The sequence below is a fragment of the Micromonospora sp. C51 genome (assembly GCF_018070435.1).
Taxonomy (GTDB): domain Bacteria; phylum Actinomycetota; class Actinomycetes; order Mycobacteriales; family Micromonosporaceae; genus Micromonospora; species Micromonospora sediminimaris.
Genome location: NZ_JAGPXQ010000001.1, coordinates 57,259 through 169,896 on the forward strand (window position 1 = coordinate 57,259; position 112,638 = coordinate 169,896).

112 protein-coding genes, 1 tRNA gene and 2 riboswitches (2 of these 115 cut by a window edge) are annotated in these 112,638 nt (G+C 72.5%); of the genes, 44 read left to right on the plus strand and 69 right to left on the minus strand.

What is annotated here, in order from left to right:
• The 4 genes from KBX50_RS00260 to KBX50_RS00275 all read right to left on the minus strand — a co-directional run.
• Positions 1 to 84, minus strand: partial view of a glycoside hydrolase N-terminal domain-containing protein gene (locus tag KBX50_RS00260; protein WP_210933555.1) — the 5' portion only. 2,115 nt of this gene lie to the left of the window's left edge; 84 of the gene's 2,199 nt are visible here — the first part of the coding sequence; its start codon is at positions 82 to 84; its stop codon lies beyond the left edge, outside the window.
• The gene (locus tag KBX50_RS00265) at positions 81 to 1,154 is read right to left on the minus strand and encodes a LacI family DNA-binding transcriptional regulator (protein WP_210933556.1); all 1,074 of its coding nucleotides are present in this window, start codon (positions 1,152 to 1,154) and stop codon (positions 81 to 83) included. Before KBX50_RS00265 ends, KBX50_RS00260 begins: the two co-directional genes overlap by 4 nt.
• On the minus strand, positions 1,151 to 3,598 hold the full coding sequence (locus tag KBX50_RS00270) for a beta-glucosidase (protein ID WP_210933557.1): 2,448 nt from the start codon (positions 3,596 to 3,598) through the stop codon (positions 1,151 to 1,153). Before KBX50_RS00270 ends, KBX50_RS00265 begins: the two co-directional genes overlap by 4 nt.
• Before the next feature lie 255 nt (positions 3,599 to 3,853).
• The gene (locus KBX50_RS00275; RefSeq protein ID WP_307870773.1) at positions 3,854 to 5,071 is read right to left on the minus strand and encodes an ROK family transcriptional regulator; all 1,218 of its coding nucleotides are present in this window, start codon (positions 5,069 to 5,071) and stop codon (positions 3,854 to 3,856) included.
• 195 nt (positions 5,072 to 5,266) lie between these two features.
• Between KBX50_RS00275 and KBX50_RS00280 the strand changes: the two genes are divergently transcribed.
• From KBX50_RS00280 to KBX50_RS00290, 3 genes are read left to right on the plus strand one after another with little or no spacing between them, the layout of a single operon-like run.
• Positions 5,267 to 6,931 carry an extracellular solute-binding protein gene (locus KBX50_RS00280; RefSeq protein WP_307870774.1) on the plus strand — a complete coding sequence of 555 codons (1,665 nt, stop codon included), beginning with the start codon at positions 5,267 to 5,269 and terminating at the stop codon, positions 6,929 to 6,931.
• A gap of 43 nt (positions 6,932 to 6,974) precedes the next feature.
• Positions 6,975 to 7,973 (plus strand): ABC transporter permease subunit, encoded by a 999-nt coding sequence (locus tag KBX50_RS00285; RefSeq protein WP_307870775.1) that lies wholly within the window; start codon positions 6,975 to 6,977, stop codon positions 7,971 to 7,973.
• Positions 7,970 to 8,953 (plus strand): carbohydrate ABC transporter permease, encoded by a 984-nt coding sequence (locus tag KBX50_RS00290; protein WP_210933558.1) that lies wholly within the window; start codon positions 7,970 to 7,972, stop codon positions 8,951 to 8,953. The genes KBX50_RS00285 and KBX50_RS00290 overlap by 4 nt, the downstream gene beginning before the upstream one ends.
• A 72-nt stretch (positions 8,954 to 9,025) precedes the next feature.
• On the opposite strand, the gene KBX50_RS00295 is transcribed toward KBX50_RS00290, so the two are convergent.
• Entirely contained in the window at positions 9,026 to 11,374 is a 2,349-nt protein-coding gene (locus tag KBX50_RS00295; protein WP_210933559.1) for a TIM-barrel domain-containing protein, read from the minus strand.
• A 160-nt stretch (positions 11,375 to 11,534) separates the two neighbouring features.
• Here KBX50_RS00295 and KBX50_RS00300 point away from each other — a divergent pair, with 160 nt between their 5' ends.
• Entirely contained in the window at positions 11,535 to 13,559 is a 2,025-nt protein-coding gene (locus tag KBX50_RS00300) for a beta-galactosidase (protein ID WP_374224554.1), read from the plus strand.
• Positions 13,560 to 13,716: 157 nt separating this feature from the next.
• On the plus strand, positions 13,717 to 14,898 hold the full coding sequence (locus tag KBX50_RS00305) for a phosphotransferase (RefSeq protein WP_210933562.1): 1,182 nt from the start codon (positions 13,717 to 13,719) through the stop codon (positions 14,896 to 14,898).
• Between the two features lie 39 nt (positions 14,899 to 14,937).
• On the opposite strand, the gene KBX50_RS00310 is transcribed toward KBX50_RS00305, so the two are convergent.
• Complete coding sequence (locus tag KBX50_RS00310) at positions 14,938 to 15,588, minus strand: LysE family translocator (RefSeq protein ID WP_210933564.1); 651 nt, start codon at positions 15,586 to 15,588, stop codon at positions 14,938 to 14,940.
• A gap of 129 nt (positions 15,589 to 15,717) precedes the next feature.
• Here KBX50_RS00310 and KBX50_RS00315 point away from each other — a divergent pair, with 129 nt between their 5' ends.
• From KBX50_RS00315 to KBX50_RS00325, 3 genes are all read left to right on the plus strand, one after another.
• Entirely contained in the window at positions 15,718 to 16,176 is a 459-nt protein-coding gene (locus tag KBX50_RS00315; protein WP_210934342.1) for a DUF1992 domain-containing protein, read from the plus strand.
• Between the two features lie 333 nt (positions 16,177 to 16,509).
• Complete coding sequence (locus KBX50_RS00320; RefSeq protein WP_210933566.1) at positions 16,510 to 17,247, plus strand: VOC family protein; 738 nt, start codon at positions 16,510 to 16,512, stop codon at positions 17,245 to 17,247.
• A gap of 304 nt (positions 17,248 to 17,551) precedes the next feature.
• On the plus strand, positions 17,552 to 18,091 hold the full coding sequence (locus KBX50_RS00325) for a DUF1062 domain-containing protein (protein WP_307870776.1): 540 nt from the start codon (positions 17,552 to 17,554) through the stop codon (positions 18,089 to 18,091).
• A gap of 93 nt (positions 18,092 to 18,184) precedes the next feature.
• Here the strand turns inward: KBX50_RS00325 and KBX50_RS00330 are convergent, their stop codons facing one another.
• Positions 18,185 to 18,652 carry an HNH endonuclease gene (locus tag KBX50_RS00330; RefSeq protein ID WP_210933570.1) on the minus strand — a complete coding sequence of 156 codons (468 nt, stop codon included), beginning with the start codon at positions 18,650 to 18,652 and terminating at the stop codon, positions 18,185 to 18,187.
• Positions 18,653 to 18,766: 114 nt separating this feature from the next.
• On the opposite strand from KBX50_RS00330, the gene KBX50_RS00335 reads away from it, so the two are divergent.
• A complete protein-coding gene (locus KBX50_RS00335; protein ID WP_210933573.1) occupies positions 18,767 to 19,765 on the plus strand; it encodes a tyrosine-type recombinase/integrase in 999 nt (332 codons plus the stop codon).
• Positions 19,766 to 19,773: 8 nt separating this feature from the next.
• On the opposite strand, the gene KBX50_RS00340 is transcribed toward KBX50_RS00335, so the two are convergent.
• From KBX50_RS00340 to KBX50_RS00350, 3 genes are all read right to left on the minus strand, one after another.
• Complete coding sequence (locus KBX50_RS00340; protein WP_210933575.1) at positions 19,774 to 20,556, minus strand: FkbM family methyltransferase; 783 nt, start codon at positions 20,554 to 20,556, stop codon at positions 19,774 to 19,776.
• Positions 20,557 to 20,642: 86 nt separating this feature from the next.
• On the minus strand, positions 20,643 to 20,990 hold the full coding sequence (locus tag KBX50_RS00345) for a transcriptional regulator (RefSeq protein WP_210933577.1): 348 nt from the start codon (positions 20,988 to 20,990) through the stop codon (positions 20,643 to 20,645).
• A gap of 5 nt (positions 20,991 to 20,995) precedes the next feature.
• Positions 20,996 to 21,688: a hypothetical protein gene (locus KBX50_RS00350; RefSeq protein ID WP_210933578.1), complete on the minus strand. Its 693-nt coding sequence runs from the start codon at positions 21,686 to 21,688 to the stop codon at positions 20,996 to 20,998.
• Positions 21,689 to 21,848: 160 nt separating this feature from the next.
• On the opposite strand from KBX50_RS00350, the gene KBX50_RS00355 reads away from it, so the two are divergent.
• Both KBX50_RS00355 and KBX50_RS00360 read left to right on the plus strand, forming a co-directional pair.
• Positions 21,849 to 22,274, plus strand: a complete 426-nt coding sequence (locus tag KBX50_RS00355; RefSeq protein ID WP_210933579.1) for an Hsp20/alpha crystallin family protein — start codon at positions 21,849 to 21,851, stop codon at positions 22,272 to 22,274.
• A gap of 105 nt (positions 22,275 to 22,379) precedes the next feature.
• Complete coding sequence (locus KBX50_RS00360) at positions 22,380 to 22,838, plus strand: hypothetical protein (protein ID WP_210933580.1); 459 nt, start codon at positions 22,380 to 22,382, stop codon at positions 22,836 to 22,838.
• Positions 22,839 to 22,842: 4 nt separating this feature from the next.
• Here the strand turns inward: KBX50_RS00360 and KBX50_RS00365 are convergent, their stop codons facing one another.
• From KBX50_RS00365 to KBX50_RS00395, 7 genes are all read right to left on the minus strand, one after another.
• On the minus strand, positions 22,843 to 23,544 hold the full coding sequence (locus KBX50_RS00365; protein ID WP_210933581.1) for an ABC transporter ATP-binding protein: 702 nt from the start codon (positions 23,542 to 23,544) through the stop codon (positions 22,843 to 22,845).
• Positions 23,541 to 24,509 (minus strand): ABC transporter ATP-binding protein, encoded by a 969-nt coding sequence (locus KBX50_RS00370; RefSeq protein WP_210933582.1) that lies wholly within the window; start codon positions 24,507 to 24,509, stop codon positions 23,541 to 23,543. The genes KBX50_RS00365 and KBX50_RS00370 overlap by 4 nt, the downstream gene beginning before the upstream one ends.
• Positions 24,506 to 27,187, minus strand: a complete 2,682-nt coding sequence (locus tag KBX50_RS00375) for an FtsX-like permease family protein (RefSeq protein ID WP_210933583.1) — start codon at positions 27,185 to 27,187, stop codon at positions 24,506 to 24,508. The genes KBX50_RS00370 and KBX50_RS00375 overlap by 4 nt, the downstream gene beginning before the upstream one ends.
• 108 nt (positions 27,188 to 27,295) lie before the next feature.
• Entirely contained in the window at positions 27,296 to 30,493 is a 3,198-nt protein-coding gene (locus KBX50_RS00380; protein ID WP_210933584.1) for an ABC transporter permease, read from the minus strand.
• Positions 30,494 to 30,601: 108 nt separating this feature from the next.
• Positions 30,602 to 31,321 carry a thymidine kinase gene (locus KBX50_RS00385; protein ID WP_374224562.1) on the minus strand — a complete coding sequence of 240 codons (720 nt, stop codon included), beginning with the start codon at positions 31,319 to 31,321 and terminating at the stop codon, positions 30,602 to 30,604.
• Between the two features lie 111 nt (positions 31,322 to 31,432).
• A complete protein-coding gene (locus KBX50_RS00390; protein WP_210933585.1) occupies positions 31,433 to 32,827 on the minus strand; it encodes an MFS transporter in 1,395 nt (464 codons plus the stop codon).
• Between the two features lie 21 nt (positions 32,828 to 32,848).
• Positions 32,849 to 33,619 carry a glycerophosphodiester phosphodiesterase gene (locus KBX50_RS00395; protein WP_307870777.1) on the minus strand — a complete coding sequence of 257 codons (771 nt, stop codon included), beginning with the start codon at positions 33,617 to 33,619 and terminating at the stop codon, positions 32,849 to 32,851.
• Between the two features lie 106 nt (positions 33,620 to 33,725).
• On the opposite strand from KBX50_RS00395, the gene KBX50_RS00400 reads away from it, so the two are divergent.
• Genes KBX50_RS00400 through KBX50_RS00410 form a run of 3 tightly spaced genes read left to right on the plus strand, consistent with a single transcriptional unit; the run spans position 33,726 to position 36,518 of the window.
• Positions 33,726 to 34,439: a hypothetical protein gene (locus KBX50_RS00400; RefSeq protein ID WP_210933586.1), complete on the plus strand. Its 714-nt coding sequence runs from the start codon at positions 33,726 to 33,728 to the stop codon at positions 34,437 to 34,439.
• Between the two features lies 1 nt (position 34,440).
• On the plus strand, positions 34,441 to 36,156 hold the full coding sequence (locus tag KBX50_RS00405; RefSeq protein ID WP_210933587.1) for a hypothetical protein: 1,716 nt from the start codon (positions 34,441 to 34,443) through the stop codon (positions 36,154 to 36,156).
• Complete coding sequence (locus KBX50_RS00410; protein ID WP_210933589.1) at positions 36,153 to 36,518, plus strand: hypothetical protein; 366 nt, start codon at positions 36,153 to 36,155, stop codon at positions 36,516 to 36,518. Before KBX50_RS00405 ends, KBX50_RS00410 begins: the two co-directional genes overlap by 4 nt.
• A 3-nt stretch (positions 36,519 to 36,521) precedes the next feature.
• Here the strand turns inward: KBX50_RS00410 and KBX50_RS00415 are convergent, their stop codons facing one another.
• A complete protein-coding gene (locus KBX50_RS00415; RefSeq protein ID WP_210933591.1) occupies positions 36,522 to 37,301 on the minus strand; it encodes a 1-acyl-sn-glycerol-3-phosphate acyltransferase in 780 nt (259 codons plus the stop codon).
• Positions 37,302 to 37,478: 177 nt separating this feature from the next.
• Between KBX50_RS00415 and KBX50_RS00420 the strand changes: the two genes are divergently transcribed.
• The gene (locus KBX50_RS00420; protein ID WP_210933593.1) at positions 37,479 to 38,894 is read left to right on the plus strand and encodes a cytochrome ubiquinol oxidase subunit I; all 1,416 of its coding nucleotides are present in this window, start codon (positions 37,479 to 37,481) and stop codon (positions 38,892 to 38,894) included.
• Between the two features lie 14 nt (positions 38,895 to 38,908).
• Entirely contained in the window at positions 38,909 to 39,907 is a 999-nt protein-coding gene (gene cydB, locus KBX50_RS00425; RefSeq protein WP_210933595.1) for a cytochrome d ubiquinol oxidase subunit II, read from the plus strand.
• A gap of 40 nt (positions 39,908 to 39,947) precedes the next feature.
• On the opposite strand, the gene KBX50_RS00430 is transcribed toward cydB, so the two are convergent.
• A complete protein-coding gene (locus KBX50_RS00430) occupies positions 39,948 to 40,385 on the minus strand; it encodes a hypothetical protein (protein WP_210933596.1) in 438 nt (145 codons plus the stop codon).
• Between the two features lie 93 nt (positions 40,386 to 40,478).
• Between KBX50_RS00430 and KBX50_RS00435 the strand changes: the two genes are divergently transcribed.
• From KBX50_RS00435 to eis, 3 genes are read left to right on the plus strand one after another with little or no spacing between them, the layout of a single operon-like run.
• Positions 40,479 to 40,934 carry a MarR family winged helix-turn-helix transcriptional regulator gene (locus tag KBX50_RS00435; protein ID WP_210933599.1) on the plus strand — a complete coding sequence of 152 codons (456 nt, stop codon included), beginning with the start codon at positions 40,479 to 40,481 and terminating at the stop codon, positions 40,932 to 40,934.
• A 2-nt stretch (positions 40,935 to 40,936) separates the two neighbouring features.
• A complete protein-coding gene (locus KBX50_RS00440; RefSeq protein WP_210933601.1) occupies positions 40,937 to 41,404 on the plus strand; it encodes an OsmC family protein in 468 nt (155 codons plus the stop codon).
• Between the two features lie 58 nt (positions 41,405 to 41,462).
• The gene (gene eis, locus KBX50_RS00445; protein ID WP_210933603.1) at positions 41,463 to 42,629 is read left to right on the plus strand and encodes an enhanced intracellular survival protein Eis; all 1,167 of its coding nucleotides are present in this window, start codon (positions 41,463 to 41,465) and stop codon (positions 42,627 to 42,629) included.
• A gap of 64 nt (positions 42,630 to 42,693) precedes the next feature.
• On the opposite strand, the gene KBX50_RS00450 is transcribed toward eis, so the two are convergent.
• Both KBX50_RS00450 and KBX50_RS00455 read right to left on the minus strand, forming a co-directional pair.
• A complete protein-coding gene (locus KBX50_RS00450) occupies positions 42,694 to 43,407 on the minus strand; it encodes a hypothetical protein (protein WP_210933605.1) in 714 nt (237 codons plus the stop codon).
• Positions 43,408 to 43,479: 72 nt separating this feature from the next.
• Positions 43,480 to 43,941, minus strand: a complete 462-nt coding sequence (locus KBX50_RS00455; RefSeq protein ID WP_307870778.1) for a peroxiredoxin — start codon at positions 43,939 to 43,941, stop codon at positions 43,480 to 43,482.
• A 141-nt stretch (positions 43,942 to 44,082) separates the two neighbouring features.
• On the opposite strand from KBX50_RS00455, the gene KBX50_RS00460 reads away from it, so the two are divergent.
• Positions 44,083 to 44,811 carry an SDR family oxidoreductase gene (locus KBX50_RS00460; RefSeq protein WP_210933607.1) on the plus strand — a complete coding sequence of 243 codons (729 nt, stop codon included), beginning with the start codon at positions 44,083 to 44,085 and terminating at the stop codon, positions 44,809 to 44,811.
• A 145-nt stretch (positions 44,812 to 44,956) separates the two neighbouring features.
• On the plus strand, positions 44,957 to 45,124 hold the full coding sequence (locus KBX50_RS00465) for a hypothetical protein (RefSeq protein ID WP_158240222.1): 168 nt from the start codon (positions 44,957 to 44,959) through the stop codon (positions 45,122 to 45,124).
• 51 nt (positions 45,125 to 45,175) lie between these two features.
• On the opposite strand, the gene KBX50_RS00470 is transcribed toward KBX50_RS00465, so the two are convergent.
• Entirely contained in the window at positions 45,176 to 46,066 is an 891-nt protein-coding gene (locus tag KBX50_RS00470; protein WP_210933610.1) for an NmrA/HSCARG family protein, read from the minus strand.
• A gap of 86 nt (positions 46,067 to 46,152) precedes the next feature.
• Between KBX50_RS00470 and KBX50_RS00475 the strand changes: the two genes are divergently transcribed.
• Complete coding sequence (locus KBX50_RS00475) at positions 46,153 to 46,689, plus strand: TetR/AcrR family transcriptional regulator (RefSeq protein ID WP_210933613.1); 537 nt, start codon at positions 46,153 to 46,155, stop codon at positions 46,687 to 46,689.
• Positions 46,690 to 46,864: 175 nt separating this feature from the next.
• Here KBX50_RS00475 and KBX50_RS00480 read toward each other — a convergent pair whose 3' ends face one another.
• Positions 46,865 to 47,425, minus strand: a complete 561-nt coding sequence (locus KBX50_RS00480; RefSeq protein ID WP_210933615.1) for a cysteine hydrolase family protein — start codon at positions 47,423 to 47,425, stop codon at positions 46,865 to 46,867.
• Between the two features lie 114 nt (positions 47,426 to 47,539).
• Here KBX50_RS00480 and KBX50_RS00485 point away from each other — a divergent pair, with 114 nt between their 5' ends.
• Together KBX50_RS00485 and KBX50_RS00490 are read left to right on the plus strand one after the other, a co-directional pair.
• Positions 47,540 to 48,538, plus strand: coding sequence for a tyrosine-type recombinase/integrase (locus tag KBX50_RS00485; RefSeq protein WP_210933617.1), 999 nt, complete (start codon positions 47,540 to 47,542; stop codon positions 48,536 to 48,538).
• Positions 48,539 to 48,604: 66 nt separating this feature from the next.
• Positions 48,605 to 48,686: riboswitch (ZMP/ZTP riboswitch) on the plus strand.
• A gap of 14 nt (positions 48,687 to 48,700) precedes the next feature.
• Positions 48,701 to 49,585 carry a bifunctional 5,10-methylenetetrahydrofolate dehydrogenase/5,10-methenyltetrahydrofolate cyclohydrolase gene (locus KBX50_RS00490; protein WP_210933619.1) on the plus strand — a complete coding sequence of 295 codons (885 nt, stop codon included), beginning with the start codon at positions 48,701 to 48,703 and terminating at the stop codon, positions 49,583 to 49,585.
• A gap of 152 nt (positions 49,586 to 49,737) precedes the next feature.
• On the opposite strand, the gene KBX50_RS00495 is transcribed toward KBX50_RS00490, so the two are convergent.
• Positions 49,738 to 50,526: an endonuclease/exonuclease/phosphatase family protein gene (locus tag KBX50_RS00495; protein WP_210933621.1), complete on the minus strand. Its 789-nt coding sequence runs from the start codon at positions 50,524 to 50,526 to the stop codon at positions 49,738 to 49,740.
• Positions 50,527 to 50,703: 177 nt separating this feature from the next.
• Between KBX50_RS00495 and KBX50_RS00500 the strand changes: the two genes are divergently transcribed.
• On the plus strand, positions 50,704 to 51,528 hold the full coding sequence (locus KBX50_RS00500) for a TSUP family transporter (RefSeq protein ID WP_307870779.1): 825 nt from the start codon (positions 50,704 to 50,706) through the stop codon (positions 51,526 to 51,528).
• Here KBX50_RS00500 and def read toward each other — a convergent pair.
• Both def and KBX50_RS00510 read right to left on the minus strand, forming a co-directional pair.
• The gene (gene def, locus KBX50_RS00505; RefSeq protein ID WP_210933623.1) at positions 51,481 to 51,987 is read right to left on the minus strand and encodes a peptide deformylase; all 507 of its coding nucleotides are present in this window, start codon (positions 51,985 to 51,987) and stop codon (positions 51,481 to 51,483) included. The two genes, KBX50_RS00500 and def, sit on opposite strands and share 48 nt — an antisense overlap.
• A gap of 43 nt (positions 51,988 to 52,030) precedes the next feature.
• Entirely contained in the window at positions 52,031 to 53,242 is a 1,212-nt protein-coding gene (locus KBX50_RS00510; RefSeq protein ID WP_210933625.1) for a chorismate-binding protein, read from the minus strand.
• A 96-nt stretch (positions 53,243 to 53,338) separates the two neighbouring features.
• On the opposite strand from KBX50_RS00510, the gene KBX50_RS00515 reads away from it, so the two are divergent.
• Positions 53,339 to 53,539 (plus strand): DUF5999 family protein, encoded by a 201-nt coding sequence (locus KBX50_RS00515; protein ID WP_093402410.1) that lies wholly within the window; start codon positions 53,339 to 53,341, stop codon positions 53,537 to 53,539.
• A 100-nt stretch (positions 53,540 to 53,639) separates the two neighbouring features.
• Here the strand turns inward: KBX50_RS00515 and gcvP are convergent, their stop codons facing one another.
• A complete protein-coding gene (gene gcvP, locus KBX50_RS00520) occupies positions 53,640 to 56,462 on the minus strand; it encodes an aminomethyl-transferring glycine dehydrogenase (RefSeq protein ID WP_210933627.1) in 2,823 nt (940 codons plus the stop codon).
• 77 nt (positions 56,463 to 56,539) lie between these two features.
• Positions 56,540 to 56,638, minus strand: a riboswitch (glycine riboswitch).
• Between the two features lie 66 nt (positions 56,639 to 56,704).
• Positions 56,705 to 57,586: an NAD-dependent protein deacetylase gene (locus KBX50_RS00525; RefSeq protein ID WP_210933629.1), complete on the minus strand. Its 882-nt coding sequence runs from the start codon at positions 57,584 to 57,586 to the stop codon at positions 56,705 to 56,707.
• 9 nt (positions 57,587 to 57,595) lie between these two features.
• Between KBX50_RS00525 and KBX50_RS00530 the strand changes: the two genes are divergently transcribed.
• Positions 57,596 to 57,784: a hypothetical protein gene (locus tag KBX50_RS00530; RefSeq protein WP_210934422.1), complete on the plus strand. Its 189-nt coding sequence runs from the start codon at positions 57,596 to 57,598 to the stop codon at positions 57,782 to 57,784.
• On the opposite strand, the gene KBX50_RS33180 is transcribed toward KBX50_RS00530, so the two are convergent.
• The 15 genes from KBX50_RS33180 to KBX50_RS00605 form a co-directional block, all read right to left on the minus strand.
• A complete protein-coding gene (locus tag KBX50_RS33180; protein ID WP_307870780.1) occupies positions 57,772 to 58,494 on the minus strand; it encodes a DivIVA domain-containing protein in 723 nt (240 codons plus the stop codon). The two genes, KBX50_RS00530 and KBX50_RS33180, sit on opposite strands and share 13 nt — an antisense overlap.
• A complete protein-coding gene (locus KBX50_RS00540; RefSeq protein WP_210933631.1) occupies positions 58,491 to 59,669 on the minus strand; it encodes a globin domain-containing protein in 1,179 nt (392 codons plus the stop codon). The genes KBX50_RS33180 and KBX50_RS00540 overlap by 4 nt, the downstream gene beginning before the upstream one ends.
• A gap of 2 nt (positions 59,670 to 59,671) precedes the next feature.
• Complete coding sequence (locus KBX50_RS00545) at positions 59,672 to 60,070, minus strand: group 1 truncated hemoglobin (protein WP_210933633.1); 399 nt, start codon at positions 60,068 to 60,070, stop codon at positions 59,672 to 59,674.
• A 315-nt stretch (positions 60,071 to 60,385) separates the two neighbouring features.
• On the minus strand, positions 60,386 to 60,985 hold the full coding sequence (locus tag KBX50_RS00550) for a MerR family transcriptional regulator (RefSeq protein ID WP_210933635.1): 600 nt from the start codon (positions 60,983 to 60,985) through the stop codon (positions 60,386 to 60,388).
• Positions 60,986 to 61,183: 198 nt separating this feature from the next.
• Positions 61,184 to 61,648, minus strand: a complete 465-nt coding sequence (locus KBX50_RS00555) for a bifunctional nuclease family protein (RefSeq protein ID WP_013733914.1) — start codon at positions 61,646 to 61,648, stop codon at positions 61,184 to 61,186.
• 173 nt (positions 61,649 to 61,821) lie between these two features.
• A complete protein-coding gene (locus KBX50_RS00560) occupies positions 61,822 to 62,523 on the minus strand; it encodes a MerR family transcriptional regulator (RefSeq protein WP_210933637.1) in 702 nt (233 codons plus the stop codon).
• 50 nt (positions 62,524 to 62,573) lie between these two features.
• Positions 62,574 to 63,026, minus strand: coding sequence for an FHA domain-containing protein (locus KBX50_RS00565; protein ID WP_093402417.1), 453 nt, complete (start codon positions 63,024 to 63,026; stop codon positions 62,574 to 62,576).
• 218 nt (positions 63,027 to 63,244) lie between these two features.
• Complete coding sequence (gcvH, locus tag KBX50_RS00570; protein WP_210933639.1) at positions 63,245 to 63,625, minus strand: glycine cleavage system protein GcvH; 381 nt, start codon at positions 63,623 to 63,625, stop codon at positions 63,245 to 63,247.
• A 56-nt stretch (positions 63,626 to 63,681) separates the two neighbouring features.
• Positions 63,682 to 64,620 (minus strand): DUF881 domain-containing protein, encoded by a 939-nt coding sequence (locus KBX50_RS00575; RefSeq protein ID WP_210933641.1) that lies wholly within the window; start codon positions 64,618 to 64,620, stop codon positions 63,682 to 63,684.
• A gap of 9 nt (positions 64,621 to 64,629) precedes the next feature.
• Positions 64,630 to 64,962 (minus strand): small basic family protein, encoded by a 333-nt coding sequence (locus KBX50_RS00580; protein ID WP_093402419.1) that lies wholly within the window; start codon positions 64,960 to 64,962, stop codon positions 64,630 to 64,632.
• Complete coding sequence (locus KBX50_RS00585) at positions 64,959 to 65,873, minus strand: DUF881 domain-containing protein (RefSeq protein ID WP_210933644.1); 915 nt, start codon at positions 65,871 to 65,873, stop codon at positions 64,959 to 64,961. Before KBX50_RS00585 ends, KBX50_RS00580 begins: the two co-directional genes overlap by 4 nt.
• Positions 65,870 to 66,511, minus strand: coding sequence for a CDP-alcohol phosphatidyltransferase family protein (locus KBX50_RS00590; RefSeq protein ID WP_210933645.1), 642 nt, complete (start codon positions 66,509 to 66,511; stop codon positions 65,870 to 65,872). Before KBX50_RS00590 ends, KBX50_RS00585 begins: the two co-directional genes overlap by 4 nt.
• Positions 66,512 to 66,782: 271 nt before the next feature.
• Positions 66,783 to 67,256, minus strand: a complete 474-nt coding sequence (locus KBX50_RS00595) for a MarR family transcriptional regulator (RefSeq protein ID WP_210933646.1) — start codon at positions 67,254 to 67,256, stop codon at positions 66,783 to 66,785.
• 56 nt (positions 67,257 to 67,312) lie between these two features.
• Positions 67,313 to 68,491 carry a PP2C family protein-serine/threonine phosphatase gene (locus KBX50_RS00600; protein WP_210933647.1) on the minus strand — a complete coding sequence of 393 codons (1,179 nt, stop codon included), beginning with the start codon at positions 68,489 to 68,491 and terminating at the stop codon, positions 67,313 to 67,315.
• 63 nt (positions 68,492 to 68,554) lie between these two features.
• A complete protein-coding gene (locus KBX50_RS00605; RefSeq protein WP_210933648.1) occupies positions 68,555 to 69,301 on the minus strand; it encodes an SAM-dependent methyltransferase in 747 nt (248 codons plus the stop codon).
• A gap of 131 nt (positions 69,302 to 69,432) precedes the next feature.
• Here KBX50_RS00605 and KBX50_RS00610 point away from each other — a divergent pair, with 131 nt between their 5' ends.
• The 3 genes from KBX50_RS00610 to KBX50_RS00620 all read left to right on the plus strand — a co-directional run bounded on the left by KBX50_RS00610 (position 69,433) and on the right by KBX50_RS00620 (position 71,145).
• On the plus strand, positions 69,433 to 70,314 hold the full coding sequence (locus KBX50_RS00610; RefSeq protein ID WP_210933649.1) for a universal stress protein: 882 nt from the start codon (positions 69,433 to 69,435) through the stop codon (positions 70,312 to 70,314).
• A 142-nt stretch (positions 70,315 to 70,456) separates the two neighbouring features.
• Positions 70,457 to 70,672: a phosphatidylethanolamine-binding protein gene (locus tag KBX50_RS00615; RefSeq protein ID WP_093402425.1), complete on the plus strand. Its 216-nt coding sequence runs from the start codon at positions 70,457 to 70,459 to the stop codon at positions 70,670 to 70,672.
• Positions 70,669 to 71,145, plus strand: a complete 477-nt coding sequence (locus KBX50_RS00620; protein ID WP_210933651.1) for a hypothetical protein — start codon at positions 70,669 to 70,671, stop codon at positions 71,143 to 71,145. The genes KBX50_RS00615 and KBX50_RS00620 overlap by 4 nt, the downstream gene beginning before the upstream one ends.
• Here KBX50_RS00620 and KBX50_RS00625 read toward each other — a convergent pair.
• Positions 71,142 to 71,342, minus strand: coding sequence for a hypothetical protein (locus KBX50_RS00625; RefSeq protein WP_210933652.1), 201 nt, complete (start codon positions 71,340 to 71,342; stop codon positions 71,142 to 71,144). The two genes, KBX50_RS00620 and KBX50_RS00625, sit on opposite strands and share 4 nt — an antisense overlap.
• 129 nt (positions 71,343 to 71,471) lie before the next feature.
• On the opposite strand from KBX50_RS00625, the gene KBX50_RS00630 reads away from it, so the two are divergent.
• The gene (locus KBX50_RS00630; RefSeq protein ID WP_210933653.1) at positions 71,472 to 72,119 is read left to right on the plus strand and encodes a hypothetical protein; all 648 of its coding nucleotides are present in this window, start codon (positions 71,472 to 71,474) and stop codon (positions 72,117 to 72,119) included.
• Positions 72,120 to 72,125: 6 nt separating this feature from the next.
• On the opposite strand, the gene KBX50_RS00635 is transcribed toward KBX50_RS00630, so the two are convergent.
• The 9 genes from KBX50_RS00635 to KBX50_RS00680 form a co-directional block, all read right to left on the minus strand.
• Positions 72,126 to 72,311, minus strand: coding sequence for a hypothetical protein (locus tag KBX50_RS00635; protein WP_093402429.1), 186 nt, complete (start codon positions 72,309 to 72,311; stop codon positions 72,126 to 72,128).
• Positions 72,312 to 72,382: 71 nt separating this feature from the next.
• Positions 72,383 to 72,580, minus strand: coding sequence for a hypothetical protein (locus tag KBX50_RS00640; RefSeq protein WP_093402430.1), 198 nt, complete (start codon positions 72,578 to 72,580; stop codon positions 72,383 to 72,385).
• A gap of 45 nt (positions 72,581 to 72,625) precedes the next feature.
• Positions 72,626 to 74,380, minus strand: a complete 1,755-nt coding sequence (selB, locus tag KBX50_RS00645) for a selenocysteine-specific translation elongation factor (protein ID WP_210933654.1) — start codon at positions 74,378 to 74,380, stop codon at positions 72,626 to 72,628.
• Positions 74,381 to 74,382: 2 nt separating this feature from the next.
• Positions 74,383 to 75,687, minus strand: coding sequence for an L-seryl-tRNA(Sec) selenium transferase (gene selA / locus KBX50_RS00650; protein ID WP_210933655.1), 1,305 nt, complete (start codon positions 75,685 to 75,687; stop codon positions 74,383 to 74,385).
• Between the two features lie 20 nt (positions 75,688 to 75,707).
• Positions 75,708 to 75,803, minus strand: a tRNA-Sec gene (locus KBX50_RS00655).
• A gap of 55 nt (positions 75,804 to 75,858) precedes the next feature.
• Positions 75,859 to 76,878, minus strand: coding sequence for an NrfD/PsrC family molybdoenzyme membrane anchor subunit (nrfD, locus tag KBX50_RS00660; protein ID WP_210933657.1), 1,020 nt, complete (start codon positions 76,876 to 76,878; stop codon positions 75,859 to 75,861).
• A complete protein-coding gene (locus KBX50_RS00665) occupies positions 76,875 to 77,924 on the minus strand; it encodes a 4Fe-4S dicluster domain-containing protein (RefSeq protein ID WP_210933659.1) in 1,050 nt (349 codons plus the stop codon). The genes nrfD and KBX50_RS00665 overlap by 4 nt, the downstream gene beginning before the upstream one ends.
• A complete protein-coding gene (gene fdh / locus KBX50_RS00670; RefSeq protein WP_307870781.1) occupies positions 77,924 to 81,217 on the minus strand; it encodes a formate dehydrogenase in 3,294 nt (1,097 codons plus the stop codon). The genes KBX50_RS00665 and fdh overlap by 1 nt, the downstream gene beginning before the upstream one ends.
• 394 nt (positions 81,218 to 81,611) lie before the next feature.
• Positions 81,612 to 82,199: a hypothetical protein gene (locus KBX50_RS00680; protein ID WP_210933667.1), complete on the minus strand. Its 588-nt coding sequence runs from the start codon at positions 82,197 to 82,199 to the stop codon at positions 81,612 to 81,614.
• A gap of 509 nt (positions 82,200 to 82,708) precedes the next feature.
• On the opposite strand from KBX50_RS00680, the gene KBX50_RS00685 reads away from it, so the two are divergent.
• Positions 82,709 to 83,050, plus strand: a complete 342-nt coding sequence (locus KBX50_RS00685; RefSeq protein ID WP_210933669.1) for a hypothetical protein — start codon at positions 82,709 to 82,711, stop codon at positions 83,048 to 83,050.
• Positions 83,047 to 83,718, plus strand: a complete 672-nt coding sequence (locus KBX50_RS00690) for a nucleotidyl transferase AbiEii/AbiGii toxin family protein (RefSeq protein WP_307870782.1) — start codon at positions 83,047 to 83,049, stop codon at positions 83,716 to 83,718. Before KBX50_RS00685 ends, KBX50_RS00690 begins: the two co-directional genes overlap by 4 nt.
• Positions 83,719 to 83,773: 55 nt before the next feature.
• On the opposite strand, the gene KBX50_RS00695 is transcribed toward KBX50_RS00690, so the two are convergent.
• On the minus strand, positions 83,774 to 84,676 hold the full coding sequence (locus KBX50_RS00695; protein WP_210933674.1) for an SDR family oxidoreductase: 903 nt from the start codon (positions 84,674 to 84,676) through the stop codon (positions 83,774 to 83,776).
• 213 nt (positions 84,677 to 84,889) lie between these two features.
• A complete protein-coding gene (locus tag KBX50_RS00700; protein ID WP_210933676.1) occupies positions 84,890 to 86,050 on the minus strand; it encodes a geranylgeranyl reductase family protein in 1,161 nt (386 codons plus the stop codon).
• A gap of 146 nt (positions 86,051 to 86,196) precedes the next feature.
• Between KBX50_RS00700 and KBX50_RS00705 the strand changes: the two genes are divergently transcribed.
• Together KBX50_RS00705 and KBX50_RS00710 are read left to right on the plus strand one after the other, a co-directional pair.
• A complete protein-coding gene (locus KBX50_RS00705; RefSeq protein ID WP_093405548.1) occupies positions 86,197 to 86,433 on the plus strand; it encodes a hypothetical protein in 237 nt (78 codons plus the stop codon).
• Positions 86,434 to 86,488: 55 nt separating this feature from the next.
• Positions 86,489 to 87,967: an MFS transporter gene (locus tag KBX50_RS00710; protein WP_247672869.1), complete on the plus strand. Its 1,479-nt coding sequence runs from the start codon at positions 86,489 to 86,491 to the stop codon at positions 87,965 to 87,967.
• An 8-nt stretch (positions 87,968 to 87,975) separates the two neighbouring features.
• Here the strand turns inward: KBX50_RS00710 and KBX50_RS00715 are convergent, their stop codons facing one another.
• From KBX50_RS00715 to KBX50_RS00740, 6 genes are all read right to left on the minus strand, one after another.
• On the minus strand, positions 87,976 to 88,674 hold the full coding sequence (locus KBX50_RS00715) for a hypothetical protein (protein WP_210933679.1): 699 nt from the start codon (positions 88,672 to 88,674) through the stop codon (positions 87,976 to 87,978).
• Between the two features lie 208 nt (positions 88,675 to 88,882).
• Complete coding sequence (locus tag KBX50_RS00720) at positions 88,883 to 89,986, minus strand: DUF3626 domain-containing protein (protein ID WP_210933681.1); 1,104 nt, start codon at positions 89,984 to 89,986, stop codon at positions 88,883 to 88,885.
• 74 nt (positions 89,987 to 90,060) lie between these two features.
• Complete coding sequence (locus tag KBX50_RS00725; protein ID WP_210933684.1) at positions 90,061 to 90,690, minus strand: MBL fold metallo-hydrolase; 630 nt, start codon at positions 90,688 to 90,690, stop codon at positions 90,061 to 90,063.
• The gene (locus tag KBX50_RS00730; RefSeq protein WP_210933685.1) at positions 90,690 to 91,775 is read right to left on the minus strand and encodes an S-(hydroxymethyl)mycothiol dehydrogenase; all 1,086 of its coding nucleotides are present in this window, start codon (positions 91,773 to 91,775) and stop codon (positions 90,690 to 90,692) included. Before KBX50_RS00730 ends, KBX50_RS00725 begins: the two co-directional genes overlap by 1 nt.
• 188 nt (positions 91,776 to 91,963) lie before the next feature.
• Positions 91,964 to 93,448, minus strand: a complete 1,485-nt coding sequence (locus KBX50_RS00735; protein WP_210933686.1) for an NAD(P)/FAD-dependent oxidoreductase — start codon at positions 93,446 to 93,448, stop codon at positions 91,964 to 91,966.
• Positions 93,449 to 93,512: 64 nt separating this feature from the next.
• Positions 93,513 to 94,160 carry a phosphotransferase gene (locus tag KBX50_RS00740; RefSeq protein ID WP_210933687.1) on the minus strand — a complete coding sequence of 216 codons (648 nt, stop codon included), beginning with the start codon at positions 94,158 to 94,160 and terminating at the stop codon, positions 93,513 to 93,515.
• Positions 94,161 to 94,311: 151 nt separating this feature from the next.
• Here KBX50_RS00740 and KBX50_RS00745 point away from each other — a divergent pair, with 151 nt between their 5' ends.
• The 4 genes from KBX50_RS00745 to KBX50_RS00760 are packed head-to-tail and all read left to right on the plus strand — an operon-like array spanning position 94,312 to position 100,332.
• Entirely contained in the window at positions 94,312 to 94,914 is a 603-nt protein-coding gene (locus KBX50_RS00745; protein WP_210933688.1) for an ATP-binding cassette domain-containing protein, read from the plus strand.
• A complete protein-coding gene (locus KBX50_RS00750; RefSeq protein WP_210933690.1) occupies positions 94,911 to 96,191 on the plus strand; it encodes an ABC transporter substrate-binding protein in 1,281 nt (426 codons plus the stop codon). The genes KBX50_RS00745 and KBX50_RS00750 overlap by 4 nt, the downstream gene beginning before the upstream one ends.
• A complete protein-coding gene (locus tag KBX50_RS00755; RefSeq protein ID WP_210933692.1) occupies positions 96,188 to 97,951 on the plus strand; it encodes an ABC transporter permease subunit in 1,764 nt (587 codons plus the stop codon). Before KBX50_RS00750 ends, KBX50_RS00755 begins: the two co-directional genes overlap by 4 nt.
• Positions 97,948 to 100,332: a tetratricopeptide repeat protein gene (locus KBX50_RS00760; RefSeq protein ID WP_210933694.1), complete on the plus strand. Its 2,385-nt coding sequence runs from the start codon at positions 97,948 to 97,950 to the stop codon at positions 100,330 to 100,332. The genes KBX50_RS00755 and KBX50_RS00760 overlap by 4 nt, the downstream gene beginning before the upstream one ends.
• A gap of 9 nt (positions 100,333 to 100,341) precedes the next feature.
• On the opposite strand, the gene KBX50_RS00765 is transcribed toward KBX50_RS00760, so the two are convergent.
• On the minus strand, positions 100,342 to 101,904 hold the full coding sequence (locus KBX50_RS00765) for a PLP-dependent aminotransferase family protein (protein ID WP_210933696.1): 1,563 nt from the start codon (positions 101,902 to 101,904) through the stop codon (positions 100,342 to 100,344).
• A gap of 58 nt (positions 101,905 to 101,962) precedes the next feature.
• On the opposite strand from KBX50_RS00765, the gene KBX50_RS00770 reads away from it, so the two are divergent.
• Together KBX50_RS00770 and KBX50_RS00775 are read left to right on the plus strand one after the other, a co-directional pair.
• On the plus strand, positions 101,963 to 102,574 hold the full coding sequence (locus KBX50_RS00770; RefSeq protein WP_210933699.1) for a LysE family translocator: 612 nt from the start codon (positions 101,963 to 101,965) through the stop codon (positions 102,572 to 102,574).
• Positions 102,575 to 102,592: 18 nt separating this feature from the next.
• Positions 102,593 to 103,285 carry a B3/4 domain-containing protein gene (locus KBX50_RS00775; RefSeq protein ID WP_210933702.1) on the plus strand — a complete coding sequence of 231 codons (693 nt, stop codon included), beginning with the start codon at positions 102,593 to 102,595 and terminating at the stop codon, positions 103,283 to 103,285.
• Between the two features lie 108 nt (positions 103,286 to 103,393).
• Here the strand turns inward: KBX50_RS00775 and KBX50_RS00780 are convergent, their stop codons facing one another.
• Both KBX50_RS00780 and KBX50_RS00785 read right to left on the minus strand, forming a co-directional pair.
• Positions 103,394 to 103,996: an MBL fold metallo-hydrolase gene (locus KBX50_RS00780; protein ID WP_210933704.1), complete on the minus strand. Its 603-nt coding sequence runs from the start codon at positions 103,994 to 103,996 to the stop codon at positions 103,394 to 103,396.
• A 93-nt stretch (positions 103,997 to 104,089) separates the two neighbouring features.
• Complete coding sequence (locus KBX50_RS00785; RefSeq protein ID WP_210933706.1) at positions 104,090 to 104,626, minus strand: MarR family winged helix-turn-helix transcriptional regulator; 537 nt, start codon at positions 104,624 to 104,626, stop codon at positions 104,090 to 104,092.
• 109 nt (positions 104,627 to 104,735) lie between these two features.
• On the opposite strand from KBX50_RS00785, the gene KBX50_RS00790 reads away from it, so the two are divergent.
• Both KBX50_RS00790 and KBX50_RS00795 read left to right on the plus strand, forming a co-directional pair.
• Positions 104,736 to 106,349, plus strand: coding sequence for an LLM class flavin-dependent oxidoreductase (locus tag KBX50_RS00790; protein WP_210933708.1), 1,614 nt, complete (start codon positions 104,736 to 104,738; stop codon positions 106,347 to 106,349).
• Positions 106,350 to 106,362: 13 nt separating this feature from the next.
• Entirely contained in the window at positions 106,363 to 106,785 is a 423-nt protein-coding gene (locus KBX50_RS00795) for an archease (protein WP_210933710.1), read from the plus strand.
• A 48-nt stretch (positions 106,786 to 106,833) separates the two neighbouring features.
• Here the strand turns inward: KBX50_RS00795 and KBX50_RS00800 are convergent, their stop codons facing one another.
• Positions 106,834 to 108,252, minus strand: coding sequence for an RtcB family protein (locus tag KBX50_RS00800; protein ID WP_210933712.1), 1,419 nt, complete (start codon positions 108,250 to 108,252; stop codon positions 106,834 to 106,836).
• A 205-nt stretch (positions 108,253 to 108,457) separates the two neighbouring features.
• Here KBX50_RS00800 and KBX50_RS00805 point away from each other — a divergent pair, with 205 nt between their 5' ends.
• On the plus strand, positions 108,458 to 109,009 hold the full coding sequence (locus tag KBX50_RS00805) for a DUF1772 domain-containing protein (RefSeq protein ID WP_307870783.1): 552 nt from the start codon (positions 108,458 to 108,460) through the stop codon (positions 109,007 to 109,009).
• Here the strand turns inward: KBX50_RS00805 and KBX50_RS00810 are convergent.
• The 4 genes from KBX50_RS00810 to KBX50_RS00825 all read right to left on the minus strand — a co-directional run.
• Positions 108,975 to 109,844 (minus strand): carbohydrate ABC transporter permease, encoded by an 870-nt coding sequence (locus tag KBX50_RS00810; protein WP_210934358.1) that lies wholly within the window; start codon positions 109,842 to 109,844, stop codon positions 108,975 to 108,977. The genes KBX50_RS00805 and KBX50_RS00810 overlap by 35 nt on opposite strands.
• An 83-nt stretch (positions 109,845 to 109,927) precedes the next feature.
• On the minus strand, positions 109,928 to 110,965 hold the full coding sequence (locus tag KBX50_RS00815; protein ID WP_210933714.1) for an ABC transporter ATP-binding protein: 1,038 nt from the start codon (positions 110,963 to 110,965) through the stop codon (positions 109,928 to 109,930).
• On the minus strand, positions 110,962 to 112,293 hold the full coding sequence (locus tag KBX50_RS00820; RefSeq protein WP_247672870.1) for a sugar ABC transporter substrate-binding protein: 1,332 nt from the start codon (positions 112,291 to 112,293) through the stop codon (positions 110,962 to 110,964). The genes KBX50_RS00815 and KBX50_RS00820 overlap by 4 nt, the downstream gene beginning before the upstream one ends.
• Positions 112,290 to 112,638 carry the 3' end of a carbohydrate ABC transporter permease gene (locus KBX50_RS00825; RefSeq protein WP_210933715.1) on the minus strand. Its footprint extends 503 nt past the window's final position, so only the last 349 of its 852 coding nucleotides appear in the window; the start codon falls outside the window, past its right edge; its stop codon occupies positions 112,290 to 112,292. Before KBX50_RS00825 ends, KBX50_RS00820 begins: the two co-directional genes overlap by 4 nt.

The window sequence follows — 112,638 nt, forward strand, 5'->3', positions numbered from 1 at the left end:
GTACTCGCCGTTGCCGGCGAGCAGGGCGTCCGGCCAGTCGGTAGCCGGTGCGGTGTCCCAGATCCGGTGGACCGGACCGGTCACCGGGCCGCCGTCCGACCGTCGTACACCGCTGGCGGGCCGGTGGCCGCGGCCGTGCTGTCCCGGACGGTCAGTCGGGGTTCCAGCAGCGTCACCTGGGGGGTCGGCTCGTCCCGCAGCTTCCGCATGAGCAGCGACACGGCCTGCCGGCCGATCTCCTCGGCGGGTACCGGCACCGAGGTCAGGCGGGGGCTGGCGTGCTCGGCGAACTGGTCCGGGCAGACGGCCACCACCGACACGTCATCGGGCACCCGTCGACCCAGCGCGGCCAGCGTCGCCTGCACCGGGCCGACCGCCGCCTCGTTCTGCACCACCAGACCGGACAGCTCCGGGTGCCGGGCGAACAGCTCGACCACCCGGGCGTGCACCGCGGCGGCGTTCTCCTCGCAGGGCAGCGTGACCGCCTCGACGCCGTGCCGGGCCGCCGCCTCGACCACGCCCGCCCGGGTGCGGTGGGCGAAGCCGGTGCCCCGGTCGTAGACGGCGGCCGGTGCGCCGAGCAGCGCGATGCGGCGGTGTCCGAGCCCCGCCAGGTGTTCCACGCAGACCTGCCCGGCCCGGTGGAAGTCCAGGTCCACACAGGTCAGCCCGTCGGTGTCGGCGGGCAGCCCGATCAGCACACTGGGCCGTCCCAGCCCGCGCAGCAGCGGCACCCGCACGTCGTGCAGTTCCACGTCCATCACCAGCACCCCGTCAACCAGGGCGCCGGCGGCGATGCGGTGCAACCCCTGCGGGCCCTCGTCGGAGGTCAGCAGCAGCACGTCGTGGTCGTGGCCGCGGGCGGAGGTCACCACCGCCGTGGCGAACTGCATCACCACCGGCACCTGGATGCCCGAGCGCAGCGGCAGCACCAACGCGATGACGTTGGCGCGGCGGCTGGCCAGGGCCCGCGCGCCCGCGTTCGGGTGGTAGCCGAGCAGCCGGACGCTGGCCAGCACCCGGTTGCGGGTCAGCTCCGAGATGGCCCGCTTGCCGCTGAGCACGTACGACACGGTGCTCACCGCGACACCGGCGTGCCGGGCCACGTCGGCGATGGTGGGTTGGCCGGACGGCACCCGGCCCCGCCCGCTCACCGGACTCCGCTCGTGGCGTGCGGCCGGGCCGGCGGCGTGAGCGGCTCACCGCGTACGGCCACGGCGCCGACCAGCCGCACGTCGGTCGCGGACCGCCCGACCAGCACGGTGTGGGTGGCATCCTCCACCACGAAGGTGCCCGCCTCGGCGTCCCACCAGCTCAGCTCGGCGCTGCGCAGCCGCAGCGTGACGGTACGCCGTTCGCCGGGGGAGAGGACGATCCGGGCGAAGTCGCGTAGTTGCCGCAGCGGCTGCTTCACCCGGGAGCGCCGTTGCCGCGTGTAGAGCTGCACCACCTCGACACCGGGACGGTCACTGGTGTTGGTGACGTCCACGCTCACCTCCACCTCCTCGCCGACGCTGACCGACGTGGCGTTCAGCCGCAGATCGCGGTAGTCGAACTCGGCGTAGGACAGTCCGTGCCCGAACGGGTACAGCGGTTCGCCCCGGTAGTACAGGTAGGTGGAGTCCGCGCCGATCACGTCGTAGTCGAGCAGGTCGGGCAGGTCGGCGGTGTCGGCGTACCAGGTCTGGGTGAGCCGGCCCCCGGGGTCGACGTCGCCGAGGAGCACCTCGGCCAGGGCGCGGCCGTGTTCCTGCCCGCCGTGCGCCGACCAGAGCACCGCCGGCAGGTGGCGTTGTGCCCAGCCCAGCGCGTACGGGTAGCTGCTGGTCACCACCAGCACGGTGCGCGGGTTGGCGGCGTGCACGGCGCGCAGCATCGCCTCCTGCCGGGCCGGCAGCGCCAGGTCGAGGCGGTCCTCGGTCTCGCGTCCGTTGACCATCGGGTGGTTGCCCACCGTCACCACCGCGACGTCGGCGGCGGCGGCCAGTTCGGCGGCGCGCGCCGCACCATCGGTGACCAGGTCGATGCCGAAGCCGGTGCCGGCCTGCCGGTCGTCGCCGTCGACCCGCAGCCGGCCGTCCCGATCCACGGTGACGTACCGGTCGGTGGCCAGGTGGCGCAGCAGTACGGTGCCGTCGGGCAGCGGGTCGAACTGGAAGGTTTCCCGGACCACCCAGCCGCCGGGGCCGGACCGGTCGTTGACAAGTGCGCCGTCGTCGTCGACGCCGACGTGGCGGCCGTTGCCGACGGCCCGCAACGCGACCGTGTCCCGACCCCAGTCGAACACGTCGAACGAGGCCGGGTCGACGCCGACGGTCAGCGGCCCGCCTTCGGCCTCGTCGGGGCAGCCCACGTACCGGTCACCCACCCGCAGCGCGATCCGGTCGGTACCCGGGTGGGTGGTGATCGCCGGCAGCCGCTCGGCCAACCCTTGCAGGGTGCTGATCGCGTACGGCAGGGTGCCGCTGTACCAGTCGGTGTGCACGGTGTCGGCGAGCGGACCGAGCACCGCGATCCGCAGGTCGGGCGCGAGCGGCAGCAGCCCACGGTTGCGCAGCAGCACGATGGACTGCCGGGCGGCCTCCCGGGCCAGGTCCCGGTGTGCCGGGCAGTCGATCACCTCCGGGCCGGTCGCGGCGTACGGGTCGGTGTGCGGTGGATCGAGGTCGCCCAGCCGCAGCCGGACGGTGAGCACCCGGCGGACCGCCCGGTCCACGTCGGACTCGGTGATCAGTCCACGGCCCAGGGCCTCGGTGAGGTGTCGCCGGGTGGGCGCGCTGTCGGCGTCGTCCTCGGTGAAGCTGTCGATCCCGGCGCGCAGCGCCGCGGCGAACCCGTCGACGTGGTCGGGCAGCTGGCCCTGTACGCCGGCGATGTTGCTCACCGCCCCCGCGTCGCCGACTACCAGCACCTCGCCGGGCGCCCACCGGCGCAGCTCACCGTCGATCAGCGGGCTCAGGTGCGCCGGCACCCCGTCGACCAGGTTGTACGCGGCCATCGCGGCGACCGCCGCGTCGGCGGCGAGGGGGGCCCGGAACGCCGGTAGCTCGTACTCGTGCAGCACCCGGGGTGGCAGGTCGCTGGAGGTGGTGGCCCGGTCGGTCTCGTTGTTGTAGCCGAGGAAGTGCTTGACCGTGGGGGCGGTACGCAGCCGCTGCGGATGCCCGCCGCGAAGCCCCTGGGCGTAGGCGGTGGCGAGCCGGCCGGTCAGCCACGGATCCTCCGACCAGCCTTCCTCGTTGCGTCCCCAGCGCGGGTCGCGCAGTGGGTTGACCACCGGCGCCCACACGTTGAGGCCCACGCGCTGCGGGGCGGCGTGGTGTTTGGCGCGTACCTCGGCGCCGACGGCGTCACCGACGGCGCGTACCAGGTCGGGGTTCCAGCTGCTGGCCAGGCCGACGGCCTGGGGGAAGACGGTCGCCGGGCCGAGCCAGGCGACGCCGTGCAGCGCCTCGGTGCCGGTGCGGAAGCCGGGCAGGCCGAGCCGGGGGACGGGGGCCTGCCACTGGTGCAGCAGCCCGATCTTCTCCGGCAGGGTGAGCCGGGCCAGCAGGTCGTCGACCCGGTCCCGGATCGGGGGCGTGGTGCGGTCGGTCATGGTGGATCGCCTTCCAGTGCCCGGCGCGCCGGAGGTCGAAGCGCTTCGACGGCGGATGGCCGAGCGGCCTCGCAGGTCATGGTGGGGTGACGGTCGTCGGCCCGGACGCTGGTGAAGCGCTTCGACAAACCGTGGAAAGCAAGCCGCCCCGGGTGCCCGTGCGGAGCGGCTCGCTTCGAGGTTGGCACCTGGGACGGGTCGGGTCAAGACTCCGACCGGCCGAGCGGGCATCGACCGGAGACGTTGTCCGCCGGATCAGCGTGCGGGCAACCGTCCGGCCTCGACGGTGGCCAGGGCGGCGGTGGCGCCGCCGAGCGCGGCGGCCGTGTCCAGGGTGGAGGCTTCCAGTCGGCAGCCGCCGGCGCCGGGGGCGTGGGCCCGGGCGGCCAGCTCCGACCGGGCCGCCGGCAGCAGCCAGGGCGCCAGGGTGGCGAGGTGGTCGCCGAGCACGACCGTCTCCGGGTTGAGCAGGTCGGCCAGGACGGCGACGCCGCGGCCCAGGTGCCGGCCGATCTCGGCCAGGCCGCTGCACACCCCCGGATCGTCCTGCCGGGCGAGCGCCACGATCCGGGTCAATTCCGGCAGGTAGTCGAGCACCGGGCCGTCGGCCTCGGCGTCGGGCAGCAGCCGGCGCACCACGGCGGGCAGGCCGACCAGGGCGGTCAGGCAGCCGTGGGCGCCGCAGGCGCACGACGGCCCGTTCGGATCCAGCGACAGGTGCCCGACACCTCCGGCGAAGCCACGCCCGCCGCGGAGCAGTCGTCCGGCGGCGATGATGCCGGCGTCGACGGTGAGTCCGCCGGTCAGGTGGACCAGGTCGGTGGCGCCCGCGTACGGGCCGTGTCGTTGCTCGGCGAGGGCGGCCAGGTTGGCGACGCTGTCGACTCCGACGGCGAACTCCGGATTCCGCAGGATGGCGCGCAGTTCCGCCGCGACCGGCACGTCCCGCCAGCCCAGGGCGCTGGCCAGCGGCACCGCGCCGGACGGGTCGACAAGTCCGGGTACGCCGACGGTGAGGCCCAGCACGGTGCGGCCCTGGGCGGTGACCCGGCCGACGGCCCGCCGGGCGAGCGCGGCCAGGGCGCGCAGCGTCTCGGTGGGGGGCACGGTGGTCGCGGCGAAGGACCGCCGCCAGGTCAGCAGCCGGGTGCCGCCGAGGTCGATGGCGACGGCCACCAACTCGTCGGGGCCGATCTGCAGGCCCAGCGCGGCGTACGGCTCACCGTCGAGGACAAGCATCGTGGCGGGCCGGCCGACCCGGTTCTCGGTGAGCCCGGTCTCGCGGACCAGCCGCTTGTCGATCAGCTCGGTCACCAGGCTGGAGACGGTGGCCTTGTTCAGGCCGGTGCGGGCGGCGATGTCGGCGCGGGAGCAGGGGGCGTGCAGGCGTACGTGCCGCAGCACCACCGCCCGGTTGGCGACGCGTACGTCACCGAGGTCGGTCGGCTGCGGTTCGTTGTGGATGCTGATCACGATCTGCCCGCTCCCTGCGCCGGTGTCGCGGCGCGCGTCCATCATCGCGTACCGCGCTGGCGGGACCGACCAGGCCGCCCGCGCTGTCTTGTGGGACGGATTGCCGTCGATTAGTTTGTTCGGCTAGAACCCCAACTAATCCTAGCCGGAGTCCCCCGCTCCGCAAACCGTTATCGACCACGAAGGGAGTGCGCCGTGACGCCTTCTGCGCGCACATCCACCGACCGCCGGACGATGCTGCGGCTGATCGGCCTCGGCGCCGCCGCGACCGTGGGCGGCGGCGCCCTGGCCGGTTGCAGCAAGGAAGCCGGCAGCCAGGGCAGCGCCACGAACGCCGACGCCATCAAGGCGGTGCTGCCCACCTACAAGCCGGCCGAGCTGCTCAAGCCGGACATCCCCGGCGAGGGCCCGATCCCGCACGGCTACCTCAACTATCCGCGCGAACTCGTCGACGCGGTCACCGAGCTACCCGGCCGGGGCGGCCCGCCGATCCAGACGATGAGCCCGTGGTGGGGTCCGACCCCGCCGCCGCTGGGCCGCAACTCCTACCTGGGCGCGGTGAACGGCAAGCTCGGCGTGGAGGTCAACCCGAGCCTGCAGGACGGCCTGACCTACGCCGACAAACTCAACGCCATGCTCGGCGCCCGCGACGTGCCGGAGCTGCTGTCCGCGCCGAACTGGGAGGTGGACAAGGTCGCCCGGTTCTCCGACGCGGTCAAGGCGTTGTTCACCGACCTGACCGACCACCTTCAGGGCGACAACGCGGCGAAGTACCCGTACCTGGCGGCGTTGCCCAGCGGCGCCTGGGAGTACTCGGTCTGGGGCGGGCGGCTCTACGCCGTGCCGTTTCCCACCGACGGTCCGTTCGCGTGGGCCATGTTCTACCGCAAGGATCTGCTCGGCGCCGCCGGGCTGGCCACTCCCACCAGCCCCGACGAGCTGTACGAGTTCGGCAAGAAGGCCACCAACCCGGCCAAGGGCGTGTGGGCCTTCGGCAGCGTCTTCGAAATGGTCCAGCAGTACTTCGGCTGCCACCAGACCTGGCGAAAGAAGCCCGACGGCGGTCTGCAGCACAAGTTCGAGGACCCGGCGTTCGAGGCGGCGCTGGCGTTCACCGCCCGGCTGTTCGCCGAGGGCCTGGTACACCCGGACACGGCGGAGAGCAAGGGCGAGGACGAGAAGCAACTGTTCAACTCCGGCAAGATCCTCATGTACCGCGACGGCCTCGGCGCCTGGCAGGGCATGCAGAGCGAACGGGTCAAGGAGCTGCCCACCTTCGACATGCAGCCGCTGCCGGTCTTCGGCGCGCAGGGCGCCCAGCCGGTCATCTGGGGCAGCGAGAAGCCGATCTTCTACACCTTCCTGAAGAAGGACCTGCCCGCCGAGCGGGTCGACGAGATGCTGCGGGTGCTCAACTGGTGTGCCGCCCCGTTCGGCAGCCGGGAGTTCGAGCTGCGCGAGTACGGCGTGGAGGGGCAACACTTCACCCGGGGCACCGACGGGACGCCGGCGCTCACCGAGCTGGGCCGTAAGGAACTCGGCGCGCAGTACACCCACATCGGCGGCCGGGTGCCGGTCAAGGTGCGCAGCGGCGACACCCCGAACTACGTGCAGGACTACATCGGGTACTACCGCAACCACATCGGCCAGATGGAGCCGGACCTGTTCGCCGGGATCAAGCTGGAGCTGCCGGCGAACTGGTCGAAGATCATCCAGCCGACCGAGGACAAGATCCGCGACATCCTGCGCGGCCGTCGCCCGGTCAGCGACCTGGCCCAGGTACGCAAGGAGTTCCTCGACACCGGTGGCGAGGAGGGCCGCGCGTTCCACGAGAAGGCGCTCGCCGACAACGGCCGATGAGCGGGCGGGTGAGTGCGCCGCCGACCGGTGCCGGGGTGCGGTCGTGAGTGCCCCCGGCGCCGTGGACACGCGACCACCCGCCGGGCGTACGCCGTCACCGCGGCGTCCCCGGCGGCGCAGCCTGCGGGTCCGGTTGCGCCGCGACTGGCCGCTGCTGGCGATGGCCGCACCGGCGGCGGCGCTGCTGCTGGTCTTCCACTACCTGCCCACGCTGGGCAACATCATCGCCTTCCAGGACTACAACCCGTTCGTCGGCGACGACCCGCTTGACGCGTTCCTCAACAGCGAGTGGATCGGCTTCGGCAACTTCGAGGCACTCTTCCGCGACCCGCTGTTCTGGGACGCGGTCCGCAACACCCTGAGCATCACCGCCTTCCAGCTGGTGTTCTTCTTCCCCCTGCCGATCCTGCTGGCGCTCATCCTCAACAGCGTCGTCTCCGGGCGGCTGCGTGGCTTCGTGCAGAGCGTGGTCTACCTACCGCACTTCTTCAGCTGGGTGCTTGTGGTGACGTTCTTCGTGCAGATGTTCGGTGGGGCCGGACTGCTGGCCCAGGAGATGCGCCAGGCCGGTCTGGAGCCCTGGGGGATCATGACCAACCCGGACACGTTCATCGTGCTGGTCACCGCCGAGGCGGTCTGGAAGGACCTGGGGTGGGGCGCGATCGTCTTCCTGGCCGCGCTGTCCGCCATCGACCAGAACCTGTACGAGGCGGCGGCGGCCGACGGGGCCGGCCGGTGGCGGCGGTTGTGGCACATCACCCTGCCCGGCCTGCGTCCGGTGATCGTGCTGCTGCTCATCATGCGGCTCGGCGACGCGCTCTCGGTCGGTTTCGAGCAGTTCATCCTGCAACGGGAAGCGGTCGGCCGGCAGGCCGCCGAGGTGCTCGACACGTTCGTCTACTACCAGGCGATCAGTACCCAGCAGTGGGGGCTCGGCGCCGCGGCGGGCCTGTTCAAGGCGGTGGTCGGGCTGGCGCTGATCCTCACCGCGAACAAGATCGCGCACCGGCTCGGCGAGCAGGGGGTGTACTCCAAGTCATGACCGCACAACTCAGCGGCGCCGGCCCGGTACCGGCGGCGCCGGCCACGGCGGGGCCTCCCGCGCCACCGCCCCGGCGACGTCACCCCGGTCGTCCAGTCTGGGCGGGCCGCCCGTCGACGTCCCTGACCATCGGCAAAGGGGTGGTGCTCACGCTGCTGGTAGCGGCGGTGCTGGTGCCGCTCTGGGCGGTGCTGGTCACCAGCCTCGCCTCACGCGGCACCATCGACGACGCGGGCGGCATGGTGATGATCCCCCGGGAGATCGACCCGTCGGCGTACATCACCATCTTCAGCGGCGGCGACGTCACCCGGGCGGTGTGGGTCAGCACCCTGGTCACCGTGTTCGGCACCACGGTCAGCCTGGTGCTCACCGTGCTTGCCGCGTACGGACTGTCCCGACCGGGCTCGGTGGCCCACCGGGGGTTGCTGTTCTACTTCCTGCTGACGTTCCTGATCTTCCCGGGGTTGGTGCCGAGCTACCTGGTGGTCACCGGTCTGGGCCTCAAGGACAGCCTCTGGTCGCTGATCCTGCCCAGCGCGATAAGCGTGTTCAACCTGGTGGTGATCCGCGCGTTCTTCATGAACGTGCCGGCCGAGCTGCTCGACAGCGCCCGCATCGACGGCGCGGGGGAGTTGCGCATCCTCACCCGGATCGTGCTGCCGTTGTCCAAGGCGGTGATCGCCGTGGTCGGGCTCTTCTACGCGGTCGGCTACTGGAACGTGTACTTCAACGCGGTGCTCTACATCGACTCCAACGACAAGTTCCCGATCCAACGGGTGTTGCAGAGCTACATCCTGGCCGGGCAGTCGCCGAACGTCTCCGGCGCGTCGGTGAGCCTGCCCGGGGTGACCGCGTACCCGCCGACGCTCGCGGTCAAGATGGCGGTGGTGGTGGTGACGGTGATCCCAGCGGTGATCATCTACCCGTTCGTGCAGCGGCATTTCACCAAGGGCGTGATCACCGGCGCGGTGAAGGGCTGACCCCCACGGGGATCGCGGCCCCGTACCCGCGCGGTGCCCGACTCCGTCCAGTCGGGCGCCGCGCGGGCACGGTCAGCCCGGTGCGGGGAAGAGCCCCGCGAAGGGCAGGACGGTCACCGCCGCACCGTTGAGCAGTGACCGGGCCGGTCGGTCGGCGACGCCGACCCCCGCGAGCGCCAGCTGCCCCACCAGCAGCGGCCCCCGGGTCTGGATCCGCAACTCGTCGCCGTCGCGGACCGCCTCGATGATCGTGTCGCCGTCCACGTCGTGCACGACGGTCCGGCCGTCCACCGCGCCCCAGCAGACCAGGGTGACCTCCCGGAACGGCCCGTCGCCGACCGTGGCCTGCGGCGCGACCAGCGGCAGCAGCGCGCCCCGGCGCACGTACAACGGCAGCCGGGACAGCGGCACCCGCACCCGCAGGTGCCGGCCACCCGGATGCAGTTCGCCGGTGGCGGCGTCGAACCAGTCGTCGCCGACGGGCAGGTACACGTCCCGCTCGCCGGAAGCGTCGGTGACCGGCGCGACCAGCAGGTCCGTCCCGAGCCGGTACTGCAGGTCGGTCGTCCAGGCCGTCGGATCCTGCGGGGTGTCGACAAGCAGGGCCCGCATCATCGGTACGCCGGTGCGGGCCGCCTGCACCGCGGCCGACCAGAGGTACGGCATCAACCGGTAGCGCAGCCGCAACGCGGCCACCGCGAGTTGTTCCGCCTCGGCCGGGAACTCCCACGGCAGCCGGCTGGTGGTGCCGTGCAGCCGCACCAACGGCGACAGCGCGCCGAACTGCGACCAGCGTACGTACAGGTCCGGTTCGGGGGTGCCGTGGAAGCCGCCGGTGTCGTGGCTCCAGAACGGCACCCCGGACAGGCCGTGTGACAGGCCCCCGCGCAGCGTGCTGGCCAGGGCCGGCCAGGTGGCGTTGACGTCGCCGCTCCACTGCGCGCTGTGCCGCTGCCCGCCCAGGTAGGACGAGCGGGCCCACACCGCCCGGTGACCGGCCACCTCCTCGGTGACCGCGGCGACCACGTCGTTGAAGAGCAGGGCGTACACGTTGTGCAGGTCGACCCCGCTCATCCCGTTGTGCGCCACCGCGTCGGCGGGCACCCCCTCGGCGAAGTCGGTCTTGAACACCGCCACCCCCTGTCGCAGCAGTGGCCGCAGCAGCCCGGTGAACCAGTCCACCGCCGCCGGGTTGGTCAGGTCCACGATGGCCGAGGCCGGGTAGCTGCCGTGCCACACGTCGGCGACGTACGTGCTGCCGTCGGGCCGGCGCAGGAAGTAGCCGGCCGCGTCGGCCTCGGCGTAGAGCGGGCTGGCCGTCATCAGGTACGGATTCATCCAGAGGCAGACCCGGAAGCCCTGCTCGGACAGGGTCCGCAGCATGCCGGCCGGGTCGGGAAACGCCTCGGTGTCCCAGCGCAGGTCCGACCAGTTGCCGGCCACCTGCCAGTAGCAGTCCAGGTGCAGCACGTCGCAGGGGATGTCGCGTTCGCGCAGGCGACGGGCCCGCTCCAGCACCCGTTCCTGGCTGTCGGGGTAGAAGCCCGAGGAGACCCAGGTGCCGAAGGCCCAGCGCGGCGGCAGGTACGGCTGCCCGGTCAGCTGGTGCAGCCGGTCGAGCACCTCGGCGGGGGTCGGCCCGGCCAGCACGTAGTAGTCGAGCAGGTCGTCGGGGACCAGGATCTGCACCGCGCTGTGGGTGGACTGGCAGACGTCGAACTGCACCGGCAGCCCGCTGTCGACCAGGACGCCGTAGCCCCGGTTGGACAGGTAGAACGGCACGTTCTTGTGCGCCCGGTCGGACTCGCTGCCGAAGGCGTCGAAGTTCCACATCAGAGCCCGCTGGCCACGCTTGTCCAGTGGGGTGAACTTCTCACCGAAGCCGACGAACCGCTCGTCGCCGGGGGCGACGAAGCTCTCGTGCCAGGCGACCCGGACGCCGTCGCTGGTGGAGTGCCCGAACGGGAGGGTGCGTTGCCGACCGCTGATGTCGACGGTGCCCGGATCCTGCTCCAGCAGCAGCGAGCCGTCGGGGCGCAGGAACCGGAGGTGCCACGGGTCGAGCCGGATCTCGGCGATCAGCGCGCCGGCGTCGATCCGCAGCTGCCGGTCGTCGACGGTGACGGTGGCCGGGTGGGGACGCGGATGCGTCAGCGGCATCAGCCGGGCCGACCGGCTGCGGGCCTGGGGATCCTCGGCCAGCCGTACCCGGATCATGCCGTCGCCGGCCGCGTCGATGCGCACCACCGCCGTCACCCCGTCGGCCAGCACCGCCTTGACGGTGGCGCCGTGTGCGTCGGTGCCGGCGATCTCGGCCCGGCTCACCATGGCCGGGCCGCCTTCACCGGGGGTGCGCACCGGCAGGTCGGGTGGGTCGGCGACGAAGGTCTCGTAGGGCACCAACGGCGGTCGGTACGGCATCAGCTCTCCTCGGCGGCGTTCGCGGCGGTGCCGACAGTTTCTTTAACTATCCAACGAACTGTCAACGATGGCGGTGAATACGATCCGGCTTCGACCTGTTGACATGCACAGTGGTGATCCATAGTTTGGATGCATCCTCAACTAAACCGGCGGGCTGGTGATGGTGATGTGGACCGACGGCCCGCTCTGCTACGGCGGCGACTACAACCCCGAACAGTGGCCGGCGCAGGTCTGGTCCGAGGACGTCGCGCTGATGCGCCAGGCCGGAATCAACCTCGTCACCGTGGGGGTGTTCGCCTGGTCCCGGCTCGAACCGGCACCCGGCCGGTACACCTTCGACTGGCTCGACCAGGTGCTCGACCTGCTGCACAGCGGGGGCGTACGGGTCGCCCTGGCCACCCCCACCGCGTCGCCACCACCCTGGTTCTCCCTGGCCCACCCGGGCGCGCTGCCCGTCACCGCCGACGGGATCCGGCTGCACCACGGCAGCCGGGACACCTACTGCGCCGCCACCCCCGCCTACCGCGAAGCCGCGCTGCGCATCACCACCGCCCTGGCCGACCGGTACGCCCACCACCCGGCGCTGGCCGGCTGGCACGTGCACAACGAGTACGGCACCACCTGCCACTGCGAGCACACCGCCCGGGCCTTCCGGCTCTGGCTGGCCACCCGCCACGGTGACCTGGCCGCCCTCAACGACGCCTGGGTCACCAGCTTCTGGAGCCAGCAGTACTCCGACTGGGCGCAGATCAGCACCCCCCGGGCCACCCAGTACCTGCCCAACCCCGGCCACCTGCTCGACTTCCGTCGCTTCTGGTCGGACACCCTGCTCGCCGCGTACACCGAGCAACGCGACCTGCTGCGGGCGGCGAACCCGGCGCTCACCATCACCACCAACTACGTACTCGGCGACTGGGTGCCGGTCGACCACGCCCGCTGGGCCACCGAGGTCGACCTGGTCGCTGTCGACCACTACCCGTCCGCCGTCGACGGCGGCGCCGAGGAACAGACCGCGCTCGCCGCCGACCTGGCCCGTGGCTGGGCCCGACACGCCGCCCACCGGCGTCCCGGCTCGCCGGCGGCGGGCGGCGCAGCGGCATGGCTGCTGATGGAGAGCGCGCCCAACCAGATCCACACCGCCGGACGGATGCACACCAAGGAACCGGGACGGATGCTGCGGCACAGCCTCGCCCATGTGGCCCGCGGCTCACACGGTGCGATGTTCTTCCAGTGGCGGGCACCGGCCGGCGGTGCCGAGCGCTTCCACAGCGCCCTGGTGCCGCACGCCGGCCCGGACAGCCGGGTGTTCCGGGAAACCGTCGCACTCGGTGCCGCGTTGCGGCAGCTCGGCGAGGTCCGTGGCAGCGTCGAGGCGGCCGTGGCGCTGGTGGTCGACGCGGCCAGCGGCTGGGCGTTGCGCCACCCGGGCCTGCCGTCGGCCCTGCCGGATCACCACGACGAACTCGCCGCCGCGCACCGGGCCCTGTGGCGCAGCGGGTACGCCTGCGACACGCTCACCCCGGGCGACCCTGTCGACGGGTACCGGCTGCTCGTCCTGCCGGCCCTCTACCTGATCGACGACGCCACCGCCGAATGGCTGCGCGGCCACGTCGACGGCGGCGGACACCTGCTGGTCACCTACCTCAGCGGCGTCGCCGACGAGCACGCCCGGGTACGTCTCGGCGGCTACCCCGGCGCGCTTCGGGAACTGCTCGGCGCGTACGCCGAGGAGTTCCACCCCCTCGACGCCGCCGACCACGTCCGACTCGACGACGGCGGGACCGGACGGATCTGGGCCGAGACGCTGCGCCTGACCGGCGCCGACACCGTCGTCTCCTACACCGGGGGCGTACTCGACGCGATGCCGGCCATCACCCGGCACCGGGTCGGCGCCGGCACCGCCTGGTACGTGTCCACCCGCCTCGACGACACCTCCTACCGGCGGCTGCTCGACACCGCCGCGCGGGCGGCCGGCGTCACCACCGTCTGCCCCGACGCACCCGAGGGAGTCGAGGCGGTACGCCGTCGCGACGGCGCGGCGAGCTGGCTGTTCCTGCTCAACCACACCGGTCACGAGCTGCGCGTACCCGCGCGTGGAGTGGAACTGCTCACCGCGACGCCGATCGAACGGGCGGTCACCCTGGCGCCCGGTGGTGTCGCGGTGCTCCGCGAGCACAAGGGTTGATCCGTCGGCCGAGGCTGGCTAATCTCGGACCAGCGCGTCGGGAACGCGCCGAGACTCGCCGGTAGGCTTGAAGCCACCCCCACACACCACCTGTCGAGCGACGGACACCGAAGCTCAGTTCCGCCCGTGCGAGTCCGGGCGAGCAGTGAGGTGCTGTGTGAAGACCCTGCCCGACAACCCCAGCCTCGACCACCTGCGTCAGCAGGCCAAGAACCTGCTCGCCGGTCTGCGCGACATGGATCCGGCCGCGACGCTGACCACCGCTCAGGCCAGGCTGGCCGAGCAGTACGGCTTTCCCAGCTGGGCAGCGCTCAAGACCGAGGTCGCCCGGGTGCGGGGCCGGGCCGAGATCGCCGAGGTTTCGCTGGCCCGCGCGATCGCCGCCAGCTACGGTCTCGGCGACGTCGTCGGCGAGATGCGCACGGTTGCCCGTGCCGACGACATGGGGCGTCGCTGGGCGCTGGTGACGGACCGGGGCCGCTGGGCGGTGCGGACGATGGACACCTGGTGGCCCATCGTCGACGCCGAGACCGACGTGGCGTTGCAGCAGGCCGCCGCAGCCGCCGGTGTCCTGTTGCCCGCGCCGGTGCGCAGCCGTGCGGGCCGCATCGTCGAAACCATCGGCGGACACCGGTGGCGGGTCTACGAAGGGCTGCATTCCGGGCCACCACTGCTCGCCCCGGCCCGTTCGTCGCTCACCCGTGCGGTCGGCGGGGTACTCGCCACGATCCACGGGCTCAGCCTGCCGGTGGATCGGATCAGCCCGTGGCACCACATCCGGCTGGCCACCGCCAGCTGGCCCGAACTCGCCGCCGTCGCCACGGCTCGCCAGGCCAGCTGGGCCGCGGCGCTCGGCGCCGCGGTGGCCACCCTGACGGACCTCGACGGCATCGGCGGCGACACCGCGACGCCGGAACCTGTGCTCTGCCACAACACCCTCGGGCCGGCGAGCACCCGGCTGGCCACCAACGGCCGCCTCGTCGTCGTCGGCTGGGAACATGCCGGCGGTCAGCCGCCGAGCTGGGAGCTGGCCAACGCACTGCTGGACTGGGCCGTGGTTCCCGGTGGGGAGGTCAACGTGGCCGGTGCCCGCGCCTTGCTCGACGGGTACCGCGCGACGGCGGGCACCCTGCCGCCGCTGGACCTGGCCGCGTTCCGGGGCGCGGTCACCAGCCTCGCCAACTACGTCTTCGGCCAGGTGGGTGCCGCCCTGGACGCACCCGACGACGAGGAGCGGCGGTACGCCGACCGCAGCGTGGCCCACCTGCTGTCGCACCTGCCCACCCGCGCGGTCCTGGAGCAACTGCTGGACGCGGCCATCGGGGCGGTACGCCGCTGACCTCGACCGGGCGGCCCAGCCGGTGGCGGTGCGGGGGGCTCAGCCGGTGGCGACGGCGGCGCGGGACCGGTCGGCGGCGATCCGCACCGCCATCGCCGCCAGCACCGTGCCCATCAGCATCCGTTGTACGCGCAGCCACAGCGGCCGCCGGCTGAGGAAGCCGGCGATGCCACCGGCGGTGAGCACGATCAACGCGTTCACCGTCAGCGCCACGGTGATCTGGGTCAGCCCCAGCAGCAGGCTCTGCCCGGCGACGTTGCCGCGTGCCGGGTCGATGAACTGCGGCAGCAGCGACACGTACAGGATGGCGATCTTCGGGTTGAGCAGGTTGGTGACCAGCCCCATGGTGAACAGCCGGCGGGCCGGATCCGGTGGCAGCGGCGCCGGGTTGAACGGCGACTGCCCGCCCGGGCGCAACGCCTGCCACGCCAGCCACAGCAGGTACGCGGCGCCGGCCAGCTTGACCGCCGTGTACAGCGCTGGCACCAGCACGAACACGGTGGCGATGCCGGCGACCGCCGCCCCCAGATACACCGCGAAGCCGGCAGCGACCCCGAGCAGCGAGATCAGCCCGGCCCGCCGGCCCTGGGTCACCGACCGCGACACCAGGTAGACCATGTTCGGCCCCGGCGTCAGCACCATCCCGAGGGCGACCAACGCGATGCCGACGATTCCCGCAGTACTGACCATGCCCGTGACCCCCGTCCCACCGTGTGTCTGAGCCTAGGGCACCGGGAATGCCGGTCAGGCCCGTGACGCTGCGCCATCGGGAGACGGTGGTCACGTTACGGTTGTCCCGGGGAGGTGGCGACGGTGGAGATGCGGTGGGAGGCGTCGGTCGAGGCGCAGATCCGGTCGGCGCAGGAGCGCGGCGAGTTCGACAACCTGCCCGGCGCGGGCAAGCCGATCGCCGGCCGGGGCGTGCCCTACGACGAGTCCTGGTGGATCAAGAGTTTCCTGGAACGCGAGCAGCTACCGACCGACCTGTTGCTGCCCACTCCGCTGCTGCTGCGTCGCCGCATCGAGCAGCTACCCGACGAGGTCCGGGACCTGCCCACCGAGCCGGCGGTGCGGGCGGTCGTGGCCGACCTCAACGCCGAGGTGCTGGCCTGGCTGCGGAACCCGTCCGGCCCACGGGTCGTGGTGCGCCCGGTCGACGCCGACGCCGTGGTGCGCCGCTGGCAGGACGAGCGGCGGAAAGCGGTCCCGCCGGCACCCGCCGCCGAACCGCCGGTCCCGCGACGACGGTCCTGGTTCCGCCGACGCCGGGCCGCTTGACTCGCCCTCGCCACCGGCTCGGCCGGCGAGGCGATCAATCCACACCAGCACCGAGCCCGGAGCGGGACGCAACGCTGGTCGCGTGATCACCTCATCCAGGGATCGCACGCGACGCATCGCCGGCGGCCGGTCGCGTCGGAACTCCCCCTGATCCGGGACATCTAAGTGGCGCTCTACTCAATTAATGGATTACCGGTTACGGAAATCCATTAATTGCCGCCGTGGAATCGGGCATAACGTACGCACATCATAATGACTGTTAAGGTGCGTAATGACTGAGGCTGGTGTGCGCGAAAGATCTCAGCCCGTCCTGCGGGGCATAGGGTGGGCGGCATGGCGCTGCGGCTCGTTCAGGTGAACCTCAAGGCTCGGGACGAATCCGCGCTCGGCCGGTTCTGGGCGGATGCGCTCGGTTGGGGCGTCTCCGTCGAGGAGCCCGGCGTGGTCAACGTCGAACCCCTGGGCTTCGCCTGGCCGGACCCGAGCGCCGTCTGCATCGACGTCGTCATCGTCCCGGACCCGGAGACGGTGCGGTACCGCGCGCACCTCGACCTCGCCACCACCTCTGCGGCACACCAGGCGGAGCTGGTGAGCCGCCTGACGGACCTCGGCGCGACGCCCGCGGACATCGGTCAGGGCGACGTCCCGTGGACGGTGCTGGCCGACCCGGAGGGCAACGTGTTCTGCGTGCTGGAGCCTCGGGAGATCTACCGGGACACCGGGCCGATCGCCGCCGTGGTGGTCGACTGCGCGGATCCGCGCGCCATGGCCCGCTTCTGGGGTGAGGCGACGGACTGGACCCTGCACGAGGTGACCGATGACCATGCGCGGTTGCGGTCGGCCCAGGGCGTCGGACCGTACCTGGAGTTCCTGCGCAAGCCGGGGCCGAGGAGCTGGTGGAGCCGGGTTCACCTCGACCTGAAGCCCTACTCCGGTGATGATCAGGCGGCGGAGGTGGCGCGACTGGAGGCGCTCGGCGCCACAGTCGTCGACGTCGGGCAGGGCGACGTGTCGTGGCGGTGCCTCGCCGACCCCGAGGGCAACGAATTCTGCATCCTCAGCCCAGGCTGACGCCGGCCACCCAGCGACCGAGCCGCCGCAGGCGCGCGGGCAGCGGCTCCGGACGGAAACCGGTTGAGCCTGGCCTGGACGTTGCCATAGGTTGCCGACGACCCGTCGCCGTGAAGACAGAGGACACATACCCGCGTGACCCCGCCCGCTCGCTGAACCTGACACCTCTTCCGCTCTGGTAGCCGACGTCCCCGTCGGCCTCGCCGGGCTGCCCCCGCGCGCCCGGTCGTACAGCGCTTGAGGCCGCGCGCAATCGGCCTCGTGTCAGGTCTTCGGAGCAATCGTGTCTTCACAACCTCATATCGTGCTGCCCTGGTTCGTCCGTCGGACCCGGCTGCCGCTGCTGTCGCGGCGGTGCGTGGACTGCGGGTCGGAGTCGGCCACCACCGGCCCCGGCAGGTTCCGGGTCAACGCCAACCACAAGTTGCTGGACGTGTGGCTGCTGGTCCGCTGCGTGTCCTGCGATCGGACCAGCAAGCTCACCGTGTACGAGCGGACGCCGGTCAGCTCGTTCGATCCGGTCGAGTTGACCGGGTACCGGGTCAACGACCCGGAGCTGGTGGCAACCACGCTGCTGGATCCGTCGTTCGCCAGGCGTAACCGGGTCGCTCTCGACTGGACCGGGGCCTGGCGGCTGGACACCCCGTCGGAGTGGCCCGGCCAGACGTGGCCGGTCCAGGTGGCGGTCGCCTTCGCCGATCCGGTGCCGGTGCGTCCGGAACGGCTCATCGCCCACGGTCTCGGCCTCAGCAGGGGCGAGGTGCTACGCCGGATCAAGTGCGACATCCCGCTGCGCCGTCCGAGGAGTACCGGGTTCACCTTCACCGTGCTGGCCGGCGACTGACCGGCGGGCCCGGGCGGGTCACTTCCGGCCCGCCCGGGCCACAGGGCGACGTCGACTCCACGCGCGCAGCCACAGCAGGCGGTGTCTGCTGGGTCAGCAGGGCGCACGCCCGTACGCCGCCCGGGCCCGCGCCACCTCTGCCGCCTGGCGTTCACGCCAGCGCTGCTGCGCCAGCCGGTTGCACGCGCGGCAGACCCGGCGCAGGCGGCCCGTCGCCGGATCGGTCTCCCGTTCGTGCCCGTGGCGGCAGCGTGGCCGCTGGGTGCGTTCCTGGCAGTTGTCCGCGTGGCTGAGCTGGCGCAGGTGGGTCGGCTCGATGCAGTCCGGCGCCCCGCAGTCGTGGTGGACCTCCAGGGTGGGGTCGTAGCCGCCGACGAAGACCACGTACGCGGCGATGTGTGCCCACGCCCGTCCGGCGAGCTTCTGGTGCACGCCGCGCCGGCTGCCGTAACCGCGCACGATGAGGCATCCGGCGTCGGCCCGCGTCGACCGACTCAGCAGGTACGCCCGCAGGGTGTCCTCGGTGAAGTGTCGGGACAGACCGTTGACCTGAGACAGCACTGGGTCAGCGTAGGGGCCGGGTGCGACGTGGTGTCCCCGGCCTACCGGCGGCCGATCATGATGTGTCGGCGCGCCTGATCGTCAACCCACAGCAAGGCTGAGAGCATTTTTCACATGCGTCCGCACGACACTTCGGTGCAGTACCGCCCGTCGGCCTACCCGGCCCTGCCCGACGGGCCGATGGCCGTCACCGACGCATGGTTGCGTAACCGACGGTTGAGCGAACACACCCGCGATGCGTACCGCCGGGACGTCGCCGGGTGGTTGGCCTGGTGCGCCGCCCGGGAACTGGACCCGCTGCGCGCGAACTTCCTGCATGTCAACGAGTACGGGCGGACGTTGGAGAACAGCGTTTCGGCCCGGACCGGCCGCCCGCTGACCGCGGCGACGGTGGCCCGGAAGCTGTCCGCGCTGTCGAGCTGGTACGACTTCCTGGTCAAACTGCGGGCGGTGGAACTCAACCCGGTCGCCGGAGCCGACCGGCCACGGGTCGACCGGGACCACTCGGCCACGGTCGGTCTGGCCCCCGACGAGGTGGACGCGCTGCTGGCGGCGGCCGAGGCCGAGACCGGGCCGACCGCTGCCCGCAACCGGGCCGCCGTCGCGCTGCTCGCCGACCTGGGACTGCGGGTGGGGGAGTTGGTCTCGCTCGACCTGACCGACCTGGGCGCCGAGCGGGGACACCGCAGCGTGCGCTTCGTCGGCAAGGGCGGCCGGTCACGCCGTCGGGCGCTGACGCCGGGCACCGCGTACGCCGTCGACGCGTACCTGGCCGAGCGGGCCGCCGCACAGCGCGTGGAGGTGGCGCAGTTGACCGGCCCGTTGCTGGTCACCGCCAGCGGCGCCCGCCTCGACCGGCACTCGGTGTTCCGGTTGGTCCGCCGGCTCGCCCGCAGCGCCGGGATCGACGCGTGGGCGCGGCTGTCACCGCACTCGCTGCGGCACGCCTTCGCCACCACCGCGCGGTCCGAGGGGGTGCCGCTGGAGGACGTGCAGGACGCGATGGGACATGCCGATCCGCGTACCACCCGCCGTTACGACCGGGACCGGCACAACCTGGACCGGGATCCGGCGTACGCCATCTGGGCGGCCCGGGCCCGCCGCCGCAGCTGACCGGCGGGTCAACCCCGTGGCGTGCGGACGCAGTACACGTCGCCGGAGTTGGCCTCGTGCGGCAGCGCGAGCAGGTGCGCGGCCATCTCCTCGGCATCGACCCAGCGCCCGAGGGTCAGCGACTTGTCGTCGCCGAGCGCCACGTCGAACCCGTCGAACCCGAGCGCGGCGAGCCGGTCCAGGCACCGCACCGCGACCGCCCGTCCGATCGTGGTGAACTCGAACGACAGGGCGGGCAGGGGGCGGCTCAGCCCGGCGAGCACAGCGTCCTCGAAGCCCTCCACGTCGATCTTGACGAAGGCCGGCGTGCCGTGCTCGGCGATGAGCGTGTCGACGGTGGTCACCGGTACCTCGATCTGACCGTCCCAGACCTGGTCCTCCCAGCCGCCCGCGCCCGCGGCGGCGGTGACGAAGTCGGTGGAGGCGGTGGAGACGGTGGGGTTGGCCGAGTTGACCAGGAAGCCGATCCGCCCGGGTTGCGCCCCGCAGGCCGCCTCGATCAGCGTGACCTGGTCGTCGGCGGCGTAGATGGCCCGCAACGCCCGCAGGCACAGCGGTTGCGGTTCGACGGCGATGACCCGGCCGCCGAGCCGGCGGAAGGTACCGATGTGGTCTCCCACGTGCGAACCGATGTCGAAGACCAGGTCACCGGGGCGGACGAAGCGGGCGTAGAACGCGTCCATCGCCGCGTCCCGGTCGGGATTGCCGTAGTAGACCTCCAGCGACCGGCGCAGCGCGGCGGTAAGCGGGTCGGTCTTGAGTGCCTCGACCGCGGCGGAATGGGTACCCATCGCAGCACCCTAACCTGTCTCACCTGCTCGCCGTGGCGGTCCGCGCCGCTGCCGGTCACCCCCGGTGACCGGCAGCGGCATCGTGGTCACCGGTGCTGCGTGGTGTCGGTCGTCTCGACCCGCGCGATGAGCAGTTTCAGCCGCTCCACCTCGTCGGCGAGGGCGGTGTCGCCGGCGGTGGTGAGGGTGATCCAGGTGCGGCCGCGCCGACCCTCGTAGCCCTTCTCCACCTCGATCAGGCCGGCCTCTCCGAGCACGCTCAGGTGCTTGGAGAGGTTGCCGGCGGTCAGGTCGAGCTGGGTACGCAGGTAGCCGAACTCGACCCGACGCGCCTCGTGGGTGATGGCGAGGATGCCGAGCCGGACCCGCTGGTGCACCACGTCGTCCAACCCGGTGGCCGGGTGCGTGTCGTTCGGGTCCGCAGTGTCGGTCATGGCCGTCACCGGTGCCGGCGGCGGGCAGCCGCGAAGCCGACCGCGCCCAGCAGCAGCACGGCGCCGCTGACCAGTTGCGGCAACGCCATTGCTGCCCGGATGCCCCAGTGGGGTGGTCCCCAGCCGTCGTTCACCGGCAGTGCGAGCAGCACCATCGCCAGGTAGCCGACGGTGAACAGCCCGAGCGCGAGGTGGCGCTCCAACCGCGCCAGCACCAGCAGCGCGATGCCGATCATGCTCCACGGGGTGAGCAGTCGGTCCAGCAGCGTCCACCAGTACGGCAGTGGCTGCTCCGACAGCGGATGGCTCGGGAAGTAGAGGGCCGCGGCCACCCACGCGGCGGTGAACACGACTGTCGTGACGGCACCGGTGATCGCGTACGGCAGCACCCGGGAACCGAGCCCGCGGGCCCGGGCGGCTCGCACGTAGCAGATTGCGATTGTCGTGTAGGCCAGCAGCAGCGCGGCGGGCCAGTAGTACAGCACTCCTCGCCGGGAGAACTCGCAGCCGCCGTCGGGCAGGCAGCGCACCGTCATGCCGAACCAGTCGAACGGGATCCCGACGAGCGTCACCGTGGCCAGCACCAGCAGGGCGAGCCAGGTCACCCGCTGGTCGAGGCGTACCTGCCGGGCGAGGGCACGCACGTCGGACAGCAGCCGGCGGGGATCCCCGTCGGCGGGCACCGAAGCAGTAGTCATGCCAATAGGTTTCCATGGCAAACCGATTGGCGCTAGTGCTTCCCTGGGTGTTCGTCGGCCGACTTGACGGTGGGCGTCGGGCGCGCTAAATAAGGAGCAGAAGTTGAGTCATGCAGACTCAACTAAGGACCTTCGGCCAGGAGAACCGAGGAGGCACCCGATGCTGATGCGCACCGACCCGTTCCGTGAGATCGACCGGCTCGCCGAGCAGTTTTTCGGCAACACCAGCCGCCCGGCCGTCATGCACATGGACGCCTACCGCGACGGCGACTACTTCTACGCCGCCTTCGACCTGCCCGGCGTCGACCCGGAGAGCATCGACTGCACCGTGCAGCGCAACGTGCTGACCGTCCGCGCCGAACGCCGCCGCCCCAGCGGCGACAACGTCGAACTGGTCGCCGCCGAGCGCCCGATGGGCGTCTTCAGCCGCCAGCTCTTTCTCGGCGAGACCCTCGACACCGACAAGCTTGAGGCCGGCTACGACAACGGCGTGTTGACGCTGCGGATCCCGGTGGCCGAGCGGGCCAAGCCCCGCCGGGTCACCATCAGCGCGACCGGCAACGGCCGCAAGGAAATCAAGTCCTGATCAACGATTCGCCCCCGGCGTGGCCGGACGGGACGCGGTGCGGTCCCGCCCGGCCACGCCCACTTTCCGCCCGCCGCGCCGGCCGATTCTCTACCGTCGAGTGGTGTGGGCGCTGCGCAGCCGTGGAGCAGACCGGCCCGGCGACGTCATCCGATGCGGACCGGCCTCGCCGTCGCCGCAGCGGCGATGGCGCTGTGCTGCGTCGGGGTCGCCGGCCTGGGCGCCTGGAACCTGCAACTGGTCACCCAGGCCGCCACCCCGGTCCGCCAGACCGCCGAAGGGTTCCTGCGCGAGGTCACCGCAGGCGACACCGGCAGCGCGTACGAGCGGCTCTGCGCCGACGCGCGTACCCGGTGGAGCGAGATCGGCTTCACCAGCTGGGTACGCACCCCGCCGGTGGTGCGCGACTACGAGATCGTGGACGTGTCCGTGGCCACCAGCGGCGGCCGACCCCACGGCAAGGTCACCGTGTTGCTGACCCGCGACAGCGGCAGCACCGAACAACGGGACCTGTCGGTGGTGCGGGAGGACGGCGGCTGGCGGGTCTGCGGCGACCCGTACTGACCTGTCACACCCCGACCGACTCGGCCGCCTCGACCAGCCGACCGTCGCGCAGCACCAGCACCCGGTCGGCCAGCTCCACAAGCGTCGGGTCATGCGTGGCCACCAGCGCGGTCATGCCCCGGGCATGCACCAGCGCCCGCAGCAGGTCCATCACCGCCCGGCCGGTCTCCGAGTCCAACTGGCCGGTCGGCTCGTCGGCGATCAGCAGCGCCGGATCGTTGGCCAGCGCCCGGGCGATCGCCACCCGCTGCTGCTGCCCGCCGGACATCTCGTACGGCCGCTGCGCCGCGTGACCACCCAGCCCGACCAGCTCCAGCAGCACCGACACCCGCTTCTCACGGTGCGCCGCCGGGACCTTCGCCAGCCGCATCGGCACCCCCACGTTCTCCGCCGCGGACAGGATCGGAACCAGCCCGAAGGACTGGAACACGAACCCGATGGTGTCCCGACGCAGCCGCAGCAGCTCCTTCTCGCTGGCCGCGGTGACCTCCTGACCGGCCACCCACACCCGCCCCGAGGTGGGTCGGTCCAGGCCGCCGATGAGGTTCAGCAGGGTGGTCTTGCCCGCCCCGGACCGGCCCCGCACCGCGACCAGCTCACCGCGACCAGCACGCAACGAAACGTCCCGCACCGCGTGGACCACCCGGTCGCCGACGCCGTAGTCACGGCCGAGCCCCTCGACCCGGATCAGATCCTGCCCGCTCACCGCGTACTCCTCTCGTCGCCGGAACGGACCTGGACGTGGTCCGGCTCCAGGGTCAACCTCACCCGGTCCCGCAGCGCCAACGCGTCGACGAAACCCGCCGGAAGCTGCATCCGCCCGGCCCGGTCAAGCACCGCGTACTCCTCGGTCACCAACTCCTCGACGCCGTCGGCACCGACCCGCGCGGTGCGGTGCACCTCCGAGGCGGTGCGGCCGTCGCGGATCGACACGGTACGGCGCACCTGCGAGGCGACCTGCGGGTCGTGGGTCACCACCACCACGGTCACCCCCAGCTCGGCGTTGATGGTGCGTAGCGCGGCGAAGACCTCCCCGGCCGTCGCCTCGTCCAGCTCACCGGTCGGCTCGTCGGCGAAGAGCACCTCCGGGTCGTTGGCCACCGCCACCGCGACGGCGCAGCGCTGCTGCTCACCGCCGCTCATCTGCCCCGGCCGACGATCCGCGCAGTAGCCGACACCGACCATCTCCAGCAGCTCCGCCGCCCGCCGTCGAGCGACCCGGCCACCCCGGCGCGACAGCCGCATCGGCAGCTCCACGTTCTCCCGGGCCGTCAGGTACGGCAGCAGGTTGCGCGCGGTCTGCTGCCACACGAACCCGACGGTGTGCCGCCGGTACCGCAACCGCTTCGCGGCCGACATGGTCAGCAGGTCGTAACCGGCCACCCGGGCGATGCCCGCGGTCGGCGTGTCCAACCCGGACAAGATGTTCAACACCGTCGACTTGCCGGAACCGGACGCGCCCACGATGGCCAACAGCTCACCACGGTCCACGACCAGGTCGAGGCCCTGCAACGCGACGACCTCCACGCCCTCGCTGGTGAAGATGCGGACCAGCCCGTCGCAGACGATGTGCCCGCGCAGCCGGTCGGCGCCACCGGCCCGGGCGGCAGCCCGTTCCGCCGCCCGCCGTTGCAACGTGGCCAGGTCCGGCACATCCGACACCACCGTCATCGGTTCTCCTCTCCCAGACGCAGCACCTCACCGAGGCGCATCCGCCGGTTCATCAGGTTCTCCACCGCCAGCCCGGTCACCAGGCCCAGAACCACCAGCCCCAACACCGAAGCCAGGACCGACGGATCCAGGTGATCACGGACCGGCACGCCGGGCACGAACGCGGACAGCCCGAGGGTCGGCCCCAGGATCCGGGGCAGCGCCGCACCCACCGCGGCCCCGGTCACTGCCGCGACCAGCACCAACGGCACCAGCTCGTACACCAGCAGCCGCCGGCCACGGCGGGCGGACAGGCCCAGGGTGCGCAGCCGGGACAGCATCCGGCCCCGCCCGGCCGCGTCGGCGACCACCGCGAACCCGACGGCGAGCACCGCCAGCGCGGTACCCCCGGCCGCGCCGGCGGTGAACGCCAAGGTCAGGACGTCGTTGGCCCCGGTCCGGTCCAGGTCCTCGCGGTACGCCCGCCAGGTCTCCAGGGCCGCCGGCACCTGGGTACGGGTCACCTCCGCCCCGAGCACCGCCGACTGCCGCCGCCGTTGCGCGTCGTCGGCCACCCCCAACAGCTGCGCCCGATCGATGTCGTCACCGGCGACCAGGTACCGGTTCGGGATGATCGGCGTGTACTCGTACTCGGGCAGCGCCTGCCACGGCAGCACCACGAACCGTTCGGTGCCCAACCCGACGCCCGGGAAGTCGTCGGTCACCTCGGCGACCCGGAACTCGTACAATCTGCCCTGCACGTCGACGGCAGCCCGGTCACCGACCTGCGTGGCCACCTGCGACGACACCACCGCCGGTACCGGCCCGTCACCCCGGGCGGCGGCCCGCAGGGCGGCCGGCACATCCACCTCGACACCGCTGCGCGCCACCACCTCCGCGAAGGCCGGGCCGTCCACCACCAGCACCCGGGCCGTGCCGATCTGCCGCGACGGCGACCCGGCCTCCGGCACCAGCCGACGATTCGAGTCCACCCACACCCGGGCCACCGCCGTCACCCCGGACACCCCGGACAACGCGTCCTGAGCATCGGGGGAGAAGGTGTAACCGGTCAGCCAGGCGTCCGCCGGCACCGTCAACGTGGCCGCCCGGTCCCGGGCCGCCGCGACGGTGGTGGTGACCACCCCGCCGAAGACCCCGGTGCTGACCGCGACGATCAACACCGCCAACGGACCCAGCGCCACCGGCGCACCGCGTCCGGCGCGGGCGACACCGAGGAACAGCACCGCGCCCCGGGCCCGCGCGGCCAGCCGACCGGCCGCCCGCAGCGGCCACGGCAACAGCCGCACCGCCACCAGCGCGGCGGCGACCGCGACCAGCACCGGCACCGAACTGAGGTACGCGTCGACGCCGGCGCCCGGGTCGAGACCACGGCGGCGCAGCAACACCACCCCGAGCGCGGCCAGCACCAGCACGCCCGCCTCGGCGGTCAGCCGCCGCACCGACGGCCGTCGCCACGCCACATCGGCCCGCCCGGTCACCACCCCGACCTGCCGCTGCGAGTGCATCGCCAACACCGGCACCGCGGCGGTGGTGAGCACCGCCAGCGCCAGCACCAACCACGGAAACGCCCCGTCGCGACCCGGCACCCGGCTGCCGACGAACCAACCGACCAGCACCGCCAACGGCTGCACCGGCGCCGACTCGGCCAGGGTACGCAGCCCGATGGTGGTCAGGGCCGCGCCCCGGGCCCGCAGCAACGCGAACTCGTCACGTCGCCGCAGCACCGTCAACCGAGCCGCCAGCACGATCAGCCCGAGCAGGCTGGCGACCAACCCGGCCTGCACGACCGCGAGCAGCGCCTGCACCGCGTGCAGCTGCCCGGCGAACCGCGACAGCGCACCGTCCAACGACGTCTGGACGGTCGCCCCCGAACTCCACGACATGCGGCGGGCCTCGGCCACCGCCGCCGTCACCGACTCCAGCGTCGCCGCGTTCAGCCGTCGCTCGTCGAGGCGGTACCGCCACCCACTGACCGCGGGGACACCACTGCCGGCGGATACGACGTCCACCCCGACCCAGTCGGTCACCCCCGCCACGATGTACGGCTCACCGTCCAGCACCGGGACCACCGGCTCCAGGGCGTAGCCCAGGTCGTCCCAGACCGGGTCAGCGGCGTCGCGCGGCTCGAACACCCCGACGAGGTGCGCGTCCGCCTGACCATCGCGCCCCGCGAACCGCAACCGTTGGCCGGCACGCAACGACAGCGTCTCGGCCACCGCCCCCGACACCACCACCTCCGCCGGGCCGCCCGGGCGGGTACGGGGCCAGCGCCCCACGGTCAGCTCGGCCGCCTCCAGGACGCCCGTCTGGGCGCGTAGGCCGAACATCTTCCGGGCGCCGCCGTTCATCGGCGGCTCGTCGCCGAGGGCGAACAGTTGCTCCTCGTCCAACGACGCCGCGTACCACCGGCGCTCCACCAGGCCCGGCAGCGGCTGCGGCAACTCGGCGGCGTAGCGGTCCAGGTCCGCCTGCCCGGCGGCCACCGGCGCGGGCCGCTGCCCGGCAAGTGACACGTCCCGCACCAGGTGCGGCAGCCGGGCCACGTCGGCGCGCAGCCCCCGATCGGCGTACTCCCCGGTCAGGCGCGGCGCGGCGGTCAGCAGCAGCGCCGCCACCAACCCCAGCACCGCCAGCAGGCCCACCTGCCCGCCGTACGCCCTGATCCGCCTCGCGCTCACTGGGCTGGCCTTTCGTTCGCGACTGCGGGGCTCGCAAGCTCACTCCTCGCGCTCACTGGGCTGGCCTTTCGTTCGCGACTGCGGGGCTCGCAAGCTCACTCCTCGCGCTCACTGGTCCTCCCCGGTGCGCAGGTGCGCGGCGGTGAGCCGCCGCCGCACGCTTACCGACACCGCGGCGCTGAACGCCAGGGCCAGCGCCAGCAGTCCGACGCCGGTACCCAGCACCGGCGGCCAGTCGACGCTGAGCAGCGGCGGAGGATCGGGGCGGTCCGCCGACGGGGTCAGGATCACCAGCGGTGCCATCGTCGCCGCCACCCCGACGCCCACGGCCAACCCCACCAGCACACCCATGCCGGCGAGGAACGACTGCTCGGCCAGCAACGACCGGGCCACCAGGCGGTGACCCGCGCCGAGGGTGTGCAGCACCGCCAGTTCCCTGGCCCGGCGCCGGGCCGTGGCGCTGACGTCCACGGCCACGCCCACCGCGGCCAGCAGCACCGCGGCCAGGGCGGCGACGAAGAGCGCGCCACGGGCACCCACGCCGAACGGGTCGCGAGCCAACTCGTCGGCGACGTCCTGGCGATCCAGCACGGTCAGGTCGTCGAGCGCGGCGGCGGCCCCGGCGACCTGTGCCGCCGTACCCGGCCGGACGGCGACCCACCACTCCTGCGGCGAGCGGACGATGCCACGCTCGTGGAACAGCCGGGTACGCAGCGACGGCAGGTCGACAAGCAACGCGGCGTCCTCGACGTCGCCGGGCAGGGCCGTGACCCGGTCCACCAGGACCACATCGACCTCGGCGCCACCCAGGAACAGCCGGGTCTGCGCCCCGACCTCGACGTGCAGCATGTCCAGCGCCGCACCGGTGGCGACCACCGGCACCCGGCCCGGGCCGGCGGTCCGGGTGACGGCCAGTTGCACAGGGGTGTTCCGGGCGAACCAGCCCGCCGGTATGTCCCGTTCGTAGCGACCGGCCAACGTGACGCCGGAGACCGTCGGCGCGGTGGCCGTACCGGCGCGGTCGACCAGCTGCCACGGCCCGTCCGCGGTCAGGTCCACCCGGGTGCCGGTGGTGGCGTCCGGGCCGGCACGCAGGTCGGACAGCCGCCAGTCGAGGCTCAGCCGTGGGCCACCGAGGGTCTCGGCGGTGAAGCCGGCCAGCCGCCACGGCCCGTCGCCGGCCGGCAGCTCGACGGAGAACCGCAGCGGCTCACCATCCCAGCCGGTCGAGCCCAGCGCCACCCGACGGTGTTCGCCCCGGGCGTCGCTGAGCACCATCTCGTGGCGGATGGGCACGCCGCTGTCGACGTCACCGCGGGTACGTAGCTGGCCGGTCAGGCGGGTGCCGGTCGGCAACACCGTCTCCGGTGCCGGTACCCGCGCGTCGGCGAGGCCGCCGAGCAGCCGGTCGGTGGATCCACCGGCCAGGTCGGCACGAAGCCGCAGCACCTGATCGGCAGCACCGGCGTCCACCGCCACCATGGTCGCCGGTTCGGCGCCGGCGCCGAGCCGTACCGGCTCGCGCCAGGCCGGCAGGACCGCCCGGATCCCCGGCAGGTCGGCGAGCTGGTCGGCGCGGCCGTCGGGGGCGGCGCCGGTGGCCTCGGTGAGCCGCAGGTCGGCACCGACCCGGTGGGCGGCCTGGTCGTCGAGGGAACGTTGCGAGGTTCCGGCGAGGGACCAGGCCAGCGTGCCGACCGCCACGGCGAGGGCGAGCAGGAGCACCGGGCCGGCATGCGGACGCCGGCCGGCCTGCCAGGTGCCGAGCATGACGGCGGTCCACGGCCGGCGGTCCACCCAGCGTTCCGTCAGCCGCACCAGCGGCGGCAGCAGCCGCAACGCGAGCACCGCCCCGGCCAGCACACCGAGCGTCGGCGCGGCCGCCAGCAGCGGATCGACGCCCAGCTGACCGCCCCGGGACCGGGACAGCGGGGACGAGTACCTGCTCAGCTGGTACCAGCTGAGCAGGGCCAGGCCAACGAGCAGGACGTCCAGCCCGGCCCGCTGCACCATGCCCCGCCGGCTCGGGCGGGAGCGGCTGGCCAGGTCCGCGACGTAACTGTCGCCGCGGCGCAGACTCGGACCGATCATCGCGACCGCGCAGCCGGCGGCCGCGAGCCCGGCCACCAGCCACACCGTCGGGTCGGCCCAGTCCGGCCGCAGCGAGACGGCGGCGAGTCCGGGCAGCCGGTCGGCCAGCCCCAGCAGCTCCATCACCAGCGGCGGGGCCAGGAACACGGCCGGCAGGACGACCAGGGTGGCTTCCCGGGCGGTCAGCCCGGCCAACTGCCAACGGGCGGCTCCCCGGGCGCGTAGCAGCGCGGTCTCACCCCGCCGGTGCTCGGTGAGCAGGATCGCCACGAGCAGCAGCGCGTACCCGCCGAGCACCACCACCAGCAGCATCGGGGTGACCAGGGCGGATCGGCCGACGAGGGTGGCCTGGCGCAGCCGCTGCACCAGGTCCACCAGGTCACCGCTGACCACCGCCGAATCGCCGAGGCCAGCCTCGGCCGGGCTGCTCGTGGTGATCCGGCCGGCGGCGTCGGCGAGCCGGTCCAGGGCGGTCGGGCCGACCCCGGCCAGATCAGGCTCGACCAGCCAGCCGGCGGAGGCGTTGGCCAGGAAGTGGGCGTCGAAGTCATCCCGGGACACCGTCATCGGGCCGTAGGTGGCCGCCTGCGGCAGCGAACCGGTCGTCGTCTCCGGCGCCAACCGCCAGTACGCGGCATCCGGGTCGACCGGGGTGAACACGCCCGTCACGACGATCTCGGTGACCTGCCCGCTGAGCCCGTCGGTGATCGGGATGCGGTCGCCGGCGCCCACCCGCAGCGTCGTCGCGGCCACCTCGGCGATCGCGGTCTGCACCGGATCGGCCCCGGTCTGCGGCCACGACCCGGCGGTCAGCCGGGCGTGCGCGGGCAGATCGTCGAGGAACATCACCGACGCGTAGGTGGCCCCGCTGCGGTCGGCGACGGCGTCGCCGGTGTCTCCGCGCAGCTGCCGACCGGCCGCGTACCCGGCGGTGCTGACCCGGGCCGGCAGGCCGGCCAGGTCGGCGGCGACCTGCTTGCGCAACGCGTCGTCACGGTCCCGCAGCGCCTCCGCGGTGCGACCGGCGGAGGCGCGTACCAGAATCGAGCGTTCCTCGGCGGTGGCCGCCGCCAGCACGTTGCGGGTGCCGGAGTCGACGACGTCCCGGTTGTACGCGGCCAGACCGGCGAGCGCGACGGTGGCCACCAGCGCCGCCCCGGCCGCCGCCAGCAGCAGGCCCCTCGTGGCCCGGGCACGCCGCAACGCGAACCTCATGTGTCCTGTACCCCCGCCGGTTCGCGGGCCGATGTGGCCCCTGGTCGCTGCCGTCATGCACCAGAAGGGGCCGAGTCCCGCGAAAGGTTCGCAGCGGTGATCGTTTCGTTATGCGGGGACGCGGCCTCCGCTGCCGGGCGCTCCGCTGCCGGGGCCCAGGTCGCCGGCGCGGTGGTGCCGCCGGCAGAGCACCTGGTACCGCACGTCGGCGGTGTCTACGGTGTCGCCGATGACGACCTGCGCGCCCTCGCGGGCCACCCGCCCGTCGGCGACCCGGGCGTTGAGCAGGCCCTCACGGCCGCACCAGCAGAGCACCTCGACCTGGATCCGGGCCACCGAGTCGGCCAGCTCGAACAGCCGCTGCGCCGCCGGGAACAGGCTGGAGCGGAAGTCGGTGGCCAGGCCGAAGGCGTACACATCGACGTCGTAGCTGTCGACCAGGTCGGCCATCTGCTCCACGTGCTCGACCCCGTAGAAGCTGGCCTCGTCGCAGATCAGGTAGTCCACCCGTACCCCGTCGGCCCAGGCGTCCCGGACCAGGGTCCGCAGGTCCAGCGAGTCGGTCACCTCGATGGCCTCGTGGGCCAGCCCGATGCGGGTGGTCACCTGCGGGCCCAGTGAACGGTCGATGCGGGTGGTGACCAGTCCCCGGCGGCCCTGCCGGGCATGGTTGTAGTTCATCTGCAGCGCCATCGTGGACTTGCCGCAGTCCATCGGCCCCCAGTAGAACCGCAGCGCGGCGGCGTGCGCCGGTCGCCCGTCGACACCACGGGCGGCGACGCACCCGGCCGGGCTGTCGCCCGCGGCGGGCAGTGTCGGGCGGGCCAGGCAGGTCGGTACGGGATCGTCGGTCGTCACGGACCGGCAGCCTAGTGCGGTGTGCTCCCGGCCGGCGCGGTCGACCCGGCCGGGGTGTCGATCATCGCATCGTCGCCCGGGTCAGAGCACCCGGGGCGGGGTGTTTCCGGCGGCGACGATGGCCCGGCGGATCGGCACCGCCAGCAGCAGCAGGAACCCGACCACGAAGAAGATCAGCAGGGAGACCAGGCCGACCCGGTAGGAGTTGGTGAGCTGGAACACCAGACCGAACGCGAGCGGACCGAGCCAGCTGGTGCCCTTGTCGCTGATCTCGTAGAAGCCGTAGTACTCGCCCTCCTTGCCGGCGGGGATCAGCTGGCTGAACAGCGACCGGCTCAGCGCCTGGCTGCCACCGAGGACCAGGCCGATGGCCGCGCCGAGCACCATGAACGGCAGCGGCGCCTCGGCCGGCAGCCGGAACGCCGCGACGATCACTCCGGTCCAGAGCACCAGGCTGAGCAGGACCGTCTTCCAGGCCCCGATCCGCCCGGCCAGGGCACCGAGCCCCAGCGCGCCACCGAAGGCCAGGAACTGCACCAGCAGGATCGTCACGATCAGGGTGCTCTGCCCGAGCCGCAGCTCCTCGGTGCCGTACTGACTGGCCAGGGTGATGACGGTCTGGATGCCGTCGTTGTAGACCAGGAACGCCAGCAGGAAGAACAGCGTCAGCGGGTACGCCTTGATCTCCCGCAGGGTGCGACCGAGCTGCCGGAACCCGTCGGTGAGCACGTTGCCGCGGCCGGCGGCGGCCAGCGCGGCGGCGGTGGGGTGCTCCCGCAGCCAGCGCAGCGGCACCAGCGTGAACGCCGCCCACCACAGCCCGGCCGAGACGATCGACCAACGCGCCAGGTCCAGGGTGCGTTCGGCGGTGCCGTTGTCGAACGACTGCACCGCGACCAGGTTCAACGCCAGCAGCAGACCGCCGCCCAGGTAGCCCAGCGCCCAGCCCCGGCTGGAGATCGCGTCGCGCTCGTCCGGCCCGCCCAGTTGCGGCAGGAACGAGTTGTACACCACGATCGCCGCGCCGAAGCTGATGTTGGCGACCACGAACAGGGCGCCACCGAGCAGGTACCGGTCCCCGGTGACGAAGAGCATCCCGACTGTCGCGGCGGCCCCGGTGAACGCCGTGGCGGCCAGCAGCCGCTTCTTGTGCAGCGACCGGTCGGCGATGGCGCCGATCACCGGCAGCACGAAGACCGTCAGCAGCACCGACAGCGAGATCAGGTACGGGTAGTAGGAGCCGGCGGCCACCTTGACGCCCAGCGGGTACACGAACCCGACGCACTCGTCCGCGCCGAGCTCGCACCCGGCGGCGACCTCGGCGACGCTGGTCAGGAACGGCCCGAGGAAGACCGTGATGACGGTGGTCTGGAAGGCCGAGTTCGCCCAGTCGTAGAAGTACCAGCCGGTGCGCTCGCGTCGGGTGCTCCGCGGTGGTGGGATGTCCTGCGCCGCCGGGGTGACCGTCTCGGCCATGGGGGTCCTCCGCCCAGGTGTTCAGGCGGCCCAGTGGCCGCGGCTGCGGTAGACGTCGCGCAGCACGTCGACGTGGTCGGTCATGATGCCATCAACACCAAGATCAAGTAACTCGTGCATCTCGGCAGGTTCGTCGATCGTCCAGACGTGCACCTGCAGGCCGAGCCGGTGGGCCGTGCGCAGGAAACGACGGTCGACCACGGGTACCCGGCCGTAGCGCACCGGCACCTGCGCGGCCACCACCGACGGCGGCAACCGCAGCGACCGCCCGGTCCACGAGGCCCACCGCAGCCGGGCCACCCCGCGTACCCCGAGGCTGGTGGCGACCCGTCCGCCGGTCAGCGCCCGCAGCCGGGTCAGCCGGGCGTCACTGAACGAGGCCAGCAGCACCCGGTCGCCGGCGCCGGAGCGGTGGACCGTGGTCACCGTGGGCGTCACGCCAGCATCGGACTTGACGTCGATGTTGAAGCGCACCTGTGGCCACGCGTCGAGCACCTCGTCCAGGCGGGGCACCACGGCGGAGCCGCCGACGCGCACCGTGGCCAGGTCGGCCCAGCGCAGCGCGCCCACCCGGCCACGCTGCCCGGTGACCCGCTCCAGGGTGTCGTCGTGGAACACCACGGCCACCCCGTCGGCGGTGCCGTGCACGTCGGTCTCGACGTACCGGTAGCCCAGCGCGACGGCCCGGGCGAACGCGGCGGCGGTGTTCTCGTCGCCGTCGGCGGCGCCGCCGCGGTGGGCGAAGGCCAGCGGTGCGGGCACGTCGAGGTAGGGGTGCGCGGTCGTGGGCACGCGGCGCAGTATGCCTGGCCCCGGTGACCGCCCGGCGGCGGGCCGGTGGCGAGCCGGATTCGTCCCGTCGTCCACGCCCCATCCCATACCCACCGGTGATTGCCGGATGCCGGACAGTAACCTTCCCTGCTCGGTCGGCAGCGGTGACGATGCCCCGGTGATGCCGTGGACGAGTCCCGTACCGCGACCCGACGCCCCGCCCTCGGCGCCGGCGGCGCTGACCATCCGCCCGGTGCACCCGCTGCCCGGACGCGTCGCGCCGCCGCGCCGCCCGGCGACCAGCGACCTCCCGGCGGGGTCCGGGGCGCTGCTGGTCACGACCCTGGCCGCCGGCAGCCCCTGGGGGTACGAGGTGCTGCGGGAGCTGAGCGTCAACCTGCCCCGCATCGACGGCCCGGCCGGGATCCTCACGACCGTGGTCGACGCGCTGCTGCTGGGGCTGTCGTGGCTGCGGTGGGGCAGCCCGGACACCCTGTCCAGCTACCAGCTCGCGCGCACCGCCCAGGTGGCGCTGTTCGTCCTGACCGTGCTGGTGCTGCTGCGCAGGCTGGCCGCCGGGACCGCGCCTGCTCGGGCGTACCGGTTCTTCGGCACGCTCGGCGCGACGGTCGTGGCGGCGGTGCTCGCCACGATCGGCGGTGCTGTGGTGCACCTGGCCGTCGACAGTGGCGTCTACACCGGCTCCGCGATGCGGGCGGAACTGCTCAACGAACTGGTACGGGCCCTGCTGTGCGGGTTCGTCGTCGGCCTGCTGCTGGCGGCGGTGCCGGCACGGCGCCACCGGTCCCGACCGACCGTGCCCGGGCTGGGAGGCAACTGACATGGTGATCCGGCAGGCCACCCCCGAGGACTCGACGGCGGGCCCGGCGGACGCCACGAGCGAGGCGACCCGCTACCTGTGCGTGGCGGCGCACACCGACGACACGTTCGCCGACTCGGCCCTGTCCGAGGTCCTCGACGACGAACTTCGGGCGGTGGCGCCCTCAGTCGGCTTCGACCTGACCACCGTGCTACGGCACTGCCTTGAGGCACGTCAGCGGCGCATCCGTCGCGACGCCGGCCTGCTCATCGCCGGCAGCATGGCCCTGCTGCTGGCGCCGCTGTGGACGCTGCTGGCCGCGGCGGTGCTGGCGGTCGGCATGTCGCTGACCCGAGCCAACCGGCACGGCCCGCTGGCCTCGGCGGCGGCACTGGTCGCGACGGCTGTGGTGTCGCTGTGGCTGGTGAAGCAGTTCGCCGGCGTGCAGACCGACGAGGACGGCACGCTCGGCTGGATGATCGGCCTGCCGTGGCTGGCGCTGGTGGCCGGGCTGCTCGCGTACCTGATCCTCGTGCTGCACCTGCTGGGCACCCGGCAGCTGCTGGTGCAGCGGCTGCGGCGCGGCCACTTCCAGCCCGCGTCGCCCGAAACCGGCCCGGTGCCGCAGCGCCACGCGGCACGCCTGGCCCAGGTCGACACGGCCCAGCACGGCAACGTGACGATCTACAGCGGGTACACCCCGTTCGTGGGGCACGGCGCACCGGTGGCCGGCTGGTCGTTCGCCCTGCCCATCCACCGGGCCGAACAGCACCTGCCCGAACCGTCGACCGCGGTCACCGACGACGACCCGGACGCCACCGTACAGTTCGCCGTGGTGGATCTGATCGACCACGTGCGGCAACGGCTGGCGGCGATCCGACTCGACCCGGCCGGCGACCCGGAGCTGAATCCGGAACGGCTCGCCGGGCTGGTGCTGGAGGATCGGGTCTTCGTGCACGGCGGTCTGCTGACCGAGGATCCGCAGCTGCTGCCCGAGCGCAGCCGGATGCCCCGGCAACGCTGGTCCGACGAGCGGCTGCGGGCGGTGGCGAGCCGGCCGCAGGGCGCCGCCCGGCACTTCCTGGGCGCTCTGGTGCCGTCCTGGGGCGGCGAGGTGGTGGCCTGCACGTTCCTGCACTTCTCCACCGACGGTCGGGTGCTCTACCTGGAGTGCGCCCGGACGTTGCTGGAGCCGCCCCGCATCGAGTACCACGACGTGGACCGGCTGACCGAGTGGATCCCGGTGCGTCAGTTCGTCCAGCTGTTCACCGCCGCCGCCGAGCAGTTGGTGCGTACCGCCTTCGGCGCGCCGGTGCGCCTGGTGCGCGACGGCGTCCGGGTGGTGCGTCACCAGATCCGGCAGTCGCGGTCACGCCGGATGGCCCGCGAGGACCTCGGCTACGACTACGGCGCCCGGGCCGGCGTACGGGAGCTGGCCACCGGCACCACCTACCACAACTACTTCCAGGTGCTCGACGCCGCGAAGCATCTCAAGGTGGTCGAGCGGCACGTGCTGGCCGCCATCGTCGACTTCCTGGAGGACAAGGGCGTGGACACCGCCGAGTTCCGCACCCGGCAAACCATGATCCTCAACCAGGGTGTGATCCAGACCGGTGGCCTCAGCGTCGTCGGTAACCAGGCGGTGGGCGCCGGGGCGCGGGCAGAGCAGCAGAGCACCACGGAGCAGCCGTCGCCGCAGGGCACGAGCCGTCGAGCCGGCACCGGGAGGCCGTCATGACCACGTCCGACAACTCGATCAACTTCGGTGTCCAGCAGTCGGGTGGGGTGAGCCAGGTCGGCAACCAGGCGGTGGGTCCGGGAGCGCACGCGGTCGGTGGGACGTTGTGGGCCACGGCGCCGGGGGTGGACGTGCCGGCGCTGGTGGACCAGCTGGTGCAGACGCTCGACCGGCACCGTGAGCAGTTGCCGGAGCCGGCTCGGGCGGTGGCCGCGGAACTACGGGTCCAGCTGGCACGGCCGGATCCGGAACCGGCCCGGGTCACGGCGCTGCTGAAGCGCCTGGCGGAACTGGCCGCGCCGGTGGCGCCGGTGGCCTCGGCCGTGACCGAGGTGTTGCGGGCGGTGCAGCAGGCCACGTGAGGCTCAGCCGGCGGCGGGGCGGCGCCGGTGAGCGCGGCTGGTGTCGACCGGCCGGCTGGGGTCGACGTGGCGGGGGCGGTCGGGTTCGTCCGGCCGCAGCGGGGCCAGGCAGTCGGTGAGCGCGTCAATGATCCGGTCGGTGGCCTGTCGGGCCGCGCCGGGCGCGCCGCGGGTCACCCCGGCCAGGTCCACCGGGTCGCCGAAGTGCACCCGTACGGTGGGGCGGCGCACCAACGCCCGAGCGACGCCGCGCAGCATCCCTTTCGGGGCCTGGTAGGGCAGCACCTCGTGGGATCCCCACTGGGCGAGGGGAATCACGGGCGCGCCGCAGGCCAGGGCGAGCCGGGCGGCGCCGGTCTTGCCGCGTTCGGGCCACATGCCCGGGTCGAGGCCGATCCGTCCCTCCGGATAGACCAGGATCGGCGCTCCGGCGGCGACCGCGGCGGTGGCGTCGTCCAGGGCCCGGTGTACGCCGCTGGTGCCCCGGTCGACGCGGATGTGCCCGGCGCTGCGCATCGCGGCCCCGATCAGCGGGGCCCGGAACAGCCCGCCGGTGGCCATGATCCTGGGTGCCACCCGGCGGGCCCGGCAGGCCGCGGCGAGCACGATCGGGTCGAACGGGCTGATGTGGTTGGCGGCCAGGATCAGCGGCCCGCCGCGCATCCGGGCCGGGATGTCACCGGTGACCTCCAGCCGGGCCAGCAGCCCGACGACGACGCGGGCCAGCAGCAACGCGACCCGCCAGATCAGCGGCGGGTGCCAGGGGGAGTGGGCTGCTTCCATCAGCGGGACATGGTCGCACGGCGGATGGGCGACGCGGCGGCCAGGGCGGGCCGTACGGCAGGAGTGAGCAGGGTCATTGGTCCCGGTCCGGTTCGGGCCGGCCGCCTCTGCCGACCGGCGTACGACGCGCTGTAGTATTTACTACGTCTTGTAGTATGAATAGCCTGGGGGTCGCAGGTGGACGCGTTGGACGTCGCCCGCTGGCAGTTCGGTGTCACCACCGTCTACCACTTTCTCTTCGTGCCGCTGACCATCGGCCTGTCCGTTCTGGTCGCCATCCTCCAGACACTCTGGCACCGCACGGGGGACGAGAAGTACCTCAAGCTCACCAAGTTCTACGGCAAACTCTTCCTGATCAACTTCGCCATGGGCGTGGTCACCGGCATCGTGCAGGAGTTCCAGTTCGGCATGAACTGGAGCGACTACTCCCGCTTCGTCGGCGACATCTTCGGCGCGCCCCTGGCCATCGAGGCCCTGGTCGCGTTCTTCCTCGAATCCACCTTCATCGGACTGTGGATCTTCGGCTGGGACCGACTACCCAAACGCCTGCACCTGGCCAGCATCTGGGCCGCCGCCATCGGCACCAACCTGTCGGCGTACTTCATCCTCGCCGCGAACTCGTTCATGCAGAACCCGGTCGGCTACCGCTACAACCCGGACACCGGCCGCGCCGAACTGACCGACTTCCTCGCGGTGCTGACCAACAAGGTCGCCCTGATCACCTTCCCGCACACCATCGCCGGCGCCTTCCTGGTCGCCGGGTCGCTGCTGGTGGCCGTCGCCCTGTGGCACCTCATCCGCCACCGCGACAGCGCCGACACACCCGCCTACCGCTTCGCCGCCCGCTTCGGCTCCTGGGTCACCCTGGTCTCCGCCACCGCCGTGGTCATCACCGGCGACATCCAAGGCAAGATCATGACGCAGGTGCAGCCGATGAAGATGGCCGCCGCCGAAGGGCTCTACGCCACCGAGAGCCCCGCCTCGTTCTCCGTCCTGACCGTCGGCAGCCTCGACGGGAGCCGCGAACTGTTCGCCCTCAAGATCCCGTACCTGCTGTCCTACCTCGGCACCGGCGACCCCAACGGCACCGTCCAAGGCATCAACGACCTCCAGGCCCGCTACAGCGCCCAGTACGGCGCCGGCAGCTACACCCCGATCATCCCGGTCACCTACTGGAGCTTCCGGCTCATGATCGGCTTCGGGCTCGCCGCCGCCGCCATCGCCCTGCTGGTGCTCTGGACCCAGCGCAGGGGCCGCGCCGTCCCGAACAGCAGATGGCTGCTGCGCGCCGGCCTGGCCATGCCGATCCTGCCGCTGCTGGCCAACTCCTTCGGTTGGATCTTCACCGAGATGGGCCGCCAGCCCTGGATCGTCTTCGGCGAGATGCTCACCCGCGACGGCGTGTCCCGCAGCGTCTCCCTGACCGAGGTGCTCACCTCCTTCACCGCCTTCACCCTCATCTACGCCGTCCTCGCCGTCATCGAGGTGAAACTGCTGATCCGCTACGCCAAGGCCGGCGTACCCGACGTCACCCCGGCCCCCGAACCCGACGACACCGACGACGCCGAGCGCCCGCTCGCCTTCGCCTACTGAGTCCGGAGCCCACCGTGGAACTGACCACCATCTGGTTTCTCCTCGTCGCCGTGCTGTTCACCGGCTACTTCATCCTCGAAGGCTTCGACTTCGGCGTCGGCATGCTGCTGCCCGTGCTCGGCCGCGACGACAAGGAACGCCGCGTCATGATCAACACGATCGGGCCGGTCTGGGACGGCAACGAGGTCTGGCTGATCACCGCCGGAGGCGCCATGTTCGCCGCCTTCCCCGAGTGGTACGCCACCCTCTTCTCCGGCTTCTACCTGCCCCTGCTGCTCATCCTGCTGGCCCTGATCGCCCGCGGCGTCGCCTTCGAATACCGCCACAAGCGCCCCGAGGCGTCCTGGAAACGCCGCTGGGACAACGCCATCTTCTACGGCTCACTCGTCCCGGCCATCCTGTGGGGCGTCGCGTTCGCCAACATCCTGCGCGGCGTCCCGCTGGACGCCGACCACGAGTACGTCGGCGGACTGCTCAACCTGCTCAACCCGTACGCCCTGCTCGGCGGCGCGACCACCGCGGCGCTGTTCGCCACCCACGGCGCCGTCTTCGTCGCCCTCAAGACCGTCGGCGACATCCGCGGCCGGGCCGCCGCGCTCGCCGTGCGCCTGGGCATCGCCGCCGCGGTCCTCGCGGTGGCCTTCCTGAGCTGGACCCTGACCATCCGCTCCAGCACGGCCGCCGTCGTGCTCGCCGTCGCCGCCGCGCTCGCCCTGCTCGGCGGTCTCGCCGCCGCCACGGTACGCCGGGAGGGCTGGGCCTTCACCGGCACCGCCGCCGCGATCGGGCTGGCGGTGGCCACCCTGTTCGCCGCCCTGTTCCCGAACGTGCTGCCCTCCACGCTCGACCCGGCCGGCACCCTCACCGCCACCAACGCCGCCTCCACCCCCTACACCCTCACGATCATGACCTGGGTGGCGGTGTTCTTCACCCCGATCGTGCTGGCCTACCAGGGCTGGACCTACTGGGTCTTCCGCAAGCGCATCGGCGTGGCCCACATCCCACAACACTGACCGGCGGGCGGGCCCCGGTGGCACCCGGGCCCGCCCGCCGTCACGCCACCTCCAGCGTCTGCTCGGCGCGGCGTCGCACCACCTCCAGCACCCGCGCCGCCGCCGCCAGGTCGTCGGCGGAAAGATCGGCCCACAGCCGGGCGCCGATCTCGGCGGAAGCTGCGGCGACCAGCTGCTGCGTGTGCCGCCCGGTCGGGGTCAGCGCGACCCGGGAGGCGTCGGTGGGCACCGGTGCCACAAGCGTCGCCGCGATCAGTTCGGCCAGCGTGGCGTGCGCCGTCGCGGTCGACACCTTCACCGCGTCGACCAGCCGACGGGCGGCATCGACGCGGGGGAGCGGAGCGCCGGCGGCAGCCAAGGCGTTGAGCAGCAACGCCTGCGTGAAGGTCAACCCGAGACGGTCCAGCTCCCGCTCCAGCACCGCCCGGGTGGCGTAGTGGGTCCGGCCGAGGATCTGCCCGTTGAGGGTGATGGACATGTCAAACCCCTATCCATTGGTCTTGCCAACGTTGGCGGGGCCAACATAGCACTGATCGTGGGTACCACCAACGAAATCGCGTACAGTCCCCACATGGAGCAACCCAGCGCCCCCGCACCCAGCCGACTGCGCACCACCCCCAGCTGGCTGCTCACCCAGACCGCCGCCCACGCCGCCCGCCTCGTCACCACCGCGCTCGACACCCGCCACGCCCGCGGCTACCACTACCGGCTACTGGCGACCCTCGCCGAAACCGGCCCCGCCAGCCAAGCCGACCTCGGCCGACACAGCGGCATCGACCGCAGCGACATCGTCGCCACCCTCAACGACCTCGCCGACCGCCACCTCGTACGCCGCCAACCCGACCCCACCGACCGCCGCCGCAACATCGTCCACATCACACCCGCCGGCCAACGCGAACTCACCCACCTGCAACACGCCCTCGACACCGCCCAGGACACCCTGCTCGCACCACTGGACGCCACCGACCGCCGCGAACTCGTCCGCCTGCTCGACCGCCTGCTCACCCACCACCAACCGAAAGGCTGACCATGGCCCGCACCCACCACTACGCCACCACCGTCACCTGGACCGGCAACCTCGGGACCGGCACCAGCGGCTACCGCGACTACCGACGCGACCACGACATCACCACCGACGGCCGCCCACCCATCCCCGGCAGCTCCGACCCCACCTTCCACGGCGACCGGACCCGCTGGAACCCCGAACAACTCCTCCTCGCCGCCCTGTCCCAGTGCCACATGCTCGCCTACCTGCACCTGTGCGCCGACAAGGGCATCGTCGTCACCGACTACGTCGACCACGCCACCGGCACCATGACCACCGACAACACCGGAAACGGCCACTTCACCGAAGTCACCCTGCGACCCCGGGTGACCGTCGCCGACCCCACCACCACCGACATCGCCACCGCACTGCACGACGACGCCCACCACACCTGCTTCATCGCCAACTCGGTGAACTTCCCGGTCCGCCACGACCCCGTCACCACCACCTGAACACCACCCCACGCACAAATCCAGCCGACCGCACCGCCACAACCGCTATCGTCGGCCCGTGCCCGACGTGCGTGAACTCACCCCCGACGACCTGAACGACGCCTGGCAGCTCGGCCGACTCGCCTTCGGCTCCGACCCGCAACCACCCCCACCACCGAACCCCACCGGCCGCACCCTCTACGGCGCCTTCGACCCCACCGGCACCCTCATCGGCAAAGCCGTCGACCTGCACGACGACCAGTGGTGGACCGGACACGCCGTACCCGCCGCCGACGTCGCCGGCGTCGCCGTCGCACCCGAAGCACGCGGCACCGGAGTCGCCCGCGCCCTGCTGACCACCCTGCTCCGCCACGCCCGCGACCGCGGCGCCGCCGTCAGCACGCTGTTCCCCACCACCGCCGCCCCCTACCGCGCCAGCGGCTGGGAGATCACCGGCCAACTACGCACCCTCGACCTGCCCACCGCCACCCTGCCCCGACTGCGCCCCGACCCACGGCTGACCGTCCGCGCCGGCACCACCGGCGACCTGCCCGCCACCGCCGAGCTCTACCGACGCGTCGCCCACCACCGCAACGGCCTGCTCACCCGCACCCACCGCCGGTTCACCGCCACCGACGACCTGCCCTACGACGGGCTCACCCTCGTCGAACACGGGGGAGACCTGGTCGGCTACGCCGGCTGGGACCGAGGCCGCGGCTACGGCCCCGACGCCGTCCTCACCGTCGAAGACATCCTCGCCACCACCGCCGACGCCGCCCAAGCCCTCGTCGGCACCCTCGCCAGCTGGTACAGCGTCACCCCGACCCTGCGCCTGACCCCACTACCCGGCGACACCGTCAGCACCCACCTGCCCCTGGAACGCGCCCGCGAACACGAACGCGAAGCCTGGATGCACCGACCCGTCGACATCGTCCGCGCCGTACAGGCCCGCGGCTGGCCCACCCACACCCACGGCCAGGTCACCTTCACCCTCACCGACGACCTCGCCGACTGGAACACCGGCACCTGGCACCTCACCGTCGCCGACGGCCACGCCGACCTGCGCCGCACCACCAGCGACGCCGACCTGCACCTGACCGTACGCGGCTTCGCCCGCCTCTACACCGGCACCGCCACCGCCCGCACCCTCGCCGAAGCCGGCCTGCTGCACCACCGCACACCCGACCCGGCCGCGCTGGACCTGCTCGCCGCCGGACCCACCGCCCACCTCATCGACTACTTCTGACAAACGACCGGTGGCCCGGCCCGGCAGGGATGCCGGACCGGGCCACCGGTCGGATCGAAATCCCTCAGCCCGCCTCGCGCAACTCCGCCAACCGGGCCTCGATCTCCGCCAACTCCGCCCGCAACTTCTCGGCCTGCCGCTCCGCCTCCGACCGCTCCGCCGCCAGGATCTGCTCCACCGCCTCATGCACCCCCGGCACGTCCACCAACGCCACCATCCGCAGCGCCTCCGCCGGCTTGAGCACGTACGGCTTGGCCAACACCTTCCCACCCTGCTGCGCCGCGACCGTCCACTCACCCTCGGCATAGGCCAACGTCACCGTCAACCCCGCCGGCCCCTTCGGCTTCGCCGCCTTCACCGCCCGCCGGGCCGGCTTCGCCTCCACCTTCGACCCCACCGTCTCGTCCACCCTCGGCTCCTCCCGACCCGGCTGCTCCTCACGGCGCTGCTGCGGCACCTGGTCCAACACGAACTCCGGCTCCACCACCGCCGGCTCGGCCGGCGTCGGCTCCACCCTCGACTCCGCCGGCCGCCGCCCCGCACCCCGCGGCGCCACCGCCACATCGGCGGGGGAGAAGGGCAACTCGTCGCGCCCGAACCGCACCACCACGAACTCGTCGGACTCCGCCGGATCGGTCAACTCCACCACCTGACCCAACTGACCAGCGATCTGACCGGCCGCCGCCGTGAACACCACCTTCGGCTTACGCCCCGCGGCCAACGCCTCCCGGATGCCGCGCACCTCGTCCTCGGACAAACCCTGACCAGCGGCACCCATCGCCCAACCTCATTCCTCGTACACGTGTTCAGCCGCCTGCCTTGATACCAGCAGCCAGCGACAACCCGAAGATCAGCCCCCCAACGCCCGCAACGCCCGATCGGCGTGCTCATTCATGCCCAACTCGCTGTGCACCACCTCGACGACCCGCCGATCGACCCCGATCACGAACGTCATCCGCCGCGTACTCAACGGCCCCAACGGCAACCGCCGCCGCACCCCGAACCGCTCGGCCACCACACCGTCCGGATCCGACAACAACGGATAGTCGAAACCGTGCAACCGCGAGAACTCCGCCTGACGCCGCACCGAATCCCGGCTGATGCCCACCCGCTGCGCCCCGACCGCCGCGAACTCCGCCGCCAGATCCCGGAAGTGACAACTCTCCGCCGTGCACCCCCGCGTCATCGCCGCCGGATAGAAGAACAACACCACCGGCCCCGCCGCCAGCAACTCCGTCAACCGCCGCGGCCGACCCGTCTCGTCCGGCAACTCGAAATCCTCGACCAGATCCCCGACACGCACACCCGCCACAAGCCCTCCCCACCGACACCGTCGCCGCGAGCGTAAGCCATCGCCCACCACCGACCGTGCGCTCGACCACACCGCGCTACCCGCCACCGCCACCACGCCGGTAACGTCCCCCACACCGGCTCGGGGCAGGGGAGAGGTCCATTGACCAACGTCACCGTCATCACCGGCGGCAGCCGCGGCATCGGCGCCGCCACCGCCCGCCGCCTCGCCCACACCGGCCAGCACGTCGCCATCGGCTACCGCCGCGACCACACCGCCGCCGACACCGTCGTGGCCGAGCTGCGCGCCACCGGCGTACGCGCCATCGCCATACCCGCCGACACCCGCGACCCCGACCAGGTCACCGCCCTGTTCGACGCCGCAGCCGAACTCGGCGCCCTCACCGGCCTGGTCAACAACGCCGGCATCACCAGCCCGATCGGCCCCTTCACCGACCTCGACCCCGACGACCTGCGCCGCGTCGTCGACGTCAACCTCATCGGCTACGTCCTCTGCGCCCAACAGGCCGCCCGCCGGATGAACGACGGCGCCGCCATCGTCAACCTCTCCTCCGTCGCCGCCACCCTCGGCAGCCCAGGGGAGTACGTCCACTACGCCGCCGTCAAAGCCGCCACCGACGCCCTCACCACCGGCCTGGCCAAGGAACTCGCCCCCCGCGGCATCCGCGTCAACGCCGTCGCCCCCGGCATCATCCGCACCGACATCCACGCGCTCTCCGGCCAACCCGACCGGCCCGACCGCGCCGCCGGCCGGATCCCACTCGGCCGCCCCGGCGAACCCGACGAGGTCGCCGCCGCCGTCGCCTGGCTGCTCAGCCCCGACGCCTCCTACACCACCGGCGCCATCCTCCGCGTCGGCGGCGGCCTCTGACGAGGAGGCCCACACCCGACTCGTCTCCTGACACGAACCGATCACCGGTGCCGGAATGCACTCCGGCCCGGCGGGTAGACCCCGCGAAGGCCGCCACCGCGCTCACGGTGCCCGGCCGCCAGCTCGACGCAGGAGGGGAGCCGACATGCAGACCACCTACGACTCGGTGGACGACCTGGCCGCGGCGTTACGCCGGGCGGCGTCCGCGCACGACCGCCACGAGAAGGACCTCGGCCACCCCGATCCCGACTGGCCGGACTGGTACGCCCGCCACATGGTGGACGAGCGCGCCGGCCACGAACAGCACCGCTGAGCCGTTCGCCGCGTAGTAACTCCCGACCTCCTCGACGGCCGCGACTTCGGGTCAGGAGAACTTCCGTCGGGCCCAGGTGCGAAAGTCGGTGGTGGGCAGGCCGAGTGCCCGGGGCATCTCCGGGCGTGCGGGGGCACCGTTCTCGTTCAGCTGCTCGACAAAATTGATCATGGCTGGCGGCAGGCCGTGTTCGACCGCTTCCTGCGGCGTGAGGACCGGAGCGGTGATGGTCCGACCGGTGACCTCGCTGAGGATCGCGGCGACTTCTGTCATCGTGAGTAGGTCGCCGGCGAGTTCCACATCCATACCGTCGAGTCTGTCGGGGTCGGTGAAGGCGGCCGCTGCGATCTCGCCGATGTCGTCGACCGCGATCCAGGCGATTCGGGTGTCCTTCGCGAAGCCGGTGACGATGGTGCCGTCGGACCAGTCGCCGAACAGGTAGGACCAGCCGAGCAGATTTTCCATGAAGGTCGCGGGCTTGAGCACGGTCCAGTGCGCGAAACCGCCGGCGCGGACGAGTTCGTCGATGCCTGCCTTGCTCTCCCAGTAGTGCCGGTCCCAGCGTCCCTCGGCCCAACCGGGCTGGTTGCGGTGGAAGTCACCGGCGCCGGAGACGCTGCTGTGCACAAGGTGGGAGACTCCGGCCTTGCGTGCGGCCTCGACGACGTTGCGGCTGCGGCGTAGCTCGGCGTCGCCCTGCAAATCCGTGACGTCGGGGAACGGGATGGAGAAGACGCCGTCTGCTCCATCGGCTGCGGCGAGCAGGGAGGCCGGGTCGTCCAGGTCGCCCCGGACCAGCTCGGCGCCCCGTTCCCGCAGTGCCAGCGCGGCCTCGGTGCCGGTGTCACGGACCAGGGCACGTACCGCGACACCTCGGTCGAGCAGCGCCCGGGCGGTGGCCCCGCCCTGCTTACCGGTAGCGCCGATGACAAGAACGATCATGATTCCTCCTCGAATAAGTGGGGTGATGCCCCACTTCCCGTCGGCTACGATACGGGGGGACACCCCACTTCTACCAACGGCAGACGATGAGAGCTGACGCACAACGCAACCGCGCCCTGATAGTCAAGGCGGCCAGCGAGGCGGTCGCCCGAGACGGTGCGTACGCGTCGCTGGAGGAGATCGCCCGAGTCGCCGGCGTGGGCTCGGCAACCCTGCATCGACACTTCCCGTCCCGATGGGCACTGCTGGAGGCGGTCTTCCACGATCGGATCGAAGCGCTGTGCGCCCGAGCTGGGCAGCTGCTGGCCGAGCCGGACGCCCGCCAGGCACTGATGACCTGGCTGTGCGAGCTGGCGGCGTACAGCACGACCACCCGGGGCCTGGTCACCTCCCTGCTCAAGGCACCGCAGGAGAGTGCGTCCTGCGCCGCGATGCTCGTGGCGGCAGGCGAGCCGCTCCGGCGCCGGGCCGCCGACGAGGGAGCCGTGCGTTCGGACGTCGCGATGGCCGACCTGGTGGCCCTCGCCAACGCGATCGCCCTCGCCACGGAGTCGGCCGGCGCGGCCGAGGCGGAGCGGCTGCTTCGTCTTGCTCTGGAGGGAATCAGTCCGGCTCGGCGGTGAACTCGTCGACGCGCCAGTCGAGCACGTGCCATCCAGGCGCTCTTGCCCTGGGATCGCCGTCCCCGTGACCCCGCCTGTCCCGGGATGGGGGCCCTACAAGCCGATTCGATAATGTACATTATGTAAAGTTGAGCAGGCGGGCCCCTGCCCTGACCGCGACAAGGGCCCTCTGCGGTCAGCCGGTGGGACCGAAGTTGACCTCGGCGGTCTCGACGGTCCCGGCCTGGCGGCCGGGTGCGCTGTGGAAGCTCCAGTACAGGTTGGTGTGGGCGATGACCTGCTCTGGCGGCGGCGCGCCGTAGGCGGTCAGATCCTCCGTGGTGTGCGCGTCGCCGACAAGCGTCGCGTCGTATCCCCGGACGAGCGCGCCGTGCAGGGTCGACCGGATGCAGGCGTCGGTCTGCGCGCCCGTGACGATCAGCCGGCCCACACCGCGCTCGGCGAGCACCGCCTCCAGCTCGGTGTCCTCGAACGAGTCGCCGTAGCGCTTGTGCACCAACGGCTCGGTGTCCTGGCGGACCAGCTCGGGCACGTACTGCCAGGCCTCGCTGCCCTGCGGGAGGCCGTCGTCGGAGTGCTGCACCCAGACGACCGGCGCGCCCTCGGCGCGGGCCCTGCCCAGCAGGGTGTTGATGTTGGCGACGACGCCGTCGCGGTTGTGGGCGCCCGTCACCACCCCGTTCTGCACGTCGATGACGAGCAGGGCCGTGTTGGGTCGCTCGGGCAGGGTCGTCAAGGCATGCCTCCGGTGACGGGTGGGATCGTTGATCGCACCGTAGCCCCGACCCCTGACAGAATCGCTCCCCTCCCCTTCGGGCGCGGAACGCGAAAGTCATGCATAATATCCCTTATGCATGACAAACAGGACGAATCGGTAGCCATGCTGATCGAGGAGTTCCTGACCACCCGGGCGACCCGCAAGCCCTCCCCCCACACGCAGGCGGCCTACCGGCGGGATCTGACCGCCGTCGCCGCGCTCGCCGCGGAGCTGTCCACCCCTCCCCTGCCCCTGGCCGACCTGCCGGTCGACACGCTCTCCCCCAGGATGATGCGGGCCGCGTTCGCTCGGTTCGCCGCCGGCCGGGCAGCCAGTTCCGTCGGTCGGGCCTGGTCCACCTGGAACGGCTTCTTTTCCTTCCTGGTCGCCGAGCAGGTGGTGCCCGGTAATCCGATGCCGGCCGTGGGACGCCCCCGTACTCCCCTGCCGACGCCCAAGCCGCTGCGCGGTGAGGACACCCCCGAACACCTGCTCACCTCGGCCGCGCGGGCCGAGGGACGGCAGCGGGATCCGTGGCCGGAGCGGGACGTGGCGGTGCTGGCGTTGGCCCTGTGCGCGGGGCTGAGACTGTCGGAGTTGCTGGCGTTGCGGGTCGGTTCGCTCGGTGGCCGCCCCGGCGAGCGCCGGCTGGAGGTGGCCGGCAAGGGTGGGCGTCCCCGGGTGCTGCCGGTCGAGCCGGATCTGGACGCGGTGCTGGCGAGCTATCTGGACAGCCGTGCCCGCCGCTTCGGCGCGCGTACGGTGCGGCAGGTGTCGCCGTTGCTGGTGGATCGTCGGGGTGAGCCGCTGCGCCGGGGTGGTCTGCAGTATCTGGTGGAGTCCTGCTACCGGCGGGCCGGGATCGTCGACCGGGTGCCGCGTGGGGCGCGGTTGCACGCGCTGCGGCACACCTTCGCCACCCGGTTGGCCGAGGACGGCGCGGGGGCGGCGGAGATCATGCGGTTGTTGGGGCACGCGTCGTTGGCGTCGTCGCAGACGTACATCGAGGTGACCTCGGGGCAGCAGCGGGAGGCGGTGCGGGCCAACCGGACGAACCGGGCGTTGGCGGGGCTGCTCCCGGCTCCTGACTGAGCTGGTGCGGTGCTGTCCGAGGTGGCCGTGTCGGGGTGCTGACGCGGCCGGTGGTGTGGCAGGCTGGCCAGGACGCGACTGGCGGCATCGGGGATGGGATCGACCATCGGGAAGCTCGTCGTGGGGGTCGTCCGCCTGGGCCCGCCACGGGCGAGGTGAGCCATGTCGACGATGACCGCGCGGTCGCTGCCGGGTGTGCCGGTGGCGGAGGCGATTCTGGCCCAGGTGGCCGAGGGCGTGGCGCAGCTGCGGACGGCGGGAGTGACTCCGACGCTGGCGACGGTGCTGGTGGGTGACGACGAGGCCAGTGCCGGTTACATCCGGATCAAGCAGCGGCAGGCGGCGGAGTTGGGTTTCGCGTCGCCGCACGTGCGGTTGGCGGCGTCGGTGTCCCAGGCCGACGTGCACGCGGTGCTGGCCGACTTCAACTCCGATCCTGGGGTGCACGGGGTGTTGGTGCAGCATCCGATCCCCGGTGGTCTGGACTATGACCGCGCGTTGCAGACCCTCGACCCGGATCGGGACGTGGACGGGATGCATCCGGTGAACATCGGGCGGCTGGCGTTGGGGTTGCCGGGGCCGTTGCCGTGCACGCCGGCGGCGATCGAGGCGTTGTTGGCGTACCACGGGGTGCCGGTGGCTGGCCGGGAGGTGGTGATCCTGGGTCGCGGTGCGACGTTGGGGCGGCCGTTGGCGATGCTGCTGGCGCAGAAGCGGTCGACGGCGAACGCGGCGGTGACGGTGGTGCACACGGGGGTGGCGGACTGGCCTCGGTATACGCGTCGAGCGGAGATTCTGGTGGCGGCGGCCGGGGTGCCGGGCATCGTGCGGCCGGAGCATGTGCGCCCGGGTGCGGTGGTGGTCGGTGGTGGGGTGCGGTACGCGGGGCGTCGGTTGTTGCCGGATGTGGATGAGTCGTGTGCGCAGGTGGCGGGAGCGATCACGCCGAGGGTCGGTGGGGTGGGTCCGGTGACGGTGGCGATGTTGTTCCGTAACGCCTTGCGGGCGGCCCGGTCGGGCGGTGCGTCGCCAGGGCGGTGGCGCTGAGGCGCTACCCGGTGACCGCGCCCCCCATTAGGCAGGCGGCAACAACCCTGTAGTTGCCGCCTGCCGGAGGCCCGGACACCGCAGCATCCCTGATGTTGCTGGGTCGACGGAGGGGCGGCGACGGAGGCGGGGCGGCGACGGTGGTTCGCGGGTCAGGGGCGGGTGCCGAGGTCGACGACCAGGGGGCGGTGGTCGGAGATGGTCGACAGTGGGGTGCGTACGGCCGCGACCGGGGGTAGCTGGTCGAAGCCGTGCCGGTCGGCGAGGATGTGGTCGAGTTGGACGCGGGGTTGCGCGGCGGGGTAGGTGGGCCGGCGGGCCAGCAGCTGCCAGCCGGAGACGGCGCGGGTGGCCCAGGCGGGCAGGTTCAGGTCGCCGAGCAGGATGCGGGGGGCGGGTAGGGCGCGGAGGGCGCGGATGACCTGGCGGAGTTGGCGGACGTTCCAGCCGGCGACGAAGGACAGGTGGGTGGCGGCGACGGTGAGGGGGCCGTGGGGGGTGTCCAGCACGGCGGCGAGGACGACGCGGGGTTCGTCGCGGAGCAGGATGAGGCCGCCGCCCGGGCCGGGCACGTAGACCGGGGAGCGCACCGGGGCGGGGTGTAGGCGGGTGACGCGCCAGCGGGTGACCGGGTGGCGGGAGATCAGGCCGACGCCGTAGCAGGGTTCTCCGTGGCCGTCGTCGTCGTGGGTGAGGGGGCGGAACTTTTCGCCGGGGGTGCCGACGACGGCGGCGGCGAAGCGGTGCTCGGGTGCGCCGAGGGCCTGGGCGGCGATGGCGGTGAGGTCGAGGTTGCCGCTGCGGGACTGGTCACGGTCGACTTCCTGGAGGGCGAGGATGTCGGCGTCGAGGGCGGCGACGGCGGCGGTCAGTCGGGCCGGGTCGACCAGGCCGTCGGTGAGGGACCGGCCGTGCAGCAGGTTGAACGTGGCCAGGCGCACGCTGTCACCTTAGCGACGGCGTGGGAGAGTTGCCCGATGCTGCGGGCGTTGTGCTGTTCGGTGCTGGTGTTTGTGGCGGTTGCCGGGGTGGGGATCTGGGTGCGGCGTCGTCGGGGCCGGTGAGGCTGGCCACAGCCGGCGGTGTGGGCGGGGCGTCGGTGGGGAGAATCCCTGGTCGTGGAGTTGGACCCGGTGACCGTGGTGACGTTGCTGACCGCCGCTGCCCTGGCGGGTTGGGTGGACGCGGTGGTGGGTGGTGGCGGGTTGCTGCTGTTGCCGGCGTTGCTGGTGGCGGCTCCGGGGGTCCCGCCGGCGACGGCGTTGGGGACGAACAAGTTGGCGGCGATCGCCGGCACGTCGACGGCGGCGGTGACGTTCGCCCGCCGTACGAAGATCGACTGGGTGGTGGCGGGGCCGGCGGCGGCGTTGGCGGTGGTGTGTGCGGGTCTGGGTGCGGCGTTGGCCGGGGCGGTGCCGCCGTCGGCGTACCGGCCGGTGGTGCTGGTGGTGCTGGTGTCGGTGGCGTTGTTCGTGGTGCTGCGTCCCGCGTTGGGGGTGCTGGCGGTGCCGCAGCGGCGGACCCGGCCGCGGGTGGTGGTGGCGGTGCTGGTGGCCGGGGTGGGCATCGCCGCGTATGACGGGTTGATCGGTCCGGGTACGGGCACGTTTCTGGTGTTGGCGTTCACTGCTCTGGTGGGTGCGGACTTCCTGCACGGTTCGGCGATGGCGAAGGTGGTCAACGCGGGCACGAACGCGGGTGCGCTGGCGGTGTTCGCGGCGACCGGGCACGTGTGGTGGCTGCTGGGCGCGGCGATGGCGGTGTGCAACATCGCGGGGGCGTCGGTGGGTGCGCGGATGGCGTTGCGGCGCGGTTCCGGGTTCGTGCGGGTGGTGCTGCTGGTGGTGGTGCTGGCGTTGGTGGCGAAGTTGGGATACGACCAGTTTTTTGCTGGTTCAGCCGCGGCGGGAGGAGTCGAAGCGGCCGGCGCGGATCTCCCGTAGGGCGCGGCGGCGGGTTTCGCCGCGCAGGGTGTCGACGTAGAGGCGGCCGGCGAGGTGGTCGGCCTCGTGTTGCAGGGCCCGGGCGAGGAAGCCGCTGCCGGCGATGGTGAGGGGTTCGCCGTGCTGGTCGTAGCCGTGGGCGGTGGCGTGCAGGGCGCGGGGGGTCGGGAAGTACAGCCCGGGGATGGACAGGCAGCCCTCGTCGTCGTCCTGGAGTTCGGTGGACAGCTCCAGCGTCGGGTTGATCATGTGGCCGCGGTGGCCGTCGGCGTCGTAGACGAAGACCTGGGCGTTGACGCCGATCTGGGGGGCGGCGACGCCGGCGCGGCCGGGCGCGCCGAGCAGGGTGTCCATCAGGTCGGTGACCAGGGTGCGCAGCTCGGCGTCGAAGCTGGTGACCGGTTCGCTGGGGGTGCGGAGCACCGGGTCGCCGATGATTCGGATGTCCCGCATCGTCATGTCGGCAAGGTTATCGGGCGGTGGCGGAGGGTGGGCGCCGGGTTCACCTGAGGGCGGCCCGTACCGGGGTGGTCTTGGCGGCGGCTTCGGCGACCTCGGCGGCGGGGTCGCTGTCCCAGGTGATGCCGCCGCCGGCCCAGACGTGCAGGGCGTTGGCGTCGACGGCGGCGGTGCGGATGGTCAGGCCGAGGTCGATGTGGTCGGGGCCGATCCAGCCGAGGGCGCCCATGCTGGCGCCACGCCCGACGGGTTCGAGGGCGGCGAGGTGGGCGAGGGCGGCGAGTTTCGGTGCGCCGGTGACCGAGCCGCCGGGGCAGACGGCGCGGAGCAGGTCGGCCAGGCCGAGTCCGTCGGCGATGTCGGCGCGGATGGTGGATTCGGCCTGCCACAGGTCGCACCAGCGGCGTACGGCGAACAGGTCGTCGACGCGGACGCTGCCGGTGCGGGCGACGCGGGCCAGGTCGTTGCGTTCCAGGTCGACGATCATGATGTGTTCGGCGCGTTCCTTGGCCGAGGCGAGCAGGTCGGCGTGGCCGGCGGTGGTGGCCGGGCGGGTGCCTTTGATCGGTCGGGTGGTGAGGGTGCCGTCGCGTACCTCGATGAGGGTTTCCGGGCTGGCGCAGCCGATGGCCCAGCCGGGGCCGGTGAGCACGCCGCCGTAGCGGGCGCCGGGGAGGCGGCCGAGGCGGGTCAGGGCCGGCAGCGGGTCGCCGGCGTAGGGGGCGCTGGCGTGGCCGACGAGGTTGACCTGGTAGACCTCGCCGTGGCCGATGGCGCGGCGGATCGCGGTGACCGCGTCGGCGTGCTGGCGGGGGGTCCAGCTCTCGGTCCAGGTGCCGTGCCACCAGGGTGGTGGTGGGCCGGGGTGGGTGGTGCTGGCCTCGGTGTGGGCGTAGACGACGACGGCCACCTCGGGCAGGTCGGCGGGGTTGGGTGCGCCGGGTGGGCCGCCGGCGAGCAGGGCCGCGGCGGCGGCGGAGAGGTAGAGGGCGGCTCCGCAGATGCCGTGCTGGTGGTGGGGGCGGGCCGGGCGGGCCAGGTCGTGTAGGTGCAGGCCGTGTTCGGCGAGGAACTGTTCGGCGTACGCGGCCGGGTCGCCGCCGTCGGCGGGGCGCCACTGCCAGCGGGCGTGTTCGGCGAGCCGGCCGCGGCAGGGCGCGGGAACGGCGGGTGGATCGACAACCATCCGTGGGAGCGCTTCCACGACGTCTGGACGGTTCATGCTCATCCGTTCAGCGGATTTCCCGCGCACCACGCGTACATCTGCTCGATGCGGCACGCTTTCGCTTGGTACTGTGCGTCACTGGTCATGTGAACCATGACACAGTGCCCCCACAGTCCGGAGAACCCGATGTGCCAGCACCAACCCACCTGTCCCTCCGCCGAAGCCACCGACCGGGAAGCCGCCAGGGTCATCGCCTGCTTCCGTGAACAGGGCTGGAGCCTGCTCTGCAACGGAGTCATCGTTTTCGAGGACACCGGCGAGCTGCTGCCCGACGGCAGCAGCATCGCACCGCACCGAGGCCCCGCCCGACACGCGCTCGCCGCCTGAGGCGACGTCACGATCCGTCACGACGTCTTTCCCGCGCCGACCCAGGCTAGTCCCCCGGTCAGGGACCGCCACGACCAGGTCGGCGCGGTACCGGACCCGGTCAGCTCTCGTACGCCTGCGGTGACGGGCACGAGCAGACCAGGTTCCGGTCGCCGTACCCGCCGTCGACCCGACGCACCGGCGGCCAGTACTTCCCCGCCCGCTGCACCCCCGCCGGCCACGCGCCCACCGACCTCGGGTACGGGTGCGGCCAGTCGTCACCACCGACCATCTCCGCCGTGTGCGGCGCGTTGGCGAGCGGATTGTCCCCGGCCGGCCACGCACCCGAACCCACCTTGTCGATCTCCGCCCGGATGGCGATCATCGCGTCGCAGAACCGGTCCAGCTCGGCCAGGTCCTCACTCTCGGTCGGCTCCACCATCAACGTCCCCGCCACCGGGAACGACATCGTCGGCGCGTGGAACCCGTAGTCGATGAGCCGCTTGGCCACATCGTCGACACTCACCCCGGTCGCCTTCGTCACCGGCCGCAGATCCAGGATGCACTCGTGCGCGACCAGGCCCTTGTTGCCCGCGTACAGCACCGGGAAGTGCTCCCGCAGCCGCGCCGCCACGTAGTTGGCCGCCAGCACCGCCACCCCGGTCGCCCGCGCCAGGCCGTCGGCGCCCATCATCCGCAGGTACGCCCACGGGATCGGCAGGATCCCCGCCGACCCGTACCGGGCCGCCGCGATCGCCGGCCGCCCGTCGACCGGCGCGCCGGCCGGATCACCCGGCAGGAACGGCGCCAGGTGCGCCCGCACCGCCACCGGCCCCACCCCCGGCCCACCGCCGCCGTGCGGAATGCAGAACGTCTTGTGCAGGTTCAGGTGCGACACGTCCGCCCCGAACCGGCCCGGCCGGGCGAACCCGACAAGCGCGTTGAGGTTCGCCCCGTCGACGTACACCTGCCCACCGGCGTCGTGCACCTTCGCGCACAGCGACGCGATACCCGTCTCGTACACCCCGTGCGTCGACGGATACGTCACCATGATCGCCGCGAGGGTGTCCCGATGCGCGTCGATCTTGGCGTCCAGGTCGACCAGGTCGACGTTGCCGTCGGTGTCGCAGCCGACCACGACCACCCGCATCCCCGCCATCACCGCGCTGGCCGCGTTGGTGCCGTGCGCCGACGACGGGATCAGGCACACGTCGCGGTGCTGCTCGCCCCGGCTGCGATGCCACGCGCGGATCGCCAACAGCCCCGCCAGCTCGCCCTGGGAACCGGCGTTGGGCTGCACACTCACCGCGTCGTAGCCGGTGACCTCGGCCAGCCACCCCTCCAACTGGCCGACCAGCTCCCGGTAGCCGGCGGTCTGCTCCACCGGAGCCAACGGGTGGATGTTCGCGAACTCGGCCCAGCTCACCGGCTCCATCTCGGTGGTGGCGTTCAGCTTCATCGTGCACGACCCCAACGGGATCATGCCCCGGTCCAGGGCGTAGTCGAAATCCGCCAGCCGACGCAGGTACCGCAGCATCGCCGTCTCCGACCGGTGGGTACGGAACACCGGATGGGTGAGGAAGTCACTGGTGCGGGCCAGGCCGGCCGGCAACACCTCGGGCACCTCACCGTCGACACCGTCGACACCGAACGCCGCCCACACCACCGCCACCTGCTCCACCGTGGTGGTCTCGTCGCAGGACACACCGACCCGGTCGGCGTCGACCAGCCGCAGATTCACCCCACGCCGCTGCGCCTCGGCGACCACCTGCCCGGCCCGGCCCGGCACCCGCGCCGTCACCGTGTCGAAGAACGCGACGTCGGCGACCTCGACCCCACCGGCCCGCAACCCGGCGGCCAACCGGGCCGCCATCCGATGGGTACGGGCCGCGATCTCCCGCAGCCCGTCCGGACCGTGATACACCGCGTACATGCCGGCCATCACCGCCAGCAGCACCTGCGCGGTGCAGATGTTGCTTGTCGCCTTCTCCCGGCGGATGTGCTGCTCCCGGGTCTGCAACGCCAACCGGTACGCCGCCGCGCCGGCCGCGTCCCGGGACACCCCGACCAGCCGGCCCGGCAGCATCCGTTCCAGACCCGCCCGCACCGCCAGGTAGCCGGCGTGCGGCCCACCGAAGCCCATCGGCACCCCGAACCGCTGGGTGGTGCCGGCGGCGATGTCCGCGCCGATCTCCCCCGGCGGCCGCAGCACCGTCAACGCCAACAGATCCGCCGCCACCGTCACCAACGCCCCGACCGCGTGCGCGGCCTCGACCAGCGGGGCGTGGTCCCGCACCGCCCCCGACGCCCCCGGATACTGCAGGTGCACACCGAAGAACTCCGCCGGCAACGGCTCGACGGCCAGGTCCAGCACCCGCACCTCGATACCGAGCGGCTCAGCCCGCCCGGCGATCACCGCGATGGTCTGCGGCAGGGCGTCGGCGTCGACCACGTACACCCGGCTGCCGCTCTTCGACGCCCGCCGCGCCAAAGTCATCGCCTCCGCCGCCGCGGTGGCCTCGTCGAGCATCGACGCGTTCGCCGTCGCCAGACCGGTCAGATCCGACACCATGGTCTGAAAGTTCAGCAGCGCCTCCAGCCGACCCTGGCTGATCTCCGGCTGATACGGCGTGTACGCCGTGTACCAGGCCGGATTCTCCAACACGTTGCGGCGGATCACCGCCGGGGTGTGGGTGCCGTGATACCCCAACCCGATCATGGATACGGCGACCGTGTTCCGGGCCGCCAAGGCCCGCAACTCCGCCAGCGCCTCGTGCTCGCTGGCCGGTGGCGGCAGGTCCAGCCGGCCGTGCCAGCGAATCACCTCGGGAATCGCCGCGTCCATCAACTCGTCGATCGAGGCGTACCCGACAGCGTCCAACATGCGGCGCTCGTCGTCGGGGCCGGGACCGATGTGACGGTCGGCGAACTGCTCGGTGGTCATGGGCGCTCCTGCGAGGGGCGGGGGTCGACAGGTCGGCCCTCCCCCTCTGTCACACCCCGCGGGCGCTCCACAGTGCCTGACCCGACGTGGTCCTTCTGCCTGAGAGGTTCCGGGGAGGATTTGCCCCTTCGGCGCCGCCCCGGCTGTCGCCAGGCGGTCTCTCCCACGTCGGTGCTACCGGCGCGATCAACGCTACCAGCGGGCCCGACGGCCCGCACCGAAGCCCCTGACCTGCCCGCCGCTCACCCGCCGACCGGACTCGGCACCCCCGGCAACGTCGCCGACCCCACCGCCGGCCCGGCACCGAGCAGCCGGTCAGCCAACACCGGCAACAGCCGCCCCAACGGCGCCTCCACCCGCAGGCACGCGTACTCGTCACCGCGGGTCGGCCCCTGGTTGACGATCACCACCGGCACGTCCCGCTTCGCCGCCCGCAACACGAACCGGCGACCCGACATCACCGTCAACGACGACCCCAGCACCAGCAGCAGCCGGGCCTGCTCCACCATTGCGAAACACGACTGCACCCGCGCCGCCGGCACCGTCTCGCCGAAGAAGACCACATCCGGTTTGAGCAGCCCGCCGCAGGCCAGGCAGTCGACCGTCCGGAACGCCGCAACCTGCGCGTCAGCGAGATCCACATCACCGTCCGGGTTGACCGCGGCGGCCTGCCCGACGAACCCGGGATTGGCCGCCCGCAGCCGCCCGTCCAACTCCGCCCGCGACGTACGGCGTCGACACCCCAGACAGACCACCTCGTCGAGCCGACCGTGCAACTCCGTCACGTCCCGGCTACCGGCCGCCGAGTGCAACCCGTCGACGTTCTGCGTGATGATCCCCGTCACCAGCCCACCCTGCTGCAGGCGCGCCACCGCCCGGTGACCGTCGTTGGGCGCCGCCCCGGCGATCAACCGCCACCCCAGGTGACTGCGCGCCCAGTACCGCCGACGCGCCACCGCGTCGGCCAGAAACGTCTGATACGTCATCGGAGTGTGCCGGCGGGCGACACCACTGGGCCCCCGATAGTCGGGAATACCCGACTCGGTGGACAACCCGGCGCCGCTGAGCACCACCACCCCACCGGCGGCCACCAGCCCCGCCAACGGCTCGATCAGCTGCTGCACCCACCCATCGTGCCCCAGCACCGGCGTTGGCGCCCAACGCCCCCGGCGCCGGCGGCGGGGCCGACGTTCGACGACGGGGTGGCCGCGCGGGAGGCGCTGCGCATCTACGGCGAGATGATGATCTCGCACATGCAGGCGGCGGCGCGGCACCCACGGCAACCGCCGAACCGCGCGGCGCTTCCGCGTCAGCGCTGCTGATGCCGCGGCAACGACCGGGCCGCCGCCGCTCCGGCCGCCGCCGGCTGCGCGCCGATCCGCTCCATGGTCCGGGACAACTGCTCACTGCCGTCGTCCAGGTGCCGCGCCGCCGCCTGCATGTGCGAGATCATCATCTCGCCGTAGATGCGCAGCGCCTCCCGCGCGGCCACCCCGTCGTCGAACGTCGGCCCCGCCGCCACGTGGTAGTCCTGCACCGCCCGCTCCGCCTCCTGACGGGCCTCCTCCACCGCCGCCCGCACATAGCTCTCGTACTGGGTACGGGCGTACTCGGCGACCCGCCGCGCGTAGTCGTGCGCCTGGGCGATGATCTGCTCGGCCTCCCGCTGCGCCGCCGAGAGCAGATTCACCTCCTTGGCCGCCGGCACCTTCGCCGTCGGCTCCGAACTCGGAATCACCCCGTGCCGGTGCAACTCCACATGGTCGTTGAGCCGCTCGTTCTCCGCCCGCAGATTCGCCACCTGCGTCGACAGCAGATCCAACTCATCGGCCACCTGCACCCGGAACCGGTCCACGTCGTTCTGGTCGTAACCGCGACGCCCGAACGACGACGACCCGAACTCCCACCGGCGCACCCGGTCGGCGGTCATCCGCACCTGCACACCACCGGCGACCTGCGCACCGTCGTACCTGCCGACCGGGGTCGCACTCACCGCACCGGCCTGCCACTCGCGGCCACGAGGCTCACTCACCGGGCACCTCCGGAATCGTCAGAGACAGCGGGGCCTCCCACCGCCGTCCGCCACGAGGGGCCGTACCAGTGCCTACCCAGACCCTCGTGATGCACCTGCCCGGCATGGAAACCGGACCGGGTCAGGGTCGCCACCGTGTGCGACACCATGTCGTCGGAACCACACACGTACACATGCCGGGACCGCCAGTCACCGTCGGCCAGCGCCCGGTCCACCGGATACACGAACTCCCCCGGCCGGTTCAGGTCCAACCCCACCACCTGCGTCACCGACAACCAGGAGTACGAGGCGACCAACTTCTCCAACGCGTCACCGTCGTAGAACTCGCTGCGCGAACGCGCCCCCACATACACGTCGACCCGACGCCGGGAACCCTCCGCCGCCACCTGCTCCACCAACGCCTTCAGCGGAGCCCAACCGGTTCCACCTGCCAGCAGCAGCAGATCCGCCGAACCCGCCGGACGCAACGTCAACCCGTCACCCACCGGGGCGGCCAGATGCAACTGGTCACCCACCGCACACCCGTACACCAGCCGCGACGACACCGCGCCGCCCGGCGCCGCCCGGACATGCAACTCGACGGTGCCGTCCGGGCGCGGCGCGTTCGCCGGCGAGTAGTACCGCCACGACCGCACCGCCGGATGCGACACCCCGATCGACTGACCCGCGGTGAACGGCAACAGATACTGCGGACGCAACGTCAGCACCGCCACGTCGAACGCCCGCCGCTCGTGCCCCACCACCTCCGCCACCCACCACGGTGGACTCACCGTCTCAGCGGCCTGCGCCGCCTCGGACATCACCTGCGCCACCAGCCCGTACGCCGCCGTCCAGTCCTGCGCCAACTCGTCGGTCCACTGGTCGGCGAGAAAATGCCGCAACGTCGCCAGCAACGCCTCCCCCACCGCCGGGTAATGCTCCGCCCGCACCGCGAACTTGCGGTGGTCGACGCCGAGATCCTGCAGGAAACCCACCAACCGGTCCACCTGGTCCACCTGGGACACGATGTGACCGAGCGCATTCACCAGCCGATCCCGCTGACCCGCCATGTTCGTCGGGAACATCTGCCGGGTCTCCGGATACGCCAGGAACAGCGTCGAATAAAAGTAGAGCGGCACCTGGTCGCCGTGCGCGGCCACCAGCGACCAGCTCTGCTTGAGCCGGGGCACGTCCACGCTCAGGCGCCCGCCTGGTCCCCGCCGGCCACCACCTGGTCCTGCACCTGCGCCAGCACCGCCTGCACGTCGGCGATGATGTCACCCGGCACACCCAGCTGCGTCAACGTCGCCGTCAGATGCTCACCAACCATGACGTAGTGCGCCACCGGAATGTTCAACGGCTGATGCGCCGACGCCAGATCCCGGCCGGTGTACTCGTTCGGACCACCGAGCACCACCGTCAGCATCAACGCCAGATGCCGGCGCTGCCCCGCCATGTCCACCTCGGCGAAGTAACCGGCAAGCTCCTCATCCGCGAGCACCCGGTCGTAGAACAGCTCGACAGCGGCCTTCACCGAAGCCGCCCCGCCGATGCGCTCGTAATGCGAGACCGGAGCGGTCTCCTCGGTAACCGTCACGGTTGTTTCCTTCCGTCGTGAGGGGACGCGCGGTGTCAGCGCGCGCAACGACGACCCGCCGACACCGGAACCACCCCACGGCAGCGGCAGCCGGCAGACCGTGTCGGACGATAGCGTGCCGCGTCCGTCCCGTCACCGCCGGCCCATCGGAATCCCGGCCACAACCAGACACGAAGAGTCACAAATCTCACCCGGGGCCATCACCCCAGGACAACCGGACGCACACCCAACGTGATCGGCCCAGGCCCGGCGGTCGGACACCGGCCGACCATCACCAGCGGCGCGCCCGAGCGCACCACGACACAGTGGAACGACTCAACCCGCCCGCCGCCGGGCCCGCCGCGCGGCCAACTCGTCGCCCACCGCACCACCCTCGGCAACCTCCGGCGACCCCGGCTCCACCGACACCGCCGCCGGCTCCGCCGGCAGATGCGACAACGAACCCTGGATCTCCTTGAACGCGCCACCGATCGCGATGCCGAACACCCCCTGGCCGCCCTGCAACAGGTCGACCACCTCCTCCGGCGAACGACACTCGTACACCGTCGTCCCATCGGAGATCAACGTGATGCCGGCGAGGTCCGCCACCCCACGCGACCGCAACGCCTCGATCGCCTTGCGGATGTTCTGCAACGACACCCCGGCGTCCAGCAGCCGCTTCACCACCTTCAACACCACCAGGTCGCGAAACGAGTACAACCGCTGCGTGCCGGAACCCGACGCGTCCCGCACACTCGGCACCACCAGAGCCGTACGCGCCCAGTAATCCAACTGGCGGTAGCTGATCCCCACCGCATGGCAGGCCGTCACACCCCGGTACCCCACCGCACCGTCACCGTCAGTTGCCGACCCGGGCATCCCACCACCCGGCTCACCCGACACCGCACCCTGATCGGAATCCCGCGGCTCGTACATCCGGACAACCTCCCCGTCAGTGCGGTGCCACGCCGCTTCCGGGACGCGCACCCCTCGACACGGCAACCCTATAGCGACCGCCAGGAGTTACCACGGAGAAACCGTCGCGACACGCCGCGCATCGACAGCGATGACCATCACCATCACCGACAGTCACCGCCCACACGGCCTTCCCACCGAACCGGCAGGGCCGAACACTCAGCCGGCGAAATCCTCCGGGCGAACCTGCTCCAGGAACTCCCGGAACTTCTCCACCTCGTCCTCCTGCTCGTCGGGAATCACGATCCCCGCCTCACTGAGGACCTGCTCCGCACAACGAATCGGCGCACCCACCCGCAACGCCAGAGCGATCGAATCACTCGGCCGAGCCGAAACCCGCACCCCATCACCGATCAACAGATCAGCGAAGAACACGTTCTCCTTCAACTCGGTGATCTCCACCGCCCGCAACGGCGCCTTCAACGCCGCCAACACATCCCGCAGAAGATCATGGGTCAGCGGACGCGCCGGCTTGACACCCTGCTGCTCATAAGCGATCGCCGTCGCTTCGACCGCGCCGATCCAGATCGGCAGATAGCGGTCCCCCTCGACCTCCCTGAGCAGGACGATCGGCTGGTTACTGGGCAACTCCACCCGAACCCCGACCACGCTCAGCTCGCGCACCGCCGCCTCCGTGTCGTTGTCACCTACGCCGCACCGCGCCCTTCTCTGCACGGTACACGGACCGCGACACGGCCGTCTCATGCGCTACACGCACCCACGCCCGCGCCAGAAGAGGGGTTACCCCCGCAAGCCTACGCCACTCACCAACCAGCCGATCAGTACGCACACGCACCTCACCGACCCAACGTCGAACGCAACCCCACCCGCACCAACGCCGCATGCAACTGCTGAGACAACGCCACCAACTCCCGCGCCGTCTCCGCCGCCCGCGCCCGCGCCGCCGGATCACTCTGCCGTACCAACGGCGCCACCAACTGCGCGAACAAACCGACCTCGCGATCCGCCGCCGTCCGATAACCCCGCAGATGCCGCGGCTGGAACCCGTACGCAGCCAGACCCGCCACCGCCCGCGCAATGATCAACGCGTCGCCGTCATACCACCCCGGCGGATCCGACACCACCAACCCGAGCCGCTCCAACTCACCCAACGTCGACTCGTCCAGCCCACTACGCGCCACCAACTCGGCACGATCCAACCGGACCTGCGCGGACTCGACCGACCCCGCCGCGGCACGACCCGGCACCTCACCATCCGGGCCCACCGCCACCAACGCCGGACGCGACCCCTCCGGCACCTCACCGTCGGCGTCCCACCGCGCCAACTGCTCACGGATCACCCGCAACGGCAGATACTGATCCCGCTGCGCCGTCAGCACGAACCGCAGCCGCGCCACATCGTCCCAGCCGTACTTCCGGTAACCCGCCGCCGTACGCTGCGGCTCCACCAGGCCCTCAGCCTCAAGAAACCGCAACTTCGAAATCGTCACGTCCGGAAAATCCGCCCGCAACTGGGCCAGCACCTCGCCGATACTCATCAACGGCGGGGCGCCACCCACCCCGGACGGCCTGGAGGCCGCAGGCTCGTTCACCCCCGGCCGGCCTCACCCTCCGGGCGCGGACCGGCGATGAACACCACCCGGAACTTGCCGATCTGCACCTCGTCACCGTTGCTCAAGGTCGCCGCCTCGACCCGCTCCCGGTTCACGTACGTGCCGTTCAAACTGCCCACGTCCCGCACCGTGAACGTCCCACCATCCCGGTGGAACTCCGCGTGCCGACGCGACACCGTCACATCGTCGAGGAAAATGTCACTGTCCGGATGCCGCCCACTGGTCGTCACATCGTGATCCAACAGGAACCGGGCACCCGCGTTCGGCCCCCGCCGGACCACCAGCAGCGCCATCCCCGGCGGCAGCGAACCGGACATCCGGCTCGGCACCACATCGGTGTCCGGCCCCTCCAGCGCTTCCTCGAGCGAACCGAGATTGAGCGTCGACGTGACGTCGAGCGGGGGGAACTCGTCGCCTGGGCGAGTCATGGGGACCACCTCACGGAATCTGTTTCGGTCGGCGTCGGGTGACGGCGGGTCTGGCCGCCGGGCTCTCATCCACCCGGCGGCTGGCTCTCCGTGCCCCGAAAGGCTGTCCGCGACGCTCAACTAATGGGTTCTCGGTCGACTGGGCGAGCCTAGCCAGCGCCGAAAAACAGGGCAACCGGACGCGCGGCAGACACCGCCCCGCCCGCACAGCAAAAAGCTCAGCTCTCGGTCAACTCGCGATACGCGGCCGCACTCAACAGACCATCCACCGCCGCCGCGTCCACCGCAGTGATCTCCACCAACCAACCCGCACCGTACGGGTCAGAGTTGATCACCTCGGGGGTGTCAACCAACGCCTCGTTGCGCGCCGACACCATACCGGCCACCGGCGCGTACAACTCCGACACACTCTTGGTCGACTCGATCTCACCCAACGACTCACCGGCCGCCACCGTCGCACCCGCCTCCGGCAACTGCACATACACGATGTCGCCGAGCGCATCCTGCGCGAAATGAGTGATGCCCACCCGGACGGCCCCACCGTCCGCGGCAGCCACCCACTCGTGCTCGGCGGTGTAACGCAGGTCCTCAGGAATCACCAGCAGCGTCCTCATCCATCGCGACACCGGACCAACCGGTGCCGGCCCGCCGACCTTCAGGAGACCGGACGAGCATGTTCCAGCGGGCGGGGATCGTGCAGCGCCGAGACCTCGGCAACCTCACGCTCCTCAACGATCACGTTACCGCCGTCACCGGCCACCGACGCCACCACCCCACCAGGAATGTTGAGCGCCGTACGCATCGTCGCCGGGTCACCCAGCACCGTGATGGTGAACGGCCCCGTCAACGGACGCCCGTCCACGATCAACGCCCCGTTCTCCCCGTTGAGGAAATACGTCGACGCCACGATCCGCACCGTCGCCTGGTCACCACCGGAGATCTGCATCGCCTCCGCCCCGGCACCCCGCAACTCCTGCACCGCATCCAGCACCCGCACCGCCGAGATCGGCTTCGCCCCCGCCTGGAACCGCACCGTCAGACCCGGGCCCCGCGCCGGCAACGTACCCGCCAGGATGCCCAACTCGTCCGCCCGCCGGGTCGCCTCCTCCAACGCGGCCTGACGCCCCTGCTCACCCGAACGCAACTGCCGCTGACTCTCCTCCAACGCGGCGATGTCCTGCCGCAACCGGATCTCCCGCGCCTCCAGGTCGTACAGGATCCGAACCAGGTCCTCCTGCCGCGCCGCCGCCAACGACGAATCCGTCGACGTCATCTTCAACTGCACGGCCAGGGTGAACCCCAACAGCCCCAGCAACACCATGATCATCACCGCCGCCGAGCTGAACCGCCGCCACGGCGACACCACCGCAGCCGGGCCCGCCGCGGCAACCCCCTCGTCCGGCCCCGCCTCGTCCGGCGCCGGCGACGGATCCTCGTCCTCTCCCGACGGGCGCTCCTGCGGCGACAACGGACTCAACTCGTCCGGATCCGGCGCCTCCGGACGCGGATCCGGCTCCCCCGCCGGGCCATCCGGCCGCGCCGGCTCCGCCGGCTGCGGCCACCCCGTACCCGTCTGCGTGTGCTCGTCACTCACGCCACAAACCTACGCCCGGAACAGGTGCCGACGGATCGCCGCCACGTTGCCGAAGATACGAACCCCCAACACGACCACCACACCGGTGGACAACTGACCACCCACCCCCAACTGGTCACCCAGATACACGATCAACGCAGCCACCAGCACGTTCGAGATGAACGACACCACGAACTGCTTGTCGTCGAAGATGCGGTCCAGCTTCGCCCGCACCCCACCGAACACCGCGTCCAACGCGGCCACCACCGCGATCGGCAGGTACGGCTGCAATGCCGCCGGCACCGTGGGATCAAGCCACAGCCCGAGCAGCACCCCGGCCAACAGGGCCAGCACCGCGATCATCGACCACCTCCGGAGGGACTGGGGGACGTACCCGAGCCGGACGACTCGTCATCGCCCGACGACGACACACTCGGACTCACCGCGGGCTCCGCGTAGCGTAGCCGCGGCTCCGGAGCAGCCGGCAGCGTGAGGTCATCGGCGTCCCGCACCGCGAACGACAACCCCGTCACCTTCGCCACCTGGCGCATCGTCAACGCGCTCCCGCTGGCCTCGTACCGCTCCCGCATGCCACCCGGCCCGATCGCGCTCACCTCGTACGGACCGGTGACCGGCCGGAAGTCCACCAGGATCGCCTGACCCGCGGAACGGATCGTCGACGTCGACGTCAACCGCTGCCCGTTGATCGCGATCGCCTCGGCGCCGGCCCCCCACAGGTCGTTCGCCACGCTCTGCAGATCGAGATAGATCACCTGAGCGGGACCGGCGTCGCCGCCGCCGAGCGCATCCAGGCCACCTGGCGCGTCCGCCAACTCCACCACCACACCGTCACCGCGCACCCGCCCCAGGCCGGTACTCGCCTCCAGCTCCCGCAACCGGGCCGCGCGGGAACCACCCAACGCGGCCTCCCGCTGCCGGTTGACCTCCTCGCGCAGTTCCTCGGCCCGGCTCGACAAGGCGTCGGTCTCACCCTGCCGCTGCTTGATCTGCGCCACCAGGCCGGAACGGGCCTGCGCACGCCCTGGCTCCTCGGCCATGGTCTGCCGGTAGGCCACCGCGAACAGGAAACCGAGCAGCACGATCACCACCAGGCCGACCGGCCCCACCGACCAGCCCGACCGCGCCGCCCGGCCGGTCTCCGCCCGCCGGGCCGCCGCGTCGGAGTAACCCGGATCCAACGGGTTACGGAACAACTCGGTAAGGAAATCCGGGGTGAAGGCCCTCGGCCCACGCCGGCTCTGATCGTCACTCATGCCGCCGCTCCCTGCCGACCGCGTACCGCACGAACCAACTGCCGGGCCTGAATCACGTACAGCGCGCCAGCGACCCAGTAGAGCACCAGACCCCACCACGCCAACGCCCAGCCGATCGCACCGGCCACCGTTGCGGCTGCCGGCACCACCGCGGCCAGCAGCAGGATCGGAAAAGCGGCCAGCAGCAGGAAGGTAGCCGTCTTACCGACGTAATGCACCGGCGGCGGCCCGTAGCCGTGTCGCCGCAGCACCCCGAGTGAACCCAGCAGCAGCACTTCCCGCGCCAACAGCGCGGCGGTGAACTGCCACGGCACCACTTCGCGGGCGGTGAACGCCACCAGGGTGGCGAGGATGTAGAGCCGGTCGGCGAGCGGGTCGAGCAACTCGCCCAGCCGGCTGACCTGACCCAGCCGCCGGGCGATCCAGCCGTCCACCCAGTCGCTGGTGCCACCGACGGCCAACACCACGATCGCGGCAGCGTCGGCGCGCGCCACCAGGAACAGGAAGAGGAAGAGGGGAACACCCAGCAGGCGGACGAAGCTGATCAGGTTCGGCCAGGTGAGCACCCGATCGTCCGGTCCCCGGCCATCGCCGTCGCGGGCCTGCGGTTGCTCCTCCCGAGCCGCCCGACCCGACACCGAACCTCCTCCGCGACGCGCTCGGGCACCGCGGACCAGGTCCGCCGTGCGGCGTCGTACGCGTGTCCAGCCGGCTGCTGCCGGCGCCCCCTGTGATCCCCTGCGGGATCCGTCCCCTGACCCGCCGTCCATCGTCGATGATCACGGGCCGGTCGAATGCGCTGCCACTATAGCGGGCTGCTGTTCTGGTTTTGCTGCCCAGCAGGCTCGTGCCGGCCGTTCGCTGATGCGACTGTGACGGGTGTCACTGCGCGCAAGGCGTCCTAGGACACTAGTCGAAGTGAATTCCGGTGCGGTGGACAGCGGCGCTCGCGCCGCCCGACATCGTCGCCGCCCGCCCGAACGCCACCAGCGCCCCGAGCAGGTCCTGCTGCCCTCGGGCCGGCATCCGTTCGAGTACGGCCCGCACCGCCTCGTGCCGGCGTGACCGCACCTCGGCCAACAGCACCTCGGCCGCCGCTGTCGGGACGAGGCGCACCTCCCGACGGTCGCGCGGGTCGGCCGTCCGGCGCACCAACCCGATCGCCTCCAGCCGGTCACAGAGCCGACTGGCCGAGGACGGGACCACGTCCAGCAGCGCGGCCAGCCCGTTGACGTTGATCTCCGGACGGATACTCAGCAGGGACAGCACCCGCAGCTGGGTCGGCGACACCGAGAGCCGGTGCCGGGAAACGGCCGAGTCGAGCACGCCCACCAGCGTCTCGGCGGCCGCGTCGATCGCCGCGGTGAGATCCGGTCGCTCCACGCGATGTCCCCTGCGATTGTCCCGCTGGTCCTGCCCCGATCCGCTGGCCGGGTCGGTCAACCCTGTTCCCGGCCGGCCGAGCCGCGCCAGTCCAGGCAGACGACGACCGCGTCGTCCCGCAGATCGGTGTCCGCGTGGAAGGTCTGCAACTCGCGCATCACCGTACCAACCGCCTCGGTCGGCGGCTGTAACCGCGTGGCCCGCATCGCCCGGGCCATCGCCCGCTCGCCGTACGTCTCCCGGCCGCTCGGATCGGCCGCCCACACCCCGTCGGAGACGATGAACAACCGGTCCCCCGGGTCGAGGTCGAACTCCTGCAGGTCATAACGGGTCTCGCCGAACATCCCCAGCGGAAGCTGCTGCTCGAGAGCGACCCGGGAGACGGCGCCGCCGCGCACCCGCACCAGATGCGGCGAGCCGGCGTCCACCGCCCGCACCCGCCCGGTGACACAGTCCAGTTCGAGCAGCAACGTCGCCACGTGCCGGTGCCCCCGATGTTGGTAGTAGACCGTGTCGCAGGCCAGCTCGGCCTGTTCCACCAGACCGCCACCGGAGCGGCGGGCGTTACGCATCGCATTGACCGTCACCGCCGTCAACAGGGCGGCGGTGAGCCCGATACCGTCGCCGTTGAGGACGGTGACGGTCAGCCGGCCCTCGTCCAGCGACCAGTCGAAGTGGTCGCCACCCACCGTGTACGCCGGTTCCAGCTGGCCCGCCAGTTGGAAGGAGTCATGGCTGACACTGCGCCCCGGCAGCAGTTCCCACTGCAACTCGGCGGCCATGCTCAGCCGCTCCCGCCGCCGGGCCCGCCGGTAGCGGTCGGTTTCCCGGTCGGCCGCACGCAGCGCCATGGCCATGTCCCCGGCGATGTCGACCGCCTCGCGCACCACCGACTCCGTCGGTGACCCGGCCAACTCGACCATGAGCACGCCCAACCGCTCGCCCCACACCGTCAGCGGAACGTAGATGCGGCACCGCCCGTCCTCACCGGACTCCCGGACCGGCTGCTGGCTGCTGAAGCAGCGCTGCACCGTACCCTGAACCTCCGAGGCCGCCACGGCGGGCTGGCGGGAGTCGAGCACCGGCCACAGCCCGCTGATCCGGTAGTCGGCAACGAACACGATGGTGCCCGACGCGCCGAGCGCCGACCGGATGGCCACGTCAGCGGCCTCGACCACGCGGTCGGGCGGGGCCTCGCGCAGGGCGCGGGAAATCCCCGTGGGCGCATCCGCCATGACCATCCTCCGAAGATTACTTGCTCTGGGGCAAGCATCATACGGAGGTGGTTTCGCCCGTGGTCACCCGACCGACCGCACGGCGACGGCGCCGTGAAACGCGTCCGGCACCTCCACCGGCTGTCCCTCCGGTCGCCAGTGGGTCACCGGCACGATCCCGTCCCGGGTTGGCTGCCACCGGCCGAGCAACGGGCCGAACGCGGCCGGCGGACGCATCCGGAACGCCGGCCCCATCATCGCCAGCGCCTGCGGATACGCGGCGAGTTCCTCGGTGTCGAAGTCGATCGCCAGGTGGCTGCCCGGCGCCGCCGCCGTGTACAGCTCGTCCAGCGTGCGGGCGAGAGTGTCGTCGTCGAGGAACGCCGCCAGGCCGAGGAAGACCACCCCGACCGGCCGACGCCCCCAGCCCGGCACGAACCGGTGCAGCAGCGCCGGGTCGACGGTGCCGATGTCGGTGGCGTCACCGAAGCCGTAGCCCGCCCGGTCGCTGCCGGCCAGGATGCGCTGCCCGAGACGGATGGTCACCGGGTCCACGTCGGTGTAGAGGACCGTCGCGTCGGGCGCCACCTCGTGCACGTTGCCCATCGTCGGCACCCCGGCGCCGAACACCAGGAATCCGTCCACACCGGTGGCGGCGATCGCCCGTACCGCACGGCCGAGAAAGGCGCGCAGCGCCCGGAAGACCGGAGCGCACGGTCCGTACGCCTGCTCGAAGGCGCGGGCGGCGGCCACGTCCACCGGATAGTGGTGCGCCCCGCCGAGCCAGAAATCGATCATCCGTGCGGTACTGGGCTGGTCGGGCTCCACCATCGACGACGCTCCTTCCCCAGCCGCCAGCGTACCGACAGCACGTCGCTCGCCGGTATCGCCCCGCTGGCCCCCGGGGGCGGCGATACTGACCCAAACCGGTCCCGACGGCGGGCCCAGCACAGGAGGCGACGGTGGACTCGGTCAGCGGCGCGGCGGTGGTCGTCGGCGTGGACGACTCCGAGCCCGCCCGCGCCGCCGTACGACTGGCCGCCGCGACCGCGGCCCGCCGCGACCGCCCGCTGCGGGTGGTGCACGCCTTCATCTGGCCGACGCTGCACTCCCCCGTCCGGCCGGCCACGGAGAGCGCCCCCGGCGGGGGCCTGCGGGCGCGAGCGGAACGGATGGTCGCCGACGCGGTCGACGAGGCCGAGGCGACCGCGCCGGGACTGCGGGTCACCGGCGAGATAATCGACGGTGAGGCCACGGCCGTGCTGCTCGCCGAGGCACCCAGCGCGGCGCTGATGGTCCTCGGTGACCGCGGTGCCGGCGGTTTCGCCGCGCTGCTGCTCGGCTCGGTCACGGTGAAGTTGGCCGCGTACGCCGATTGTCCGGTGCTGGTGGCGCGCGGCGCGCAGCACCCCGACGGTGCGGTGGTGGTCGGGGTGGACGGTTCCGAGTCGTCCCGCCGGGCCGTGGAGTTCGCCGTCGACGAGGCCGCCCTGCGCGGCGCCGCGGTGCACGCCCTGCACGCCTACCGGCACCCGGTGTCCACCGGCCCGGGTGACATGCAGCCGCTGGTGTACGACGAGTCCGAGTTGCGCGACGACGAGGACCGTGCGGTGGCCGAGTCCATCGCCGGGCTGACCGAGCGGTACCCGGAGGTGCCGATCACCCGGACGTCGGTGCGAGGTCGGGCCGCCCGGGTGCTCACCGACGCGTCCCGCCAGGCGCAACTGCTGGTGGTCGGGGGGCAGGGGCGTGGTGAGGTGACCGGGTTGCTGCTGGGTTCGGTGAGCCAGTCGATGCTGCACCACAGCCACTGTCCGGTCGCGGTGGTACGCGGCCCCCGGTGACCGGCCGGCACGGTTGACGGCGGCCCAGGCGGGTAGACGGGCCGCGTACGCCACCGGCGACGACCAGAGAGGTCACCGACGCCACCGGCGACGACCCAAGGGGGTCACCGACGCCACCGGCGACGATCAGGGGGAGACAGCCATGCCAGGACCTCGGCCCGGCAGCAACGCCTACGACAAGCAGCGTGCCCGCCTGCGCAACGCCATCGACGGCTCGGGCCGGCGCACGCCGGACCAGAAGGCCGACGAGGCGGCCAACCGGATCCTGCGGGAGGATCGGGGCCGGCGCGGCGTCGTGCGGGGCGAACGCGCCTATGGGCCCAAGGGAAACCGCGAGCCCGGGGATCCGAAGAAGTGAGGACCGCCGACCTGACCGACGGCCTCATCGCCGGGGCCGTCGGCACCGCCGCGCTCAACATCGTCACCTACCTGGACATGACGGCCCGGGCCCGACCGGCCAGCCAGACGCCCGAGCAGAGCGCCGGGAAACTGGCCGGCGCCGTCCACCTGTCGCTGGGGCCGCCGCAGCAGGCGGACAACCGGCGCAGCGGCCTCGGCGCCCTGCTGGGCTACGGGCTCGGCGCGGCCGCGACGGTCGGCTTCGCACTGCTGGCCCGGGGCCGCCGGCAGCCGTTGCTGCGCGCGGCCACGCTGCTCGGTGGGGGCCTGATGACCCTGTCGGACGGGTCGCTGACCCTGCTCGGCGTCACCGACCCGCGCACCTGGCGGCGCGTCGACTGGCTCGCCGACATTGTCCCGCACCTCACCTTCGGGCTGACGGCCGCAGCCACCTGGAACCGGCTGCGGCCGTCGACTGGCGGCTCCGACTAACGGTCGCTGTCGTCGTCGGCGACCGGTCGACCACTGGGTCCGTACGGTGACACCTGGCCGTGCGGCACCGGGCGGCCGGTGTCCCCGGGCGACGAGCCACGGTTGCGGGGATGGCCGGCCGGGTCGGGGCCCTTGTTGTCCTGGCTGGTGTCACCGAGGGCGTTACGCCGGAGTTCCTGCTGCTGCGGGTTCGTCACGGTCGTCTCCCTTCGCCCGTGCGCGGCGCGGCGCCGCGTCACCCGCGGCTTACCCGCCCCCGTCGGCGGCATTCCGGCGCGGTGACCACGGCGAGGGCTAACCAGATCGTCGGCGGGTACACCCCGAGGATGGGTGACCAACGGGCGCTGGCGCGGTCTCTGCTGACCCGCCGCACGTACGCCGAGGAGGCCGGCATCGCGCTGGCTGACCGACCGGCGCCGCTGTACCAGCTGCTGGTGCTGGTCACGTTGCTCAGCACCCGGATCCGGGCGCAGGTGGGGGTGGCGGCGGCCCGGGAACTCTTCGCGGCCGGCTACCGCACCCCGCAGGCCATGGAGGCCGCCAGTTGGCAGGAACGGGTCGACGCGCTGGGGCGCGGACACTACCGCCGCTACGACGAGCGGACCGCCACCATGCTCGGCTCGGGCGCCCGGCTCTGCCTGGAGCGCTGGCACGGCGACCTGCGGCGGTTGCACCGGGAGGCGGCCGGTGAGCCGGCGCAGTTGCGTCGGCTGCTCACCGAGTTTCCCGGGATCGGACCCACCGGCGCGGACATCTTCCTGCGCGAGGTGCAGTCGGTCTGGCCGCAGGTGCGCCCGTACGCCGACCGGCGGGCGGTGGCCGGCGCGCGGCGACTCGGTCTGCCCGCCAGCACGGACCGGCTCGCCCGGCTCGTCGACGACGTCGACTTCGGCCGGCTCGCCTCGGCGCTGGTGCGGGTCGCCCTCGGCGAGGAGTCTGCCGGGCAGATCAGCCGTGGCGTGGCGGCCCGCTGAGCGCCGTCACTTCGCCGCGTCACCGCCGGGTTTGGTCAGGTACCACACCAGCAGCGACGCCAGCAGCGCCAGCACCACCAGCCCGCCGGAGAGGCCGCGCCCCTCCTCCGGGGACCGGCCCGTGGTGCCGAAGTAGATCACGGCGAGGCCGGCGAGCACCGCGACGAACTTCCGGATGCCTCGGTCCTTCACAGCTGGCACGGTACGCAACCAGGTACCGGTATGGCGGGTTAGCCGGATTTGTCGCCCACTCGGGGGACTCCTCAGTCGACCTCCAGGTCGTCGAGGGAGATCTTGTGGCTCATCAGCCACCGGGCCAGCGCCGACATGCCGAACAGCCACAGCGGCGCGGACTCGGTGGTGCCGTTCGTCGCGTAGACGGCGAACCGCAGGTCCGGCGCCCGGTACGCCTCGATCCGCCACCGGTGCTGCCGGTCCCGCCAGACCGCGGAGGGGTCCATGCCGTCACGGTAGGTGCCCGGCTCCGCCGCCCGCCGACGATGCGCTCAATCCACCACCACCCGAGCATCGTCGGGTAGCCGACGGGTCAGTCCCCGCTGGTCCAGCAGCTCCAGCAGCGGCACCGCCACCCGGCGGGTCGTGTCGAGGGCCTGCCGGGCGGCGCTGAGGGTGAACGGCTGCGGCAGCCCGGTCAGCACCCGCACCGCCTGCTGCGGCGCGCCCGGCAGCAGCAGCACGTTGCCGGTCAGCCGCAGCAGCGCCCCGGCCCGCACCGCGGCACCGATCTCCCGGGTGCCGAGCCCGACGGCGGCGAGCCGGTCCGCGTCGGGAGCGCGGAACGGATGTGCCGCGTAGTCCTCGCTGACCAGGGCCAGCGCGCGGGCCACCGGCTCGGGCACCGACGCCGCGCCGGGCGCCACCACCCGACCGGCGACCAACCGCAGCGGCGGCTTCACCAGGGCTTCGACCAGGGACCGGTCGGGCAGGTCGAGGTGCCGGCGCAGTTGCTCGACCGGAGCGCCAGGTGCCAGCGGATGTGTGCGGGCGTGCTCGGCCACGGCCACGGCGAGCCGGTCGCCCAGCCGCCGCCAGTGCTGCGGATCGGCCAGCCAGTCACCCACCACCGGGGCGACCGTCACCGGAACACCCGCCCGGACCAGGTCACCGACCCGGGCCAGGCCCCGCCGGCTCAGCTCGCCAGCAAGCTCGGGACGGCCGTCCAGGGTGGCCAGCACCGCCGCCCGGGCCGCCGCGGCACCCCGACGCGCCAGCGGTGGCGGCCGCACGTCGAGCACGGTGACCCCGCTGGCGACGTACCGGCGGCCCGGATCGCGCAGCAACGCCCGGTCCCCGATCAGCAGCGGCAGCGGGCGGCTCAACCGCAACCGGGCGGTGTCTCCGCCCAGCGGACGGATCCGCACCGGCACGGCGGCCGAACCGACGTGCAGCGTCAGCGTCACCGGCAGCTCGGCCACCGCAACACCGGCCAGGCGGACGTCGACCAGGTCGGTGGGTTGGAATCGGCCCGGGGCGAGCAGGGCGTCGCCGCGGCTGATCCGGTCGCGGGCCACGCCCCGCAGATTCACCGCCACGCGGGCCACCGGCATCGCCTCGTCGCAGGCGGTGCCGAGCCGATGCAGGCCCCGGATCCGCACCGGTGCGCCGGTGCCGGCCAACTCCAGCTCGTCGCCGACACGTAGCCGTCCGGCGCCCAGGGTGCCGGTGACCACCGTGCCGCTGCCCCGCACCGTGAAGCAGCGGTCGACCCAGAGCCGAACCGGCCCGTCGGGCACCGGGACCGGCAGCCGGTCGGCCAGCCGGTCCAGGGCGGCCCGCAGGTCGGGCAGACCGGCACCGGTGACGGCACTGACCGTCACCGTCTCCACCTCGCCAAGCGAGGTCGCCGCCAGCTCCGACCGGGCCCTGGCCAGGGCCGCGGCAGGATCGGCCAGGTCCGCGCGGGTCACCACCAGCAGGCCGTACCCGACGCCGAGCGCGTCCAGGGCGGCCAGGTGCTCGGCGGACTGCGGCATCCAGCCCGCGTCGGCCGCGACCACCACCACGGCGGCCGGCACCGGACCCACCCCGGCCAGCATGTTCGGCACGAACCGCTCGTGCCCCGGCACGTCGACGAACGCGACGGTACGACCCGACGGCAGCGACGTCCAGGCGAACCCGAGGTCGATGGTCATGCCGCGACGGCGTTCCTCCGCCCAACGGTCCGGTTCCATCCCGGTCAACGCCCGCACCAGCGTGGACTTGCCGTGGTCGACATGCCCGGCGGTGGCCACCACCAGCATGGTCAGTCGTCCCCCGGCACGGCCCGCACCGCCGCGCGCAGCAACCCGTCGGCCCCCTCCGGCACGCACCGCAGGTCGAGCAGCAGCCGAGCACGGACCACCCGGCCCAGCACCGGTGGGTCGGCGGCACGCAGCGGGCCGGCGTACCGCTCGGGCAGGCTCAGCGCCCACGAGTCCAGTTCGACGCCGGGCGCTCCGCCGCCGCCGACCACCGCCACCGACGGCACCACCTCGGCCTTGCGGCCGTCGACGGCGAGCGCGTCGCGCAGCCGTTCGGTCCGCTCACGCAACGCCGCCGGGTCGGCGTGCAGCGCCCGGCGGGTCGGGGTGGCCGGGTCACCGAGGGTGCCCGCGAGGGCGGCCAGGGTCAGCTTGTCCACCCGCAACGCCCGCGCGAGGGGGTGCCGGCGCAGCCGCTCGACCAGGTCGGCGGCGCCGAGCAGCAACCCGGCCTGCGGGCCACCCAGCAGCTTGTCGCCGCTGGCGGTGACCAGCGCCGCCCCGGCACGCAGGGTGCTGGCGGCATCCGGTTCGTCCGGCAGCAGCGGGTCCGGTACGAGCAGCCCGGAGCCGATGTCGGCGACCACCGGCACACCCAGCCCGGCCAGCCGCCGCACCGGCACCGCCGAGGTGAAACCGGTGACCCGGAAGTTCGACGGATGCACCTTCAACACGAACCCGGTACGCGGCCCGACGGCGGCGGCGTAGTCGGCGAGGGTGGTCCGGTTGGTGGTGCCCACCTCCCGCAGCCGGGCGCCGGTGCTGGTGAGCAGGTCGGGCAGCCGGAAGCCGTCGCCGATCTCCACCAGCTCGCCCCGGCTGACCACGATCTCGGCGTCGGCGGCGAGCGCGGTGGCGGCCAGCACCAGCGCGGCGGCACCGTTGTTGACCACGTGCACCGCCTCGGCGGCCGGTACGGCGGCGGCGAGCGCCTGCAACGCGTCCCGCCCCCGGCGGGCCCGCCGCCCGGTGCCCAGGTCCAGTTCCACGTCGGTGTACCCGGCGGCGGCGGTCACCGCGGTCACCGCGGCCTCGGAGAGAGCGGCCCGCCCAAGATTGGTGTGCAGCAACACCCCGGTGGCGTTGAGCACGACCCGTGGCACGGGCGACGGCAGGTCGGCCAACGCGGCGTCGCGTACCTCGGCGGGGTCGATCTCACCTCGACGGGCCCGATCCTGGGCCTGCCGCACCGCGCTGCGCACCCGGTCGCGGCCGACCGCCGCGGCGGCCGCGACCAACTGCGGCTCAGCCAGCAGCACGTCGGTACGCGGCACCCGGCGCCGCGGGTCGGCGCCGCCGTCGCCCATCAGTTCATCTCCTCGCAGCCTGGCGGAGACGGACGGGAATCGAACCCGCCTGGCCCGGATCCCGGACCACACCGGTTTTGAAGACCGGGAGGGGCACCAGCCGCCTGAACGCCTCCACCGGCCATTGGATCACAGCTCGGAGGCGGGTGTGCGGCCGAGTCGACACCACGGTCACCGGCCGGGATCGGCCGCCCGCCGGTCGAGCCGGGCCCGCTGCGGCAGCACCGTGTACTTCGGATCGCGGGCCGAGGCGACACCGGCGTGGAACACACCGAAACGGGTGGCCACCGAGGCGGCCAGCAACGCGGCACCGGAGACCGCCGAGACCAGTCGGCTACGCCGGCCCAGCACCGCCCCGGCCACCCCGGCCACGGTCAGTGCCCGCCCGGCGCGCAGCAGCCGTCCGGGCCGCCCCGTCCGGTAGGGCTCGCCCAGCAGGCCGAGACGACTCTCCACCCGGTGCGCGCCGAACAGTTCCAGTCCGGCGCCGGCCACCGCCATCCGCCGCGCCGGGCCCGCCTGGGCGGGCGGCACGGCAAGCAAACCCACTCCCGCGCCGCTGGCCAACGCGCTGCCCGCGAAGACGAACGGCAGGTCGGCGTACGCCTCGTGCCAGGACGGCACCGCCGTGTCGGCCAGCAGCACCGCCGTGTACGTGCCCAAGGCCGGTGCGGCCACCGCGGCGGCCAGCCCGGCAGCCCGCCCCACCGGCGGCAACGCCCGACGGGCCAGCCCGAGTGGACCCCGCGTGGGCAGCAGCGGCGCCACCTCGGCGACCGCGGCAAGTCCGGCGGCCGGACCGTACCCGGCGAGGATCCAGGTGCCCACCGACATGGGTGAGGTCGGCTTGGCCACCCGCAGCATGTGGTGGAACCGTTCCGGCCGGCCCAGGTCCTTGACCAGCAGGCCGGCGCTGGCGGTGACCGCGGCCAGCGCGGCGAACCGGCCGGCGCGGCGCACCTCGGCGCGCCCGGTGAGCTGCCCACCGGCCGCGAGCAGCGACGAGCCGGCGGCCAGCCCGCCGGTGAACAGGTACGCGGCGATCTCCCACGTCCACACCGGCGGTTTCAGGATCGGCCGCCCGTAGTAGGAGGTGAATTCCGCCGGCGGCACGGCCAGTTCCTCACCACCCCGGCGGCCGGCGCGGAAGCGCCGGAACCGGTCGCCGACGGCCGGTCGGTCCCGGTTCACCGTCTACCACCGAGGAACGCACCGACGGCCGCCGCCGTCATGGCCAACGCGGCCAGCCCCGCCCGACGCCACATCGCCGGCAGGTCCCGGGTGGTGACCTGCGGATCCGGCGGCAGGCCGTACACCTCCGGCTCGTCGAGCAGCAGGAAGAACGCGCCGTCGCCGCCCACTCCGTCGTCCGGGTCGTGGCCGTACAGCCGTGCCTGAGTCTCCCCCCGTTCCCGCAACGTGGCGACCCTTGCGGCGGCCCGTTCCCGCAGCTCGTCGAGGGGGCCGTACTGGATGGACTCGGTCGGGCAGGCCTGCGCGCAGGCGGGGGTCAGGCCCGCGCCGATCCGGTCGTAGCAGAGCGTGCACTTCCACACCCGGCCGTCGTCCACCCGCCGGTCGATCACCCCGTACGGGCAGGCCGACACGCAGTAACCGCAGCCGTTGCAGATGTCCTCCTGCACCACCACGGTGCCGAACTCGGTGCGGAACAGCGCCCCGGTCGGACAGACGTCGAGGCAGCCGGCCCGGGTGCAGTGCTTGCACACGTCCGACATCATCAGCCAGCGGAAGTCGCTGCGCCCCTCGGCGCTGCCGGTGCGTCCGGGTGGCCCGGCCGCCGGCATGCCGAGGAACTCAGTCGTCCGGGCGGCGGCCGGCGGTTCACCGGGCAGCACTCCCGGCTCGGTTCCGGTCGGGGTGACGGTGCCGGCCGACCGGGCGGCGGAGGCCGGGCCGCCGGTCGGGTTCCCGGCAACCGGCGCGGTGCCGTGACCGGCGGGTCGGGGCTGTTCCACGAAGGCGACGTGCCGCCACGAGTTGGCGGTCAGCGCGCCGGTGTTGTCGTAGGACATGCCGAGCAGGTCCAGCCCGGCGGTGGGCACCCCGTTCCACTCCTTGCAGGCCACCTCGCACGCCTTGCAGCCGATGCAGACGCTGGTGTCGGTGAAGAAGCCCATGCGCGGCGGCGCGTCGACCCAGCCGGCCGCGGTCGCCGGATCGGTGCCCGGCAGCGACGACTGTGGCGGCGCGGCGGGCCGGCGCGGCGGATCGGCCATCAAGGGTTCCCCTCTCCGTCGCCGTCGGACCCGGGCGGCTCGACCGGCACCCCGGGGGTGACCGCCGGCGGTAGGGTACCCGGCACGATGCCGGCCCGGCTGCGGTAGTCCTGCACCAGATCCCGCAGCGCCGCCCCGGTGGGCCGACGCCCGGGTCGCACGTCACAGGTGCCGATCTTGCTCTCCTGAATCAGGACGTTCGGATCCAGGGTGATGCCGAACAGGTCGTTGGCGGAGTCGCCGGTGACCAGTCCCTCGAAGCCGAAGTGGTACGGCAGCCACAGCTGGTGGATCACCCGGCCGTCCACCGCCAGCGGCACCAACCGGTCGGTGACCAGCACCCGAGCCTCGATCGCCGCGCGCGCGGTGATCAGGTGCGCCCACCCGAGATGGGTCAGCCCGGCCAGTGCCGCCAGCTCCGGCGATACCTCCACGAACATCTCCGGTTGCAGCTCCGCCAACGGCGCGACGGTCCGGCTCATCCCGCCCGCGGTGTGATGCTCGGTGAGCCGGCTGACCGTGAACACGTACGGGAAGACCTCGTCGTGCTGCTGCGGCGGGCTCGGGTTCGTCGAGTTCACCGGGTGGTCGTACATCTTGCGGGTCGGATTGGCCTGCTGACCGTAGAGCGGATTACGCACCGGCGACTCGGCCGGCTCGTAGTGCGTCGGCAGCGGCCCGTCCAGCACCCCGCTGGGCGCGTACAGCCAGCCCTTGCCGTCGGACTGCATGATGAACGGATCGTCACCGGCCAGCGCCGCCGGCCCCGTGGCGCCCTCCGGCGGCCGGTACGACGGCGGTTTCGTCACCTCGAAGTCCGGCACGTCGCGACCGGTCCACCGGCCGGCGTCGGCGTCCCACCACACGTACCGCTTCCGCTCGCTCCACGGCCGGCCCTGCGGGTCGGCGGAAGCCCGGTTGTAGAGCAGCCGCCGGTTCGCCGGCCACGCCCAACCCCACTCGGCGGCCACCCAGTCCTGCTCGTGCCCGGGCCGACGCCGGGCCGCCTGGTTCACCCCGTCGGCGTAGACGCCGGTGTAGATCCAGCAGCCGATCGCGGTCGTCCCGTCGTCCCGGGCCTGCGTGAACGTCGACAACGGACGGCCACTGACCGTGTCGTACCCGTTGATCTCCCGCAGCACCGCCTCGGCATCCGGCTCGGCGAGCCGGCCGTGCGTGGGATAGTCCCAGGTCAGGTCGAGCAGCGCCCGGTCGCGCGGCAGGGTCGAGCCGGCCAGCTTCTCCCGGATCCGACGCCCCAGGTGGTAGAAGAACCACAGCTCGGAGCGGGCGTCACCGGGCGGGTCGACGGCCTTCTCCCGCCACTGCAGCAGCCGCTGGGTCTGGGTGAACGTGCCCTCCTTCTCCACATGGGAGGCGGCCGGCAGGAAGAACACCTCGGTGGCGCACTGCTCCGGCACGATCTCACCGGTGGCGACCTCCGGACCACGCTGCCAGAAGGTCGCGCTCTCGATCATGAACAGGTCACGCACGACCAGCCAGTCGAGGTTGGCCATGCCCAACCGCTGGGCCCGGCCGTGCGCCGAGCCGACCGCCGGATTCTGGCCGAGCAGGAAGTACCCCTTCACCTTGCCGTCGATCATGTTGAGCACCTGCTGGTAGGTGCCGTGATCGCCGGTCAGCCGGGGCAGATGGCCGTAACAGAAGTCGTTCTCCGGGGTCGCCGCGTCTCCCCAGTACGCCTTGAGCAGGCTGGCGGCGTAGGCGCGGGCACCGCCCCAGAAACCCTTCTGACCGGGGTGCCGGATGCTGCCCACCCAGGCGTCGAAATCGGGATGCCGCGCGTGGTGCGGCATCGGCAGATAGCCCGGCAGCAGGTTGAACAGGGTCGGGATGTCGGTGGAGCCCTGGATGCTGGCGTGCCCGCGCAGCGCCAGCACCCCACCACCGGGCCGCCCCACGTTGCCCAGCAGCAGTTGGATGATCGCCCCGGTGCGGATGTACTGCACGCCGACCGTGTGCTGAGTCCAGCCGACCGAGTAGATCAGGCAGCCGGTTCGCTCCCGCCCGGAGTTCTCCGTCCAGGCGCGGGCCAGTTCCAGGAACTTCTCCCGGGGTACGCCGCAGACCCGTTCCACCATCTCCGGGGTGTAGCGGGCGAAGTGGCGCTTGAGGATCTGGTACACGCAGCGCGGATGTTGCAGCGTCTCGTCCCGCTGGACCTGCCGGGACACCGGAGCACCGTGCGACTCGTGGCGCAGACCCGCCGCGGTCTCCCGCTCCCGCGCGGTGTGCCCGCTGCCGGAGTCCCGCTCGTGGCCCGCGTACTGCCAGCTGTCCTGCACGTAGCTGGCGGTCGCCGGGTCGAAGCCGGAGAAGAGCCCGTCGGCGTCCTCGGCATCCACGAAGTCGTCACTGACGATCGTCGCGGCGTTGGTGTACGCCAGCACGTACTCCCGGAAATCCAGCTCGTTGCTGAGGATGTGGTTCACCACCGCGCCCAGCAGCGCGATGTCGGTACCCGCCCGGATCGGCAGGTACGCGTCGGCGACCGCGCTGGTGCGGGTGAACCGCGGGTCGACGTGGAAGACCTTGGCCCCGCGCCGTTTCGCCTCCATCACCCACTGGAAGCCCACCGGATGGGCCTCGGCCATGTTCGAGCCCTGGATGACGATGACGTCGGCGTTCGCCACGTCCTGCTGAAAGTCCGTCGCGCCACCGCGACCGAAGCTGGCCCCCAGACCGGGGACGGTGGCGGAGTGTCAAATACGGGCCTGGTTCTCGATCTGAAGCGCCCCCATCGCGGTGAACAGCTTCTTGATGAGGTAGTTCTCCTCGTTGTCGAGGGTGGCCCCGCCGAGACTGGCGATCCCCAGCGTGCGGTTCAACGGCCGGCCGTCGGCGTCGACGTCCTCCCACGTCTCGGCCCGGGCCGCGAGCACCCGATCGGCGATCACGTCGAGCGCGGTGTCGAGGTCCAGGTCCTCCCACTCGGTGCCGTACGGCCGCCGGTAGCGCACCGTGGTCTGGCGCAGCGGGCTGGTGACCAGGCTCCGGCTGGCGGCGCCCTTCGGGCAGAGCCGGCCCCGGGAGATGGGGCTGTCCGGGTCGCCCTCGATCTGCGTGACCTGGTCATCGGTGACGAAGACCCGCTGCCCGCAGCCGACGGCACAGTACGGGCAGACGGAACGGGCCACCCGATCGGCGCCCTCCGTGCGAGCGGTCAACTCGGCACTGCGAGCCGAGCACGCAGCGGCGCCCCGGCCCAACGGGTCGGTGCCGGTGAGCTGCCGGTAGACCGGCCAGCCCAGCAACCTGTCCCGCAGCCCCACGCTCGACACCTCCGGTCTCGACCTTAGGACAGCGCGCCGGGATCGGCGACCCACCTACCGGAACCACATCACGACGTCGCCCCCGGCCCGAGATCGGGCCGGGGGCGACGAAGGTGCCGGTGTGCAGGTCGCCTCTCGGCGAGTGGCGCGACGCGGCTCCAGCCGAACGGTATTCCGCGAAGGCAATTTAGGTGAGGCCCGGGGACACTGGACACACCGACACCCGAGTCAACAGGTTACCCGCTCTGCTTCTTCCTACCCCTGCCGTGACCGCCGCCACAGTAGGGCCGGCATTCGCTGAAGATGCCGTTGGCCGGCACCCTGAGATCGGGTGCCGGCCAGCGGTTCTTGCTCCCCCTGTGGAGGAATGTTTGTGGTTGTGCTTGGTTGTGGGTCAGCTGGTCCAGTGCTGGGCGACGAGGTCGGCGGCCTGCTGTTCCCACTGGGCGTAGTGGTCCGGGTAGGCCGACACCTGCACCGTCTGCGCGGCCTGGGTCAGCGGCATGTCCTGCCAGCCGTCGACCTGCTTCAACCCCTTCAGGAACGCGAGGGTCGAGTATTCGGGGTCGGTGATCTGCTCCACCGTGCCCCAGCCCGACGACGGGCGCTGCTGGAACAGACCCTGCGAGTCGTGGTCGTTGCGGTCACCCAGGTGACCCAGGTTCTCCAACTTCGACTCCTGCAGAGCGGTCGCGATCGACACGACCGCGGCCCGCTCGTCCATACCGGCCTTCTTCGTCGCCGCGATGATCGCCTTCACATTCGCGATCTGCTCGTCGTTCAACTCGATCGTCGACTGGTTGGCCGGGGCGCCGTGCGGCAGCAACTTGCCCATGTCCGGCTTGTCAGCCTGCACCGCCGCGACCGGGACGGTCTTGACCGGGGTGACATCGGCGTGAGCGGCCACCGGACCGGCGAACAGACCACCGGTGAAGGCCAGACCCGCAATACCCAGCACACTCTTCCGCAGCATCGTGTTCATGACCAAAGCTCCATTCGGGGGTCGACGCACGCACACCCACCGGGGGGACAGCAGACACGCGCACGCAAGCACCACCAGGCGCTCAAAGAGGGGGAAAGATCTCCGGGACGCGGGGCCGACAGGGCCGCTTCGCATCGCCGGGACCATGTCCAACGACCACCGGCCCGCCATCATTCCCGGCGGCCCGCACCCGCCCTCGCCGGGCGGTGTCTTCCACGGCCGTTCGGGAGTGTCCAACGACCCGCCGACCCCCACCATTCCCGGGTGCTCATCCCCCCGAACCGACACCCCACCCCAAACCCCCCAAAACCCCCAGACCCCACCCGTTGATCATGAGGTTGGCGGCAGAGTTGGAGATCAAACATGCCGCCAACCTCATGATCAACGAGGAGAAACGAGGAGAAACGGGGGGAGGACGGGGGAGAAACGGGGAGGACGGGGGTAGTGCCGGGTGGGCCTGGGGCAGGTCGTGGGTCCGGGGTCAGCCGGTCTGGGGTTACGCTGACAGCATGCAGGCGGTCTCGCACACCATGACCGGCGTGGCGCACCTGGCCCGGCCCGGCCGTCCCGCCGTGGTGGCCAGGACGCTCGCCGAGCTGCGCGGGCCCACCCGAGGGGTGGTGGAACTGCCGGTACGGCTGATGTGGTGCGCCGACCGCGCGTTCGACCTGGCCGACCCCGACCAGTTGCTCTGGCTCTACGAGAACGTGCTGCGCGAGACCACGAGCGTCGACGACCTGCGCCGGCTGGTCAACGGGCGGACGCTGCGCCGGGTGTGGCAGCTGCTCAACCTCCCCCGGGGCGTACGACTGGCGTGGGAGAGCCGGCACCAGGGGCTCCGGTCGGCGTGACCGAGGCGACCCCCGACGCACACCCACACGAGTTCTACCGGGAGGTCGCCCGGGTCGCGTTGACCGTCGCCGGGCCACACCGCTTCGTCCTCGGTGGCGGAGTGGCCTGGGCCGCGCACGGACTGGTCACCCGCCCCACCGAGGACGTCGATCTCTTCGCCGACGTGGAGGGCGCCGCCGCCGCGGCAGCGGCCGATGTCCGGACCGCGCTGGAACGCGCCGGGTTCGAGGTGGCCGACGCCGATCCGGACAGCGACCTCGGTGACCTGTTCGACGGCTTCGACCGGGACCTGCGGGACTTCGTCGTCGGCCGGGACGAGCGGCGCATCCGCCTCAGCCTGGCCCGGCTCGACCGACACCGCAGCCCGGTGGTGATGGACCTCGGTCCGGTCATGGACGTGCGGGACCTCATCGCCAACAAGACCGCCGCCCTGGTCAACCGTCGCGAGGTACGCGACTACATCGACGTGGCCTCCGCCCTGGAGCACCGGTCCGTCGCGGAACTGCTGGAACTCGCCCGCCAGCTCGATCCCGCCCTCGATGACGACGACGTACGGGCGGCCGGCCGGTACCTCGACCGGATCCCGGACGCCCGGTTCACCCGCTACGGCCTCGGCCCCGCCGACATCGTCCAGGTCCGGCGGCACCTGGCCGCCTGGCCCCGCTGACCCGGCTCCCGCCGACCCACACCGAGCCGGCGGGAGCACCGCGTCGACGGGGACCTCATTTGGTGAAGCGGCCACCGGTGACGCCCAGGACCTCACCGGTGATGAAGCTCGACTCCTGCGAGGCGAAGAAGACGTACGCGGGCGCCAGCTCCGCCGGCTGACCGGGCCGACCGACCGGGGTGTCGGTGCCGAACTGCTCGACCTTCCCCTCCGGCATGGTCGCCGGGATCAGCGGCGTCCAGATCGGACCCGGCGCGACCGCGTTGACCCGGATGCCCCGGTCGACCAGATCGGCGGCGAGGGCCTTGGTGAAGTTCGCGATCCCCGCCTTGGTGGTGGCGTAGTCGAGCAACTGCGGCGACGGGTCGAACGCCTGGATCGAGGACGTGTTGATGATCGTGGACCCCTCGCCCAGATGCGGCAACGCCGCCTTGCACAGCCAGAACATCGCGTACAGATTTGTCTTGAACACCCGGTCGAACTGCTCCGTGCTGATGCCGGCGATGCCCTTGTCCTGCGCCATCTGGTACGCCGCGTTGTTCACCAGGATGTCGATGCCACCCAGGTCACGCACCGCCCGCTCGATCAACGTCTCGCAGTTGCGCTCGTCGGCGATGTCACCCCGGACCGCCACACCCTTGCGGCCGGCGGCCTCGATCAGGCGCACCGTCTCCTGGGCGTCCGCGTCCTCCTCCTCGCTGAGATAGGAGATCAGCACGTCGGCGCCCTCCCGGGCGTACGCGATGGCGATCGCTCGGCCGATACCCGAGTCGCCGCCCGTGATCACCGCCTTCTTGCCGTCAAGCTTGCCGGTGCCCCGATAGGAGTCCTCTCCGTGATCCGGCTTGGGCGTCATGTCGCCGGTACGACCCGGCGGGTTCTGCTGCTGGTTCGGCTGACCTGACTGCTGGCCGTACTGCTCGGTCGGGTCCTGCGGGGTGTGCTGCGTCTCGCTCACGGAGGTCTCCTCGCCCGGGATCGTGGGGGCTGCGCTCCCGCAAGCCCCTACCCGGGCGAACTCGGTGGAAACCGTCCGGCCGCTACGACGGCGGGGGCCTTGGCGTGGCTGCGGTGAACGGATCGTGCCGAGGCGTGGTGGGTCACCACGCGTAAGGCATCCTAGGATCCTGGATGGCTGGCCTCCGAGTGCGTCGGGCCAGCAGCCCCGTTGTCAGTCGGACAGTCGTGCGGCGACGCGGCGCCTCGGGGCGGGCAGGCGATCCGCCAACGCCAGCGCGGCCCGGACCGGTACCCGGCCGAGCACCTCGTCGAACTCGGCCCGGCCCAGGCAGAACCGGGTGAACGCACGCCAGCCCGGCGGCGTGGCAAGCAACCTGTGGCAGAGCGCCGGTCGCTGGGAGAAGACGTCGAGCAGCCGCTGCCCGGCCCGCATGGCCGGGACGAGGCGCTCGGTCACCGACCGCTCGTAGCCAGCGAGATCAGTGCCGGCCACCGCCGCACCGGCAAGCTCGCCGGAGCGCAGCGCATAGCTGATCCCCTCCCTGGTCCAGGGCTCCAACAGGCCGGCGGCGTCGCCGACCACCAGCACCCGCCCGCGCCGCAGCGGTGAGTCGTCGGTCCGGCAGCGGGTCAGGTGACCCGAGTCATGGATCGGCGAGACGTGGGCCAACCCGAGACGATCGACGAACCTCCGCAGGTACTCCCGGGTCCGCTCCCCCTCCCCCCGGCCGGCGATCACCCCGACCGTGAGCCGATCTCCCTTCGGGAACACCCAGGCGTACGAACCGGGCAGCGGCCCCCAGTCGAGCAGCACCCGACTTCGCCACCGGGCCTGCTCGGCCGGCGGCACCGGCAGCTCCAGCTCCAGCCCCAGATCCACCTGACGGTGACGTACCCCGACGTGCCGGCCGCTGACCCCGGACGAGCCGTCGGCACCGATGACCGTACGGGCCAGCAGCAGCTCGCCGTCGGCCAGTCGCAGGCGTACCACATCGGGGGCCTGCTCCACCGACCGGACGGTCGCCCGCTCGCGGACCTCGGCCCCGGCAGCCACCGCGGCGGCCCGCAGCCGGTCGTCGAACTCCTCCCGGCGCACCATGCTCACCAGCGGCCCGGCGCCATGCCGGCGGGTGAAGCCGCTTCGCCCGTCGAGGGTGAAAGTGACCCGGTCCACCGTGTCGTGGGCGGGCACCTCGATCCGCCCGGCCACCGCGGCGAGCGAGGTGCCGATCAAACCACCGCCGCAGGTCTTGTAGCGCGGATGCGCGGCGCGCTCGATGACCAGCGTACGGACTCCTCGGCGGGCGGCGACGGCGGCGGCGGAGAGCCCGGCAGGCCCGCCACCGATCACCACGAGTTCCCAGACGCTCACTGATGCAGGGTAGATCAACCAGGGCGCGCGCGGCGGTGACGGTCGGCCCGGACCGGCCCCTGACGCGGGAATCTTCTCCGGCTCGCCGGGTAACCGCCGGCCGCAGACCGCCTGCCGCAGGCGGACGGAGGCACGAGGAGGACCCCATGCAAGAGGTGCGGCTGTCGGACGTCGAGGCGCGGGTGTACGACGCGGTCGCGGCCCTGGAGGCGCGCGGCCAGGTACCGTACCCGGACATGATCGCTCAGGAGTGCGGGCTGACCGAGGAGCAACTACAGACCCCGCTGCACCTGCTGACCGAGAAGAACCTGCTGCATCGGGAGGATTCGCCGATGGCCGGGCTCGACTTCGGCCCCCGCTTCTGCGCGCAGCAGCTGGCATGACGGCCGGTCGCGCACCCCACCACCGCCACCAGGCGGCACAGCGCCGGATGGCCGGTTGACGTCGGCGAAGCCGAGCGGTTCCGCGGGCTCCGGGACCGCGTCGTACGAGCGGCGACGTTGGCAGGCCCTCGGCGTGGGGCTGGTCGCGGCGTTCATGACGCTGCTCGACATCAGCATCGTCAACGTGGCCCTGCCGTCCCTGGAGCGTGCCCTGCGGGCGGATCCCAGCGACCTGCAGTGGGTGTTGTCCGGGTACGCGCTGAGCTTCGGGCTGGTTCTGGTGCCGGCGGGACGCTTCGGTGACGTCCGTGGGCGACGCAACGCGTTCGTCTTCGGCATCGCCCTGTTCACGCTGACCAGCGCGCTGGCCGGGCTGGCCCAGTCCCCCGGCTGGCTGATCGCCGCCCGGCTCCTCCAGGGCGCCGCCGCCGGGGTGGTGAACCCGCAGGTGACCGGCCTGATCCAGCAGCTGTTCGCCGGGCCCGAGCGGGGCCGACCCTTCGGATGGCTCGGTGCCACCATCGGCATCTCCACCGCGATCGGTCCGTTGCTCGGCGGCCTGCTGATCGCCGCCGGTGGCCCGGAACACGGCTGGCGGTGGGTCTTCTTCGTCAACGTGCCGGTGGGGATCGTCGCGGTGCTGCTCGGCTGGCGGTTGTTGCCCGGCCGGATCACCCCACGCGGTGCGCAACGCCGGTTCGACCCGGTCGGCGTGCTGCTGCTCGGCATCGGCGTGACGCTCGTGCTGCTGCCGCTGGTGCAGCGCGAGCAGTGGCACGGCGTGACGAAGTGGCTGCTGATGCCCGCCGGCCTGATCACGCTCGCCGCCTTCGTCGGCTGGGAGCGCCGGTACGCCCGGCACGGCCCGCCGCTGTTCGACGTCCGCCTGTTCGGTCACCGGTCGTACGCCCTCGGCTCGACGATCGCGCTGCTCTACTTCGGCGGGTTCACCGCGATCTTCTTCATCTTCACCCTCTACCTGCAGAACGGGCGTGGCTACAGCGCCCTGGTCGCCGGTGCGGCGATCACCCCGTTCGCGCTCGGGTCAGCCGTCGCGTCCGCCGTCGGCGGGCGGCTGGTCAACCGGTACGGCCGTCCGCTGGTCGCCATCGGGTTGGTCGGCGTGGTGACCGGTCTCGGTCTCGCCGCGCTGGCCATCGAGCTGGCGCCACACGCCCCCGTGCCCTGGGTGACCGCGCTGCCGTTGCTGGTCGCCGGCATCGGCAGCGGCCTGGTGATCGCCCCCAACCAGACGCTGACCCTGACGCAGGTGCCGGTTCCGCAGGCCGGCAGTGGTGCCGGGATGTTGCAGACCGGGCAACGGATCGGTTCGGCCGCCGGCATCGCGGTGGTCGGCGCGGTCTTCTTCTCCGCGCTGGCCGACGGCGCGGACGCCTGGTCGCGGGCGTTCGAACGGTCGCTGCTCACCTCGGCCGCGATCATCGCGCTGGCCCTGGTGGCGGCCGCCATCGACATCCTCGGCAACCACCGCCGCGGCCGGCCCCGCGAGCGGGGCCGGCCGGGCGGTCACTGACCGCGGTGTCACCAGAGCTGGGAGACGATGTCCGCCGCCTGCTCCTCCCACTGCGCGTAGTGGAACGGGTAGGCCGACACCTGCACCGTCTGCGCGGCGGTGGTCAGCGGCAGATCCCGCCAGCCGCCGACGTTCTTCAGCGCCTCGAAGAAGACGGTCGAGGAGTACTCGGGGTCCCGGATCTGCTCCACGCTGCCCCATCCGGTGGACGGCCGCTGCTGGAACAGGCCCTGCGAGTCGTGGTCGTTCCACGCGCCCAGGTGTCCCAGGTTGTAGAGCTTCGACTCCTGCAACGAGGTGGCGATGCCGATCACCGCGCCGCGCTCACCGACCCCGGTGCGCTTGGCCACCTCGATGATGGTCTTGGCGTTGTCGCGCTGAGCGTCGTCGAGCGGAACACGCGACTGGGCGCCCTGCACGCCGTGCGGGATCAGCTCGTCCCGGGTCGGCTTCCCCGCGTCCGGCTTGTCGGTGCGGCCCGCAGTGGTCAGCCCGGATTCCACGGTGACGCCGGTGCTGGTGCGACCGGTCGCCCGGTCGATCGCCGCAACCGCGCCAGCGTGCGGGCCGGCGGTGATCGGTGCGGCCACGGCCGTGGGGCCGAAGGCGAGTCCGGCGAGGGCGGTCACGCCCACCACGCTGAGCGCGGTCTTCCGGTTCGGGATCGTCGCGATGGCCGGGAGCCATCGAGTGAAGTCCGGCTTCACGATGGTTGCCCTTTCGATCGGGTACGAGCCGCTCGGGTTGAGCCGCTCTCGGGGGACGGGCCGAGCTGGTCGAGGTTTGCCAGCCGGCGCTATGGGGGACACAACCCGGTTGCCAAGTCCGCCATTCCGGAAATGTGCCAGAGCTGGTTGGCTGCGACCCAGGTCACGGCGCAGACGGGCTCGGTGGGCATGAAACGGACAGCGAGCGTCACACCTCGTACGCGTCGCCGAACCGCACCAGGACGTGCCAGAGCTGCTTGAGCTGCTGCAAGGTGTCCGTGGTCGGTCCGTGGTCGGCCCATCGGCCCGGGTCGGTCACCACCGACGCCGCGGCCCGCCCGATCAGCGCGGCGTGCAGCGGCTCACCCGTCCGGCCGAACTCGGCGTGCACCCGGGCCGCCAACGGCGGGATCGCCGGCCCACGGAACTCGGCGTCCACCCGGTCCACGGGCAGCGCGAAGCCGGCGTGCCAGCGGATCGGGAAGTCGTACCGCTGGGCGGCGGCGATCAGCCTCGTCGCGGTGTCGGTGCCCCGGAACGAGGGATCGGCGACCAGTTCCAGGACGTCGCGGTCCAGTCGGATCTCGCCGTGCACCTGTGCCTCGACGTAGTCGTCGAGGGCCCGGCCGGCGGCCCGGGGTGTCGCGGCCACCGCCTCCCGACGACGCAACAGTTCACCGGTCAGGGTCACCAGGTCCGTACCGGGCCGGCCCAGGCACACGCCGGTGTCGGTGGTGGCGGCGATCAGGGCGGCCAGCACCGGCTCGACCACGTCGACGGTGCCGACGTCACGCGGTCCGAGGTGGCTGTCGCCGAAGCAGAAGGTGGTCCGGGCCAGCACCTCGGGACGCAGCCGCAGGTGACAGGAGCCGAACCGGGGACACGCGCCGTCGGGGTGGTCGAGCAGATTGAGGCCGCCGTACTTCGGCCGCTCCGCCGGTCCGACGCCCGGTCGCTGGTAGGCGCCGCCGAACAGGCGCTCCTCCCAGCGGTCACGGTCCCCACCGGGGTACGCGGTGAGGCCGCCGTTGGAGATCCGCGTCTCGAACTGGTTGCGGTAGACCCCCTCGGTGGCGAGGGCCTCGGCGACCGTGCGGCCGTCGGCGCGCAGCCGGTCGGGGTGGAAGTTGAGGGTGATCCGTCCCTGCCGACCGATCTCCGCGACGAGCCGCTCCGGTTCGTGGCGCACCCCGACGGCGGCCAGCGCCCGCCCGATCACCGCCAGCGCGGCGGGACGGTCGCGCAATGCCACCGCGCGCACGTGGCGCAGTGCCGCGCGTTGCGCGGCGGTCAGTGTCGGATCGACGGACATGCCGGCAGTCTCGCCGGGATCGGCTCCTGGCCGCATCCCGGTTTTCGCGGGCCGGGTCGGAAGCGGCAGCGCCCTCAGTGGCCCCTGGCGAGCCACTGAGGCAACTGCGGAGCCTCGGCCCCGATGCTGGTGCTGTCGCCGTGCCCGGTGTGCACCATCGTGTCCGGCGGGAGGACGAGCAGCCGGTCGCGGATCGAGTCGACGATCGTGCCGAAGTCGCTGTACGAGCGGCCGGTGGCACCCGGCCCGCCGGCGAACAGGGTGTCGCCGGTGAAGACGGCGCCCAGTTCGGGGGCGTGCAGGCAGCACGCGCCGGGGCTGTGCCCGGGGGTGTGCAGCACGGTCAGCGTGGTGCCGCCCGCCGTGATGACCTGGCCGTCGCCGAGGGTGCCGCCCGGTGGTTCGTCGGGATGCACCATGTCCCACAGCACCCGGTCGGCGGGGTGCAGCAGCACCGGGGCACCGGTGGCCCGGGACAGTTGCGGGGCGACCCGGACGTGGTCGTCGTGGGCGTGTGTGGCGACGATCGCGGTGACCCGCCGCCCGGCCACCACCTCGAGGATGGCGTCGATGTCGTGCGGGGCGTCGATCACGACGCACTCGGTCTCGTCGCCGACCACCCACACGTTGTTGTCCACGTCGAAGGTCTGACCGTCGAGGGAGAAGGTGCCGGAGGTGACCGCGTGGTCGATCCGGGCGGCCATCAGAAGACCACCACCGAGCGGAGCACATCGCCCCGGTGCATCCGGTCGAACGCCTCCTCCACCCCGTCCAGGCCGATCTCCTCGGTGACGAAGGCGTCCAGGTCGAGGCGGCCCTGCAGGTACAGCTCGGTGAGCATCGGGAAGTCCCGGCTGGGCAGACAGTCGCCGTACCAGCTGGACTTCAGGGCGCCACCACGGCCGAAGACGTCCAACAGGGGCAGTTCGACGCGCATCTCGGGCGTGGGCACGCCGACCAGCACGACGGTGCCGGCCAGGTCGCGGGCGTAGAAGGCCTGCTTCCAGGTTTCCGGCCGGCCGACCGCGTCGATCACCACGTCGGCGCCGAAGCCGCCGGTGGCGGCCTGGATCTCCGCCACCGGGTCGGCCTCGGAGGCGTTGACGGTGTGGGTGGCACCGAAGCGGCGGGCCCAGTCGAGCTTGCGGGAGTCGGTGTCCACCGCGATGATCGTGGTCGCGCCGGCCAGGGCCGCGCCGGCCACCGCCGCGTCGCCGACGCCACCGCAGCCGATCACCGCCACCGAGTCACCCCGGGTCACTCCACCGGTGTTCATCGCCGCGCCGAGGCCCGCCATCACCCCGCAGCCGAGCAGCCCGACGGCGGCCGCCCGGGCCGCCGGGTCCACCTTCGTGCACTGGCCGGCGTGGACCAGGGTCTTCTCGGCGAAGGCGCCGATGCCCAGGGCCGGGGCGAGTTCGGTGCCGTCGGTAAGCGTCATCTTCCGGGCGGCGTTGTGGGTGGCGAAGCAGTACCACGGCCGACCGCGCCGGCAAGCCCGGCACACCCCGCAGACGGCCCGCCAGTTGAGCACCACGAAATCACCGGGTGCGACCGCGTCCACGCCCTCGCCGACCTGCTCGACGATGCCGGCGGCCTCGTGGCCGAGCAGGAACGGGTAGTCGTCGTTGATGCCGCCCTCGCGGTAGTGCAGGTCGGTGTGGCAGACGCCGCACGACTGCACCCGGACCACCGCCTCCCCCGGCCCGGGGTCGGGCACCACGATCTCGGTGACCTCGACGGGCGCGCCCTTGCTGCGGGAGATGACTCCCCGTACCTGCTGGCTCACGCTGTCCTCCTACTCCGCGCCGGCATGCGGCCCCGCCGTCGCCGCACGACGGCGGCTGCCGCGTTCGCCTCCGGAGGCGAACCTACCGCCGCCACGACGGAACGGCACCGCTTCACCAGCGGCGCCGGCTCGGACGGCAGCAGGCGCGGCGATCCGACCTGGCACACCCGTGGTGTGGTGGGGTGAGCCTACGCATCGACGGCGCTCCGTCGCGGCGCGCCGGCCCGGTCGAACCGGACGTTGGGGTCGGTCAGCCGCCCGTACCGCATGGGCAGCAGGTCACGCAGGTAGTTCTGGTGCAGCCGCCACGGCGCTCGGGTGCCCTGGTGGGGCAGCCTGCCGACGCCGCGCCGCACGTAACCGGAGGTGAGGCCGATCAACGGCGTACGCGGGCCTGGTGGTGGGGCGAGCGGGGTGACGATCTGGGTTCCGGTGCGGTCCAGGTGGCGCAGCAGCCGGCACACGTAGCCGGCCACCAGGTCGGCCTTGAGCGTCCAGGAGGCGTTGGTGTAGCCGATGGTCATGGCGAAGTTCGGCACCCCGGAGAGCATCATGCCCTGGTACGCGACGGTCTCCGGCAGGTCCACCTCCACCCCGTCCACCCGCAGGGTCATCCCGCCGAGGGCGAGCAGGTCCAGCCCGGTGGCGGTGACCACCACGTCGGCGGGCAGTTCCCGACCCGAGGCGAGCCGGATGCCCCGGGCGGTGAAGGTCTCCACCGTGTCGGTGACCACCTCGGCCCGCCCGTCGGAGAGCACGGCGAAGAGGTCACCGTCGGGAACCACGCACAGCCGCTGGTCCCACGGGTCGTAGCGGGGGGTGAAGTGGCGTTCGACGTCGAAGCCGGCGGGCAGCCGACGGGCCGCCTGACGCCGCAGCAGCCGGCGTACCAGCCCGGGGGCGCGCCGGCTGAGCTGGTAGTTGGCCGTGGCGAGCAGGATGTTCTTCCAGCGCACGGTCTGGTGCGCCAGCCGCGCCGGCAGCAGCCGCCGTACGGCGTCGGCGAGCCGGTCGCGGGAGGAGAGCGCCAGCAGGTACGTGGGTGAGCGTTGCAGCATGGTCACCCGGACCGCCTGCCGGGCCAGCGCCGGCACCAGCGTCACGGCGGTGGCGCCGCTGCCGATGACCACCACCCGCTGGCCGGTGAGGTCGAGGGCTGCGGGCCAGTGCTGCGGATGCACGATCCGGCCGGTGAACCGTTCCTGGCCGGTGAAGTGCGGCGTGTGGCCGTCCTCGTACCGGTAGTAGCCGGTGCAGGCGTACAGGAAGGAGCAGGTCAGGACGACGGTCTCGGTGGTGCCCTCGCGGCGTACGTGCACCGTCCAACGGGCCCGGTGGCTGTCCCAGTCGGCCCGCTGGACGCGGTGCCGGAACCGGATGTGTCGGGTGACGTCGTGCTCGTCGGCGGTACGGATCAGGTAGTCGCGGATGGTGTCGCCGTCGGCAAGGCTCTTCGGGGCGGTCCACGGCGCGAACGAGTAGCCGAGGGTGAACATGTCCGAGTCCGAACGCACCCCTGGGTAGCGGAACAGGTCCCAGGTGCCGCCGATCGCGTCGCGCGCCTCGACCAGCGCGTACGTCCGGCCCGGGTGGCGACGCCGCAGGTGGCAGGCGGCTCCGATACCGGAGAGACCGGCGCCGACGATGAGCACGTCGACATGCTCTGGGGTCATCCTCGTCTCCCGCCCGCGCAGTGCTGATCGAGACCCTATCGCCTTCGTCCGGCGGGTTCCCGGTTCACGAGGTGAGCAGGGCCGCCGCGGCGTCGAGGAGCGCGAGCTCGGTCGGGGTCTGGGTGGGGTTGGCCCGCCGGATGGCCAGGGCCTCGGCGACGAGCGGGGCGGCATGATCACGCAGCGCGTACCGGTAGGCACGCTGCATCTCGTCGGCCGCCGCGGCCATCGGCTGGTCCGGGTCGACCGCGACCTGGGCGAGGATCAGCGCCGTCATCGCCACGTCCAGTCCGGGTGGGCCGTGCCGGACGTTGCGCCAGTCCAGCAGCACCGGCCCGGCCGGGTCGAGGATCACGTTGTCCGGATGCAGGTCCAGGTGCAGGATCCGCTCGCCGTCCCGGGCGCCGGTCAGCGGTGCCACGGCGTGCAGTCGACGGTGCAGTCCGGCGAGGATGGCTGCTCCCGGTTCCACCTCGATGGTGCCCGCTACCAGCGCCTGAAGCATCGTCGGTCCGGCCACCCGCTGCATCACCAGGTCCGCGCCGTCGGCGCGGTGCACCCGGGGCACCGGGAATCCGGCGGCGTGCAGGTGGGACATGAATCGGGCCTCGACGGCGACGTCGGTGCCGTCGCGGTAGCGGCGCAGCACCCGGGCCCCGTCGAGGGCGTACACGTCGGCGTCACGGCCGGCGGCGAAGGGGGTCGCTCCCATGGCTGGCACGGTAACCGACAGTGCCCAGGCCACGATGGACGGCGGCCGGAGACACCGAGCGTGGTGTGCCTGTGACAGGCTGGGATGACAACGAGGGTCGCCGGAGGTGATGGTCACGTTACGCACACACGACCTCGTTGCCGTGCCGGACATGTCGCCGCTCGACATCGACGTGGCCGTCGGCGCGACGGTCGCCCTGATCGCCCGGCCCCGGCCGGCCACCGCGGTGGCGCGGGTGGTGGCCGGGCTGGCCGCGCCGGTCACCGGCCGGATCCTGGTCGGCGGCCGGGACGTCACCGACCTGCCGCCGCTGCGCCGCCGCATCGGATACGTGCCGGCCGGCGGCGCTCTGCTGCCCCACCTCACCGTCGGGCGCAACATCTCCTACGGTCAGCGCCGACGTCAGTGGGTACGCGACGTCGCCGAGAGCTGGGCAGCCGCCCTGGTCGACCGGCTCGAACTCGCCCCCACGCTGGGTCTGCGCCCGCACCTGCTGTCCGAGGCGCAACGATTCCGGGTCGCACTCGCCCGGGCCATGGCCTGTCTGCCCGAGGTGCTGGTGATCGACCTGCCGGCCCCGGTCGACGGGGTCTTCCTGCCGGACCTGCTCCAGCGCACGGCCCCACCGGACGCCCCGGGTGTGACGGTGCTGCTCTGCTCGGCCGAGGAGGAGGTGCTGGCCGGCGTGACCGAGCGAGTGCCGGTCGTCGACGACGTGCCGCCCGGTCCGGTCCAGCCGGAGGTGCGGGCATGACCGGGGCCGGGTTGCGTCGCCGTACGCTGCTGGGTGCCGCCGCGGCGGCCACCGGCGCGATGGCCGCTGGCTGTGGGCAGGGACGTCGGTCGGTGCAGGTGGCGGTCGTCTGGGCCGGCGGCGAGTTGGCCCGGTTCCGGGAGGTGGTCGCCGGCTATCCGACGACCGTGCAGGTGGTCAGCGTGGGCAACGACATCGACGCGTTTCTGACCGCGCGCCGCGCCGCCGGCACCAGCCCCGACGTGGCGATCCTGCCCCGACCCGGTCTGGTCGTCGAGTACGCCCGGCGGGGCTGGCTCAGCGAGGTGACCCCGGCGGTCAGCTACACCGCCCCGGCGGGCATGCGCGACCTGCTCAGCGTCGACGGGCGTCGCTACGGCGTCTGGGTCAAGGCGGCGCACAAGTCGCTGTTCTGGCACTTTCCGTCGATGCTGGCCGAGCCGCCCAGGTCCTGGGACGCGCTGGTGAGGTTGACCCGCCGGCTCGGCGAACGGCACCGGGCGGGTGCGGGCCCGGCCCCGTTGGCGATCGGTGCCGCCGACGGCTGGGTGCTCACCGACTGGTTCGAGAACGTGCTCGGCGACGTCGCCGACGTGGACCTGTACGCGGCGTTGGCCCGTGGTGAGGCCGACTGGCGGGGCCTGCCAGTGCGGTACGCGCTGGAGCGGCTCGCCGAACTGTGGGGTGTGGATGGGGCGTTCCCGGGCGGCGGGCGGCGGGCCCTGCTCACCCAGTTCGAGGAGTCGATCATTCAGGTGGTGCACCACCGCGAGGCGACCATGGTGTTCGAGGCCGACTTCGTCGATGCGGTGGTCGGCCGGTTCCGCCTGGGCACGGAGCCGCTGGCCACGTTCCGCTTCCCCGGCGCCCGGGTGGCCGACCAGCCGCTGATCGTCGGTGGCGACGCGGCGGTGGCGTTCGCCGGCTCCGACGGCGGGGCGGAGTTGGTGCGCTGGCTCAGCGACGCGGTGGCCTTCCTGCCCTGGCTCGATGCCGGGGGTTACCTCTCCCCCAACCTCGCCGTGCCGGTGGCCAGCTACCGCGACCCGTTGCGCCGACGCCTCGCCAGCGAGCTGCGGGCCGCCGACACCGTGCAGTTCGACCTCTCCGACCAACTGCCCGGCACCTTCACCGGCACCGACGGGGTGGGGATCTGGCGGATCATGCAGGACTTCTTCATGAACGTGACCGACGGGGTGCCGGCCCGCGAGGCGGTCCGCCGGGCCACCGGGCAACTGGCGGAGGCAGCCCGGGCGGCGGCGGGGGGCGGCAGGTGAGCCGCGGCCCGCTGCTGGGCGAGCTGGCGGTGCTCGACGATGTCGGGCCGCCCCGACGCGGCCGGGCCTATCCGGCGGCCGGCGTCGGCTGGGCGCTGCTGGCACCGGCGGTGCTGCTGCTCGGCGGCCTGCTGGCCTGGCCGGTGCTGCGTACCGTGCACGCCAGCGTCACCACCGACGGCCGCTGGGTGGGCGGCGAACACTACCGGGCCGCCCTCGCCGCCCCCGGCACCGCCGCGGTGATCGGGCGCACCCTGCTGTGGGCGCTGCTGGTACCGACGGTGGTCACCGTCCTGGGCTATCTGCTCGCCGCAGCCTCCCGGCGTTCCCAGGAGGGCTGGCTGGTCCGGCTCATCCTGGTGGTGCCGACCGCGCTGCCGCTGGTGGTCACCGGCGTGACCTTCCGGCTGCTCTACGACCCCGACCCGGAGCGCGGGCTGGCCACCCTGCTGCTGGCCCGGGCGACCGGACGCGACCCGGAGCAACTGCCCCAACTGCTCGGGCCGGACCTGGTCACCGTGGCGGTGATGTCGGCGTTCGTGTGGGCCTGGGTCGGGCTGGCGATGCTGGTGTTCCGGGCCGCTCTCGACGCGGTGCCGACCGGGCTCGTCGACGCGGTCCGGGCCTTCGGCGGCACCCGCCGCGACGTGCTCTGGGACGCGCAGTGGCGACCGCTGCTGCTGCGTACCGTCGCGGTGGTCTTCGCCCTCGTCGCCGTCGGCACCAGCCGCACCTTCGACCTGATCCTGGTGATGACGCCGGGATCGGTGCGCGACGAGGCGGCGGTGCTCTCGCTGCGGATCTGGCAGACCTCCGGTGCGACGACCACCGGCGAGGGCGCCGCCCTGGGTGTCGTCTGGCTGGTGGCGGTGACCGCCGGCATGCTGGTGGTGGCCCTGTTCGTCCGGCAGGCGTGGCCGCCGCCGCAGCAGCCGGCGGGCAGCGCCGCGACCGCGCGGCCACCGCGCCGGCTGGTCCGGCTGCTCGCCGCGGGTGCGGCGATCGCCTGGCTGCTGCCGCTGGGGGTGTTGGCCGCCACGTCGTCGCAGAATCCGGTACGGGCGGCCACCGGTGGCTGGTGGTCCGGCCCGCCGGGTCTGGACTCCTACCGGGCCGTGCTCAGCGGCGCGGAGCTGTGGCGCAGCCTCGGCTTCACGCTTGTGCTCGCCGTCGTGGTCACCGCCGCGGTGCTGGGCGTCGCGCTGCTCGCCGCCTACCCCCTGGCCTGGCTGACCGGGTCGGCCGCCCAGGTCACCGGGCTGGTGCTGATGGCCGCGGTGGTGGTCCCGGTGCAGGTGATCGCCGGCCCGCTCAACGAGGTGCTCGGGCTGGTGCTGTCCTCCGGCACGGCCCGGGGAGTGGCCCTGGTGCACATCGCCCTGGGTGTTCCGTTCGCGGTGCTGGTGTTGCGCAACTCCTTCGCCGACCTGCCCGCCGACCAGGTTCGTGCCGCCCGGCTCGGCGGGCGGCACTGGTGGGGCATGTTGCGGCGGCTGGCCCGGCACAACCGCACCGCGCTGGTGGCGGTGGCGGTCCTGGAGTTCGTGCAGGTGTGGAACGACCTGGTGGTGGGTCTGCTGTTCAGCGGGCCGGACGCCGCCCCGCTCGGGTTGTTCCTCGCCTCGCAGACCCGGGGCTTCGTGGCCGGCAGCGGCACGCTCGCCGCCGGTTGCGTGCTCGCCTCGATCCTGCCGGTGCTGGTGTTCGTGCTGGCTCGCCGGCAGGTGGTCGCCGGGTTGGTCGCCGGGGGTGTGCGGTGACCGGGTCCCCACCACGACAGGCTGGTCGGCGGTCCCGGCTGCTGAGCGTGCTGCTGGCCACCGGCGGGGTGGTCGGCGCCGGAGTCAGCGCGGTGCTTGGCAACGTCACCGGCAACCTGCTCTCCGAGTTGTCGCTTACCGTCCTCGGCTCGGCGAGCCTGGGCCTGGCGGCGCTCGGGGTGGCCGCGTCCTTCCTGGTGGAGTGGCGGCGGCGGCAACGCGAGCAGCTGCTGGCCGGCGAGGAGGTTGAGGCGCAGGCGGGCAGCAGCGCGCCGACGCTGCCCTGGCCGGCCGGGTACACCGGTCGGCAGGGCCAGGCGGAGGCGGTGGTGGCCATGCTCGCCCCGGAACACGCGGTGGCGGTGGTGGGCCGGCGCGCCGTCGGGACGTCCTGGTGCGCGATCCAGGCGGCGAACCTGAGCCGTACGGACTTCCCCGACGGGCAGTACTACCTCGACGTGCGCCGAGGTGGTCGGGCCCGCTCGCCCCGGGAGGTGCTGGCCGCGCTGGCCCGCATCGTCGGCACCCGGGCGCCCCGGTCCGGTCGACCGGACGACCTCGCCGACGCCGCCGACGAGCTGCGCGGCCAGCTGGACGGCCGCAAGGTGCTGCTGGTGCTCGACAACGTGGACTCACCGGCGCAGGTCCGGCCGCTGCTACCGCCGACCGCTCGGGCCTGCCGGCTGCTGCTGGCCGGCACCGGCCGGCTCGCCGCCGTCGACGGGGTGGTGGCGTACTGGCTGGCCGAGCCGGACGTCGACGATGCGGTGGAGATGTTCGCCGACGCCGGAGCCGCCACCGCGGTGGCCCGCCCGCACCGCCCGGACCCGCGTTCCGACCCGGCGGTACGGGCCATCGTCGAGCTGTGCGGACGACAGCCACGCGCGGTGACCGAGCTGGGACGACGCGGCGCGCAACACGGCTGGCGGCCCGCCGACGTGCTGCACGCCCTGCACCGCGCCGCCGATACTCCGCCGCACCAGCGGGTGGGGGTGTCACCGGTGACGGGGTTGGTCACCGCGCGTGACACCGCGTACCACGCGCTCAGTGGCGAGGCTCGCCGGCTGTGGCGGCTGCTGTCGCTGAGCCGGGTACCGCTGGACCGGGCGACCATCGCCGCGCTCGCCGGACGCCGACCGCACCGGGTCGCCACCCTGTTGGACGAGCTGGCCGACGGCGCCTTCGTCGTCGGCGCGCCCGGCGACCGGTACGAGGTTCGTCCGCTGCTCGCCGGGTACGCCCGGATGCATCTGCGGGAGGCCGAGCCGGTGCACCGGCGGGTCACCGTGCAGGCGCGGCTGACGCGGCATCTGGCCCGCCGGGCCGAACAGCAGGTGGCCGCCCTGGCGACCGGGGCGCTCGACCGCGACCAGCGGCTGCCCGACGACGATCCGTACGGCTGGTTCGACCTGCATCAGGAGTTGCTGCTGGCGGTGGTGAAGGTGCCGGCCGGCGCGGTGGAGACCCTGCCGCGTCGGGTGCGGGACTGGTGGTTCCGGCTGGCCGTGGCGCTGTGCGGCTGGCTCGCCCACACCGAACGGCTCGACGAGTGGGAGGACGTCTGCCGGACGGTGCTGGCCAACCCCACCGCCCAGGACCGGCCGGAGATCGCCGGTTGGGCCCACAACGAGCTGGGTGTGCTGCGTCGTCGCCGGCACGACCCGTACGGTGCGGTGGCCGCGCTCAGTCTGGCGGTGGCCGGGCAGGGCCGCCGGGGCACCGCCCAGGCGCGGATGAATCTCGGGCTGGCCCTGCTCGACCTCGGCCGCACCGACGAGGCGGTGGAGCATCTGGAGCTGTCGCGGCGACACCGGGCCAGCGCCGACCGCGCCGGTCGGGCGCTCAGCGACCTCGGGCTGGGGGCGGCGCGGCTGGCGCGGCACGAGCTGGAGACCGCGCACGACCTGCTGGTACGGGCGGCAAACTCGTTCCGGTCGCTCGGCGACGCACGCGGCTACGCGGCGGCGCTGACCAATCTGGTGCTGGTCCACTCGGCGATGGGTGAGCACCTCGACGCGGCGCAGGCGTGGCGGGCCGCGCTGCGCGAGTACGAGTCGCTCGGTGACCCGACCAACCGGGCGGTGGCGCTGCTCAACGCGGGCGTGGCGTTGCTCGGTGTGGCGCCGGGACAGGCCCGTCAGGCGTACGAGTTGCTGGCCGAGAGCTGGCGGCTGCGCGAGGGTGGCCGCCCGGACGCCGGGCTGGGGCGGACGCTGCTGCACCTGGGCGACGCGGCGGCCGCGCTCGGCGACCACGTGGAGGCCCGTGGGCACTGGGCGGACGCGGCGGCGATCTGCGAGGTGGCCGGGGACGACGACGGCCAGCAGGCGGCCGACGCCCGACTGGGCGGTGAGCGCCCGGCCGAGCCCCGCCCGGGGTGAGCGTGGCGGCTACCCGCCGTGCTGCACCGCCGCGACGGTGGCGATGCCCGCGTCGATGGCCGAGGCGGTGTTGGCCGCGTAGCCCAGCACCAGGCCGGGCCGGTAGGGCCGCAGGCAGTGCCAGGACAACGGCTGCACCTTCACCCCACGCGCCAGCGCCGCCGCCGCGAGTTCCGTGTCGACCACGTCGCGGTCCAGGGTGACCGTCAGGTGCAGCCCGGCCGCCGCGCCGTGGACGGTCGCCCCCGGCAGGTGACGGGCCAGGGCGGCGGTCATCGCGTCCCGGCGGCGTACGTGCCGCCGACGCAGCAGCCGCAGTTGCCGTTCGAACGCCCCGCTGGTGATCAGCTCGGCGAGCACGAGTTGGGGCAGCACGGCGTTTCCCAGGTCGGCGTTGCGTTTGGCCGCGACCACCGCGTCCCGGTAGCGGCGGGGCACCAGCAGCCAGCCGATCCGCAACGCCGGAGCGAGCAGCTTCGACACGCTGCCGGCGTAGCACACCCGCTCGGGCAGGGTGGCCCGCAGCGCGGGCACCGGCGGGCGGTCGTAGCGGTGCTCGGCGTCGTAGTCGTCCTCGATGACCAGCCCGCCCGAGCGGGCCCAGCCGGCGAGTTGGCGACGCCGTTCGCCGTCGAGCACCGCGCCGGTCGGGAACTGGTGCGCCGGGGTGAGCATCACCGCCGGCACCCCGCTGGCCGTCAGCTCGTCAACCCGCACACCGGCCGCGTCCACCGGGATCGGCACGGTGGTCAGCCGCCAGTTGTCGAGGTGCTGACGGACGCCGAGTGAGCCCGGGTCCTCCACGCCGACCGTGGTCACGCCGTCGTCGCGCAGCGCCTGGGCCAGCAGGCCGAGCGCCTGGGAGACGCCGGTGGTGATGATGACCTCGGCCGGGTCGACGGTGATGCCCCGGTTGCGGGCCAGCCATCCGGCGACGGCGCGGCGCAGGGCCGGCGTGCCGCACGGGTCGCCGTAGCCGAGGTCGGCGGCGACCAACCGGCCGAGCACCGTCTTCTCGGCCCGCAGCCAGTCCGCGCGGGGAAACGCCGCGAGATCGGGTACGCCGGGTGTGAGGTCGATGTGGGCCGGGATGGCACGTACCGTGTCGAAGACGTCGGTGCCGGGTGCGAGCCGGAACACGGCGGCCGGATCGGCCAACCGGGCCGGCGACGGGTCGCCCGGCGGCTCGGCCGGATCGGCGACCGCGTTCGTGGCGGTGAGGGCGCTGGCCACGACCCGGGTGCCGGCGCGACCCCGGCCGGCGACGTGCCCGTCCTCCATCAGGCGCCGGTACGCCTCGACCACCACGCCCCGCGACACGCCCAGGTCGGCGGCGAGGGTGCGGGTGGCCGGCAGCCGGGAGCCGATGGGGATCACGCCGTCGGCGATCGCCCGGCGCAGCCGGTCCGTGAGCCAGGTTGCCCGGCCGCCGGGTGGTGCCTGCCCGACGTCCAGGTGCAGGAAGTCCGCCCCGGCGTTGAGGGTCGGCTCCGCCGCCGGGCGGGGCGTCCGGCCGGAGTCCGCTCCCACCGTTATGGACCTGTCGGCGGCTACGTCTTTGGCACTGCCCATCGGACCATTGTGCCGGCAGGGTGGTGCTGAACCCATCACCGACCAGGGAGCAGTTCTCGTGACCGTCGCATTCCTGCTGACCACGCTGGTGGTCGTCGTGACTCCGGGCGCCGGGGTGCTGTTCACCCTCTCCGCCGGGCTGACCGGTGGGCGCCGGGCCGCCCTGCTCGCCGCCGTGAGTGGCACGTTGGCCACGTTGCCGCACCTGCTGGCGGCGTTGACCGGGCTCGCCGCGCTGCTGCACTCCAGCGCGCTGGCCTTCGACCTGATCAAGTACCTGGGCGTGGGCTATCTGCTCTGGCTGGCGGTGGCGACCGTACGCGAGCGGGGCGCGTTCACCGTCGACGACACCAGCCCCGCCCCACCGGCCGGCCGGATCATCGGCTCGGCGGTGGCGATGAACCTGCTCAACCCGAAGTTGACGATCTTCTTCGTCGCGTTCCTGCCGCAGTTCGTCCAGCCCGGCAGCCCGGGTGCGCTCGGCCGGATGCTCGGCCTGGGCGCGGTCTTCACGGCGACGACGCTTGTGGTCTTCGTCGGCTACGGGCTCGGCGCCGCCGCGATCCGCCGGCGGGTGCTCGACCGGCCCCGGGTGGCTGACTGGTTGCGCCGGTGCTTCGCCGGGTCGTTCCTGGGGCTCGGGCTGCTGCTGGCCCGCGCCGAGGCGTGAGGGGACGAGGAGCCGGACATGTTCTTTCAGCACTCACCACAGGTGTGGGCGCAGCACCCCTCGCTCGTCGCCGGTGTGCTGTACGCCGAGGGCGTCGCCGGAAAGCCCCGCGCCGATCTGCCACTGGCCGAGCTGCTCGGGACGGCCCGGCGCCGGCTCGACGGGACCACCGAGACGGCGTTCGCGGAGATCCAGGCGTGGCGACGGGGATTCACGCGGATGGGCCTGGCTCCCACACGGTACCGCTGCGCGGCGGAGTCGCTGCTGCGGCGGCTGCGCACCGCCGGCGACCTGCCGAGGGTGAGCCCGCTGGTGGACCTCGGCAACGCCGTCTCGGCCGCGTACGCCGTGCCGGTGGGGATCCTCGACGTCGACCGGTGTGGTGGCGGCATCGAGGTACGCCCGGCCCGGGGCGACGAGCGCTACCTGACCTTCGGTGGGGTCGAGGAGCACCCCGAGCCCGGTGAGGTGATCTTCGCCGATCCGCTCGGCCGGGCACACGCGCGACGGTGGACCAACCGGCAGAGCGGCTGGTCGGCGGTGCGCGACGACACCCGCACCGTCCTGGTGGTGGTGGAGGCGATGCACCAGCAGGCGGACCGCGACGTGCCGGCGGTGCTCGACGCGCTCGCCGCCGGGTTGCGGCACGGCTGGGGTGCCTCGGCACGCACCAGCGTGTTGACCCCGGACGCGCCTCGGTTCGAGGCGTAGGGCCGTTGTCCAGGCCCGGGGCCGAGCCGCAGCGAGTCCAGGCGGCCGGCGCGGGGCGGGGTGGGTCCGGGACGGCCGGCACGGGGCGGCCGTCCCGGGTCCGCACGGTCAGCGGGTCTCGCCCGGTGCGAGGTAGCGGTAGCCGGGCACGGTCTCGCCGAACCAGCCGTTGACGCTGGCCAGGCCACGCTCGTTGAGTTGAGCGTCGTGGATCGGCAGGACCTCGGCCGCACCGACCCCGACCGCGAAGTCGATCGCCTCGGTCAGTTTCAGCCAGGACGCCTGCGCCGGCACCAGCAGGGTCCGCACCGGCCGGTCCGGCGGGGCGAGCGAATCGCCCGGGTGGTAGACCGCGTCGGCCACGAGGTAGCCGAGGTTCGGGCAGTCGGGCTGCCCGCCGTGGATGGTGGCGTGCCGCCCGCCGACCGCGGTGACGTCGAGGCCGGCGGCGGTGAAGCGCTGACCCGGGCGCACCCGGGTCACCGGCAGCGGCGCCAGATCCGGCAGGACGGCACCCTCCGGCGCGAAGACCGGCACACCGAGGCCGGCGAGACGAAGCACGTCGATGTGGTCGGTGTGCTCGTGACTGACAAGTACGGCGTCCGCGCCGGCCAGAGCCCGCGGCTCGCTCCAGGTGCCCGGGTCGATGACGAGCACGGCGCCGTCGTGTTCGAGCCGGACGCAGGAGTGCGTGTACTTCGTGATCCGCATCCCGGGACGGTACGCCGAGCAACCCGCCGCCGGGTGCCGGTGTCCGGGAGCGTGCGTGCTGTCGCCGGCCGACGCGCCCGGTGACGTGCGGCTTCAGCTCCGGGTCGGACGCCGCCGGCCCGCGCGACCGGCTGGCGGTTCCTCCGCCGCCGCCTCGACCACCTGACACAGGTCGGTGAGCGGGTCGACCGCCTGCGCCGCGCAGGCCACTCGTCGCAGCAGGTCACGCAGGGTGCCGGCCTGCTCCGGCGACAAGTCCCGCAACAGGTGCGACTCGACCGCGCCGAGGGACTCGCGGCGGTGCCGAGCGGCCGTCCGCCCGGTCTCGGTGAGGATGACCAGGCGGCTGCGCCGGTCCGCCGGGTCGGGTCGGCGGACCACCAGCCCGGCCTGTTCCAGATCGTCGATCAGGTACGTCAGCACGGTGCGGTCGATGCCCAGTTCCTCGGCGATGGCGCCCTGGTTGCGGGCCGGTTCCCGGTCTACCGAGGTGAGCACCTGGTATCCGCGGGGCCCGCCGGGCAGGTCACCGACGGCGTGGTCGGCGGCGCGGAGGTAGGCACGAAAGACGACACCGAGCATCCAACCGAGGTCGTCGTTGATCGGGTCACTGGCCCGGGCGCCGCTCATCAGCCCACGATAGCGTAAGTCACAGATTTTCTTGGGCAATGATGTTCTGCGCGACATAACATTTCCGTGCGGCGCGGATCCGCGCCGCAGGACCGGAAGGACGGCCGAGATGAGCGACTACGGGCACCCACTGACCTTCGGGTCGTTCCTCACGCCCGGCAACGCCGACCCGACCCGGCCGGTCGGCCTGGCCATGCTCTCCGAGCAGGTCGGGCTCGACCTGGTGACGTTTCAGGATCATCCGTACCAGCCGGCGTTCCTGGACACCTGGACACTGCTCAGCTTCGTCGCGGCTCGCACCGAACGGGTACGCCTGTCCGCCAACGTGACGAACCTGCCGTTGCGCCCGCCCGCCGTGCTCGCCCGGGGCGTGGCCAGCCTCGACCTGCTCAGCGGCGGCCGGATGGAACTCGGCCTCGGCGCCGGCGCGTTCTGGGAGGCCATCGAGGCGATGGGGGGCCGACGCCTCTCCCCCGGCCAGGGGGTACGCGCCCTGGAGGAGGCAATCGAGATCATCCGCCAGATCTGGGACGTCGACGCCCAGGGCGGCGTCCGGGTCCCCGGCGAGTTCCACCGGGCGGTCGGCGCCAAGCGCGGGCCGGCCCCGGCCCACGACGTAGGTATCTGGCTCGGCGCCTACAAGCCGCGCATGCTGGCGTTGACCGGGCGGCGGGCGGACGGCTGGCTGCCCTCGCTGGCCTACCTGCAACCCGGCGATCTGGCCCGGGGCAACGCCATCATCGACGAGGCTGCCGCCGATGCCGGACGCTCCCCTGCCGACGTGCGTCGGCTGCTCAACGTCAACGGACGGTTCGCGTCCACCGGGCGTGGCCCGCTGGACGGTCCGGCCGAGCAGTGGGCCGAGGAACTCGCCGACCTGGCCCTGACCGAGGGGATCAGCACCTTCATCCTGGGCAGCGATGATCCGGACGACCTGCGGCGGTTCGCCGCCGAGGTGGCACCGGCCACCCGGGAACTGGTCGCCGCCGAACGCGCCGACCCCCCGACCGGCGCCCCGGCCGACCAGACCCGCACCACGACCGACCCGGCCGACGCCACCGGCGGCACGCGCCGCGACACCACGTCGGCCGGCCCGACCGGCCGACCGGCCACGGTCGGCGCGGCGCCGTTCGCCGTGGTGCCGACACCCGATGACGGCGTACGCCGCAGCGACGTGCGGATGTGGGACGAAGCGGCCCGACCGGCCGGACCGGCCCCGGATCCGCAGCGCACCTACACGGCGCACGAGCAGGCCGGCGCGCAGCACCTGATCGATGTGCACGACGGTCTGCGTGCCGAGTTGGCCCAGATCCACGACCTGATCGAGCAGGTCGCGGCCGGTCTGATCGACGTGGGTGCGGCCCGCTCGCACATCAACACGATGACCATGCGGCAGAACAAGTGGACGTTGGGCACCTACTGCGAGTCGTACTGCCGGGTGGTCACCACCCACCACACGATCGAGGACCGGTCGCTCTTTCCGCACCTGCGGCGGGCGGACCCACGGCTCGCACCGGTCATCGACCGGCTCGAGGAGGAACACCACGCCATCCACGACGTGCTGGAGGGCGTCGACCGGGCGCTCGTCGCCTTCGTGGCCACCCCGGACGGAATGGCCGACCTGCGCGCCGCGGTGGACCTGCTCAGCGACACGCTGCTGTCCCACCTGTCCTACGAGGAACGCGAACTGGTCGAACCGATCGCCCGGCTCGGCGCGCACTAGGCATCATCGAGCAATGGAGCCAGCTCGGGGACACCGGTGCGTACCGCACACCGCCGACGTGCGGATCGAGGCGTGGGCACCGGACCGGGCCGGTTGTGTGGCCGAGGCGGTCGCCGCGCTGGTCGGGTCGTTCACCGACCCCGGCGGGGCCCGCCCCCGTGCCGAACGGGTGTTCCACGCGCCGGCCGCTGCCGACGGGGACCTGCTGGTGGCCGTCCTCGACGAGGTGATCTTCCGGATGGAGACCACCGACGAGCTGCCGTTGGCGACCGAGGTGATCGACGACGGCGTCGACGGGCTGCTGGTGCGCTGGCGTACCAGCGCCACCGCCGACCTGGAACTCACCGGCGCGGTGCCCAAGGCGGTCTCGCTGCACGAACTGCGCTTCGGTCCGGACGGGAACGGCTGGTCCTGTGCGGTGACCCTGGACGTGTGACGTCACCGGCCCGTCGGCACCGGCCACGAGCCATCGGGCAGGTGGCGCTCAGCCTTTCACCACGCCGAGCGGCACCAACCGGGCCACCTTGCGGCACAGGCCGGCGCCCTCGGCGGCCTCGACCACAGCCGTGATGTCCTTGTACGCCGAAGGCATCTCCTCGGCCAGGCCGCGCCGCGACGCTCCGCGTACCGCGATGTCCTGCGCCTCCAACTGGCCGCGTGGGTCGGTGCCGTGCCCGGCGGAGACGGCCTGCTTGCGACTGCGTACCCGGCCCGCCCCGTGGCAGGTGGAGGCCCAGGCGGGTGAGCCGGCCACCCCGGTCAACACGTACGAGCCGGTGCCCATCGAGCCGGGGATGAGCACCGGCTGGCCGGCGTCGCGCAGGTCCTCGGGCAACTCGGGGTGCCCCGGCGGCAAGGCACGGGTGGCCCCCTTGCGGTGGACGCACAGCCGCCGCGCGGCTCCCGCCACGACATGTTCCTCGATCTTGGCGAGGTTGTGCGAGACGTCGTAGACCAGGTCGAGTCGCCGACCGGTCTGCCGCTGGAAGATCTGCCCCGCCGCGTGGGCGAGCAGCTGCCGGTTGGCCCGCGCGTAGTTGGCCGCCGCGGCCATCGCGCCCAGATAGGCGCGTCCCTCCGCGGAGGCGACCGGCGCGCAGGCGAGTTGCCGGTCCGGTACCCGGATACCGTGCCGGTCCATCACCCGTTCCATGATCCGCACGTGATCGGTGCAGATCTGGTGGCCCAGGCCCCGCGAACCGCAGTGGATCATCACGCAGACCTGGCCGGTACGCAGCCCGAACGCCTCGGCCACCGGCTCGTCGTACACCTGCTCGACGGCCTGTACCTCCAGGAAGTGGTTGCCGGAGCCGAGACTGCCCACCTGGCGTGCGCCGCGCTCGATCGCCCGCTCGCTGACCTGGGTCGGGTCGGCCTCGTCCACCGCGCCGTGGTCCTCGCACCGGTCCAGGTCCCGCTCCACGCCGAAGCCACGCCGCACCGCGTACCGGGAACCGCCGCGCAGCACCGCGTCCAGTTCGTCGCGGCTGGTCAGCTGCCACACCGCCCCGCTGCCCATGCCCCGGGGGGTGGCCGCGCCGAGCCCGTCCATCACCGCGTCCAGGTGCGGGCGTAGTTCGTCGCGACCGAGGTCGGCGGCGAGCAGCCGGACCCCGCACGAGATGTCGAATCCGACACCGCCCGGCGAGACCACTCCACCCGCCTCGACCTCGGTGGCGGCGACCCCGCCGATCGGGAAGCCGTAGCCCCAGTGCAGGTCCGGCATGGCGTACGAGGCGTCGACGATGCCAGGCAGGGTGGCCACGTTGGCGACCTGGCCCAGCGACCGGTCCGCCGCCGGGTCGGGCAGCAGGGACCGGGACGCGAAGACCACCCCGGGCACCCGCATCGGGTCGCGCCGCTCGATCCGGAACCGGTACGGCGACTCCTCGACCACCTCCATCGGGGGCAGCTACCCCGGTTCGCCGCCCCTACACCTGCCGCGGCCGACCATCGCCCTAGGACGTGCCGGACAGCCGCTGCGGTACGTCGACAGGCGACCCTCATTCGCGTCGCCAGACGGCAGATGACCCACCGTCGCCGACCTAGCGTTCGTAGCGCAACGGACCGACCGCGCCCGGACGGGCGCCGAACCGGTAGGAGGACCGGTGTCTCGCAGCAGACTGACCTGGCTCGGCCTGATCGCGCTGACCTGGGCGGCGATGATGTCGTTCGGCGGCGTGGCGGCCGAGACCGTGATGCTCTACCCGAACATCTTCCACGACGCCCCGGCATCGCTGGAGCGCGCCCGCGACTTCCTGAGCGTCAGCGGCCCGAGCGACTACTTCCCGCCGCTGGGCGCCTCGGTGGTGCTGCTCGGCGTCGCCACCACGGTGCTCACCTGGCGAGATCGCCGACTGCGGTGGTGGGTCGCCGCCGCGACCATGGTCTTCGTCGCCTGCGAGTTCCTCTTCTCGGTCGTCTTCTTCTGGCCCCGCAACGAGATCATGTTCGTCGACCCGGTGGGCACCCACTCACCGCAGTACCTGCGCCAGGTGGCGGAGGAGTTCGTCGCCGGGCACCGGGTGCGGCTCGCCGGTGGCGCGGTGACCGCCGCGCTGGCCTTCACCGCTCTGCTGCGCTGGGCCCGTAACACCGCTGGAGAGCAGGGGCCCCGCGCCACGGTCACACCTGGTAGAAGCGACGGTAGCGGCGGATGAGCCGCCACTGCACGAGCACCGCGGCGACGGTCAGCAGCATCATCACCAGAGTCGCCGCCGCCGCGTAGCCGTACCGCAGGTACTCGAATCCGGTCTGGTAGACGAAGAGCGACAGGTAGGTGGTGGCGTACGGCGGGGGGCCGCCGTCGGTCACCACGAATGCCGGCACGAAGGTGAAGTGCAGGCTGGCCACGGCGTCGCGGACGGCCAGCAGGGCGAGCACCGGAGCCAGCAGCGGCAGGGTGATCCGGCGGAAGACGTCCCAGCCGGTGGCGTCCTCGATGGCGGCCATCTCGTACACGTCGCGGGGCAGCGCCCGCCGGGCGGCCAGCAGCACCACGAAGGTCTCCCCCATGGTGAACAGACTCATCAGGATGATCCCGGCGCGGGCGCTTGTCGGGTCGGTCAACCACTGCGGCGGGGTACGACCCAGCACGGTCAGCCCGTTCTCCCCGCCGACCCGCAGCAGTTGGTTGATCGGCCCGTACAGCGGGTTGAACAGCCACAGCCAGAGCAGGCCGTACGCGATCTCCGGTACGGCGGTGGGCAGCAGCGTGGCGGTGCGGGCGGTGCCGACGCCAGCCGCCCGGCGGTGCAGCAGCAGCGCCAGGCCCAGCGCCAGCAGCACCCGCAGCGGTACGGCCACCAGCGCGAAGACCACCGAGTTGAGCAGCGCCACCCGGAAGATCGGGTCATCCAGCAGGGCGGCGAAGTTGTCCAGCCCGGCCCAGGTCGGCGGGCGCAGCAGGTCGTAGTCGGTGACCGACATGCCGAGCGTGACCAGGGCCGGCACCAGCACCAACCCGACCAGCCCGATCAGGTACGGCGTCAGCATCAACGCCAGCTGCCGCCGCGTCCGGGTGTCCGGGCTGCGCACCGGCCGGGCCGCCCGCCGGCCCGGCGCCGCACCGCCGGCGCTCACGGCTGGTACCGGCGGCCGGTGGCGACGTGGAACAGGTGCGTGTCCGCCCACCGTACGTCGAGGCGTACCGTCGCGCCCCGGTCGGGCCGGCGGGCAGCCGGCACCCGGGCGACCACCTGTTGTCCGGCGGCGAGGCGGAGGTACGCGAAGGCGTCCTCGCCGATCACCTCCACCCGGTCGACGGTCGCGGGGGTGCCCTCCGTCGAGTCGAGCGCAACGGCCTCGGGTCGGAACCCGATCTCCAGCAGTTCCTCGTCCTTCAGCGTGGGCGCGTCGCCTCGCGGTCGCAGCGGGCCGTCCGCCGGCAGCAGGTTCATCGCCGGTGAGCCGACGAACCGGGCCACGAAGCTGCTCGCCGGGGTGCGCCAGATCTCGTCCGGGGTGCCCACCTGCTCGACCCGCCCGTCGCGCAGCACCGCGATCCGGTCGGCGAGCACCAGCGCCTCGGTCTGGTCGTGGGTGACGTGCACCATGGTCGCCCCGATCCGGTCGTGCAGGGCCCGCAGCTCGGTCCGCATCTCGGCGCGCAACGCCAGATCCAGGTTGGACAACGGCTCGTCGAGCAGGAACACGTCCGGCTCGCGGACCAGCGCCCGGGCCAGGGCGACCCGTTGACGTTCCCCGCCGGAGAGCTGCCCGGGCCGGCGGTCGAGCAGCCCGGCGCAGCCCACCGTCTCGGCCGCCGCCCGGGCCCGTTCGCGCGCCAGCCGGCGCGGAATGTCGCGTACCTCCAGCCCGAAGGCGATGTTCTCGACCACTGTCAGATGCGGAAACAGGGCGTACGACTGAAAGACCATCGACACGTTGCGTCGGCCGGGTCGCTCCTCGGTGACGTCGCGGCCGGCGATGAGGACCCGACCGGCGGTGACCGGTTCCAGCCCGGCGATCACCCGCAGCACCGTCGACTTGCCGGCGCCGGAGGGGCCGAGCACCACCAACAGCTCACCCCGGGCGACGCTGAGGTCCACCTCGTGCAGCACGGCGGTGTCGCGGTAGGCGGCACTGACCCCGTCGAGGACGAGCCCGTCGGTCACCCGTTCTCTCCCCGCGCGAACATCGGCCGGCTCTTGGCGTCCAGCTCGCGGATCACGTCGTCGAGCTTGTCGCCGCGATGCACGGCGTTCTCCAGGATGCCGTAGCTGAGATCCTCGATCTCGGGCCAGGTGGAGACGGTCGGCAGGGCCCGGACGGTGGGGATGGCGTCAAGGAAGACCTGCGAGTTACGGGGCGGCTGATCCGGGTCCAGGAACGCCGGTGAGCGGGACACCTCCATGTGCGACGGCACGGTGCGCCCGGTCGCGGCGATGATCCGCTGTCCCTCCTCAGACATCGCGTACTCCATGAACCGCCACGCGGCGTCCTTGTTCCGTGACCCGCGGGTCATGCAGTACGCGTCGGAGTGCAGCACCCCCACCGGCTGCCGGTAGACCGGCAGCGGTGCGACGTCCCACTCGAAGCCGGTGATGGTGCGGAAGTTGGTGGTGGCTCGGCGGGAGGTCATCAGCATGGCGAGCCGGCCGTTGAGGAAGCGTGACTCGTCGTCCTCCGCCTCCACCTCGGCGTCGCTGGGCACCACCCCGTACGCCTGCCGCAGGTCGATCAGGTTCCGCAGCGCCTCGCGGGCGGCCGGGCTGTCCAGGGTGAGCCGGGTCGGTCGCTCGGGGTCGTCGACGATCTCGCCGCCGTTGGACCAGACCAGCGGGGCCAGCCGGATGATCGACGGCTCCACGCCGAGCCCGTGCACGGCGGGCAGCCGAGCCGCCCCCTCGGCCTCGGTACCCTTGATCACCAGCCCCCGGTCGTCGCGGGTCATCAGGGTGGCGGTGGTGACCAGGTCGTTCCAGGTCCAGCCGGCCGTCGGCTCGGGCACCCCGTACCTGGTGAACAGGCTGCGGTTGTAGTAAACGGCGAGGCTGGAGACGTTCTGCGGCAGGCACAGCTGGGCGTCGTCCCACTGGAACGCCTCCATCGCCACCGGGTAGTAGTCCGCCGGGTCGAGCACCGACGAGGTGGCGATCCGCTCGTCCAACGGCTCCACCACCCCCTTGGCGGCGAACTGGCCGTAGAAGCGGTAGTTCATCAGGAACAGGTCCGGGGGTGCGCCGCCGGCCACCGAGGTGGCGAGTCGGGCCAGCAGGTCCTTGCGGTCGCTGGCCTCGATCAGCTGGATCCGCTCGCCGGACCGGGCCTGCTGGTACGCCTCGATCAGGGTGCGGTACGCGCCCAGTTCCTCCGGCGCGCCGAACACCAGCAGCTTGACCGGATCACCGGCGGACGACCCGCCGCCGGAGCCGCAGCCGGTGAGGGCGAGCAGGGTGCTCAACGCGAGGGCGGACAGGGATCTGATTCGCACGATGGTCATCCCTCGGATCGGTCGTCATGGTGCAGGAAGCGCCGCTGCGCCAGCGCGAAGACCACAAGCGCGGGCACCGTGGCGATCACCGCCCCCGCCAGGAAGACGGGAAAGTTGGTCGGGTCCAGCAGGGACAGCGACCGCAGCGCCAGCGGCAGGGTGAACAGCTCCCGGTCGTAGATGTAGATCAGCGGGTCGAGAAAGTTCGACCAGGTCAGCACGAAGGTCAGCGCGGTCAGCCCGGCGGTCACCGGGCGCACCAGCGGCAGCGCGACCCGCCACCAGGTCCGCAGCGGTGACAGATCCTCCACCAGGCAGGCGTCGTACAGGTCGGCCGGCAGGGCCCGGAAGGCC

Excerpts from the sequence above, each read along its gene's own strand:
- KBX50_RS00270 (WP_210933557.1), bottom strand. The coding sequence starts at position 3,598 with ATGACCGACCGCACCACGCCCCCGATCCGGGACCGGGTCGACGACCTG.
- KBX50_RS00290 (WP_210933558.1), top strand. The coding sequence starts at position 7,970 with ATGACCGCACAACTCAGCGGCGCCGGCCCGGTACCGGCGGCGCCGGCC.
- KBX50_RS00295 (WP_210933559.1), bottom strand. The coding sequence starts at position 11,374 with ATGCCGTACCGACCGCCGTTGGTGCCCTACGAGACCTTCGTCGCCGAC.
- KBX50_RS00300 (WP_374224554.1), top strand. The coding sequence starts at position 11,535 with ATGGTGATGTGGACCGACGGCCCGCTCTGCTACGGCGGCGACTACAAC.
- KBX50_RS00310 (WP_210933564.1), bottom strand. The coding sequence starts at position 15,588 with ATGGTCAGTACTGCGGGAATCGTCGGCATCGCGTTGGTCGCCCTCGGG.
- KBX50_RS00315 (WP_210934342.1), top strand. The coding sequence starts at position 15,718 with ATGCGGTGGGAGGCGTCGGTCGAGGCGCAGATCCGGTCGGCGCAGGAG.
- KBX50_RS00320 (WP_210933566.1), top strand. The coding sequence starts at position 16,510 with ATGGCGCTGCGGCTCGTTCAGGTGAACCTCAAGGCTCGGGACGAATCC.
- KBX50_RS00335 (WP_210933573.1), top strand. The coding sequence starts at position 18,767 with ATGCGTCCGCACGACACTTCGGTGCAGTACCGCCCGTCGGCCTACCCG.
- KBX50_RS00340 (WP_210933575.1), bottom strand. The coding sequence starts at position 20,556 with ATGGGTACCCATTCCGCCGCGGTCGAGGCACTCAAGACCGACCCGCTT.
- KBX50_RS00345 (WP_210933577.1), bottom strand. The coding sequence starts at position 20,990 with ATGACCGACACTGCGGACCCGAACGACACGCACCCGGCCACCGGGTTG.
- KBX50_RS00350 (WP_210933578.1), bottom strand. The coding sequence starts at position 21,688 with ATGACTACTGCTTCGGTGCCCGCCGACGGGGATCCCCGCCGGCTGCTG.
- KBX50_RS00355 (WP_210933579.1), top strand. The coding sequence starts at position 21,849 with ATGCTGATGCGCACCGACCCGTTCCGTGAGATCGACCGGCTCGCCGAG.
- KBX50_RS00370 (WP_210933582.1), bottom strand. The coding sequence starts at position 24,509 with ATGACGGTGGTGTCGGATGTGCCGGACCTGGCCACGTTGCAACGGCGG.
- KBX50_RS00380 (WP_210933584.1), bottom strand. The coding sequence starts at position 30,493 with ATGAGGTTCGCGTTGCGGCGTGCCCGGGCCACGAGGGGCCTGCTGCTG.
- KBX50_RS00390 (WP_210933585.1), bottom strand. The coding sequence starts at position 32,827 with ATGGCCGAGACGGTCACCCCGGCGGCGCAGGACATCCCACCACCGCGG.
- KBX50_RS00400 (WP_210933586.1), top strand. The coding sequence starts at position 33,726 with ATGCCGGACAGTAACCTTCCCTGCTCGGTCGGCAGCGGTGACGATGCC.
- KBX50_RS00405 (WP_210933587.1), top strand. The coding sequence starts at position 34,441 with ATGGTGATCCGGCAGGCCACCCCCGAGGACTCGACGGCGGGCCCGGCG.
- KBX50_RS00410 (WP_210933589.1), top strand. The coding sequence starts at position 36,153 with ATGACCACGTCCGACAACTCGATCAACTTCGGTGTCCAGCAGTCGGGT.
- KBX50_RS00415 (WP_210933591.1), bottom strand. The coding sequence starts at position 37,301 with ATGGAAGCAGCCCACTCCCCCTGGCACCCGCCGCTGATCTGGCGGGTC.
- KBX50_RS00430 (WP_210933596.1), bottom strand. The coding sequence starts at position 40,385 with ATGTCCATCACCCTCAACGGGCAGATCCTCGGCCGGACCCACTACGCC.
- KBX50_RS00435 (WP_210933599.1), top strand. The coding sequence starts at position 40,479 with ATGGAGCAACCCAGCGCCCCCGCACCCAGCCGACTGCGCACCACCCCC.
- KBX50_RS00440 (WP_210933601.1), top strand. The coding sequence starts at position 40,937 with ATGGCCCGCACCCACCACTACGCCACCACCGTCACCTGGACCGGCAAC.
- KBX50_RS00450 (WP_210933605.1), bottom strand. The coding sequence starts at position 43,407 with ATGGGTGCCGCTGGTCAGGGTTTGTCCGAGGACGAGGTGCGCGGCATC.
- KBX50_RS00465 (WP_158240222.1), top strand. The coding sequence starts at position 44,957 with ATGCAGACCACCTACGACTCGGTGGACGACCTGGCCGCGGCGTTACGC.
- KBX50_RS00470 (WP_210933610.1), bottom strand. The coding sequence starts at position 46,066 with ATGATCGTTCTTGTCATCGGCGCTACCGGTAAGCAGGGCGGGGCCACC.
- KBX50_RS00475 (WP_210933613.1), top strand. The coding sequence starts at position 46,153 with ATGAGAGCTGACGCACAACGCAACCGCGCCCTGATAGTCAAGGCGGCC.
- KBX50_RS00485 (WP_210933617.1), top strand. The coding sequence starts at position 47,540 with ATGCATGACAAACAGGACGAATCGGTAGCCATGCTGATCGAGGAGTTC.
- KBX50_RS00490 (WP_210933619.1), top strand. The coding sequence starts at position 48,701 with ATGTCGACGATGACCGCGCGGTCGCTGCCGGGTGTGCCGGTGGCGGAG.
- def (WP_210933623.1), bottom strand. The coding sequence starts at position 51,987 with ATGACGATGCGGGACATCCGAATCATCGGCGACCCGGTGCTCCGCACC.
- KBX50_RS00515 (WP_093402410.1), top strand. The coding sequence starts at position 53,339 with ATGTGCCAGCACCAACCCACCTGTCCCTCCGCCGAAGCCACCGACCGG.
- gcvP (WP_210933627.1), bottom strand. The coding sequence starts at position 56,462 with ATGACCACCGAGCAGTTCGCCGACCGTCACATCGGTCCCGGCCCCGAC.
- KBX50_RS00550 (WP_210933635.1), bottom strand. The coding sequence starts at position 60,985 with ATGTACGAGCCGCGGGATTCCGATCAGGGTGCGGTGTCGGGTGAGCCG.
- KBX50_RS00560 (WP_210933637.1), bottom strand. The coding sequence starts at position 62,523 with ATGAGTATCGGCGAGGTGCTGGCCCAGTTGCGGGCGGATTTTCCGGAC.
- KBX50_RS00565 (WP_093402417.1), bottom strand. The coding sequence starts at position 63,026 with ATGACTCGCCCAGGCGACGAGTTCCCCCCGCTCGACGTCACGTCGACG.
- KBX50_RS00580 (WP_093402419.1), bottom strand. The coding sequence starts at position 64,962 with ATGATCGCGGTGCTGGCCCTGTTGGCCGGGGTGCTGCTCGGGCTGTGG.
- KBX50_RS00585 (WP_210933644.1), bottom strand. The coding sequence starts at position 65,873 with ATGAGTGACGATCAGAGCCGGCGTGGGCCGAGGGCCTTCACCCCGGAT.
- KBX50_RS00600 (WP_210933647.1), bottom strand. The coding sequence starts at position 68,491 with ATGGCGGATGCGCCCACGGGGATTTCCCGCGCCCTGCGCGAGGCCCCG.
- KBX50_RS00605 (WP_210933648.1), bottom strand. The coding sequence starts at position 69,301 with ATGGTGGAGCCCGACCAGCCCAGTACCGCACGGATGATCGATTTCTGG.
- KBX50_RS00615 (WP_093402425.1), top strand. The coding sequence starts at position 70,457 with ATGCCAGGACCTCGGCCCGGCAGCAACGCCTACGACAAGCAGCGTGCC.
- KBX50_RS00630 (WP_210933653.1), top strand. The coding sequence starts at position 71,472 with ATGGGTGACCAACGGGCGCTGGCGCGGTCTCTGCTGACCCGCCGCACG.
- KBX50_RS00640 (WP_093402430.1), bottom strand. The coding sequence starts at position 72,580 with ATGGACCCCTCCGCGGTCTGGCGGGACCGGCAGCACCGGTGGCGGATC.
- selB (WP_210933654.1), bottom strand. The coding sequence starts at position 74,380 with ATGCTGGTGGTGGCCACCGCCGGGCATGTCGACCACGGCAAGTCCACG.
- selA (WP_210933655.1), bottom strand. The coding sequence starts at position 75,687 with ATGGGCGACGGCGGCGCCGACCCGCGGCGCCGGGTGCCGCGTACCGAC.
- KBX50_RS00665 (WP_210933659.1), bottom strand. The coding sequence starts at position 77,924 with ATGGCCGATCCGCCGCGCCGGCCCGCCGCGCCGCCACAGTCGTCGCTG.
- KBX50_RS00680 (WP_210933667.1), bottom strand. The coding sequence starts at position 82,199 with ATGAACACGATGCTGCGGAAGAGTGTGCTGGGTATTGCGGGTCTGGCC.
- KBX50_RS00685 (WP_210933669.1), top strand. The coding sequence starts at position 82,709 with ATGCAGGCGGTCTCGCACACCATGACCGGCGTGGCGCACCTGGCCCGG.
- KBX50_RS00705 (WP_093405548.1), top strand. The coding sequence starts at position 86,197 with ATGCAAGAGGTGCGGCTGTCGGACGTCGAGGCGCGGGTGTACGACGCG.
- KBX50_RS00720 (WP_210933681.1), bottom strand. The coding sequence starts at position 89,986 with ATGTCCGTCGATCCGACACTGACCGCCGCGCAACGCGCGGCACTGCGC.
- KBX50_RS00725 (WP_210933684.1), bottom strand. The coding sequence starts at position 90,690 with ATGGCCGCCCGGATCGACCACGCGGTCACCTCCGGCACCTTCTCCCTC.
- KBX50_RS00735 (WP_210933686.1), bottom strand. The coding sequence starts at position 93,448 with ATGACCCCAGAGCATGTCGACGTGCTCATCGTCGGCGCCGGTCTCTCC.
- KBX50_RS00740 (WP_210933687.1), bottom strand. The coding sequence starts at position 94,160 with ATGGGAGCGACCCCCTTCGCCGCCGGCCGTGACGCCGACGTGTACGCC.
- KBX50_RS00745 (WP_210933688.1), top strand. The coding sequence starts at position 94,312 with ATGTCGCCGCTCGACATCGACGTGGCCGTCGGCGCGACGGTCGCCCTG.
- KBX50_RS00750 (WP_210933690.1), top strand. The coding sequence starts at position 94,911 with ATGACCGGGGCCGGGTTGCGTCGCCGTACGCTGCTGGGTGCCGCCGCG.
- KBX50_RS00765 (WP_210933696.1), bottom strand. The coding sequence starts at position 101,904 with ATGGGCAGTGCCAAAGACGTAGCCGCCGACAGGTCCATAACGGTGGGA.
- KBX50_RS00775 (WP_210933702.1), top strand. The coding sequence starts at position 102,593 with ATGTTCTTTCAGCACTCACCACAGGTGTGGGCGCAGCACCCCTCGCTC.
- KBX50_RS00780 (WP_210933704.1), bottom strand. The coding sequence starts at position 103,996 with ATGCGGATCACGAAGTACACGCACTCCTGCGTCCGGCTCGAACACGAC.
- KBX50_RS00785 (WP_210933706.1), bottom strand. The coding sequence starts at position 104,626 with ATGAGCGGCGCCCGGGCCAGTGACCCGATCAACGACGACCTCGGTTGG.
- KBX50_RS00790 (WP_210933708.1), top strand. The coding sequence starts at position 104,736 with ATGAGCGACTACGGGCACCCACTGACCTTCGGGTCGTTCCTCACGCCC.
- KBX50_RS00795 (WP_210933710.1), top strand. The coding sequence starts at position 106,363 with ATGGAGCCAGCTCGGGGACACCGGTGCGTACCGCACACCGCCGACGTG.
- KBX50_RS00800 (WP_210933712.1), bottom strand. The coding sequence starts at position 108,252 with ATGGAGGTGGTCGAGGAGTCGCCGTACCGGTTCCGGATCGAGCGGCGC.
- KBX50_RS00810 (WP_210934358.1), bottom strand. The coding sequence starts at position 109,844 with ATGCTGACGCCGTACCTGATCGGGCTGGTCGGGTTGGTGCTGGTGCCG.
- KBX50_RS00820 (WP_247672870.1), bottom strand. The coding sequence starts at position 112,293 with ATGACCATCGTGCGAATCAGATCCCTGTCCGCCCTCGCGTTGAGCACC.